At 72.8% G+C, this 112,087-nt stretch carries 104 protein-coding genes and 1 tRNA gene (2 of these 105 only partly in view); 39 read left to right on the forward strand and 66 right to left on the reverse strand.

Going from position 1 to position 112,087, the window contains the following annotated elements:
• A protein-coding gene (locus tag ACUY4T_RS09740; protein ID WP_446018736.1) for an NAD(P)/FAD-dependent oxidoreductase crosses the window boundary here: on the forward strand, positions 1-1,113 show its 3' portion. 333 nt of this gene lie to the left of the window's left edge; only the last 1,113 of its 1,446 coding nucleotides appear in the window; the start codon falls outside the window, past its left edge; its stop codon occupies positions 1,111-1,113.
• A 10-nt stretch (positions 1,114-1,123) separates the two neighbouring features.
• Here the strand turns inward: ACUY4T_RS09740 and ACUY4T_RS09745 are convergent, their stop codons facing one another.
• Positions 1,124-2,344 carry a DUF4192 family protein gene (locus ACUY4T_RS09745; protein ID WP_446018737.1) on the reverse strand — a complete coding sequence of 407 codons (1,221 nt, stop codon included), beginning with the start codon at positions 2,342-2,344 and terminating at the stop codon, positions 1,124-1,126.
• Positions 2,345-2,554: 210 nt separating this feature from the next.
• Here ACUY4T_RS09745 and ACUY4T_RS09750 point away from each other — a divergent pair, with 210 nt between their 5' ends.
• Both ACUY4T_RS09750 and ACUY4T_RS09755 read left to right on the forward strand, forming a co-directional pair.
• The gene (locus ACUY4T_RS09750) at positions 2,555-3,046 is read left to right on the forward strand and encodes a methylated-DNA--[protein]-cysteine S-methyltransferase (RefSeq protein WP_446018738.1); all 492 of its coding nucleotides are present in this window, start codon (positions 2,555-2,557) and stop codon (positions 3,044-3,046) included.
• Entirely contained in the window at positions 3,043-3,633 is a 591-nt protein-coding gene (locus ACUY4T_RS09755) for a DNA-3-methyladenine glycosylase I (RefSeq protein ID WP_446018739.1), read from the forward strand. Before ACUY4T_RS09750 ends, ACUY4T_RS09755 begins: the two co-directional genes overlap by 4 nt.
• A gap of 5 nt (positions 3,634-3,638) precedes the next feature.
• Here ACUY4T_RS09755 and ACUY4T_RS09760 read toward each other — a convergent pair whose 3' ends face one another.
• From ACUY4T_RS09760 to prmC, 14 genes are all read right to left on the reverse strand, one after another.
• Positions 3,639-4,397, reverse strand: a complete 759-nt coding sequence (locus ACUY4T_RS09760; RefSeq protein ID WP_446018740.1) for a YaaA family protein — start codon at positions 4,395-4,397, stop codon at positions 3,639-3,641.
• Positions 4,397-4,969 (reverse strand): P-loop nucleotide/nucleoside kinase family protein, encoded by a 573-nt coding sequence (locus tag ACUY4T_RS09765; RefSeq protein ID WP_446018741.1) that lies wholly within the window; start codon positions 4,967-4,969, stop codon positions 4,397-4,399. Before ACUY4T_RS09765 ends, ACUY4T_RS09760 begins: the two co-directional genes overlap by 1 nt.
• A gap of 10 nt (positions 4,970-4,979) precedes the next feature.
• Positions 4,980-5,240 (reverse strand): F0F1 ATP synthase subunit epsilon, encoded by a 261-nt coding sequence (locus tag ACUY4T_RS09770; protein WP_067947101.1) that lies wholly within the window; start codon positions 5,238-5,240, stop codon positions 4,980-4,982.
• Between the two features lie 2 nt (positions 5,241-5,242).
• Positions 5,243-6,700 carry a F0F1 ATP synthase subunit beta gene (atpD, locus tag ACUY4T_RS09775; protein ID WP_446018742.1) on the reverse strand — a complete coding sequence of 486 codons (1,458 nt, stop codon included), beginning with the start codon at positions 6,698-6,700 and terminating at the stop codon, positions 5,243-5,245.
• Positions 6,701-6,727: 27 nt separating this feature from the next.
• The gene (locus ACUY4T_RS09780; RefSeq protein ID WP_446018743.1) at positions 6,728-7,636 is read right to left on the reverse strand and encodes a F0F1 ATP synthase subunit gamma; all 909 of its coding nucleotides are present in this window, start codon (positions 7,634-7,636) and stop codon (positions 6,728-6,730) included.
• An 85-nt stretch (positions 7,637-7,721) separates the two neighbouring features.
• Complete coding sequence (gene atpA / locus ACUY4T_RS09785; protein ID WP_446018744.1) at positions 7,722-9,359, reverse strand: F0F1 ATP synthase subunit alpha; 1,638 nt, start codon at positions 9,357-9,359, stop codon at positions 7,722-7,724.
• 97 nt (positions 9,360-9,456) lie between these two features.
• Positions 9,457-10,248 carry a F0F1 ATP synthase subunit delta gene (locus ACUY4T_RS09790; protein WP_446018745.1) on the reverse strand — a complete coding sequence of 264 codons (792 nt, stop codon included), beginning with the start codon at positions 10,246-10,248 and terminating at the stop codon, positions 9,457-9,459.
• A gap of 3 nt (positions 10,249-10,251) precedes the next feature.
• Positions 10,252-10,818 carry a F0F1 ATP synthase subunit B gene (locus tag ACUY4T_RS09795; protein ID WP_446018746.1) on the reverse strand — a complete coding sequence of 189 codons (567 nt, stop codon included), beginning with the start codon at positions 10,816-10,818 and terminating at the stop codon, positions 10,252-10,254.
• Between the two features lie 28 nt (positions 10,819-10,846).
• The gene (atpE, locus tag ACUY4T_RS09800) at positions 10,847-11,080 is read right to left on the reverse strand and encodes an ATP synthase F0 subunit C (protein ID WP_344375125.1); all 234 of its coding nucleotides are present in this window, start codon (positions 11,078-11,080) and stop codon (positions 10,847-10,849) included.
• Between the two features lie 45 nt (positions 11,081-11,125).
• Complete coding sequence (gene atpB, locus ACUY4T_RS09805) at positions 11,126-11,923, reverse strand: F0F1 ATP synthase subunit A (protein ID WP_446018747.1); 798 nt, start codon at positions 11,921-11,923, stop codon at positions 11,126-11,128.
• Between the two features lie 233 nt (positions 11,924-12,156).
• Complete coding sequence (locus ACUY4T_RS09810) at positions 12,157-12,636, reverse strand: Cg1360 family ATP-synthase-associated protein (RefSeq protein ID WP_446018748.1); 480 nt, start codon at positions 12,634-12,636, stop codon at positions 12,157-12,159.
• Positions 12,633-13,919, reverse strand: coding sequence for an MraY family glycosyltransferase (locus tag ACUY4T_RS09815; protein WP_446018749.1), 1,287 nt, complete (start codon positions 13,917-13,919; stop codon positions 12,633-12,635). The genes ACUY4T_RS09810 and ACUY4T_RS09815 overlap by 4 nt, the downstream gene beginning before the upstream one ends.
• The gene (locus tag ACUY4T_RS09820) at positions 13,916-14,728 is read right to left on the reverse strand and encodes an L-threonylcarbamoyladenylate synthase (RefSeq protein ID WP_446018750.1); all 813 of its coding nucleotides are present in this window, start codon (positions 14,726-14,728) and stop codon (positions 13,916-13,918) included. The genes ACUY4T_RS09815 and ACUY4T_RS09820 overlap by 4 nt, the downstream gene beginning before the upstream one ends.
• A 37-nt stretch (positions 14,729-14,765) precedes the next feature.
• Positions 14,766-15,650: a peptide chain release factor N(5)-glutamine methyltransferase gene (prmC, locus tag ACUY4T_RS09825; RefSeq protein WP_446018751.1), complete on the reverse strand. Its 885-nt coding sequence runs from the start codon at positions 15,648-15,650 to the stop codon at positions 14,766-14,768.
• 85 nt (positions 15,651-15,735) lie between these two features.
• Between prmC and cysK the strand changes: the two genes are divergently transcribed.
• A complete protein-coding gene (gene cysK, locus ACUY4T_RS09830) occupies positions 15,736-16,671 on the forward strand; it encodes a cysteine synthase A (RefSeq protein WP_446018752.1) in 936 nt (311 codons plus the stop codon).
• Between the two features lie 30 nt (positions 16,672-16,701).
• Positions 16,702-17,295 carry a serine O-acetyltransferase EpsC gene (gene epsC, locus ACUY4T_RS09835; protein WP_446018753.1) on the forward strand — a complete coding sequence of 198 codons (594 nt, stop codon included), beginning with the start codon at positions 16,702-16,704 and terminating at the stop codon, positions 17,293-17,295.
• 34 nt (positions 17,296-17,329) lie between these two features.
• Here the strand turns inward: epsC and ACUY4T_RS09840 are convergent, their stop codons facing one another.
• The 9 genes from ACUY4T_RS09840 to ACUY4T_RS09880 form a co-directional block, all read right to left on the reverse strand.
• On the reverse strand, positions 17,330-17,824 hold the full coding sequence (locus ACUY4T_RS09840) for a GNAT family N-acetyltransferase (RefSeq protein ID WP_446018754.1): 495 nt from the start codon (positions 17,822-17,824) through the stop codon (positions 17,330-17,332).
• Positions 17,821-18,897 (reverse strand): peptide chain release factor 1, encoded by a 1,077-nt coding sequence (gene prfA, locus ACUY4T_RS09845; protein WP_446018755.1) that lies wholly within the window; start codon positions 18,895-18,897, stop codon positions 17,821-17,823. The genes ACUY4T_RS09840 and prfA overlap by 4 nt, the downstream gene beginning before the upstream one ends.
• A gap of 2 nt (positions 18,898-18,899) precedes the next feature.
• Entirely contained in the window at positions 18,900-21,047 is a 2,148-nt protein-coding gene (rho, locus tag ACUY4T_RS09850) for a transcription termination factor Rho (protein WP_446018756.1), read from the reverse strand.
• A gap of 271 nt (positions 21,048-21,318) precedes the next feature.
• Entirely contained in the window at positions 21,319-22,281 is a 963-nt protein-coding gene (thrB, locus tag ACUY4T_RS09855) for a homoserine kinase (protein ID WP_446018757.1), read from the reverse strand.
• Positions 22,278-23,372 (reverse strand): threonine synthase, encoded by a 1,095-nt coding sequence (gene thrC, locus ACUY4T_RS09860; protein ID WP_446018758.1) that lies wholly within the window; start codon positions 23,370-23,372, stop codon positions 22,278-22,280. Before thrC ends, thrB begins: the two co-directional genes overlap by 4 nt.
• On the reverse strand, positions 23,369-24,679 hold the full coding sequence (locus tag ACUY4T_RS09865; protein ID WP_446018759.1) for a homoserine dehydrogenase: 1,311 nt from the start codon (positions 24,677-24,679) through the stop codon (positions 23,369-23,371). The genes thrC and ACUY4T_RS09865 overlap by 4 nt, the downstream gene beginning before the upstream one ends.
• Entirely contained in the window at positions 24,676-26,094 is a 1,419-nt protein-coding gene (gene lysA, locus ACUY4T_RS09870) for a diaminopimelate decarboxylase (protein ID WP_446018760.1), read from the reverse strand. Before lysA ends, ACUY4T_RS09865 begins: the two co-directional genes overlap by 4 nt.
• Positions 26,095-26,263: 169 nt before the next feature.
• Entirely contained in the window at positions 26,264-27,118 is an 855-nt protein-coding gene (locus ACUY4T_RS09875) for an LmeA family phospholipid-binding protein (RefSeq protein WP_446018761.1), read from the reverse strand.
• Positions 27,119-27,162: 44 nt separating this feature from the next.
• Positions 27,163-28,836, reverse strand: coding sequence for an arginine--tRNA ligase (locus tag ACUY4T_RS09880; protein WP_446018762.1), 1,674 nt, complete (start codon positions 28,834-28,836; stop codon positions 27,163-27,165).
• A gap of 39 nt (positions 28,837-28,875) precedes the next feature.
• Here ACUY4T_RS09880 and ACUY4T_RS09885 point away from each other — a divergent pair, with 39 nt between their 5' ends.
• The 8 genes from ACUY4T_RS09885 to ACUY4T_RS09920 all read left to right on the forward strand — a co-directional run bounded on the left by ACUY4T_RS09885 (position 28,876) and on the right by ACUY4T_RS09920 (position 34,965).
• Positions 28,876-29,484 carry an iron ABC transporter ATP-binding protein gene (locus tag ACUY4T_RS09885; protein ID WP_446018763.1) on the forward strand — a complete coding sequence of 203 codons (609 nt, stop codon included), beginning with the start codon at positions 28,876-28,878 and terminating at the stop codon, positions 29,482-29,484.
• Positions 29,485-29,552: 68 nt separating this feature from the next.
• A tRNA-Arg gene (locus ACUY4T_RS09890) sits at positions 29,553-29,625 on the forward strand.
• 197 nt (positions 29,626-29,822) lie between these two features.
• On the forward strand, positions 29,823-31,817 hold the full coding sequence (locus ACUY4T_RS09895) for a TPM domain-containing protein (protein WP_446018764.1): 1,995 nt from the start codon (positions 29,823-29,825) through the stop codon (positions 31,815-31,817).
• Positions 31,818-31,869: 52 nt separating this feature from the next.
• Positions 31,870-32,610 carry a PspA/IM30 family protein gene (locus ACUY4T_RS09900; RefSeq protein WP_446018765.1) on the forward strand — a complete coding sequence of 247 codons (741 nt, stop codon included), beginning with the start codon at positions 31,870-31,872 and terminating at the stop codon, positions 32,608-32,610.
• A gap of 74 nt (positions 32,611-32,684) precedes the next feature.
• Complete coding sequence (locus tag ACUY4T_RS09905; RefSeq protein ID WP_446018766.1) at positions 32,685-33,077, forward strand: three-helix bundle dimerization domain-containing protein; 393 nt, start codon at positions 32,685-32,687, stop codon at positions 33,075-33,077.
• Between the two features lie 22 nt (positions 33,078-33,099).
• Positions 33,100-33,690 carry a J domain-containing protein gene (locus ACUY4T_RS09910; RefSeq protein ID WP_446018767.1) on the forward strand — a complete coding sequence of 197 codons (591 nt, stop codon included), beginning with the start codon at positions 33,100-33,102 and terminating at the stop codon, positions 33,688-33,690.
• Positions 33,691-33,736: 46 nt separating this feature from the next.
• The gene (locus tag ACUY4T_RS09915; RefSeq protein ID WP_446018768.1) at positions 33,737-34,579 is read left to right on the forward strand and encodes an arginase family protein; all 843 of its coding nucleotides are present in this window, start codon (positions 33,737-33,739) and stop codon (positions 34,577-34,579) included.
• 5 nt (positions 34,580-34,584) lie between these two features.
• On the forward strand, positions 34,585-34,965 hold the full coding sequence (locus ACUY4T_RS09920; protein WP_446018872.1) for a Fe-S oxidoreductase: 381 nt from the start codon (positions 34,585-34,587) through the stop codon (positions 34,963-34,965).
• Positions 34,966-34,981: 16 nt separating this feature from the next.
• On the opposite strand, the gene ACUY4T_RS09925 is transcribed toward ACUY4T_RS09920, so the two are convergent.
• Positions 34,982-36,406, reverse strand: coding sequence for an amidase (locus tag ACUY4T_RS09925; RefSeq protein ID WP_446018873.1), 1,425 nt, complete (start codon positions 36,404-36,406; stop codon positions 34,982-34,984).
• 61 nt (positions 36,407-36,467) lie between these two features.
• On the opposite strand from ACUY4T_RS09925, the gene ACUY4T_RS09930 reads away from it, so the two are divergent.
• Positions 36,468-37,100 (forward strand): hypothetical protein, encoded by a 633-nt coding sequence (locus ACUY4T_RS09930; protein ID WP_446018769.1) that lies wholly within the window; start codon positions 36,468-36,470, stop codon positions 37,098-37,100.
• A gap of 13 nt (positions 37,101-37,113) precedes the next feature.
• Here the strand turns inward: ACUY4T_RS09930 and ACUY4T_RS09935 are convergent, their stop codons facing one another.
• The 5 genes from ACUY4T_RS09935 to ACUY4T_RS09955 are packed head-to-tail and all read right to left on the reverse strand — an operon-like array spanning position 37,114 to position 40,769.
• Positions 37,114-37,692, reverse strand: a complete 579-nt coding sequence (locus ACUY4T_RS09935; protein WP_446018770.1) for a GNAT family N-acetyltransferase — start codon at positions 37,690-37,692, stop codon at positions 37,114-37,116.
• A gap of 55 nt (positions 37,693-37,747) precedes the next feature.
• On the reverse strand, positions 37,748-38,440 hold the full coding sequence (locus ACUY4T_RS09940; RefSeq protein WP_446018771.1) for a uracil-DNA glycosylase: 693 nt from the start codon (positions 38,438-38,440) through the stop codon (positions 37,748-37,750).
• Complete coding sequence (locus ACUY4T_RS09945) at positions 38,440-39,174, reverse strand: type 1 glutamine amidotransferase family protein (protein WP_446018772.1); 735 nt, start codon at positions 39,172-39,174, stop codon at positions 38,440-38,442. The genes ACUY4T_RS09940 and ACUY4T_RS09945 overlap by 1 nt, the downstream gene beginning before the upstream one ends.
• A 33-nt stretch (positions 39,175-39,207) precedes the next feature.
• Positions 39,208-39,984 (reverse strand): potassium channel family protein, encoded by a 777-nt coding sequence (locus ACUY4T_RS09950; RefSeq protein ID WP_446018773.1) that lies wholly within the window; start codon positions 39,982-39,984, stop codon positions 39,208-39,210.
• Positions 39,981-40,769 carry an SDR family oxidoreductase gene (locus tag ACUY4T_RS09955; protein WP_446018774.1) on the reverse strand — a complete coding sequence of 263 codons (789 nt, stop codon included), beginning with the start codon at positions 40,767-40,769 and terminating at the stop codon, positions 39,981-39,983. Before ACUY4T_RS09955 ends, ACUY4T_RS09950 begins: the two co-directional genes overlap by 4 nt.
• Positions 40,770-40,839: 70 nt before the next feature.
• On the opposite strand from ACUY4T_RS09955, the gene ACUY4T_RS09960 reads away from it, so the two are divergent.
• The 6 genes from ACUY4T_RS09960 (at position 40,840) to ACUY4T_RS09985 (ending at position 47,956) form a co-directional block, all read left to right on the forward strand.
• The gene (locus ACUY4T_RS09960) at positions 40,840-41,973 is read left to right on the forward strand and encodes an acyltransferase family protein (RefSeq protein ID WP_446018775.1); all 1,134 of its coding nucleotides are present in this window, start codon (positions 40,840-40,842) and stop codon (positions 41,971-41,973) included.
• Positions 41,974-42,069: 96 nt separating this feature from the next.
• On the forward strand, positions 42,070-43,392 hold the full coding sequence (locus tag ACUY4T_RS09965) for a bifunctional o-acetylhomoserine/o-acetylserine sulfhydrylase (protein WP_446018776.1): 1,323 nt from the start codon (positions 42,070-42,072) through the stop codon (positions 43,390-43,392).
• Positions 43,393-43,511: 119 nt separating this feature from the next.
• Entirely contained in the window at positions 43,512-44,720 is a 1,209-nt protein-coding gene (metX, locus tag ACUY4T_RS09970; RefSeq protein WP_446018777.1) for a homoserine O-acetyltransferase MetX, read from the forward strand.
• A 119-nt stretch (positions 44,721-44,839) separates the two neighbouring features.
• The gene (locus ACUY4T_RS09975; protein WP_446018778.1) at positions 44,840-45,997 is read left to right on the forward strand and encodes a sensor histidine kinase; all 1,158 of its coding nucleotides are present in this window, start codon (positions 44,840-44,842) and stop codon (positions 45,995-45,997) included.
• Positions 45,994-47,301, forward strand: a complete 1,308-nt coding sequence (locus ACUY4T_RS09980; protein WP_446018779.1) for a hypothetical protein — start codon at positions 45,994-45,996, stop codon at positions 47,299-47,301. Before ACUY4T_RS09975 ends, ACUY4T_RS09980 begins: the two co-directional genes overlap by 4 nt.
• A gap of 1 nt (position 47,302) precedes the next feature.
• Positions 47,303-47,956 (forward strand): response regulator, encoded by a 654-nt coding sequence (locus ACUY4T_RS09985; protein WP_446018780.1) that lies wholly within the window; start codon positions 47,303-47,305, stop codon positions 47,954-47,956.
• A gap of 19 nt (positions 47,957-47,975) precedes the next feature.
• Here ACUY4T_RS09985 and ACUY4T_RS09990 read toward each other — a convergent pair whose 3' ends face one another.
• The 4 genes from ACUY4T_RS09990 to ACUY4T_RS10005 form a co-directional block, all read right to left on the reverse strand.
• Entirely contained in the window at positions 47,976-49,250 is a 1,275-nt protein-coding gene (locus tag ACUY4T_RS09990) for an MFS transporter (RefSeq protein ID WP_446018781.1), read from the reverse strand.
• 74 nt (positions 49,251-49,324) lie between these two features.
• Entirely contained in the window at positions 49,325-49,633 is a 309-nt protein-coding gene (locus ACUY4T_RS09995) for a thiamine-binding protein (RefSeq protein ID WP_446018782.1), read from the reverse strand.
• A gap of 34 nt (positions 49,634-49,667) precedes the next feature.
• Positions 49,668-50,939 (reverse strand): glycosyltransferase 87 family protein, encoded by a 1,272-nt coding sequence (locus ACUY4T_RS10000; protein ID WP_446018783.1) that lies wholly within the window; start codon positions 50,937-50,939, stop codon positions 49,668-49,670.
• Between the two features lie 20 nt (positions 50,940-50,959).
• Complete coding sequence (locus tag ACUY4T_RS10005; RefSeq protein WP_446018784.1) at positions 50,960-51,811, reverse strand: ADP-dependent NAD(P)H-hydrate dehydratase; 852 nt, start codon at positions 51,809-51,811, stop codon at positions 50,960-50,962.
• Positions 51,812-51,834: 23 nt separating this feature from the next.
• Here ACUY4T_RS10005 and ACUY4T_RS10010 point away from each other — a divergent pair, with 23 nt between their 5' ends.
• Positions 51,835-52,953, forward strand: a complete 1,119-nt coding sequence (locus ACUY4T_RS10010; RefSeq protein ID WP_446018785.1) for an NADH:flavin oxidoreductase/NADH oxidase — start codon at positions 51,835-51,837, stop codon at positions 52,951-52,953.
• Positions 52,954-52,965: 12 nt separating this feature from the next.
• On the opposite strand, the gene ACUY4T_RS10015 is transcribed toward ACUY4T_RS10010, so the two are convergent.
• The 4 genes from ACUY4T_RS10015 to guaB1 all read right to left on the reverse strand — a co-directional run bounded on the left by ACUY4T_RS10015 (position 52,966) and on the right by guaB1 (position 57,391).
• Complete coding sequence (locus ACUY4T_RS10015) at positions 52,966-53,388, reverse strand: VOC family protein (RefSeq protein WP_446018786.1); 423 nt, start codon at positions 53,386-53,388, stop codon at positions 52,966-52,968.
• Positions 53,389-53,472: 84 nt separating this feature from the next.
• The gene (locus ACUY4T_RS10020) at positions 53,473-54,510 is read right to left on the reverse strand and encodes a hemolysin family protein (protein ID WP_446018787.1); all 1,038 of its coding nucleotides are present in this window, start codon (positions 54,508-54,510) and stop codon (positions 53,473-53,475) included.
• Complete coding sequence (locus ACUY4T_RS10025) at positions 54,507-55,838, reverse strand: hemolysin family protein (RefSeq protein WP_446018788.1); 1,332 nt, start codon at positions 55,836-55,838, stop codon at positions 54,507-54,509. The genes ACUY4T_RS10020 and ACUY4T_RS10025 overlap by 4 nt, the downstream gene beginning before the upstream one ends.
• A gap of 113 nt (positions 55,839-55,951) precedes the next feature.
• The gene (gene guaB1 / locus ACUY4T_RS10030; RefSeq protein WP_446018789.1) at positions 55,952-57,391 is read right to left on the reverse strand and encodes a GMP reductase; all 1,440 of its coding nucleotides are present in this window, start codon (positions 57,389-57,391) and stop codon (positions 55,952-55,954) included.
• Between the two features lie 208 nt (positions 57,392-57,599).
• Between guaB1 and ACUY4T_RS10035 the strand changes: the two genes are divergently transcribed.
• Entirely contained in the window at positions 57,600-61,523 is a 3,924-nt protein-coding gene (locus ACUY4T_RS10035; protein ID WP_446018790.1) for a multifunctional oxoglutarate decarboxylase/oxoglutarate dehydrogenase thiamine pyrophosphate-binding subunit/dihydrolipoyllysine-residue succinyltransferase subunit, read from the forward strand.
• Between the two features lie 121 nt (positions 61,524-61,644).
• Here ACUY4T_RS10035 and ACUY4T_RS10040 read toward each other — a convergent pair whose 3' ends face one another.
• The 3 genes from ACUY4T_RS10040 to ACUY4T_RS10050 form a co-directional block, all read right to left on the reverse strand.
• Positions 61,645-63,966 (reverse strand): MMPL family transporter, encoded by a 2,322-nt coding sequence (locus tag ACUY4T_RS10040; protein ID WP_446018791.1) that lies wholly within the window; start codon positions 63,964-63,966, stop codon positions 61,645-61,647.
• Positions 63,967-64,050: 84 nt separating this feature from the next.
• Positions 64,051-64,308, reverse strand: coding sequence for a zf-HC2 domain-containing protein (locus ACUY4T_RS10045; protein WP_446018792.1), 258 nt, complete (start codon positions 64,306-64,308; stop codon positions 64,051-64,053).
• Positions 64,305-65,018 (reverse strand): sigma-70 family RNA polymerase sigma factor, encoded by a 714-nt coding sequence (locus tag ACUY4T_RS10050; protein ID WP_446018874.1) that lies wholly within the window; start codon positions 65,016-65,018, stop codon positions 64,305-64,307. The genes ACUY4T_RS10045 and ACUY4T_RS10050 overlap by 4 nt, the downstream gene beginning before the upstream one ends.
• A gap of 53 nt (positions 65,019-65,071) precedes the next feature.
• Between ACUY4T_RS10050 and aroA the strand changes: the two genes are divergently transcribed.
• Genes aroA through bcp form a run of 3 tightly spaced genes read left to right on the forward strand, consistent with a single transcriptional unit; the run spans position 65,072 to position 68,020 of the window.
• Positions 65,072-66,442 (forward strand): 3-phosphoshikimate 1-carboxyvinyltransferase, encoded by a 1,371-nt coding sequence (aroA, locus tag ACUY4T_RS10055; protein ID WP_446018793.1) that lies wholly within the window; start codon positions 65,072-65,074, stop codon positions 66,440-66,442.
• Complete coding sequence (gene rsgA, locus ACUY4T_RS10060) at positions 66,439-67,485, forward strand: ribosome small subunit-dependent GTPase A (protein WP_446018794.1); 1,047 nt, start codon at positions 66,439-66,441, stop codon at positions 67,483-67,485. Before aroA ends, rsgA begins: the two co-directional genes overlap by 4 nt.
• Before the next feature lie 58 nt (positions 67,486-67,543).
• On the forward strand, positions 67,544-68,020 hold the full coding sequence (bcp, locus tag ACUY4T_RS10065; protein ID WP_446018795.1) for a thioredoxin-dependent thiol peroxidase: 477 nt from the start codon (positions 67,544-67,546) through the stop codon (positions 68,018-68,020).
• 66 nt (positions 68,021-68,086) lie between these two features.
• Here bcp and ACUY4T_RS10070 read toward each other — a convergent pair whose 3' ends face one another.
• Positions 68,087-68,542 carry a hypothetical protein gene (locus ACUY4T_RS10070; RefSeq protein WP_446018796.1) on the reverse strand — a complete coding sequence of 152 codons (456 nt, stop codon included), beginning with the start codon at positions 68,540-68,542 and terminating at the stop codon, positions 68,087-68,089.
• Between the two features lie 203 nt (positions 68,543-68,745).
• Between ACUY4T_RS10070 and ACUY4T_RS10075 the strand changes: the two genes are divergently transcribed.
• Positions 68,746-68,994: a WhiB family transcriptional regulator gene (locus tag ACUY4T_RS10075; RefSeq protein WP_055859573.1), complete on the forward strand. Its 249-nt coding sequence runs from the start codon at positions 68,746-68,748 to the stop codon at positions 68,992-68,994.
• Between the two features lie 154 nt (positions 68,995-69,148).
• On the opposite strand, the gene ACUY4T_RS10080 is transcribed toward ACUY4T_RS10075, so the two are convergent.
• From ACUY4T_RS10080 to ACUY4T_RS10090, 3 genes are read right to left on the reverse strand one after another with little or no spacing between them, the layout of a single operon-like run.
• Complete coding sequence (locus ACUY4T_RS10080; RefSeq protein WP_446018797.1) at positions 69,149-70,642, reverse strand: sensor histidine kinase; 1,494 nt, start codon at positions 70,640-70,642, stop codon at positions 69,149-69,151.
• A gap of 31 nt (positions 70,643-70,673) precedes the next feature.
• Entirely contained in the window at positions 70,674-71,927 is a 1,254-nt protein-coding gene (locus tag ACUY4T_RS10085; RefSeq protein WP_446018798.1) for a CpaE/TadZ family protein, read from the reverse strand.
• Positions 71,927-72,559, reverse strand: coding sequence for an SAF domain-containing protein (locus ACUY4T_RS10090; RefSeq protein WP_446018799.1), 633 nt, complete (start codon positions 72,557-72,559; stop codon positions 71,927-71,929). The genes ACUY4T_RS10085 and ACUY4T_RS10090 overlap by 1 nt, the downstream gene beginning before the upstream one ends.
• A 111-nt stretch (positions 72,560-72,670) precedes the next feature.
• On the opposite strand from ACUY4T_RS10090, the gene ACUY4T_RS10095 reads away from it, so the two are divergent.
• Positions 72,671-72,964 carry a helix-turn-helix domain-containing protein gene (locus ACUY4T_RS10095; protein ID WP_446018800.1) on the forward strand — a complete coding sequence of 98 codons (294 nt, stop codon included), beginning with the start codon at positions 72,671-72,673 and terminating at the stop codon, positions 72,962-72,964.
• A 10-nt stretch (positions 72,965-72,974) separates the two neighbouring features.
• Here ACUY4T_RS10095 and ACUY4T_RS10100 read toward each other — a convergent pair whose 3' ends face one another.
• The gene (locus ACUY4T_RS10100) at positions 72,975-73,559 is read right to left on the reverse strand and encodes a hypothetical protein (RefSeq protein ID WP_446018801.1); all 585 of its coding nucleotides are present in this window, start codon (positions 73,557-73,559) and stop codon (positions 72,975-72,977) included.
• Positions 73,560-73,732: 173 nt separating this feature from the next.
• On the opposite strand from ACUY4T_RS10100, the gene ACUY4T_RS10105 reads away from it, so the two are divergent.
• A complete protein-coding gene (locus tag ACUY4T_RS10105) occupies positions 73,733-74,185 on the forward strand; it encodes an Rv3235 family protein (protein WP_446018802.1) in 453 nt (150 codons plus the stop codon).
• 59 nt (positions 74,186-74,244) lie between these two features.
• A complete protein-coding gene (locus tag ACUY4T_RS10110; RefSeq protein WP_446018803.1) occupies positions 74,245-75,498 on the forward strand; it encodes an adenylate/guanylate cyclase domain-containing protein in 1,254 nt (417 codons plus the stop codon).
• 63 nt (positions 75,499-75,561) lie between these two features.
• Here ACUY4T_RS10110 and secA read toward each other — a convergent pair whose 3' ends face one another.
• From secA to mtrA, 6 genes are all read right to left on the reverse strand, one after another.
• Positions 75,562-78,360: a preprotein translocase subunit SecA gene (gene secA, locus ACUY4T_RS10115; protein ID WP_446018804.1), complete on the reverse strand. Its 2,799-nt coding sequence runs from the start codon at positions 78,358-78,360 to the stop codon at positions 75,562-75,564.
• A 176-nt stretch (positions 78,361-78,536) separates the two neighbouring features.
• Positions 78,537-79,244, reverse strand: coding sequence for a ribosome hibernation-promoting factor, HPF/YfiA family (gene hpf / locus ACUY4T_RS10120; RefSeq protein WP_446018805.1), 708 nt, complete (start codon positions 79,242-79,244; stop codon positions 78,537-78,539).
• Positions 79,180-80,043: a ComF family protein gene (locus ACUY4T_RS10125; RefSeq protein ID WP_446018806.1), complete on the reverse strand. Its 864-nt coding sequence runs from the start codon at positions 80,041-80,043 to the stop codon at positions 79,180-79,182. Before ACUY4T_RS10125 ends, hpf begins: the two co-directional genes overlap by 65 nt.
• Before the next feature lie 96 nt (positions 80,044-80,139).
• On the reverse strand, positions 80,140-81,822 hold the full coding sequence (locus ACUY4T_RS10130; RefSeq protein ID WP_446018807.1) for an LpqB family beta-propeller domain-containing protein: 1,683 nt from the start codon (positions 81,820-81,822) through the stop codon (positions 80,140-80,142).
• The gene (mtrB, locus tag ACUY4T_RS10135) at positions 81,815-83,482 is read right to left on the reverse strand and encodes an MtrAB system histidine kinase MtrB (RefSeq protein ID WP_446018808.1); all 1,668 of its coding nucleotides are present in this window, start codon (positions 83,480-83,482) and stop codon (positions 81,815-81,817) included. Before mtrB ends, ACUY4T_RS10130 begins: the two co-directional genes overlap by 8 nt.
• A gap of 13 nt (positions 83,483-83,495) precedes the next feature.
• The gene (gene mtrA / locus ACUY4T_RS10140; protein ID WP_446018809.1) at positions 83,496-84,176 is read right to left on the reverse strand and encodes an MtrAB system response regulator MtrA; all 681 of its coding nucleotides are present in this window, start codon (positions 84,174-84,176) and stop codon (positions 83,496-83,498) included.
• 138 nt (positions 84,177-84,314) lie between these two features.
• On the opposite strand from mtrA, the gene ACUY4T_RS10145 reads away from it, so the two are divergent.
• The 6 genes from ACUY4T_RS10145 to ACUY4T_RS10170 all read left to right on the forward strand — a co-directional run bounded on the left by ACUY4T_RS10145 (position 84,315) and on the right by ACUY4T_RS10170 (position 90,709).
• A complete protein-coding gene (locus ACUY4T_RS10145) occupies positions 84,315-85,556 on the forward strand; it encodes a DUF7847 domain-containing protein (protein ID WP_446018810.1) in 1,242 nt (413 codons plus the stop codon).
• Complete coding sequence (locus ACUY4T_RS10150) at positions 85,547-86,230, forward strand: DUF4129 domain-containing protein (protein WP_446018811.1); 684 nt, start codon at positions 85,547-85,549, stop codon at positions 86,228-86,230. The genes ACUY4T_RS10145 and ACUY4T_RS10150 overlap by 10 nt, the downstream gene beginning before the upstream one ends.
• On the forward strand, positions 86,227-87,465 hold the full coding sequence (locus tag ACUY4T_RS10155) for a DUF4350 domain-containing protein (RefSeq protein WP_446018812.1): 1,239 nt from the start codon (positions 86,227-86,229) through the stop codon (positions 87,463-87,465). Before ACUY4T_RS10150 ends, ACUY4T_RS10155 begins: the two co-directional genes overlap by 4 nt.
• On the forward strand, positions 87,462-88,433 hold the full coding sequence (locus ACUY4T_RS10160; RefSeq protein WP_446018813.1) for an AAA family ATPase: 972 nt from the start codon (positions 87,462-87,464) through the stop codon (positions 88,431-88,433). Before ACUY4T_RS10155 ends, ACUY4T_RS10160 begins: the two co-directional genes overlap by 4 nt.
• A gap of 2 nt (positions 88,434-88,435) precedes the next feature.
• Complete coding sequence (locus ACUY4T_RS10165; protein ID WP_446018814.1) at positions 88,436-89,770, forward strand: DUF58 domain-containing protein; 1,335 nt, start codon at positions 88,436-88,438, stop codon at positions 89,768-89,770.
• 153 nt (positions 89,771-89,923) lie between these two features.
• A complete protein-coding gene (locus ACUY4T_RS10170) occupies positions 89,924-90,709 on the forward strand; it encodes an aquaporin (protein ID WP_446018815.1) in 786 nt (261 codons plus the stop codon).
• A gap of 66 nt (positions 90,710-90,775) precedes the next feature.
• Here the strand turns inward: ACUY4T_RS10170 and ACUY4T_RS10175 are convergent, their stop codons facing one another.
• Positions 90,776-91,771: a stage II sporulation protein M gene (locus ACUY4T_RS10175; protein ID WP_446018816.1), complete on the reverse strand. Its 996-nt coding sequence runs from the start codon at positions 91,769-91,771 to the stop codon at positions 90,776-90,778.
• Positions 91,772-91,788: 17 nt separating this feature from the next.
• Here ACUY4T_RS10175 and ACUY4T_RS10180 point away from each other — a divergent pair, with 17 nt between their 5' ends.
• Positions 91,789-92,631: an RDD family protein gene (locus ACUY4T_RS10180; RefSeq protein WP_446018817.1), complete on the forward strand. Its 843-nt coding sequence runs from the start codon at positions 91,789-91,791 to the stop codon at positions 92,629-92,631.
• A 22-nt stretch (positions 92,632-92,653) separates the two neighbouring features.
• Here the strand turns inward: ACUY4T_RS10180 and ahcY are convergent, their stop codons facing one another.
• Genes ahcY through ACUY4T_RS10195 form a run of 3 tightly spaced genes read right to left on the reverse strand, consistent with a single transcriptional unit; the run spans position 92,654 to position 95,848 of the window.
• Positions 92,654-94,141: an adenosylhomocysteinase gene (gene ahcY, locus ACUY4T_RS10185; RefSeq protein WP_446018818.1), complete on the reverse strand. Its 1,488-nt coding sequence runs from the start codon at positions 94,139-94,141 to the stop codon at positions 92,654-92,656.
• A gap of 52 nt (positions 94,142-94,193) precedes the next feature.
• The gene (locus ACUY4T_RS10190; RefSeq protein ID WP_446018819.1) at positions 94,194-95,636 is read right to left on the reverse strand and encodes a phosphomannomutase/phosphoglucomutase; all 1,443 of its coding nucleotides are present in this window, start codon (positions 95,634-95,636) and stop codon (positions 94,194-94,196) included.
• Complete coding sequence (locus ACUY4T_RS10195; RefSeq protein WP_445965276.1) at positions 95,633-95,848, reverse strand: DUF3499 family protein; 216 nt, start codon at positions 95,846-95,848, stop codon at positions 95,633-95,635. Before ACUY4T_RS10195 ends, ACUY4T_RS10190 begins: the two co-directional genes overlap by 4 nt.
• 45 nt (positions 95,849-95,893) lie before the next feature.
• On the opposite strand from ACUY4T_RS10195, the gene ACUY4T_RS10200 reads away from it, so the two are divergent.
• Positions 95,894-96,334 carry a hypothetical protein gene (locus ACUY4T_RS10200; RefSeq protein WP_446018820.1) on the forward strand — a complete coding sequence of 147 codons (441 nt, stop codon included), beginning with the start codon at positions 95,894-95,896 and terminating at the stop codon, positions 96,332-96,334.
• Between the two features lie 13 nt (positions 96,335-96,347).
• Here the strand turns inward: ACUY4T_RS10200 and ACUY4T_RS10205 are convergent, their stop codons facing one another.
• The 5 genes from ACUY4T_RS10205 to ACUY4T_RS10225 form a co-directional block, all read right to left on the reverse strand.
• Positions 96,348-97,790 (reverse strand): DUF5719 family protein, encoded by a 1,443-nt coding sequence (locus ACUY4T_RS10205; RefSeq protein ID WP_446018821.1) that lies wholly within the window; start codon positions 97,788-97,790, stop codon positions 96,348-96,350.
• Positions 97,774-100,731 carry a glycosyltransferase family 2 protein gene (locus ACUY4T_RS10210; protein ID WP_446018822.1) on the reverse strand — a complete coding sequence of 986 codons (2,958 nt, stop codon included), beginning with the start codon at positions 100,729-100,731 and terminating at the stop codon, positions 97,774-97,776. Before ACUY4T_RS10210 ends, ACUY4T_RS10205 begins: the two co-directional genes overlap by 17 nt.
• An 83-nt stretch (positions 100,732-100,814) precedes the next feature.
• Entirely contained in the window at positions 100,815-101,138 is a 324-nt protein-coding gene (locus ACUY4T_RS10215; RefSeq protein WP_446018823.1) for a WhiB family transcriptional regulator, read from the reverse strand.
• A gap of 167 nt (positions 101,139-101,305) precedes the next feature.
• Positions 101,306-102,274 carry a UDP-glucose 4-epimerase GalE gene (gene galE / locus ACUY4T_RS10220; protein ID WP_446018824.1) on the reverse strand — a complete coding sequence of 323 codons (969 nt, stop codon included), beginning with the start codon at positions 102,272-102,274 and terminating at the stop codon, positions 101,306-101,308.
• A gap of 55 nt (positions 102,275-102,329) precedes the next feature.
• The gene (locus tag ACUY4T_RS10225; protein ID WP_446018825.1) at positions 102,330-102,479 is read right to left on the reverse strand and encodes a hypothetical protein; all 150 of its coding nucleotides are present in this window, start codon (positions 102,477-102,479) and stop codon (positions 102,330-102,332) included.
• 99 nt (positions 102,480-102,578) lie between these two features.
• On the opposite strand from ACUY4T_RS10225, the gene ACUY4T_RS10230 reads away from it, so the two are divergent.
• The gene (locus ACUY4T_RS10230) at positions 102,579-103,535 is read left to right on the forward strand and encodes a GlxA family transcriptional regulator (protein ID WP_446018875.1); all 957 of its coding nucleotides are present in this window, start codon (positions 102,579-102,581) and stop codon (positions 103,533-103,535) included.
• A 41-nt stretch (positions 103,536-103,576) separates the two neighbouring features.
• Here the strand turns inward: ACUY4T_RS10230 and ACUY4T_RS10235 are convergent, their stop codons facing one another.
• Together ACUY4T_RS10235 and manA are read right to left on the reverse strand one after the other, a co-directional pair.
• On the reverse strand, positions 103,577-104,551 hold the full coding sequence (locus tag ACUY4T_RS10235; RefSeq protein WP_446018826.1) for an acyltransferase family protein: 975 nt from the start codon (positions 104,549-104,551) through the stop codon (positions 103,577-103,579).
• A gap of 64 nt (positions 104,552-104,615) precedes the next feature.
• The gene (manA, locus tag ACUY4T_RS10240; protein ID WP_446018827.1) at positions 104,616-105,863 is read right to left on the reverse strand and encodes a mannose-6-phosphate isomerase, class I; all 1,248 of its coding nucleotides are present in this window, start codon (positions 105,861-105,863) and stop codon (positions 104,616-104,618) included.
• A 105-nt stretch (positions 105,864-105,968) separates the two neighbouring features.
• Between manA and ACUY4T_RS10245 the strand changes: the two genes are divergently transcribed.
• Positions 105,969-107,147, forward strand: coding sequence for an acyl-CoA dehydrogenase family protein (locus ACUY4T_RS10245; RefSeq protein ID WP_446018828.1), 1,179 nt, complete (start codon positions 105,969-105,971; stop codon positions 107,145-107,147).
• A 133-nt stretch (positions 107,148-107,280) separates the two neighbouring features.
• Here ACUY4T_RS10245 and ACUY4T_RS10250 read toward each other — a convergent pair whose 3' ends face one another.
• The 3 genes from ACUY4T_RS10250 to ACUY4T_RS10260 all read right to left on the reverse strand — a co-directional run.
• On the reverse strand, positions 107,281-108,387 hold the full coding sequence (locus ACUY4T_RS10250; protein ID WP_446018876.1) for a glycosyltransferase family 2 protein: 1,107 nt from the start codon (positions 108,385-108,387) through the stop codon (positions 107,281-107,283).
• A gap of 144 nt (positions 108,388-108,531) precedes the next feature.
• A complete protein-coding gene (locus tag ACUY4T_RS10255) occupies positions 108,532-111,126 on the reverse strand; it encodes a glycosyltransferase (protein ID WP_446018829.1) in 2,595 nt (864 codons plus the stop codon).
• A 208-nt stretch (positions 111,127-111,334) separates the two neighbouring features.
• Positions 111,335-112,087 carry the 3' portion of a UDP-glucose dehydrogenase family protein gene (locus tag ACUY4T_RS10260; RefSeq protein ID WP_446018830.1) on the reverse strand. 549 nt of this gene lie beyond the right edge of the window, so the window shows 753 of its 1,302 coding nt (coding positions 550-1,302); the start codon falls outside the window, past its right edge; it ends in the stop codon at positions 111,335-111,337.

Genomic DNA, 112,087 nt, shown 5'->3' on the forward strand with positions numbered 1-112,087 from the left:
GCCGTGGCGATGCGCCGGGCCATGGTCGACACGGTGACCGAGGTCGGCCGCGCGGCCGCCGCCGAGGGCATCGACTGCGACTTCCGCCAGGGCGGGACGGTGCTGTTCGCACGCGACGAGGTGCAGCGCCGCGGTGCGCGAGCGGAGGTGGCCGAGGCCCGCCGCTTCGGCGTCGACGCGCTGGAGTACTGGGAGCCCGACCTCGTCGCGGCCCGCTTCGGCGCGTCCGGACTCGACGAACGGGCGCCCGCCGCGGTGTTCGATCCCTCGACGGCACGCGTCCACCCCGCGAAGCTCGTCCGCGGACTCGCCCGGGTGGTCGAGTCGCGCGGCGTCGAGATCTTCGAGCGCACCGAGGTGGTCGACTTCTCGGCGGGGCGCGTGCGGTTCCGCGCGCTGGACGACGGCGCCGAGGGCACCGTCTCCGCACGGCACGTCGTCGTGGCCACCGAGGGCTACGGTCCTCGACTCTCCCGGGTCCGGAGGCGGATCCTGCCGATCTACTCGTTGATGATCGCGACGGAGCCGCTGCCGGACGCGGTGTGGGATGAGATTGGCATCGCGCACGGCCAGACCTTCAGCGACTACCGCCACCTCCTCGTCTACGGCCAGCGTACGGCGGACAACCGCTTCGCCTTCGGCGGTCGCGGAGCGCACTACCACTTCGGGAGTGCCGTGGACCCGAGATTCGAGCGATCCGACCGGGTGTTCGCCCACCTCCGGCGCACGCTCGGCGAACTGTTCCCGGCGGTGGGCGACGCGGCCGTGACGCACCGGTGGGGCGGCCCGCTGGGCATCGCGAGGGACTGGCATGCGACCGCGAGCTACAACCCGAGGACCGGCGTCGGTTTCGCCGGCGGCTACGTCGGCGACGGGCTGTCCACCACCAACCTCGCCGGTCGAACGCTCGCCGATCTCGTGCTGGAGCGGTCCACGGACCTGACGGCGCTGCCCTGGGTGAATCATCGCTCCCCGCTGTGGGAACCGGAGCCGGTGCGCTGGGTGCTCGCGAACCTGGGGATCACGGGGATGGGCATCGCGGACGCGGAGGAGCGGGCAACCGGCCGCCCGTCCCTCCTCGCCCGGATGATCGGTCCGTTCACCGGGCACTGACCGGACCTGCTCACTCGTCGCCGTTCGCGGGACCGGGGTGGAACGCCCACTCCGGCAGCGACCCGGAGGCGAAGAAACGCGAGAGCAGCCGCGCCATGCCGTGATCCGGATCGGCTTCGAGTGCCCGGCCGATCATCGCCCCAGCGGCGGAACCGCGACCGAGCGCCCACGACCACCACGCCGCCGCGCACAACGCGCCGGCGCGCCGACCGCACGGCGCGTTGGCGGCGGCCACGACGATGGTGCCGAGCGCACGCCGGATGCGATCGGCGTCGGGCCGTGCGGCGGCTCGCCCGAGCAGGAGCCTGGACAGGAATTGGTCGACGGACTCGGCCGGGTCGTCGAGCTCGCGGCGCAGCAGCACGTCGAGCCCTTCCCCCGTCTGCGACGCGCGATCCACGGCCTCCTCGGCCGCGTCGAGCGCCAGTTCTCCGATGACGGGACCGAAGGCCACCTGCAGCATCATGGCATCGCGGAACACCGGCCGGTCCAACAGGTGGATGAGCCAGGCCAGCCGCGCCGGAGCGGCTTCCCGTCCCAGGGCGAGCTCCTCGGCGGCGACCACCGGATCGAGGGCCTCCCCGAGCGTGCGGTCGATCTCGCCGACCAGCCCGAGCGCCGCATCGTCCGCAGGATCGACGCCCTCGTCCGGGCCGTGCCCCCGCCACCGACGCCGGTCGAGGACCTCGAGCGCGTCGAGCATCCGCTCGAGCTCGTCGGCGATCTCCGGATCCGACTCCGGCAGGGCGGCCAGCGCGGCCGGCGAACCGGCGAGCGGCGCATTCGCGGCGGCGCGGGCGCCCGCCGGACTCTCGTCGATGAGCGCCAGGGGCCTCCCGCAGGGAGGGAGCCGCTCGTCGAGCACGGAGCCCCATCCGTCCGCCGCGACGCAGAGCACGTCCCTTACGAGGAAGCCGGCCTCCTCCGCCCGGAGCGCGAGGAGCTCGAGCAGTTCGCGATGCGGCATCCGGCCGTCGGCGAAGCGGTCGTCGGTGTAGACGATCGGCACGACGGCGTCGGCATGGGCGAGCCGGCAGATCGTCCCCACCATGGTGCCGACCAGCGCCTCAGCGGCCTGCGGCTCGTCCGGCAGGTCGTGCCGGAGCACGCCCGCCGTGCGATTGCCGTCGAAGGCCACGCAGAGCACCGATGCCGAGGGAGGGTAGCCGACCAGCGCGGGGACGAGGGCGAGGAAGTCGTGCGCCGACTCGGCGCGGATGATCGTCGTCATGGCCACACGATCGCGCTGCGAACGGTCGTCGCGGCACCGGCCGGCACAGCCCGTGCATCCATGGGCCGGATGGCCGGCCTGTGCAGGACCGGTGCGGCACGCGTTCCGGCCCGTCGCGACCGTTCCTGCACAGTGGAGTCGGACCGGGGCGGTGGCAGCGGTGTCCGATTCCCGCCAGTCGGTGACGGTCCTCGACGCTAGTGTCGAGCCATGACCTCCCCGTACCTCCTCCGATTCGACAGCCCGATCGGGCGCATCGAGCTGCAGGGCGACGACGACTCCGTGACGTCGCTGACCATCGCCGACGATGCCGCGCCGCGCGGCGACGAGCGACCCGCCCGATCGAATGCGCTGCTCGAGGCGGCGCAGCAGGAGCTGACCGAGTACTTCGACGGAACGCGCACCGCCTTCGACGTTCCGGTGCGGCTCGTGGGCACGCCCTTCCAGCAGGCGGTGTGGGCCGAGCTCCGACGGCTGGGCTGGGGCGAGGCGATCTCGTACGGGGCCCTCGCCGCCGCGGTGGGCCGCCCGGGTTCCGCCCGCGCCATCGGCGGGGCGGTCGGTGCGAATCCGGTGCCGATCATCGTGGGCTGCCACCGGGTGCTCGCGTCGGACGGGCGCGTGACGGGCTACTCCGCCGGGGCGGGCGTACCCACCAAGCTCTGGCTCCTCGCCCACGAGCGCATCGGGTTCGCCGCGTGACCGATTCCGGGGTGGTCGTCGGCGACGACGGATTGGCCCGATGCGCGTGGGGTGCCGCCGAGCCGGAGTACCGCCGCTACCACGACGAGGAGTGGGGTGTGCCGCAGCACGACCCGGTGCGCCTCTACGAGAAGCTCTGCCTCGAGGGCTTCCAGGCAGGCCTGTCGTGGATCACGATCCTCCGACGCCGGCCGGCGTTCCGGGAGGTCTTCCACGACTTCGATCCGGAACAGGTGGCCTCGATGACCGAGGCGGACGTCGCTCGCCTCCTGCTCGACCCCCGCATCATCCGCCATCGCGGGAAGATCGAGGCGACGATCTCGAACGCACGCGCGATGCTCGCGCTCGACGAACCGCTCGATCGCTTCCTCTGGGCGTTCGCCCCGCCGCGACGCGAAGCCCCTCCCGCGTCCTTCGACGAGGTTCCGGCGGTGACACCGGAGTCGACCGCGATGAGCCGGGGCCTGCGCGACCGCGGATTCCGGTTCGTCGGGCCGACGACGATGTACGCACTGATGCAGGCCACCGGCATGGTCGACGATCATCTCGCCGGGTGCTTCCGGTCCGACGGTCGCGACGCCGGCTGAAGCGGTCAGGCCGCCAGCTCGAGCTCGGCGCCGGACGGCGTGCCCGCGGCCGCCGGGTCGAGGGCGAAACCGGCGCCTCGAGCCCAGTCGACGAGATCGTCCCGTGTCACGAGGTCCGGGCGCGCCAGGAGCAGATCGCGCGCGAACCGTCCCTTCGCCTGCTTGTTGAAGTGGTTGAGCGCACGGCGTCGACCATCGGGCCCGACGGAGACGACCCTCACGTACACGGCATCGGAGCGGCGGGGAATCGGTCCGAGGTCGGCGTACCCCTCCGACCTGAGATCGACGATGAGCCCGTCGCGCCGCGCGAGCGACGCGGCGATCGGCTCGCGCCAGATCGCCTTGAGCCGCATCCCCGGCAGCCGCGAGTCATGCGAGAGGCGATACGCGGGAATCGCATCCATCCCGCCGACCAGGCCGAGCAGTGCCGAGTGCACCGCCAGGTGATCGCCGGCGAACTCACGTGACCGCTGATCCAGGCTCGGCGCGTCGAGCGCGTCGAACAGCACGCCCGTGTAGCGGTCGACCGCGGGCGACGTCGGCGAATCGAGCAGGGCGCGATTGCGGTCGACCTCGCCGGCCTGGCGAGGTCCGAGCTTCAGCGCGCGCACCATCGCCTCGCGATCCTCGGCAAGCGCGCGGAGCGCACCGACCACGCTCCGACGCGGCTCCATCAACTCGGGGAACGCGAGCCGGCCGAGATCGAGCGGACCGTGGTCGCCTCCGTCGCGCTTGGTCTCGGAGGGTGGCAGGAGGATCAGCACTAGTCGGCGATGAAGGCCAGGGCCGCTTCGACATTCGCGCCGAGCGACAGCGCACTGTCGATGGTGACGCGTGGCAGCGCCGACGACGGTCCGGTCCAGGCCGCGTACCCGTCGAGGCTCTGCTCGACCGCGCGCCACGTCGTCTCATCGAGGTGCGGCAGATTGCGCTCGCGCTTCTCGAGGCGCTCGCGATGCAGCGTCTCGTCGGAGCAGACCACCTCGATCACCCGGAGCCGCACATCGGTGCGCTCCGCGAGGTCGCGCCATTGCAGCCGGGCCGACTCGGCGGCGTTGACCGCGTCCACGATCACCGTGCGTCCCGAGCGGAGCTCCTTCTCGGCGATCTGCTCCGCCACGAGGTACGCGGCGAGCCCGGTGGGCTGATCTGCACCGATCCCCGCACGGAGGATCGCGGACTCGATCGGATCGACCGACACGACCGTGGCGCCGAGGCGGGCGCCGACGATCTCACCGATCGTCGACTTGCCCGCGCCCGGCAGCCCGGCCATGACGATGAGCTGGGTGACGCTGAGGTCACCGAACTGGCGGTCGAACGGCTGCTCCCCCGGCATCCGCGCTCCCTCAGGCCAGTGCGGCTCGCGACGCGACGACCTGCACCGCGTCGGACTGCACCGACAGGAAGCCGTCCTCCGCGTTCGCGGTGATCTTCTCACCGCCGGGCAGGGTGACCCGCACCTCGCCGCCGGCGAGGATCGCGAGCATCGGCTCGTGACCCGGCAGGATGCCGATCTCGCCTTCGACCGTGCGCGCCACCACCATGGCCGCCTCGCCCGACCAGACTTCCTGGTCGGCCGAGACGACGCTCACGTTGAGGGCGGCCATGCTCAGCCGTTCTCCTTCTGGATCTTGGCCCACTTCTCCTCGACGTCCGAGATCGGGCCGACGTTGAAGAAGGCCTGCTCGGCGACGTGGTCGAAGTCGCCTCGGGCGATGGCGTCGAACGACTCGATGGTGTCCTTCAGCGGCACCGTCGAACCTTCGACACCCGTGAACTTCTTGGCCATGTAGGTGTTCTGCGAGAGGAACTGCTGGATGCGGCGCGCACGCGACACCGTGATCTTGTCCTCTTCGGAGAGCTCGTCGACACCGAGGATGGCGATGATCTCCTGCAGCTCCTTGTTCTTCTGGAGGATCTGCTTGACCGTGGTCGCCACGCGGTAGTGGTCCTCGCCCAGGTACCGCGGGTCGAGGATGCGCGACGTCGAGGTCAGCGGGTCGACCGCCGGGTAGAGGCCCTTCGAGGCGATCTCGCGCGAGAGCTCGGTGGTCGCGTCGAGGTGCGCGAACGTGGTGGCCGGCGCCGGGTCGGTGTAGTCGTCGGCGGGCACGTAGATCGCCTGCAGCGAGGTGATCGAGTGGCCGCGCGTCGAGGTGATGCGCTCCTGCAGGATGCCCATCTCGTCGGCGAGGTTGGGCTGGTAGCCCACCGCGGAGGGCATGCGGCCGAGCAGGGTCGACACCTCGGATCCCGCCTGCGTGAAGCGGAAGATGTTGTCGATGAACAGGAGGACGTCCTGCTTCTGCACGTCGCGGAAGTACTCCGCCATGGTCAGCGCCGAGAGGGCGACGCGAAGACGCGTCCCCGGCGGCTCGTCCATCTGGCCGAAGACGAGGGCGGTCTTGTCGAAGACGCCCGCCTCCTCCATCTCGTGGATGAGGTCGTTGCCCTCACGGGTGCGCTCGCCGACGCCGGCGAACACCGACACGCCGCCGTGGTCCTGCGCGACGCGCTGGATCATCTCCTGGATGAGGACGGTCTTGCCGACGCCCGCACCACCGAAGAGGCCGATCTTGCCGCCCTGCACGTACGGGGTGAGCAGGTCGATGACCTTGATGCCCGTCTCGAACAGCTGGGTCTTGGACTCGAGCTGGTCGAAGCTCGGCGGCTTGCGGTGGATCGGCCAGCGCTCGGTGACCTCGATCGTCTCACCGGGCTCGGCGTTCAGCACATCGCCGATGACGTTGAAGACCTTGCCCTTGGTCACGTCGCCGACGGGCACGGAGATGGGCGCACCGGTGTCGCGCACCTCCTGGCCGCGCACGAGGCCGTCGGTCGGCTTCAGCGCGATGGCGCGCACGAGGTCGTCGCCGAGGTGCTGCGCGACCTCGAGCGTGAGCTCGGAGGACTGCTCGCCGATGGTGATTGTCGTCTTCAGCGCGTTGTAGATCTCGGGGATCGAGTCGTGCGGGAACTCGATGTCGACGACCGGGCCGGTGACGCGGGCGATGCGGCCGACGGCGCCGGTCTGGCTCTGGACTGGCGCGGTTGCGGTGTCAGTCATGTTCTCTTCCTTCTGGATGAATCTTGGCTACTTGGAGGAGGAGAGCGCGTCGGCTCCACCCACGATTTCAGCGATCTGCTGCGTGATCTCGGACTGGCGCGCCTCGTTGGCGAGGCGGGTGTAGTCCGTGATCAGCTTGTCGGCGTTGTCGGTGGCCGACTTCATCGCCTTCTGCGTCGCCGCGTGCTTGGCCGCGGCGGACTGCAGCATCGCGTTGAAGATGCGGCTCTCGATGTAGACGGGGAGCAGCCCGTCGAGCACGGTCTCGGCGTCGGGCTCGAACTCGTAGAGCGGGAAGACCTCGGCCTTGCCGCTCGGCGCGACCTCCTCCTCGGCCTCGACGACCTCGAGGGGCAGCAGTCGCGTCACGACCGGGACCTGCGTGATCCGGCTCACGAACCGGTTGTAGACGATGTGGATCTCATCCACGCCGCCGTCGGCGGAGTCGCGGAGGAAGGACTCCAGGACCGCGTCGGCGACCTCCTTGGCCGTGTCGAAGTCGGGGTTGTCCGTCCCGCCGATCCAGCTGCGCTCGTAGTCGCGGCGACGGAAGCTGAAGTAGCCCACCGACTTGCGGCCGACGAGGAAGTAGACGACCTCCTTGCCCTGGCTGCGGAGCAGCTCGGCGAGTTCCTCCGACTCGCGCAGCACCTGCGAGTTGAACGCGCCGGCGAGGCCGCGGTCGGAGGTGAAGATCACGATCGCGGCGCGGTCGACCCGCTCGGGCTCGGTCGTGAGCACGTGCGAGACGTTCGAGTAGCTCGCCACCGCCGACACCGCGCGGGTGATCGCGTCGGAGTACGGCGTCGACGCGGCGACGCGCGCCTGCGCCTTCTGGATCCGCGACGCGGAGATGAGCTCCATCGCTCGCGTGATCTTCTTGGTCGTCTGCGCCGACTTGATCTTCTGGCGGTAGACCCGAAGCTGCGCTCCCATGTTTCTCCTGTGTCCTGACTTCCTGTTCCCGGATCCTCGGCCGACCTGCGGTCGGCGTCGAGGATCCGGGAGACGGAGGAATCGACTAGCGGCGACCCTTGACGATCTTCTCCTGCACGACCTCGTCCTCTGCGATCGCCTCGAACTGCTCGCTGCCGACCGAGGCGAGCGGCTTGCCCTCGCCCGTCTGGAACTCGAGCTTGAACTTGTCCACCTCGGACTCGAGGGTGGCGACGGTCTCGTCGGAGAGCACGTTGGTCTCGCGGAGGTCCGAGAGCACCGACGTGTTGCGGCCCAGGTAGTCGAGCAGCTCGCGCTCGAAGCGCAGGATGTCCTCGACCGGGACCTCGTCGAGCTTGCCGTTCGTGCCCGCCCAGATCGACACGACCTGCTCCTCGACCGGGTACGGCGAGTACTGCGGCTGCTTCAGCAGCTCGGTCAGGCGCGCGCCGCGCTCGAGCTGGCGACGGCTGGCCGCGTCGAGGTCGGAGGCGAACATCGCGAACGCCTCGAGCGAGCGGTACTGGGCCAGCTCGAGCTTCAGCGTTCCCGACACCTTCTTGATCGACTTGACCTGCGCGTCGCCGCCGACTCGCGACACCGAGATGCCGACGTCGACCGCGGGGCGCTGGTTCGAGTTGAACAGGTCGGACTGGAGGAAGATCTGGCCGTCGGTGATCGAGATCACGTTGGTCGGGATGTACGCCGAGACGTCGTTGGCCTTGGTCTCGATGATCGGCAGGCCGGTCATCGAACCCGCGCCGAGCTCGTCGGAGAGCTTCGCGCAGCGCTCCAGCAGGCGGGAGTGCAGGTAGAAGACGTCACCGGGGTACGCCTCGCGGCCCGGCGGGCGACGCAGCAGCAGCGACACGGCGCGGTAGGCCTCGGCCTGCTTCGACAGGTCGTCGAAGATGATGAGGACGTGCTTGCCCTCGTACATCCAGTGCTGGCCGATGGCCGAGCCGGTGTACGGGGCGAGGTACTTGAAGCCGGCGGGGTCGGAGGCCGGTGCGGCGACGATGGTGGTGTACTCCATCGCTCCCGCGTCCTCGAGGGCGCCCTTCACCGAGGCGATGGTCGAGCCCTTCTGGCCGATCGCGACGTAGATGCAGCGGACCTGCTTGGTCGGGTCGCCCGACTCCCAGTTGGCCTTCTGGTTGATGATCGTGTCGATCGCGATGGCGGTCTTGCCGGTCTGGCGGTCGCCGATGATGAGCTGGCGCTGGCCGCGGCCGACCGGGATCATCGCGTCGATCGCCTTGATGCCGGTCTGCAGCGGCTCGTGCACCGACTTGCGCTGCATGACGCCCGGCGCCTGGAGCTCGAGGGCGCGGCGGCCCTCCGAGGCGATCTCGCCGAGGCCGTCGATCGGAGCGCCGAGCGGGTCGACCACGCGGCCGAGGTAGCCCTCGCCGACGGGCACCGAGAGCACCTCGCCCGTGCGGGTCACCTCCATGCCCTCCTCGATGCCGGCGAACTCGCCGAGCACGACGACGCCGATCTCGTCCTCCTCGAGGTTCAGCGCGAGGCCGAGCGTGCCGTCCGCGAAGCGGATGAGCTCGTTGGCCATGACCGAGGGCAGGCCCTCGACGTGGGCGATGCCGTCGGACGCGTCGGTGACGTAGCCGACCTCGGTCTTCTGCGCCGAGCCCGGCTCGTAGTCGCGGGCGAACTCCGAGAGAGCCGAACGGATCTCGTCGGGGCTGATGGAGAGTTCTGCCATTGCCATTTCCTTTTCTGAAGGGCCAGGCCCTTTTCTCTACCGCTTGTACAGCTACTGGTGTGTCGCGGCGCAGGACGCCGGTCGTTGTCGTCCGGCGTCAGCCGGCAAGCTTCTGTCGCAGGTCGTTCAGGCGGCTGGCGACGCTGCCGTCGATGACATCGTCGCCGATCTGGACCCGTACGCCGCCGACGACCGAGGGGTCCACGACGGAGTCGAAGCGGACGCGCCGGCCGGCCTGCGCCCCGAGCGTGCGCTCGAGTCGGGCGAGCTGGTCGTCGGTGAGCGGGACCGCGGTGGTCACGGTCGCCACGTCGAATCCGCGCTGGTCGGCGACCACGGATGCGGCGTGCCGCAGCATCTCGCCGATGCGGCGACCGCGGGGCGACTGCACGAGGTGCCGCACGATCAGCGCGGTGGCCGGCGAGGCGGCGGAGCCGAGGAGCCGGTCGACGAGCTTCACCTTCGCCTCGGTCGAGCCGAGCTTCGACCCGAGCGCCAGCTCGAGCTCGGCATCGGCGGCGACCAGGCGCTGGAACGCGTAGAGCTCCGCGTCGACCTCCGTGTCGCCGGCCGCGTCGGCCGCGACCCGCAGGCCCAGCTCCTCGAGGCCCGACAGGAAGTCGGACGCCGAGGACCACCGCTGCGACGACGCGCTCGCGAGGAGCGAGACGGCGATCGGCGAGACCTTGCCTCCGAACACGCGCTCGACGAGCGCGCGCTTCTCAGTCGCGCCGGCCTCGTTGTCGGTGAGGGCGGTCCGCAGGTGCGGGGTCGCGCCGATCACCCGGCTCGCGGCGAGCAGGTCGCCGGCGACCGGGAGTTCGGCCCGGCCGACCGACGCGAGCTCGGCTCGCGTGCCGGCCAGGGCCCCTCTCGTAGCGCTGCCCATGGACTACTTCTTCCCCCCTGCGGCGGCCTGCTCGGACGCCTCGAGGTCGGCGAGGAAGCGGTCGACGACGGCCTTCGCCTTCTGGTCGTCGGTGAGGCTCTCGCCCACCACGCCCGACGCGAGGTCGATCGCGATGGTGCCCACCTCGGAGCGGAGCGAGACCAGCGCCGACTGGCGCTCCGCCTCGATCTGCGCCTGCGCGCTCGCGTTGATGCGGGCGGCCTCGGTCGACGCCTGGTCCTTGGCCTCGGCGACGATGCGCTTGCCGTCCTCGCGGGCGGTCTCGCGGATCCGGCCGGCCTCGGCGCGTGCATCGGCGAGCTGGGCGGTGTACTCCTCGAGCGCCGCCTCGGCCTTGCGCTGCGCTTCGTCGGCCTTCGCGATGTTGCCCTCGATCGCCTCGGCACGCTCGTCGAGCAGCTTCTGCATGCGCGGCAGCACGTACCGCCAGAAGAAGACGAGGATGATCACGAAGCAGACGGCCGACCAGATGATGTCGTACCACGCCGGCAGGACCGGGTTCGGGGTCGCCTCGCCCTCGGTTGCAGCTCTCAGCACTGCGTGAAGCACGTTGGCCTCCTCAGTTGGGAACGGGCGATCAGACGAAGATGAAGCCGGTGGCGATACCGATGAAGGCGAGCGCCTCGGTGAAGGCGATGCCGATCCACATCAGGACCTGGAGGCGGCCGGCGAGCTCGGGCTGGCGAGCGACGCCCTCGATGGTCTTGCCGACCACGATGCCGACGCCGATGGCGGGGCCGATGGCGGCGAGGCCGTAGCCGACCGTCGCGATGTTGCCGTTGATCTCAGCGAGAACGGTGGTTGCGTCCACGTTGGGGTTTCCTTTCTTGGGGTTGCGTCGGGCGGGCGCCCGGGCTCAGTGCTCCTCCGCCACCGCGAGCTGGATGTAGACCGCGGTGAGGAGCGTGAAGACGTAGGCCTGGAGGACGGCCACGAGGATCTCGAACAGGGTGAAGGCGAGGCCGAAGGCCAGCGAGCCGACGCCCAGGAGCGTGTACCAGCCGCCGAGCTGGACGACGAAGAACTGCGTGGCGGCGAAGAACAGCACGAGCAGCAGGTGACCGACGACCATGTTCATGAGCAGTCGGAGGGTCAGCGTGACCGGGCGGATGACGAAGGTCGAGATGAGCTCGATCGGCGTCACGATGATGTAGACCGGCCACGGCACGCCCGACGGGAAGAGCGAGTTCTTGAAGAAGTTGCCGGGGCTCTTCTTGATGCCCGCGTAGATGAACGTCACGTAGGAGACGATCGCGAGCACGAGCGGGACGCCCACGACGGACGTGCCGGCGATGTTCAGGAACGGGATGATGCCCGTGATGTTCATGAACAGCACCATGAAGAAGATCGTGGTGAGGATCGGCAGGAACCGCTTGCCGTCCTTGCGGCCCAGCAGGTCGTCGGCGATGTTCACCCGGACCAGGTCGAGGCCCATCTCGACGATGCTCTGGAAGCGGCCCGGGACGACGGTCATCCGCCGCGTGCCCGCCCAGAACACGACCAGCAGCGCGGCGACGGCGATGAACTGGACCAGCGTGATTCGGCTGATCTCGAACGGCGTGCCTGCGAACAGGAGGGGGCCGGGGAAGAACTCCTCGATCGACGGCCCGTGGAACTCACCATCTTCGGTAGCAAAGGGAACCAGCAGGTTCACAGCGTTAGCTAGCAGCGCTATCTCCTGTTTCGGGGCGTGGAGCGCAAGCTCTCGCGTCGACGAACATGGACCGGCTCCGCACATGCCTGAACAGGCCGGAACCGTGGGGGATCGCCCCCACTCTAGCAAGACTTCCGGCCGCTGCCGAATCGCTACATCGTGTAGAACTCCGCGGCGACCGGCCCGGACGCCGCGACCATGCGTCTCGGGGCATCCGACGCCGTCGGATCGGCCTACTCGTCGGCCGGCGGCGGCGGAAGGCGGACGTCGCTCGCGTACGGCAGGCGCGAGCGGGCCACCACCATCACGTCGACGACCAGCGAGCCGACGACGCCCGCGACGATCGCGAGGAAGAGCGCCATCGGATCGAGCCAGTCGGCGCCGCGCAGCAGCACCATCAGCACGATGAAGAGGATGAACTTCAGGAGCCACCCGCCGAGCACGATGCCGAAGAACGCGCCGACGAACAGGTCGGTGCCGGCGAACCGGTTCGCGAGGAGGATGCTCGCCCCGGTGATCGCCATGAAGAGCACGGCGAGCAGCGTGCCGAGCAGCGCGCTCACCAGGCCCTCCACCCCGGCGAAGGCGAACCCGAGCACGCCGCCGACCACCGCGATGACGGCGGCGAGGAGCGCGCCCCAGAGCAGGGCGCGGCGCAGCACCGGGTTCGAGGTGGGCGTCGTGTCGGCGGGGTCTCGGGGTGCGGCGGTCATCGGGCTCCTGTGCGGTTCTCGCCCGCGGTCGCGGGCGTGTCGTGATCGGTCGGGCGGTCTCCGGCGGCGAGCTCGTCGAGCCCGGGCGCGTACGGCGCGTTGGCGGCGTCCGCCTCGGCGGCCACCGTCTGCCGCTTGCGGCGGCCGAGCGGGGCGAGCGTCACCGCGGCGAGCACGACGAAGCCCACGCCGATGAATGCGAACGCCCACACGGGATCGATGCGGAAGTACACGGGCAGCACGAACGCCAGCAGGCAGCCGAGGCTGGCCACCGCGGTCCAGCCGTAGAAGATCAGCACGGCGTGCAGGTGGGAGTGCCCCATGTCGAGCAGGCGGTGGTGCAGGTGCTTGCGGTCGGCGGCGAACGGTGACTTGCCCGCGCGCAGGCGACGGATGACGGCGAGGCCGAAGTCGAGCAGCGGGATGATGAGGACCGCGAACGGGATGATGATCGGGATGAACGCGGGGAAGAGCAGCTCTCCCTGGGTGCTGATCGTGCCGGGGTCGATCTGGCCGGTGACCGCGATGGCGGAGGTGGCCATGAGCAGCCCGATCAGCAGCGCCCCGGCGTCGCCCATGAAGAGCTTCGCGGGATGCCAGTTGAGCGGGAGGAACCCGAGGCAGGCACCGACGACGACGACGGCGAGGAGCGAGGCGAGGTTGAAGTAGTTCGTCGGCGACGTCTGCTGGACCAGCAGGTACGAGTACAGGTAGAAGACCCCGCTGGAGATCAGCGCCACGCCCGCGACCAGCCCGTCGAGGCCGTCGATGAAGTTGATGGCGTTCATGACGAGCACGATGGTGAACACCGTGATGACCGCGCTCATCCACGACGAGCCGACGATGAGGCCGCCGTCCGGCCCGAGGCCGATGGGCAGGGACACGATCGACACGCCCTGCCAGGCGATGAGCCCGGCCGCGATGAACTGGCCCGCGAGCTTGGTCATCCAGTCGAGGTCCCAGATGTCGTCGGCCACCCCCATGCCCACGATGAGCGCTGCGGCGACGAGGATCGCGAGCACCTGCCAGCGGTCCTGGAAGATGATCGACACGTTGGCGAACCGGTCGATGCCGAGCGTGGACACCCACGCGGCCGCGCCCACCGCCGCGAGGATGCCTGCGAACATCGCGATGCCGCCGAGCCGGGGCGTCGGCCGCGTGTGCACGTCGCGCTCGCGGATCTTGGGATAGAGCCGGTACTTCAGGCTCAGCTTCCAGACCACGATCGAGCCGACGAAGGTGACGATCGCCGCGACGAGCGCGAGGGCCACGAACAGGGTCATGAGGCGGCGGCATCCGTTCGGTCGTCGGATGCCGCGGGGGCGTCGGCCTCGTTCGCGGCGTCGTCGAGCAGCCCGGGCGATCCGTCGGTCGCGGTCGCCGCGATGACGGTCTCGGGCGGTGCGACCAGCTCCTCCCCCGCGACGTCGACGATGCGCTCGCGGGAGATCACGCCGGCGCGCACGATGCGCAGCACGCCGGTGCCGTCGGCGCCGAGCCCGGTCGCGTCCACGATCGTCGACGACGTGTCGCCCGGACGCTCCCCGATCGCGTCGTACTCCGTGCCCGCCTCGCCGCCGTCGAGGTAGACGGCCACCGAGTCGCCCAGCATCTCGTGCGCCTGCTGCGCGGTCGCGGCCGACGGCATCCCCGAGAGGTTGGCGGACGACACCGCGAGCGGCCCCGTCTCGGACAGCAGCTCGAGCGCGATGCGGTTCGCGGGCATGCGCAGCGCGACGGTGCCGCGGGTCTCGCCGAGGTCCCACTGCAGCGACGGCTGGGCGTGCAGGATGACGGTGAGCCCGCCCGGCCAGAACTCGGCGACGAGCTTCCGCACGACCTCCGGCACCTCGGCGGCGAGCGCGTCGAGCGTCGGGATCCCGGGGATCAGCACCGGCGGTGGCGAGGTGCGCTCGCGCCCCTTCGCATCGAGGAGGCGCTGCACCGCCGCGGCGCTGAACGCGTCGGCGGCCACGCCGTACACCGTGTCGGTGGGGATGACGACGAGCTCGCCGCTGCCGATGGCGCGGCGGGCGAGTCGCATGCCGGTGAGGAGCTCGGACTCGTCCGAGCAGTCGTGGATGGAAGTCATGGCCCGACGATTCTAGAGGCCGAGCCCCCGAGGCGGCTCAGCGTCGCGCCGTCGTGACCCGGTCGCGACCCGTGAGGTCGCGGTGATGGGCGATCGCGTGCCATCCGTCGGCCGCGAGCAGGGCGGCGATCTCGTCGGACTGGGTCTCGCCGTGCTCGATGAGCAGCGCGCCGCCCGGATGCAGCAGGGCGAGCCCGCGCCTCGACAGCACCCGGACCACGTCGAGGCCGTCGACGCCGCCGTAGAGGGCGTGCTCGGGGTCGTGCAGGCGGACCTCGGGGTCGCGCGGGATCGCGCCGGCGGGGATGTACGGCGGATTCGACGCGACCACCGCGACCCGGCCCTCGAGTTCGCCGAACGCCTCGGCCAGGTCGCCGAACACCAGCGTCAGGTTCGGCGCACCGACCTCGTCGACGTTCCGGCGGGTCCACGGGAACGCCTCGGGCGAGTTCTCGACGGCGTGGACGCGCGCGTGCGGCACCTCGGTGGCCATCGAGAGCGCGATGGCGCCGCTGCCGGAGCCGAGGTCGAGGCCGATCGGCTCCGGCTCGGCCGCGGCGCGGAGCGCGTCGATCGCCAGCTGCGCGAGCAGCTCGGTCTCCGGGCGCGGGACGAAGACGCCGGGACCCACGGCGAGTTCGAGCGACCGGAACGGGGCGCGCCCGGTGAGGTGCTGCAGCGGCTCGCGCCGAGCTCGTCGTCGCACGAGCTCGTCGAGCGCCGCGGCATCCGTCGACGAGAGCGTCTCGCCCATCACGAGCCGGGCGTGCACCCCGCCCCGCGACGACCCGAGCACATGGCCGATGAGCAGGTCGGCGTCGACCTCCGGATCGGGCACGCCCGCCGCCGCGAGTGCCGCGATCGCCGCGTCGCGCGCGTCGCGGAGCGGGCGGGGGTCTGCCGGGGGCGCGGGTGCATTCACGCAAAGGAATGTAACCCACTCCCCGTCCTCGCCCACGCGCGTAGGCTGGAGGGCGGCATCCGGCCGCGTCACGAGAGGGAACACCATGGCCCAGGTCTACGAGAACATCACCGAGGTCTTCGGGCGGACGCCGCTCGTGAAGCTGAACCGCGTCACCGACGGCGCCGAGGCGACCGTGCTCGGCAAGCTCGAGTTCTACAACCCCTCCGCGAGCGTCAAGGACCGCCTCGGCATCGGCATCGTCGACGCCGCCGAGGCCTCCGGCGAGCTGAAGCCCGGCGGCACGATCGTCGAGGGCACGAGCGGCAACACCGGCATCGCGCTCGCGATGATCGGCGCCGCACGTGGGTATCGGGTCGTGATCGCCATGCCCGAGACCATGAGCAAGGAGCGCCGGGCGCTGCTGCGCGCGTACGGCGCCGAGCTGGTGCTCACCCCGGGCTCGGAGGGCATGAAGGGCGCGGTCGCGCGCGCCGAGCAGATCGCCGCCGAGACCCCGGGCGCCGTGCTCGCCAAGCAGTTCGACAACCGGGCCAACGTCGAGATCCACCGCCGCACGACGGCGGAGGAGGTCTGGAACGACACCGACGGCGGCGTCGACATCTTCGTCTCCGGCATCGGCACGGGCGGCACCCTCTCCGGCGTCGGACAGGTGCTGAAGGAGCGCAAGCCCGACGTGCGGATCGTCGGCGTCGAGCCCCTCGAGTCGCCGATCCTGAACGGCGGCCAGCCCGGCCCGCACAAGATCCAGGGCATCGGCGCCAACTTCGTCCCGCCGATCCTCGACCGCGAGGTGTACGACGAGATCATCGACGTGGACATCGACCAGGCGGTCGCCATGGCGCGCCGGCTCGGCGTCGAGGAGGGCATCCTCGGCGGCATCTCGTCGGGCGCGACGGTGCACGCCGCGCGCGAGCTCGCACGGCGACCCGAGAACGCCGGCAAGACCATCGTCGTCATCCTCGCCAGCTACGGCGAGCGATACCTCTCCACCGTGCTCTACGAGGGCCTGCTCGACTGATACCCAGCCGGCATCTGCTTGACTGAGGCGGTGGGAATCCTCGGCAGCCTCAGGGAAGACATCGCGACCGCACGTTCCCACGACCCCGCCGCGCGGAGTCGCCTCGAGATCGCCCTGGCCTACTCGGGCCTGCACGCGATCTGGTCGTACCGGCTCGCGCACCGGATGTGGGCCGTACCCGCGCTCCGGCTGCCCGCGCGCCTGCTGTCGCAGTTCACGAGGTTCCTCACGGGCATCGAGATCCACCCCGGAGCGACGATCGGCCGGCGCTTCTTCATCGACCACGGCATGGGCGTCGTCATCGGCGAGACCGCGGTGGTCGGCGACGACGTCATGCTGTACCACAGCGTGACCCTGGGCGGGAAGGCGCCGCGCGGCGCCCCCCGGGGCGCGAAGCGCCATCCGACGCTCGGCGACGGCGTCACCGTGGGCGCGGGCGCCAAGGTGCTGGGCGACATCGTGATCGGCCCGTGGAGCGCGATCGGGGCCAACGCCGTCGTCACCCGCGGCGCGCCGGCGCACTCCCTGCTGGTGGGCATCCCCGCGACGCCACGGCCGCTCTCCCCCGCGACCGCCGACGCGGCGCGCGGCATGCACGACTGGCACGTCGACTTCCACATCTGACGCCCCGACCGGGCGGCCGCATCCGGCCCGATGGTCAGAGCGGCAGGAACATCACGTGGAGGCCGACGCGTCCGTGACGACGCGAGCGGAACGCGCGCGGCACCGTGCCGACGATCTCGAACCCGAGCGAGCGCCAGAGCCCGACCGCGGCCTCGTTCGACTCGACGACGGCGTTGAACTGGATCCCCGCGAACCCGGCGCGACGGTGCCAGTCGACGACCCACTCCCCGAGGAGGCGGCCGACGCCCGCGCCGCGAGCCTCGGCGGCGACCATGAACGACGCCGTGCCGATGTGGTCGCCCCGGCCCGGCCGGTTCGGCCCCATCTTCGCCGAGCCGACGATGCGGCCGTCACGAACGGCGACGACCGTGAGCCCGGGCGGACGCTCGACCCAGAGGTCGCGGGCGGACTCCGCCGTGAGGTCCTCCGGGTACGCGTAGGTCTCGCCGTCGCGCACGACCTCGTCCATGATCCGGAGGACCGGCGGCCAGTCCTCGTCGCGGATCGGGCGGACGGCGACGTCGGTCACTGGTCGCCGAGGTCGGCGAGCCGGGCCTCCTCGTCGGCGGTGACCGCCGACTCGATGATCGGGTCGAGCGCGCCGTTCATGACCTGGTCGAGGTTGTACGCCTTGTAGCCGGTCCGGTGGTCGGCGATCCGGTTCTCGGGGAAGTTGTAGGTGCGGATGCGCTCGGAGCGGTCCATCGTGCGGATCTGCGACTTCCGGGCGTCGGAGGCCGCGGCCGCGAGCTCCTCCTGCTGCCGGGCGAGGAGCCGGGCCCGGAGGACCCGCATGGCGGCCTCGCGGTTCTGGAGCTGGGACTTCTCGTTCTGCATGGCCACGACGATGCCCGTCGGGACGTGCGTGATGCGCACCGCCGAGTCGGTCGTGTTCACCGACTGGCCGCCGGGACCGGACGACCGGTAGACGTCGATCTTGAGGTCGTTCTGGTTGATCTCGACCTCCTCCGGCTCGTCGACCTCGGGGAACACGAGCACGCCCGTGGTGGAGGTGTGGATCCGGCCCTGCGTCTCGGTGACCGGCACGCGCTGCACGCGGTGCACGCCGCCCTCGTACTTGAGGTGCGCCCAGACGCCCTGCGACGGGTCGCTCGCGTTCGACTTGATGGCCACCTGCACGTTCTTGTACCCGCCGAGGTCGGACTCGTCGGACTCGAGCAGCTCGGTCTTCCAGCCCTTCGACTGCGCGTACTGGATGTACATCCGCAGCAGGTCGGCCGCGAAGAGCGCGCTCTCCGCGCCGCCCTCGCCGCCCTTGATCTCCATGATCACGTCGCGCCCGTCGTCGGGGTCGCGCGGGATGAGCAGGCGACGCAGCTTCTCCTGCGCCTCCGCCAGCGCCTGCTCCAGCGCCGGCACCTCCTCGGCGAACGCCTCGTCCTCCTTGGCGAGCTCTCGCGCGGCCTCGAGGTCGTCCTGCGCCTGACCCCAGGCGTCGTGGGCGGCGACGATCCGGCTGAGCTCGGCGTAGCGCCGGTTCACGCGCTTGGCGCGACCGGCGTCGGCGTGCAGCGCGGGGTCGGCCAGCTCCTCCTGGAGCCGGCCGTGCTCGGCGATGAGGGCCTGGACGGATTCGAACATGCTCAGCGGTGGTGGTCGGCGTCGTGACCGTTGCCGTTGCCTCCGCCGACGGGTGCCGACTTCTGCATGAGGAGCAGGAACTCGGTGTTCGACTGGGTCTCGCGGAGGCGCCCGAGCACGGCCTCGAGAGCCTGCTGCGGCTCGAGCCCGGCGAGCGCCCGGCGGAGCTTCCAGGTGATCTTGACCTCGTCGGTCGACAGGAGCATCTCCTCGCGGCGCGTGGACGACGCGTTCACGTCGACGGCCGGGAAGATGCGCTTGTCGGCCAGCTGGCGGGACAGGCGCAGCTCGGAGTTGCCGGTGCCCTTGAACTCCTCGAAGATCACCTCGTCCATCTTCGATCCGGTCTCCACGAGCGCGGTCGCCAGGATGGTGAGCGATCCGCCGTTCTCGATGTTGCGCGCCGCGCCGAAGAACCGCTTCGGCGGGTAGAGCGCCGACGCGTCGACGCCGCCCGAGAGCACGCGGCCGGAGGCCGGGGCGGCGAGGTTGTACGCACGACCGAGCCGGGTGATGGAGTCGAGGAGCACGACCACGTCGTGGCCCAGCTCGACGAGACGCTTCGCGCGCTCGATCGCCAGCTCGGCGACGGTCGTGTGGTCCTCCGCGGGCCGGTCGAAGGTCGAGGCGATGACCTCGCCCTTGACCGTGCGCTCCATGTCGGTGACCTCTTCGGGGCGCTCGTCGACGAGCACGACCATGAGGTGGACCTCGGGGTTGTTCGTCGCGATGGCGTTCGCGATCTGCTGCAGCACGATCGTCTTGCCCGCCTTCGGCGGCGCGACGATCAGGCCCCGCTGGCCCTTGCCGATCGGCGCGACCAGGTCGATGATGCGCTGCGTGAGCTTGGTGGGCTCCGTCTCGAGGCGCAGGCGCTCCTGCGGGTAGAGCGGCGTGAGCTTCTGGAAGTCGACGCGTGCCGCGGCCTCGTCGGCGGTCTGGCCGTTGACCGAGTCGACCTTGACCAGCGCGTTGTACTTCTGGCGGCTGTTGCCCTCGCCCTCGCGAGGCTGCTTGATCGCGCCAACGACCGCGTCGCCCTTGCGCAGGTGGTACTTCTTCACCTGGCCGAGCGAGACGTAGACGTCGCTCGGGCCGGGCAGGTAGCCGGTCGTGCGCACGAACGCGTAGTTGTCGAGCACGTCGAGGATGCCCGCGATGGGGATCAGCACGTCGTCGTCGAGGATCTCGGGCTCGGCCTCGTCGCCGCCGCCCTGACCACGGCGCTTGCGGTCGCGGTACCGGTTGCGGCGGCCGCCACCCTCGCCCTCGCCCTGCTGCTGGTCGCCGCGGCCCTGCTGGCCGCGACCGCCCTGCTCCTTCTGGCCCTTCTCCTGGGTGCGCTCGGCGTCGCCCTGGCGCTCGTCGCCCTGACGCGAGTCGCCCTGCTCGTCCGAGCGGCGGCCCTCCTGGCCGCGGCCGGACTGCTGGTCCTTGCCGCCCTGCCGGTCGCCGTCCTTCTGCTCGGGCTTCTGTCCGTCGCCGCGGTCGCCGCGGTCGCGGTCGCCGCCGCGTCGGCCGCGGTTGCGGCTGCGGCCCTGGCGGGGCTGCTCGCGCTCGGGCTGCTCGCCCTCGTTCCCGCCCTCGGCGGCGGCTTCGGCGGCCGGCTCGCCGGCGGCGCCGGTCGCGGCCGCGAGCTCGCGGCGGACGGCGGCGCGCGCCGCCTCGCGGTCGTCGTCGCCGGCCGGCTCGTCGGCCGCACCTCGAGGCGCCTCGCGCTCAGCCGGGGACTCGGCCGGGATCAGGTCGAGGCCGCTCAGCCCCGCGTTGGCGTGCTGGGCCGCCGTGGTCGCGCTCGTCGCGCGACGCGACTGCCGGCTGCGGCGGGTCGGCGCGGCCTCCGCCGGTGCGGCCTCGACGACGGACGCCGCCACGGCGCGGTCGGGGGCGCCGGCGGGCGCGTCCGCGGCGCCGGGCGCCTCGGGCGCCGCCGCCTCGGCGTTCGTCGCCGGGTCGATGGCCTCGCCGACGGCGACGGCGGCGTCGGCGTCCTGCTTGGCGGAGATCAACTCCACGAGTTCTCCTTTTCGGCGCTTCGACGCACCCGCGATGCCGAGGGATGCGGCGAGCTCCTGGAGCTCCGCCACCTTCATGGCGGACAGGCGGGTGCGGTTCGCCACGCCGTCGGCGTGGTCGGTTCCGTTGGTCACTGGGATTCGTCCTTTCCCCTCGCCAGGTGGTGGGTTGGCCGAGGAGAGCTGATCGCGGCGCGACGGAGTCGTGCGCACGGGGCGCAGACTGCGCGTTGCGAAAGCATGAGATGCCGGGAATTGCACGATGCGGCGGGAACGCGAGAGGTGCAGCGTCCGCCGGGTGCGCGATCAGTCTAGCACCCGGGGCGACGCGCCCCGACCACGCGCCGCGCCGCCGGGACCGACCGCCGGAACCCGCCGGCCGCCGCGGGGCGGCCGGGGTCCGGAGTCAGTCCCCGTCGGTCCCGGTCACCGTCGCACCGAGGAAGTCGACGGCGAGCGGGAGCGCCTGCCACGCGGTGTCGGCCGCCTCCTCGACGAGGCGCACCGCATCGGCCCGCTCGCTCGGGTCGCTCGCGAGGACGAGGATCGACGGCCCCGCCCCCGACACCACGGCGGGGTGGCCCGCCTCGCGCAGCACGCGGATGAGGCGATCCGTCTCCGGCATGGCCTCGGCACGGTATCGCTGGTGCAGCTTGTCCTCGGTCGCGGCGAGCAGGAGCTCGGGACTCTGGATGAGCGCCGCCACGAGCAGCGCCGACCGCGAGACGTTGAACACCGCGTCCTCGTGCGGCACCGACTGCGGCTGGAGGCTCCGCGCGAGCGCCGTCGACATCTCGTGCTCGGGTACGAGCACGAGCGGCGAGACGCCGCGATGGACCATGAGCTTCTTGTGGCGCGGGCCGTCGGGCGTCACCCAGGCGATCGTGAGGCCGCCGAACAGGGCCGGCGCCACGTTGTCAGGATGGCCTTCGAGCTCGGTGGCGAGTTCGAGCAGCTCGTCGGGCGAGATCTCCACCTCGGGTGAGAGCAGCCCCGCGGCGGCCATCACGCCGGCGACGATGGCCGCGCCCGACGAGCCCAGGCCGCGACCGTGCGGGATGGCGTTGCGCGCCACCAGTGCGAGCGGGGGCAGGTCGTGCCCGAAGTGCGCGAGGGTGTGCGCGATCGCGCGGACGACCAGGTGCGTCTCATCGAGCGGGACCTCCCCGGCGCCCACGCCGTGCACCTCGATGCGCAGGCCCGTCCCGCCGACCTCGACCTCGACCTCGTCGTACCGCGCGAGCGCGAGTCCGAGGGTGTCGAAGCCGGGACCCAGGTTGGCCGACGTGGCCGGGACCTTGACGTGGACGCGCCGCCCGGCGAGGTCGGCCGTCGCCACCGCGGAGGCCGATCCGGGTGCCGCGCTCACGCGAGCCCCAGCACGTGTGCGACCTCCGCCGTGTCGGCGTGGACCACCGTCGGCTGCACGTCGGATCCGTCGGGCATGCGGAGCGCCCACTGGGGGTCCTTCAGCCCGTGGCCGGTGACGGTGAGCACGACGCGTGCGCCGGCGGGGATCTCCCCCGCCGCGGATCGCTCGAGCAGTCCCGCCACGCTGATGGCGGAGGCGGGCTCGACGAAGATGCCGACCTCGGCCGAGAGGATGCGCTGCGCCTCGAGGATCTTGTCGTCCTCGATCGCGCCGAAGTAGCCGTCGGTGAGGTCGCGGGCCTCGAGCGCGAGGTGCCACGAGGCCGGGTTGCCGATGCGGATGGCGCTGGCGATGGTGTCGGGATCGCGGACCGGCTCGCCGCGGACCAGCGGTGCGGACCCCGCGGCCTGGAAGCCGAACATCCGCGGGAGCCTCGTGGCGTTGCCCGCCTCGATGTCCTGGCGGTACCCGCGCGTGTACGCGGTGTAGTTGCCGGCGTTGCCCACCGGGATGAAGTGGAAGTCCGGCGCGTCGCCGAGCACCTCGACGACCTCGAACGCCGCCGTCTTCTGGCCCTCGATGCGGTCGTTGTTCACCGAGTTCACGAGGTGGACCGGGTAGTTCTCGGCGAGGTCGCGCGCGATGTCGAGGCAGTCGTCGAAGTTGCCCTGGATCTGGATGAGGCGTGCGTCGTGGGCGATCGCCTGGCTGAGCTTGCCCATCGCGATCTTGCCCTCGGGCACGAGCACCGCGGCCTTGATGCCGGCGTGGGTCGCGTACGCGGCCGCCGACGCCGAGGTGTTGCCCGTGGAGGCGCAGATCACGACCTCGGCTCCCCGCTCGACGGCCTTGGTCACCGCCATCGTCATGCCGCGGTCCTTGAACGACCCGGTGGGGTTCATGCCCTCGAACTTCACCCACACGTCGGCGCCGGTGCGCCGCGAGAGCGCCGGCGCGGGCAGCAGCGGCGTGCCGCCCTCGCCCAGCGTGACGACGGGGGTCGCCTCGGTCACGTCGAGCCGGTCGGCGTACTCCCGGATGACCCCGCGCCACTGGCGCGACGCCGCCTTGGTTGCCTGCTGGTTCACTCTGCTCCTTCGACTCGGATGACGGACGCGACGGAGGTGACGACGGGGCTGTCGGCGAGCGCGCGCACCGTCTCGGCGAGCGCGGACTCGCGCGCCTCGTGCGTGCCGATGACCAGCGTAGCCCGGCCCGTCTCGTCGCTGATGGTCTGCTCGAGCTCGCCCACCGACACCCCGTGGTCGGCGAAGACGTGCGCGATGGTGGCGAGCACGCCGGGCTCGTCGGCGGCCTCGACCGTGATCGCGTACCTGGTGGTGATGCGCCCGATGTCCAGGACGGGCAGCTCCGCGTGCGTGGACTCCGCCGTGCCGGGCCCGCCGAGCACGTGGCGTCGGGCGATCGCGACGAGGTCGCCGAGCACGGCCGAAGCGGTCTGCACGCCGCCCGCGCCGGCGCCGTAGAACATGAGGGGCCCCGCGGCCGCGGCCTCGACGAAGACGGCGTTGTTGGCCCCGTGCACGGCGGCGAGCGGGTGGGTCCGATGCACCATCGCGGGGTAGACGCGGGCCGAGACGCCCTCCTCCCCCGTCACGGGGTCGGCGAGGCGCTCGCAGATCGCGAGGAGCTTCACGACGTACCCGGCGCGCTTGGCCGACTCGACCTGCGCCGCGGTGACCCCCGTGATCCCCTCGCGATGCACCGACTCGATGGGCACCGCGGTGTGGAAGGCCAGGCCGGCCAGGATCGCGGCCTTCTGGGCGGCATCGTACCCGCCGATGTCGGCGGTCGGATCGGCCTCGGCGTACCCCAGCTCGGTGGCCGTCGCGAGCGCGTCCTCGAGCGACGCGCCCGTGGTGTCCATCCGGTCGAGGATGAAGTTCGTGGTGCCGTTGACGATGCCGAGGATGCGCTGGATGCGGTCGCCCGCGAGGCTGTCCCGGAGCGGCCGGATGATCGGGATCGCACCGCCCACGGCCGCCTCGTACGACAGCTGCGCCCCCACCTGCTCGGCCGCGGCGAAGAGCTCGGGACCGTGCGTGGCGATGAGCGCCTTGTTGCCCGTGACCACGTCGGCGCCCGAGGCGATCGCCGCGAGCACGAGCGTGCGCGCCGGCTCGATGCCGCCCATGAGCTCGATGACGATGTCGGCGCCCACGATGAGCGACTCGGCGTCGGTGGTGAACAGCCCGCGCGGCAGGTCGACGTCGCGCGGCGCGTCGACGTCGCGCACGGCGATGCCCACGAGCTCGAGGCGCGCGCCGATGCGGTTGGCGAGCTCGTCGCCCTGGTCGAGGAGCAGGCGGGCGACCTGCGAGCCGACCGAGCCGGCGCCGAGCAGCGCGACGCGGATGGAACGGTATTCGATCATGCGGTGACTCCGTGTCGGTCATCGTCGTGGTCGTCGGACAGTGCGGCGTCGCGCGCGAGCAGGTCGGCCTCGGTCTCGCCGTGCACGATCACGCGCGCGGCGCCGTCTCGGACGGCGACCACGGCCGGTCGCGGCACGTGGTTGTAGTTCGAGGCGAGCGACCAGCAGTAGGCGCCGGTCGCCGCCACGGCGACCAGGTCGCCCGCGGCGACGTCGTGCGGCAGCCAGTCGTGGTCGACGACGATGTCGCCGGACTCGCAGTGCTTGCCGACCACCCGGACGAGCGCGGCGGCCTCGCCCGAGGTGCGGGACGCCAGGCGTGCGGTGTACTGCGCGCCGTACATCGCCGTGCGGATGTTGTCGCTCATCCCGCCGTCGACGGAGACGTAGTGGCGCCATCCGTCGTCGGTGGGCACCGGCTTGACGGTACCGACGGTGTAGATCGTGATGCCGGCCGGCCCGATGATCGAGCGACCGGGCTCGAAGGCGAGGGCCGGGACCGGGACGCCGAGGCGGTCGCACGCGTCGGAGACCGCGCGTGCGATGCCCGCCGCGACCTCCTCGATCGGCCCGGGGTCGTCGGACTCGGTGTAGGCGATGCCGAAGCCGCCGCCGAGGTTGAGCTCGGGCACCGGCGCCACCGCGGCGAGGTCCGCGTGCACGGCGAGCAGCCGCTCCGCCGACTCGGCGAACCCGGCCGCGTCGAAGATCTGCGATCCGATGTGGCAGTGCAGTCCGACGAACTCGAGCGAGGCGTGCGAGCGGATGTCGCCGACGATCCGCCGCGCGTCGCCGAGCGCGATGCCGAACTTCTGGTCCTCGTGCGCGGTCGCGAGGAACTCGTGGGTCGAGGCGTGCACGCCGGAGTTCACGCGCAGGCGCACGCGCTGCACCCTGCCGGCCCGCGCCGCGGCATCCGCGACCCGGAGCACCTCGGCCTCGCTGTCGAGGATGATCGTGCCGACGCCCGCTCCGACGGCGCGCTCGATCTCGCGCTGGGACTTGTTGTTGCCGTGGAACCCGACGCGAAGCGGGTCGGCGCCGGCGGCCAGCGCGACGGCGAGCTCGCCGCCGGTGGCCACGTCGATGCCGAGTCCCTCCTCGGTCATCCAGCGGACGACCGCTGCCGAGAGGAACGCCTTGCCCGCGTAGTAGACCAGCGCGGTCGTCCCGACGGACGCCGCGGCCTGCTCGAACGCGAGGCGCGTGCGGACGGCGCGCGACCGGGCGACCGCCTCGTCGACGACGTAGAGCGGCGTGCCGAAGCGGTCGGCCAGCGTGCGCACGTCGACACCGCCGACCACCAGGCGCCCGTCGGCGTCGCGATGCGCGCCCTCCGGCCAGACGTGCCGGGCGAGCGCGTTCGGATCGGCGGGCGCGGGCGGACGCGCCGGGACGGGTGCGCTGGATGCCACGGGAACCTCACGGGGACGCTGGGAACGACGGATCACTCGGACGGCGAGCGAACCCGGATCGGTTCCTGAAGCCTCGGTGCGGACCGCCCTTGTGGGGCGGCGTACCGGCGAGTCTACCGACGGCCGGCGCACGGGCCGAATCGGGAGACGCCGTGCGACGCCGGGCGGATCAGTCGCAGGTGCCGCGCGTGCGCACCGCGTCGGCATCGAGCGGGAAGTCGCTGGCCTCGAGCCGCACCTCGACCTCTCCCGGGGCGACGTCGACGGCGGACACCTCGACCCCTTCGGGCAGGCGATCCGCGACGCAGATCGGCACCGGTTCGCCGCCGAGGATGCGGTCGACGAGTCCGGTCGCGTCGAGGGACCCGCCGGCCGCCTCGATCTCCGCGCCGACCGCGCGGAGGAGGACGGTGTCGCCCGCCGCCTCGGGCTCGGCGGTGACCGTGAAGCCGACGGCGAACCCGAGCAGGTCGAGTTCGTCGGTGTAGGACACCGCATCGTCGCCGAGCGTGAGACCGCCGGGCACGCCCTGGGCGGCGGCGATGTCGTCGACGGAGGCCTCGTCGAGCCGCACGACGGCCTCGGCCCGCGCGATCTCCTCGCCCTGCTGCACGGGCACGCCGTACAGGACGACGTCGGCCGCGAGCGGCACGCCCTCCACGACGAGGTCGGGCGCCGACAGTGCCACCTCGTCGAAGCGGCCCGTCACGAACTGCCACAGCGCGGAGAAGCCGCGGATCTCGACCTCGACGTCGCCCTCGACGCCCTCGGGCAGGTTCGCCGCGACGGCACCCGAGGCGGCGTCCTCGGCGAGGTCGCGGCCGACCGTCTCGACGAGGACGAACAGCAGCACCAGGATCGCCGCGAGCCCTCCGAGGATGATCCCCAGCTTGGCGCCGGCGCCGAGCCTCCCGCGGCCGGGCTCCTCGGAGCCGTCCCGGTCGATCGGCTCGATCCGGGTGGTCTCGGCCTCATCCGCCCGATCCGGCTCGATCCGCTGGGTGTCGCCGCCGTCGGTCGTCATCGATGCCCCGTCCTGTCCCGTTCCGCTGCCAGTGGGGATCGACGCTACATGCGCTCGGGCGCCGACACGCCGAGCAGGTCGAGCCCGTTCCGGATGACCTGGCCGGTCGCGTCGTTCAGCCAGAGGCGCGTGCGGTGCAGGTCGCCGACCGGCTCGTCGCCGAGCGGGAGCACCCGGCAGTTGTCGTACCAGCGGTGGTAGAGGCCCGCGAGCTCCTCGATGTAGCGCGCGATGCGGTGCGGCTCGCGGAGCTCGGCGGCCTGGCCGACGATGCGCGGGAACTCCTGCAGGGCGCCGAGCAGCGCCGACTCGGTCTCGTGCACGAGGAGCTCGGGCGCGAAGCCCGCACGGTCGACGCCGGACGCGTGGGCGTTGCGGGCGACCGCCGAGGTGCGCGCGTGCGCGTACTGCACGTAGAACACGGGGTTGTCGTTCGTACGGCGGCGCAGCTGCTCGGGGTCGATCGCGAGCGGCGAGTCGGCCGGGTACCGGGCGAGGGTGTAGCGCAGCGCGTCGGTGCCGAGCCAGGCCTGCAGGTCGTCGAGTTCGATGATGTTGCCCGCGCGCTTGGAGAGCTTCGCGCCGTTGATGCTCACGAGCTGCCCGATCAGCACCTCGATGTCCTTCTCGGGGTCGTCGCCGGCCGCGCCGGCGAGGGCCTTCAGCCGGTGCACGTAGCCGTGGTGATCGGCGCCGAGCAGGTAGATCTTGTGCTCGAACCCGCGGTCGCCCTTGTCGAGGTAGTAGGCGGCGTCGGCGGCGAAGTAGGTGTACGCCCCGTTGGCGCGGCGGATGACGCGGTCCTTGTCGTCGCCGAAGTCGGTCGTGCGGACCCAGACCGCGCCGTCCTCGTCGAACACGTGGCCCTGCGCGCGCAGCCGCTCGACCGCGGCGTCGATCGCGGAGACGTCGTCGTCGTCCTTCGCGTGCAGCGCGCGCTCGCTCGACCAGACGTCGAAGTGCACGTTGAACCGCTCGAGCGACGCGCGGATCTCGGCGAGCTGGAGCTCGTACGCGATCTCGCGGGCGGTGTGCAGCGCGACCTCGTCGTCGAGGTCGAGCAGGTGCGGCTCGCGTTCGAGCACGCGCGCGGCGAGGTCGGCGATGTACGGGCCGGGGTAGCCGTTCTCGGGGGTCGGCTCGCCCTTGGCCGCGGCGAGGACCGACGCGCCGAAGTTGTCCATCTGGTTCCCGGCGTCGTTGATGTAGTACTCGTTCGCGACGGTGGCGCCCGCGGCGCGCAGCACCCGCCCGATCGAGTCGCCGAGCGCCGCCCAGCGCGTGTGGCCGATGTGCAGCGGCCCGGTGGGGTTGGCCGAGACGAACTCGAGGTTGATCACGCGTCCGGCGAGCGTGTCGCCGTGGCCGTAGGCGGTGCCGGCGTCGACGATCGTCTTCGCGAGCGCGCCCGCGGCGGCGGCATCCAGCCGGATGTTGATGAAGCCGGGACCGGCCACCTCGGCGCTCGCGACGCCGTCGACCTCGGCGAGCCCGGCCGCCAGTTCGGCGGCGATCTCGCGGGGGTTCGCGCCGAGGGGCTTCGCGATGCGCAGGGCGATGCTCGAGGCCCAGTCGCCGTGCTCGCGCAGCTTCGGACGCTCGAGCGTCACTGCCTCGGGGGCGAGGTCGAGCTGGAGCGCCTCGTCGACGCCGCGACGTCGCTCGACCAGTTCCGAGACGAGGTCGAACAGGACACGCGAGAGATCGGCGGGAGTCACTCGAAGATCCTACCCGTCGCCGTTGGTATGGTTTCCCGCATGCCGCGCCCGAACCTCCCGCTCCTCCGCTCCGCGGTCGCCGTGTCGGCCGCGCTCCTTCTCGTCGGCTGCACCGTCTCCGACGACGCCTCGGGCTCGACCGGGACGCCCGCGGCATCCGGCACGCCCGCGCCCACCGCGCCGCAGGGGTCGGAGGCCCCGGAGCCCAGCGAGGAGCCGGTGCCGTTCGAGGCGTCGTGCACCGACCTGATCACGCTCGACCAGCTCTACGAGTTCAACCCGAACTACGGCGAGGCCCCCGGCTACGAGCCGCAGTCCGCGGCCGTCGCCGAGGTCGCCGAGGCCCAGGGCACGGTCTGCGGCTGGAGCAACCAGACCAGCGGCGAGCTCATCGAGCTCGGCGTCGCGACACTCCCGGAGCAGGCCTATGCCACCCAGGTCGGACGGGCCGCCGTCGACTCGAGCGCGGTGCCGACGTACGGCACGCCCCCGGAGGTCGAGGGCTTCTTCAGCCAGTCGGACGGCGTCGGCAGGGCCCAGGTCTTCGCCGACGGGTACTGGATCGTCCTCGAGTCCGGCGCCTTCTTCGAACCGGGCGACGCGGAGCAGCTCCTGTCGGCCGTTCGCGGCAACCTGGCGGCCCGCTGACGCGACGCCCCGACCGCCCCGGAGCGTCATCCGGGCGGTGCGGCAGGTGGTAGTGTGAATCGCTGTGCGCCTCCGTAGCTCAGGGGATAGAGCGCCGGTTTCCGGTACCGTAGGTCGGGGGTTCGAATCCCTCCGGGGGCACGTCGTGAAGGGCCGGATCCGATCAGTTCGCTGAGGATCCGGCTCGTTCCGTCTCCGCGGTGATCCGGCTGCGCGCGCCGCTCCGGGACCGGCGCCGTCGCCGCACCGCGAACGGGCCGAAGTTCCGCCGTCAAGGCGTGGACGCGTCCGAGGACGCCCCCCTAGACTCCACTCATCCGAGGGGAAGGCACTGGCGCATGCGGTCGGCACGTACGAGTTCGATCGCGGCCGCGGCCATCGCGTGCGTCATGGCCGTCGCACCGGCCGCCGTCGCGAACGCGGAGGACCCCGTCTCGTTCGGTGCGAGCCCGGTGGTCGACACGATCGACGCCCTGACCGCGGGCGAGCTGGCCGACGTCGAGGCCGCGATCGAGCGCACCGTCGACGCGAACGGCCGCCAGCTGTTCGTCGCGTTCGTCGACGAGTTCACGGCTCCCGAGGATGCGGCGTCGTGGGCGACGGAGACCGCGAACGACAACAACATGGGCACCGAGGACTACCTCCTGGCCGTCGCGATCGAGGGACGCGCCTACTACCTCTCCGCCGCACCGAATGCGTCGCTCTCCCAGGGCGACACCGATCGCATCGCGGTCGAGGTCGTCGAACCCCGGCTCCGCGACGGCGACTGGGCGGGTGCGGCCGTCGCCGCGGCCGATGCGCTGCGCGACGACGGCGGGGGCGGTCTCGGATCCGGGCTCATCTGGGTCCTGCTCGCGGTCGCCGCCGTCGTCGTGGTCGTGGTCGTCGTGATCGCGCGACGCCGGCGCGGGTCGTCCGCCGTCCGGGCGCCCGGAGCCGCCGCTCCCTCGGAGCCGTCCGTGCCGGTCGAGGAGCTGCGCCGGCGCGCGGGCAGCGCCCTGGTGCAGGCCGACGACGCGCTGAAGACGAGCGAAGAGGAGCTCGGCTTCGCGGTCGCGGGATTCGGCGACGAGGCGACGGCGGGTTTCCGCGCCGCCCTCGAGACGGCGCGGGGCAAGGTCGCCGAGGCGTTCACCCTCCAGCAGCGCCTCGACGACCACGAGCCCGACACGGAGGCGCAGCAGCGCGAGTGGTACGCCGCCATCCTCGCCCTCACCGCCGAGGCCGACGGACTGCTCGACGAGCAGGCCGACCGGTTCGACGCGCTGCGGGACCTCGAGCAGAACGCGCCGCAGGCGCTGGCCGGCGCCGAGTCGGCCGTGCAGGCGGCGGAGGACGGCATCAGGTCCGGCGCGGAGCGGCTGCAGTCGCTCGGCACGCGGTACGCGGCATCAGCGCTCACCGCCGTCGCCGACAATCCCGAGCAGGCCCGCGCGCGGGTCGCGTTCGCCCGAGACTCGATCGACGAGGCGCGGGCCGCCCTCGAGCGCGGCGAAGCGGGAGCGGCAGCGGTCGACATCCGCGCGGCGGAGGAGGCGAGCGATCAGGCGCGGCTGCTCTCCGCGGCGATCGAGCGGCTCGCCGCCGACCTCGAGGAGGCCGACCGGGTCGTCGCGGCCGGCGTCGACGACCTCGATGCCGACGTGCGCACCGCACGCGGACTCGCCGACCCCGCGCTCGCCGCCCTCGCCGACCGCGTCGAGGGAGAGGTCGCCGCGATCCGGGCCGAGCTGGCCCGCGACGGCCGTGCTCCGCTCGAACTCTCCGCGCGCGTCGACCGCGTGAACGCCGAGATCGACCGCGCGGTGCAAGGGGCTCGCGATGCGCAGGTCCGGGCGGAGCGGACCAGGGCCGAGCTCGATCGCGCGCTGCTGTCCGCGCGCAGCCGGGTGCAGGCCGCGGAGGACTACCTCGTGGCACGCCGCGGGGCCGTCGGATCCGAGGCCCGGACTCGGCTGGCCGAGGCGGGTCGGCTCACCGTCGAGGCCCAGGCCCTCGTCGCGACCGACCCCGCGAGCGCGCTGGCCGCGGCGCAGCGCGCCGAGCAGCTCGCGGGCTCCGCGATGTCGCTCGCGCAGCAGGACGTCAGCGGCTTCGACGGCGGCATGTTCGGCGGCCGACCCGCCCGCGGCGGGGGCGGCGACATGTTCGGCGCCGTCCTCGGCGGCATCCTCATCAATTCGATGATGGGCGGCGGCGGTGGCGGCGGCTTCGGCGGGGGCCGCCCCAGCCGGGGCGGCTTCGGCGGCGGCTTCGGCGGCGGCGGGCGCTCGCCGGGCAGCTTCGGCGGCTCCGCCACCCGTTCCCGACGCGGAAGCGGAGGCCGGTTCTGAGCCGAGCACGCCGACTTCGCCCCATCGACCACTCCAACGGAAGGAAGCCAGGATGTCCAAGCAGTCCATCTTCGGACGGATCTCGCAGCTGCTGCGAGCCAACGTCAACGCGCTCATCGACCAGGCCGAGGACCCCAGGGTCATGCTCGACCAGATCGTGCGCGACTTCACCAACTCCATCGCCGATGCCGAGGCGGCGATCGCCGAGACCATCGGCAACCTCCGCCTGCTCGAGGACGACCACCGCGAGGACGTCGAGGCCGCCCGCGAGTGGGGCGACAAGGCGCTCGCCGCCAGCCGGAAGGCCGACGAGCTCCGCACCTCGGGCGATGTCGCAGGTGCCGACAAGTTCGACAACCTCGCCAAGGTCGCGCTGAGCCGCCAGATCTCGTCCGAGAACGAGGCGCGTGCCGCCGAGCCCCAGATCGCCGCCCAGACGGAGGTCGTCGACAAGCTCAAGAGCGGCCTCAACGGCATGAAGCAGAGGCTGGTCGAGCTCCAGAACAAGCGGTCCGAGCTCATCGCCCGCGCCAAGACGGCGGAGGCGCAGCAGCAGGTGCACGAGGCGGTCAAGTCGATCGACGTCCTCGACCCGACGAGCGAGATCGGTCGCTTCGAGGACAAGATCCGGCGCGAGGAGGCCAAGGCCCGAGGCCAGGCCGAGCTCGCCGCGTCGAGCATCGACGCCCAGTTCAACGAGCTCGACGACCTGGGCGAACTGACCGAGGTGGAGGCGCGGCTCGCCGCGCTGAAGTCGGGCGGCTCGCCGCAGGGCCGGCTCGAGTCGAACTGAGCCGCCGGCGGATGCCGCGGGCCCGCCTCGCGGCATCCGCCCCACCCCCACCGATCTCTGGGAAGGACCCGCCGATGGACGCCCACGAGGAGCGCGCACTGGTCGCCCGCATTCCGGAGCGGCTCGCGCCGCACTTCCCCGATCTCAGCCTCGAGCGGATCGAAGCGGTCGTGGAGGAGGAGTACCGGCGGTTCGACGGGCGCCCCATCCGCGACTTCGTGCCCGTGCTGACCGAGCACCAGTCGCGCGACCGGCTCCGTGCCGAGGGGACTCCCGAGGTGTTCGCCTCGCCGCCTGACGCCGCCCCGGAGGATCCGGACGGCGGCGACGGCCCCGGCCGGGATGCGGCCCCGGGCGGAGGCGCGTCGGGCTCCATCGGCCCGCGAGCGGGCGAGACACGACCCGAGGCGGCGACCGGGCCGCCGGTGACCCTGTTGAACGGCGACCTCGGCGGGGGCCCCGCGTGACCCCCGGACCGAGACCCGGGCGATGAGCCCGGACGAGGCCGCCGTCATGCTGGGCGTCCCCTCGGACGCACGGCCGGCCGAGATCGACCGGGCGTACCGCCGCCTCGCCCGCGACCTGCATCCCGACCGGTTCAGCGGCCGACCGGCCGACGAGGTGCGGGCCGCGAACGAGCGCTTCATCGAGGTGACGCGCGCGCACGAGGTGCTGCTCGCCGCGCAGCGGTCCCCCGCGCCGTCCGCTCCCACCGCGGTCCCGCGTCCGGCGCCGACCGGCGAGCGCCGCCCCGCGCCGCCGCGACCGTTCAGCTGGGTGCTGTTCACCGCGTGGTCGGCACTGCTGGTCCTCGGAGCGGTGCTGTCGACCGCGTCGGGCCCGTTCTTCACGCCCGCCGACCTCTGGCTCCGGCTCGGGCTGCTCGTGGCAGCCGGCCTCGCGACCGCGCTCACCGGTCGGCGGTGGGTCTGGAGGGCGATGCTGGCCCTTCTCGCCCTCAGCGCGATCGCGGTGATCGCGTCGACCACGGTCGGCGGCCTGCTGGGCCTCGGGTTCATGGCCGTCGCCTGCTTCGGCCTGGCCGTCCAGGGCCGGCTCGTACGCTTCCCGGACCAGTAGCCGAGGCGGCGTGGCGAACCGACGGCGCGCAGAACATACTGGGTTCATGCCGGCCGCCTTCCTCGTCATCCCCGAGTGGCAGGGCTCCGTGTCGTCCCGCGCCATGAGCCACGCCGACGGCGCGCACGCGATCCACGGCGACCTGCCGACCTCGTCCACCGTCCTCGTCGAGGTGCCCGTGGAGGCCGGCGACGCGCTGGGCACGGGCGTGCAGCGCTACAGCGCCGTGCGCCGTGTCCGCGAGCGCACCGCCGAGGCGCTCGCCGCAGCCACGGGGACGCCCATCGCGATCGGCGGCGACTGCGGCATCGCGCTCGCACCCGCCGCCGCGGCTTCGGCGGCCCATCCGGGTGAGCTCGCGGTGCTCTGGCTCGACGCGCACCCCGACCTGAACACGCCCGAGACGAGCCCGTCGGGCGCGTTCAACGGCATGGTGCTCCGCGCGATCGCCGGCGAGGGCGCCGACGGGCTCGCACTCGACGAGTCGGTCCGCGTCGCGCCGTCCCGGTTCGTCCTCGCCGGCCTCCGGTCCGTCGACGCCGGCGAACAGGCGTACATCGACCGGCACGGGATCGCGACGCTCGGCGTCGACGACCTCTCCGCTCCCGAGCGCCTGGCCGAGGCCGTCGCCGCGACAGGCGCGAGCCGCGTGTACGTGCACGTCGACCTGGACGTGCTCGACCCCTCGGCGATCGCCGGGCTGTCGTACCCCCTGCCCTTCGGCGTGCAGCCGGAGGTGCTCGTCGCCGCGGTGCGCGAGGTGGCCCGGCGGATGCCGCTGGCGGGCGCCTCCATCGCCGGGTTCGCGCCGTCGTCGCCCGAGGCGGCGCTCGACGACCTGCCCGTCATCCTGCGGCTGCTCGGCGCGCTGTCGTCGCCCGGCTCGTGAGCCGCATGCTCCGCATCCGGCTGACCGACTCCCCCATCAGCGCCGCGGGATACTGGTGGGCGACGGCCGTCGGATTCGCGTGGGGCTTCCTCTGGAGTCGAGGGCGCATCGAGCGCCACCGCGGGCTGATCGTGTTCCGCGGCATGCCCAGGTGGACGTTCGGGCGCGGCGGCTCGTGCGTGGGCGGGTGCTACCTCACCTCGTCGAACGTCTCGCAGGCCGTCCTCGGCCACGAGGCCATCCACCGCGCCCAATGGCGCAAGTACGGGATGCTCTTCCCGATCCTGTACTGGATGTCGGGCCGGAACCCGCTGACGAACCGGTTCGAGATCGAGGCCGGCCTCGAGGCCGGCGGCTACGTGCGCCGGCGGTCCGTGCCGCGGTAGGAGGCCCCGACGCGCGTCACCAGGTCGGAGGGCGCCGCCGACCGCGCCGTGCCGCGCGCTCGAGCTGCGCGGCGAGGGCGAAGAGCGTCGCCTCGCCTCCGGGCCGCCCGATCAGCTGGACGCCCATGGGCAGGCCGGCCGGGGTGTCGTGGACGGGGATGGTGAGCGCCGGCAGCCCCGCGACGTTCACGAACGACGTGTAGGGCGTGAAGCGCACCTGCTGCGCGAAGTTCTCCTCGCCGTCCTCGGCGTCGTACCACCCCACGGGCCGCGGCTCGAGCGCGAGCGCCGGCGTGATCACCGCGTCGAAGTGAGCCAACCGTGCGATCGTCCGCCGCTCGAACGCCGCGAGCCACGACAGTGCACCCGCGAGATCGGCGGCCGAGAGCGTGCGCCCGCGCGCCATCAGCCACCGCGTGAGCGGCTCGAGCCGATCGCGCCGCGCCTCGGGCACCTCGATCGTCGCCGCGCCCGCCTGCCAGATGGTGCGGAACGCCCCGGGGTAGCCCGGCTCGGGCGCGGGCGGCACTTGCTCGACGCCGTGGCCCAGCCGGTCGAGCAACGCGACGCCCGCCTCGAGCGCGACGCGGGCCGACGGGTCCAGGCGGACGTCGGTGAACTCGTCCCAGGGCGTGTCCGTCATGACCCCGACCTGGAAGCGCCCCTCGCCCCGGATCGCCGCACCGAGGTACGGCCCGTCGTCGCCGGGCGCGCGCACCGAGAACGGATGCCGCGGCGGGTAGCCTCGCGGGCCGATCATCCCGTCGAGCAGCAGCGCCGCGTCGGCGACGGTGCGCGCGATGGGTCCGACCACGCCGAGGCCCGCGAGCCGGTCGAGGCCCGTGCCGGCGGGCACTCGCCCGCGTGACGGCTTCACGCCGACCAGGCCGCACGACGCCGCGGGGATGCGGATCGAACCGCCGCCGTCGCTTCCCGGCGCGAACGGGAGCATCCCCGCCGCGACCGCGGCGGCCGCACCGCCGCTCGAGCCGCCGGCGCCGAGGGCTAGGTCCCACGGATTCCGCGCGGGCCGCCCGGCAAGCGGCTCCGTGTAGGACGGCAGGCCGAACTCCGGCGTGGCGGTCTTGCCGAGGCTGATCGCCCCCGCGGCGTCGACCGCGTCGACGAGGTCGTCCGACTCGTCGGGCACGTGCCCCTCGTGCGCGCGCGAGCCGAACGCGGTCGGCACCCCCGATCGAGGATGGAGGTCCTTGTCGGCGAGCGGCATGCCCCACAGCGGTGCGGCGCGCGGGACCTCGCGCTCGACCGCCCGCGCACGCTCCAGCGCCCGCTCCGGCGTGACCGCCGCGAAGGCGCCGACGGCCGCATCCAGCCGGTCGATCCGCGCGAGGTAGTGCTGCGTGGCCTCGACGGGCGAGACGTCGCCGCGCTGCAGCAGCTGGTGGAGCTCCAGCGCGGTGTACTCGTGCAGGTCCTCGATCGCATCGGCCACGTCGACGAGCCTACGCAGGACCGCAGGTAGAGTGACGATCGTGGCGGGGATGGACCGTTCGCGCATCGTCGGCGCCGTGGCGCGGCATCCGCTCGCCTGGGGTGCCGCATGGAGCTTCGCCTTCGGCGCCGTGCTCGTCGTCGCGGTGATCGCGGACTGGCCCGCGTGGGCCGACTCCCTCGTCCTGAGCGCGATGATCACCCCGTCGCTCGCCGCGATGGTGACGGTGCTGCATGCGACCCCGCGACGGCACTTCGACGAGATGTCGTCGGTGTTCGGGCACTTCGCGGTGCGCTACGCCGCGCTGGTGATCGGCGTCATCGCGTGGAGCGCCTCCGTGGTCGTCGGGGCGGCGATCTCGCAGGCCATCCAGCTCGCGGCCGAGGGCCGGGAGGACGAGGTCCTCGGCACCGGGGTCGACGTCATGGTGTTCCTCGTGCCGCTCCTCGTCGCGCTGCTGTGGGCGGGGTTCGTCCTGCGCTGCGCGTGGTTCCTCGCGCGCATCCGCGGGTGGGCCGAGGCGCCGGCCGACGACCGGGTGCCGCCGGCGATGCTCGCCGGCCGTCCGGCGTTGCGCCGCACCGTCGTGGGGCTCGCGCATCCGGGCCTGTTCGGCGCGACCGGACTCGTCGCCGCCGCGATGCTGCCCGTGCTGATCGGCACGCAGGACCTGGCCGTCTGAGCGCGGCGGACCGCTACTTCAGCGACTTCTGCAGCAGGACGGTGCCGAGCCAGCGGTCGAACTTGAACCCGACCCGCCCCATGCGCCCGATCTCCGTGAAGCCGAACTTCTCGTGCAGGGCGATCGACGCCTCCGCGCCCTGGTCGGCGATCACGGCGAGGATCTCCTTCAGGCCGGCCGCCCTCGAGGCGTCGATGAGCGCACCGAGGAGTGCGCGGCCGAGCCCCTTCCCGGACGCCGCCGGCCCGAGGTAGATGGAGTCCTCGACGGTGTACCGGTACGCGCGCTTCTGCTTCCAGGGCGACACCAGCGCGTAGCCCAGCAACTGCCCGGACGGGGACTCGGCGACCAGGAACGGCATGCCGAGCTTCTGGAGGAGGGCGAACTTCTGCTTCCACTCGCGCAGCGTCATGGCGTCCTCGTCGAAGGTGACGGTGGAGTTGGCGACGTAGTGGTTGTAGATCTCGCGGACGGCGGGGAGGTCGGCGCCGCGGGCCGGGCGGATGGCGAAGGAGAACGGCGCCTCCTCCGGCTCCGGCGACCGCAGGTGGCGCGGCAGCACCCGGCGCTGCTGGTATTCCTCCTCGAGCATTCCGCCATCGTACGCGCGCCGTGTTGCGAACGGATGACGCGGTCGGGCACGCGGATCAGTCGGCGAGCGACCAGTCCACCGCTCGGCCGCCGGCGTCCTCGAGCAGCGCGTTCGCGCGGCTGAACGGGCGGGAGCCGAAGAAGCCGCGCGACGCGGACAGCGGGCTCGGGTGCGCGGAGGCGATGCGCGGGGTGTCGCCGAGCAGCGGGGCCAGCGACTGCGCGTCGCGCCCCCACAGGATCGCCACGAGCGGCGCGTCGCGAGCGACCAGGGTGCGGATCGCGTGGTCGGTGACCCGCTCCCAGCCGATCCCCCGATGGGAGCCGGCCTCGCCGGGTCGGACGGTCAGCACCCGGTTCAGCAGCATGACGCCCTGGCGGTTCCAGGCGCCGAGGTCGCCGTGGGCCGGGGTCGCGATGCCGAGGTCGTCGCGGAGCTCGCGGTAGATGTTCGAGAGGCTCCGAGGCAGGGGGCGCACGTGGCGCTCGACCGCGAACGAGAGCCCGATCGGGTGGCCGGGTGTCGGGTAGGGGTCCTGCCCGACGACGAGGACCCGGATCCGGTCGACGGGCTGCTGGAAGGCGCGCAGGACCCGGTCGCCCGCGGGGAGGTAGTCGCGCCCCTCGGCGCGCTCGGCGCGCAGGTGGTCGCCCAGGCGCGCGAGGTCGCCGGCCACGGGCGCGAGCGCCTCCGCCCAGGTGGGGTCGATGAGCCCGGCGTCCGAGAGCTCCGGGAGGGTGCGGCCCATCAGCCGGAGATGCTCCGGACGAGGACCCCCTCGTCGCTCGCGCCGACGCTCCAGACGCTGCCCGCCCCGGCGACGCGCAACCCTGCGGTGCCGATGGAGAACAGCGTGTCCTCGTCGATCGCGATGCCCCCGTCGACCAGTCCGGCCTCGGTGGCCGCGATGAGCCGGGTGAGGGTGCCCCACTGCGCGGCGTGGCAGTCGACGGTCAGGTCGACCAGTCCGATGCCGGCCTCGGCGGTGATCTCGTCGAGGTCCTCCGACGCCTCCTCGGGCGCGACGGCCACGCCGCCGATGCGCCATCCGCCGAGCAGCGCCGTGTCGGCGGCGATGGCCGCCCCGGCCGAGAAGCCGAGGTAGGGCAGCCCGGATGCCACGAGTCGGCGGAGCTCTCCCGCGAGCGGTTCGACGGCGCGCCGGTAGGCGGGGGTGAGACCGCCGCCGACGAGGACGCCGTGCGCTCCGGCGAGCGCGGACGAGGCGAACTCGCCGTCCTCGCCCACGATGGTGACGACCGGGTCGCAGGGCAGGTCCGCGGGTGCCGCCGCGTCGAGGGCGGCGAGCCACCTCGCGCGCTCGGCCGTGCCCGCCTCCGGCGGCGCGACGAGCAGCACGACGACCCTCGCCCGCTCGGCGCCGTCGCGCGCCGCGGCGTCGGCGGCCTCCGCGAGGAACGGGCCGTACACCGCGGGGGCGTGCGCCGGGCTCCAGCCGCCGCCGACCAGGTGGACGCTCATCGGGGGGTCTGCTTCGCGTCTGGGGTCATCCCGTCAGGGTACCGGCCCGACGTCCGGGGAACGGCGGTCCGCGGAGTCTGCCCCGGTGTCCCGCACCGGGTCGAGTCCCTCGCGGCCGGCGATGAGCTCGTCGCGGCGTTCGGGATTCCGCTCGTGCCGCAGGCCGGACAGCCGCTCGTTCAGGATCGAGATCACGGTCGCCGAGGCCACGCCGACGATCGCGACGCCTCCGGCCATCAGGAACCCGGCCCAGACGCGCCCCAGGGTGGTCACGGGGTAGGTGTCGCCGTACCCGACCGTCGCGAGGGTGACGACGGCCCACCACACCGCGTCGCCGAAGTTCACGATGTTGGCCCCCGGCGCGTCGCGTTCGGCCTGCAGCACGGCGAGCGCGATGAAGAACACGTAGACGGCGGCGTAGAGGCCCGCGCTCACGACGAACCGGGCGCGCACCACCTCCCTGGTGCGGCGCTGGAGGACCGGCAGGTGACCGATCAACGTGACCACGCGCAGGGCGCGGAACACGGGGACGAGCACCGACAGCAACTCGACCGGATGCGTCCACACGTAGTGCCAGCGCTCGCCCCGCGGCGTCAGCGTGATGCGCATGACGGCGTCGGCGAGGAACAGCACCCAGGTCACGATGAAGATCACGTTGAAGGTGACGATCACGGGCCGCGGAAGGTCGGGCACCAGCACCCAGACCACGTAGGCGACGATGAACGCCAGTCCGAAGACCGCCAGCAGCCGGCCCGTGGCGTCGATCCACCGCTGCCGCCGTGCGACCCGGCCGACCCTCCCGGCGCTCATCGTGCCGAGTCCGATCGCACGGCGAGGGGCCCCTTGGCGAGCCGGTGCGGGGCGGCCTGCGCGACGGGCTTGACGATGATCAGGTCGAGGTCGACGTGCGGCGGCTTCGACATCGCATCGACGATGACGGCGGCGACGTCCTCGGCCGTGAGCGGATCGGGGACGCCTTCGTACACGGCGTCGGCGCGCGCCCGGTCGCCCCCGAAGCGCACGAGCGCGAACTCATCGGTGCGCACCATCCCCGGCGCGACCTCGACGACGCGGATCGGCTCGCCGTTCAGCTCGAGCCGAAGCACCTCCGTGAGGGCGTGCGCGGCGAACTTCGCCGCGTTGTACCCGCCGCCGCCGACGTAGGCGACGTGGCCGGCGATCGACGTGACGTTCACCACGTCGGCGACGCCGCGATCGACGGCCCCTCGTCGCAGCAGCGGCAGGAGGGCGCTGGTGACGCGCTTGACGCCCAGGACGTTGACCTCGAGCATCCAGCGCCAGTCGTCGAGGTCCGAGTCCTCGACCGACGCGAGGCCCTTCGCGCCGCCGGCATTGTTCACCAGGGCATGGATCGCGCCGTCCCGTTCGAGCCGGGTGCGCAGCGCCGCGACGTCGGCGTCGCTGGTCACGTCGGCGACGACGACGTCGCACCCCGTCTCCGCCGCGAGCGCGCGGAGGCGCTCCTCGCGGCGCGCGACGGCCACCACGTCCCATCCGGCGGACCGCAGCGCCCGGACCGTCGCCGCCCCGATGCCGGAACTGGCCCCCGTCACGACCGCTCGCGTGCGCACCATGCGGCCCATTCTGCACCGCGACCTCGTCCTCCTCCCTCGAAGACATCGCGTGGTGCGGGAGAATGGCCGGATGGAGCCGACGCCCGCGCCCCGCGCCACCAAGCCGCCGACCCCACGCAAGCGGCGCGTGCCGCTCTGGGACAACGCCCGCTGGATCGCGATCACGCTCGTGGTGATCGGCCACGGCATCCTGCCGCTGATCGCGGAGGACGACGCCGCGTACAGCGTCTACCTCTTCATCTACTCGTTCCACGTCGCCGTGTTCGTCACCGTCTCCGGGTACTTCGCGAAGTCCGGGCCGCCGAACGCCCGCGCGATGCGCCTCGTGCTCACCGACATCGTCTTCCCCTACTTCATCTTCGAGACGATCTGGACGGTCATCCGCTTCGCGCTCGGCGGCGACCTCGTGCTCGACTACACGACCGCGTCGTGGACGCTCTGGTTCCTCATCGCGCTGGCGATCTGGCGGATCGCCCTGCCGTACCTCGTGCTGCTCCGGTACCCCCTCATCATCGCGATCGCGATCTCGATCGGCGCCGGGTACGCCGTCGAGATCGACTCGACGCTCGCGCTCACGCGGACGTTCGGCATGTTCCCCTTCTTCGTCTTCGGCTGGAAGCTCCGGCAGTGGCGCATCACCGACCGGTGGCTCGACCTCCGGACCGCGGTGGCCTGGCGATGGCGCGCCGCCGCCATCGCGCTGTTCTCGGCGCTGCTCGTCGTGATGCCGATGGCGATCGAGACCTGGCGCGACCTCCGGCTCCGCAGGTTCATGCTCTATGACGAGTCGTACGAGGCGATCGGCTACGACGAACCGTGGTCGGGCGCCATCCGCCTGTTCCTGCTGCTGCTCGCGATGCTGCTCGCCGTCGCCTTCCTCGTCCTCATGCCCAGGCGAACCACGTGGTTCACCGCCTTCGGCAGCGCCACGATGTACATCTACCTGCTGCACTCGTTCGTGCTCTTCCCGCTCCGGGAGACGCCGATCCTCGAGGGCCCGCAGCCGTGGTGGGTCCTGCCGCTCATGATCGCGTTCTGCGTGCTCGTCTCGGTGGTCCTGTCGCTGAAGCCCGTCCGACGCGTCTTCCGGCCGCTCGTGGAGCCGCGAGCGAGGTGGCTGTTCCGGCCCGAGCCGATGACCGCGACCGGCACCATCGTCCTGCCGAAGGACGCGCTGCCGCCGCCGCGCGAGCCCGGCGCATGACGCCGTGTTGCGGCATCCGTTGATCGCCTGAACGGCCGCTCGTAACGTGGGCCCCGGTCGCGGCGCCGCCGCACCGCGAACACGTGAGGAGTCCCCATGTCAGAGCAGGCCGACTGGCGCTTCGAGACCAAGCAGGTGCACTCGGGCGCGGCGCCCGACCCCGTCACGAAGGCGCGCGCGACGCCGATCTACCAGACGACGTCCTACGTCTTCGACTCCGCCGAGCACGCGCAGAACCTCTTCGCGCTGGCCGAGTTCGGCAACATCTACACGCGCATCATGAACCCGACGCAGGCGGTCGTCGAGGAGCGCCTCGCGGCGCTCGAGGGCGGCAGCGGGGCGCTGCTGGTCGCCTCGGGCCAGGCGGCCGAGACCTTCGCCGTGCTGAACATCGCGCAGGCCGGCGACCACATCGTCTCGTCGTCGTCGATCTACGGCGGCACCTACAACCTCTTCAAGTACACCCTCGCCAAGCTCGGCATCGAGACGACGTTCGTCGAGAACCAGGACGACGCCGACGAATGGCGACGCGCGGTGCGCCCGAACACCAAGCTGTTCTTCGCCGAGACGATCGGCAATCCGAAGATCAACATCCTCGACATCGAGCTCGTCTCGGGCGTCGCGCACGACGCGGGCATCCCCCTCATCGTCGACAACACGATCGCGACGCCCTACCTCATCCGCCCGTTCGAGCACGGCGCCGACATCGTCATCCACTCGGCGACGAAGTTCCTCGGCGGCCACGGCACCGTCATCGGCGGGGTCATCGTCGACGGCGGCCGCTTCGAGTGGTCGAAGAACGTCGAGAAGTTCCCCGGCCTCACCGAGCCCGACCCCTCGTACCACGGCGCGAGCTACACGGCCGCCGTGGGCGACCCGCTGGCGTTCGTCATCAAGGCGCGGGTGCAGCTGCTCCGCGACCTCGGCGCGTCCATCGCCCCGGCGAGCGCGTGGCAGCTCATCCAGGGCATCGAGACGCTCTCGCTGCGCATCGAGCGGCACGTGCGGAACGCGCAGGAGATCGCCGAGTGGCTCGACGGCCACCCCGACGTGGCGAGCGTCAACTACTCCGGACTGCCCTCCAGCCCGTGGTATGCGGCCGCGAACCGCTACGCACCCAAGGGCGTGGGCGCCGTGCTGTCGTTCGAGCTCAAGGGCGGCGTCGACGCCGGTCGGGCGCTGGTCGACAACCTCTCGCTGTTCAGCCACCTCGCCAACATCGGCGACGTGCGCTCGCTCGTGATCCACCCGGCCTCGACGACGCACTCGCAGCTCACGCCCGAGCAGCAGCTCACGACGGGAGTGACGCCCGGGCTGGTGCGCCTTTCGGTCGGCATCGAGAACGTCGACGACCTCAAGGCCGACCTCGAGGCGGGCCTCGCCGCCGCGCGTCGTGCGTCGGAGGCCGCGCGCGTGTAGGCGGCGGCCCGGTCGAGCGGATGCCGCGTCCCGCCGGGCGCGGCATCCGCTCGATTCGGCCGACCCGCGACGGCGTAACACTCGCCGCGCCGCCGGCGGGTCGAGGGAGAATCGGAGCCATGGACTGGCAGACCACGTCGGAGACGGTGCCCGTGAGCATCGTCCCCGAGGCGCGCGCGGCGGGCCAGCTCGCCGGACGGGCGCCGGCGACGGGCGCGTGGCGGGCGGGTGATCCGGTCGGCGACCGGCGGTTCGCCCGCATCGGCGACGTCGCACTCGAGTCCGGCCAGGTGCTGCCCGACGTCCGCATCGCGTACGAGACCTGGGGCACCCTCTCGCCGGAACGCGACAACGCGATCCTCGTCCTGCACGCGCTCACCGGGGACAGCCACGTCCTCGGGCCGCCGGGGCCGGGACATCCCAGCCCGGGCTGGTGGCCGGGCGTCGTGGGCCGAGGCCGCGCGATCGACACCGACCGGTGGTTCGTCGTCGCGCCGAACGTGATCGGCGGATGCCAGGGATCGACCGGCCCCGCCTCGCTCGCACCCGACGGCGTCGAATGGGGCGCGCGGTTCCCGTTCCTCACGATCCGCGACCAGGTCGTCGCGCAGCGGGCGCTGGCCCGCGAGCTCGGCATCGAGCGGTTCGCGGCGGCCGTCGGCGGCTCGATGGGCGCGATGCACGTGCTGGAGTGGGCCGTCACCGCCCCCGACGCGGTCGAGCGCATCGCCGTGCTCGCCGCCCCCGCGGCGACGACCGCCGACCAGATCGCCCAGAACTCCGTCCAGCTCGAGGCCGTGCGCAGCGACCCCGCGTTCCGCGGCGGCTCGTACTACGACGCCCCGGACGGCGAGGGCCCCACTCGCGGGCTCGCCCTGGCGCGCAGGATGGCGATGCTGAACTACCGGACCCCGGCCGAGCTCGACCAGCGCTTCGAACGGAGCTGGCAGTCCGGGCTCGACCCCCTGGGCGGCGGCGGGCGGTTCGCGGTCGAGTCCTACCTCGACTTCCACGGCAACAAGTTCACCCGCCGGTTCGACGCCAACAGCTACCTGGTGCTCACCGAGTCGATGAACTCCCACGACATCGGGCGCGGGCGCGGTGGCGTGGCCGCGGCGCTCGACCGCGTCGACGCGCTCGCCCTGGTGCTCGGGATCGACAGCGACCGGTACTTCCCGCTCGCGGGCCAGCGGGAGCTCGCCCGCGGCCTGCGCCGCACCGTGCACGGTGATGAGCCGGTGGTGCTCCGCTCGGACTACGGCCATGACGCCTTCCTGATCGAGGACGATGCGGTCGGTGGTGCCCTCGCCGCCCTGCTCGCGGCGTGACCGAACCGGACCGTGCGCCCCGTTCCGCGCCCGATGACCCCCACCGGGGGGTCGCTGTGGGCTATCTTCGAGGGTGACGGCACCGACGTGCCGTGCCGCCCGGCCGTGAAGGGGGTGGAATGCGCCGGATCGACAAGGAGCGCGACCGGCTGCTCCGGCGCCTCGCCCGTGCCGGAAGCCTCACCGGCGCCGTGCTCGCGCTCGCGTGCCTGCTCGTGCCGGGCGCGCTCGATGCGGACCGCTTCGCGCTCGCCGTCCTGATCGACCTGCTGCTGGTCGGGCTCGTCATCCTCGCGACCTCGCGCGGCGCCACGCTGCCGACCCTCGGGACCATCGCGGCCTCGGTCGCCCTGCTGCTCGTCATCGGCCTGGACCCCACGGTCGACCCCGCCGCCGAGACGGCGATGGCGGTGACCGGCGCCCTCACGGCGGCGTCGATCGCGATCCCGTCGGTGGCGCGCCCCGACGGGATCGCCCTCGTGGCGGTGTCGGGCCTCGCCGTCGTGACGGCGGTCGTCGCGTCGTGGTTCGCGGGCGCCGACCTGGGCACCGTCCTCGTGGCCTCGATCGCCGGGTGGATCGCCGCGACGGCGACGGGCCTCTGGCTCAAGCGGGCGATCGATCGTGCCGCCGAGCGCATCGACGAGGTGGGACGCGCGCACCGGGCCGAGCGCCTCGCGAGCGAGTCCGAGGCCCAGCAGCGCCAGGACGCGCGCGTGCTCCACGACACCGTGCTCGCCACCCTCAGCCTGCTCGCCCACTCGGGCGTGGGCGTCGGCGAGAACGCGCTCCGCCAGCAGGCCGGCGACGACGCGCGGCTGCTCAAGCAGCTGCGCCTGGGCGCACCGCTCGATCACGGCTCGAGCACCGCCTTCTCCCCGGACTCCCCCGCGCACGCGCTCGGGACGACGTTCGACTCGGTGCGTCAGCGCTTCGCGCGCATGGGCCTCGACGTGAACTGGCACGGCGCCGGGCAACTCGTCCTGCCCCGCGACGCGCTCGACGCACTGCTCGGCGCGCTCGGCGAGTGCCTCGAGAACGTGCGCCGCCACTCGGGCGTGCACGAGGCCGACGTGACCATCACCGACGACGAGCGCACCGTGCGGGCCATGGTCACCGATCAGGGTGCGGGCTTCGAGCCCGCCTCGGTGGACCCCGCTCGGCTGGGATTCGCCGAGTCGGTCGTCGGGCGCCTGCACGCCGTCGGCGGGCGCGCGCGCGTCTTCAGCTCGCCAGGGTCGGGCACCACGGTGATGCTGGAGGTGCCCAAGCCGTGAGCCGGTTCCAGCGGATGCCGCCGGCGGGGCCGGTCCCACGTGACACGACGCACGAGGCGCAGTTCCGCCGACCGGCGAGGTCGGCCCGTGCCGCCGAGGACATCCGAACCGCGCACGGCGGGCGCCGCCTCGCGGCGGGCGTGACCGTGGCGAGCGTCGCGATCGTGCTCGCGCACCTGCTGCACGCCTGGGGTCTCGACGCCGTGATCCCGCCGGGTCGCGGGCCGGGACCGGCGTGGATCGCGCTCGGGCTGGTCGCCGTCGGCGGGGTCGTCGCGACGCGCGGCCTCAGCCGGGTGCCGGACTGGGTGTTCCTCGCCCTGCTGGCCGCGCTGACGGTGCCGATCTGGCTCGACGTGGCCGCCACCGCCGACCTGCTCCGGTTCGGCGTGACGCCGACGGCCGCGCCGGCTGCCGCTGCGCTGCTCATGCCGGTCGCCGCGCTGCGCGAGACGCGCGGTCCGCTCCTCGCGTCGGCCGTGATCGCCGCGGTGCTGCTGGTCCAGGCCCTGCTGCAGGCGCCCCAGGCCGGCACGCGGACCGTGATCGGCGTCGCGATCGCGGCGTCCGCGGTCGTCCCGGTCGTCCTGGTCGTCATCGCCGTGCGGGGGTTCCGCCGGCTGGTCGGTCGCGAACTCGACCTCACGCTCGTCCAGAGCACGGTCTCGACCCCGCGCTCGGCGGTCGGCATGCGCGCCTCGGAGGAGCTGGCGGAGCTCGACTACGACGCCGAGGCGCTGCTGGACGACGTCGGCGCCGGGCGCATCGCCCTGCCGCTGCCCCCGGCGGCGGCCGAGCGCGCCGGCGTGCTCGCGGCCCGGCTGCGCGTTCGGCTCATCGAGGGACGGACCGACACGTGGCTCCGCCACGCCGTGACCGAGTCGGCGTACCTCAGCCGGCGCGTCACCGTCGACGACCCGACCGGCCTCGCGGGCCTGCTCGGCCAGGTCCAGCGCGACGGGCTCCTCCTCGCCCTGTGGCTGATCGCCGGCCAGCGCCGGACCAAGGCGTCGGCGCCCCCGCTCCGCGTCGTGGTGACGTGCCGCGATCGCGACGCGGAGACGACGGCGCCCGACGAGATGCCCGCCCCCGACGGCAGCCGCATCGCCATCCGCCTCGACGTCTCGGGGCTCGCGCTGCGGAAGGTCGACGAGGCGACGTGGGAAGCACTCGATAGTGTCGGAGGACATGACTCGGTGGCGGCATCCGACGGATTCCGCATCGACATCGACTGCAGGGTGGATCCCACGAACCGTGCAGGAACCGCGACGCCCAACCGCGCCGCTCGACCGAGGGGAGCCTGACGTGCCCGAACCCGACCGCAGTCCGATCCGGCTGGCGATCGTCGACGACCATCGCATGCTGCTGGGTGCGCTCACCGAGTGGGTGCGCGGGGCCGCCTCCGACATCGACCTGGTGGCGGCGGTGCCCTCGTGGTCCGAACTGCTCGCGCACCCGGCATTCCCGGTCGACGTGGTGCTGCTCGACCTCGACCTGCGCGACAACATCCCGATCTCGATCAAGCTCTCGACCCTGAAGTCGGCGAACGTCGCGACCATGCTCATGAGCACGTACTCCGAGCCGGCGGTCGTGCGCGAGGCGCTCGGCGCCGGCGCGGCCGGCTACCTGGTCAAGTCCGAGCCGGTCGAGACCATCGTCGAGGCGATCCGCGCGGCCCAGTCCGGCGAGACGTACATCTCGGCCGAGCTCGAGGAGGCGCTCCACGACGACGGCGCCGCGCCGCGACTCAGCGCTCAGGAGCGCCGGGTGATGGCCCTGTACGGCGCGGGTCAGCCGGTCAAGGCCGTCGCCTTCCAGCTCGGGATCTCGGAGGAGACCGCGAAGAGCTACCTCAAGCGGATCCGGGAGAAGTACCGCCTCGCCGGCCACGACGTGGGCACGAAGGTGGCGCTGCGCAAGCGTGCGATCGCCGACGGCATCCTGCTGCAGTCCGAGTAGGCGGGCGTGCGGGCGGGCGTCAATCGCCGACGGCGGGGACCGCGCCGGTCATCGAGGGCATCGGGATGCCGCGGCGCGCCCGCGCCCGGTCGAGGCCGAACGAGGCCAATGCGAGCGCCGCGCCCGCGACGGTGAGGACCAGCCCGACCCAGACCGGGGCCACGTAGCCGAATCCGGCGGCGATCACGGCGCCGCCGAGCATCGCGCCGAGGCTGTTGCCGATGTTCAGCGCGGAGTGGTTGAGCGCCGCGGCGATCGACTGGCTGTCGCGCGCGATGTCCATCAGGCGGGTCTGGATGGTCGGCGAGAGCGCCGAGGCGGAGGCACCCACGAGGAGGACGCCCACGACGAGTCCGACGGGGTGCGATGCCGTGAGCGCCAGCACCGCGAGCGACGCGGCCATGACGGCGAAGCCCAGGTACATCGAGCGTCGCACGCTCCAGTCGGCGAGGCGCCCGCCGACGAGGTTCCCCACGGTCATGCCGATGCCGATGACGACGAGCACGAGCGGCACCATCGCGCTGTCGAGCCCCGTGACCTCGGTCGCGAGCGGTGCGACGTAGCTGTACATCGCGAACAGGCCGCCGAAGCCGATCGCGCCGATGCCGAGGGCGAACCAGGCCTGGGTCCGGGTGAAGATCCGCAGCTCGCGCCCGACGGTCGCCCGGGGATCGCCCGGCTGCCACGGGACCGCCGCGAGCACGGCGACGAAGGTCGCCGCGAAGATGGCCGCCACGGCCAGGTACGCCACCCGCCACCCCGCGAGCTGGCCCAGCCAGGTGATCGCGGGCACGCCGATCACGTTCGCGATGGTGAGCCCGGACAGCACGAGCGCCACGCCCCGCCCCCGCTTGCCGGGGCCCATCAGGGTCGCGGCGACGAGCGACGCGATCCCGAAGTACGCTCCGTGGGGCAGCGCGGCGACGAACCGCGCGAGGACGACGAGCTCGAAGGTGGGCAGCAACGCGGATGCCGCGGTGCCCGCCGTGAACGCCGTGAGCAGCACGAGCAGCAGTCGCTTCCGCGGCCATCGGGCGGCGGCGGCGGCGATGGTCGGCGCTCCGACGACGACGCCGAGGGCGTACGCCGAGATGATCCAGCCGGCCGCGGCGTTCGCCGTCTCGGTCGAGGTCGCGGCGAGGCCGGGCAGGAGATCGGCGGCGATGTCCGGCAGGAGTCCCATGGCGACGAACTCGGTCGCGCCGATGCCGAACCCGCCCATCGCGAGCGCGAGCAGTGCAAGCCTGGTCCGCACAGGGGACAGGGTCGGCGGCGCGCTCGTCGAGGGGGTCATCCCGACGATTCTGCCACGGATCGAATCGATTCGATAATCGACGCCGCAACGACGCCCGACGCGTTCGGATGCCCTCAGCCGTCGTTGTCGATGGCGGCTTCGAGCCGGTCCACCTTGCCCTCGAGCTCGCCGGTCCAGCCCGGTCGGATGTCGGCCTTGAGCACGAGCGAGACCCGCGAGCCGTAATCGCCGACCGCCTCGGCCGCCTCCTTGACGACGGCGAAGACCTCGTCCCACTCCCCCTCGATCTCGGTGAACATCGAGGTCGTCCGGTTCGGCAGTCCCGAGTCCCGGACGATGCGGACCGCGGCGGCGACCGCATCGTGCACCGACCCGTCGGCGCGACCCGTGCCGCTCGGCGCGACCGAGAATGCGACCAGCATGATGAGCCCCTCCCCGCGGGGGGACGGCCGCCGCTCAGGCCGCGACGCCCGTCGGCGTCTCCCGCCGTACGGAGCCAGCCTGCCACACCTTCACGACCGACCAGGAGAGCAGGACGAACAGCAGCACCACCTTGACGGTGAGCAGCAGGACGAAGCCGGGATCGGCGATGAGCAGCCACCCGTACCAGTACGGGTAGATGGCGTGCGTGAGCAGTGCGGTCGACGACGCGAGCGCGGCCGGCGTGAGGAACCGGCCGCCGCCGAGCGCGATGCCGAGGATGACCGGGGCGGCCAGCCAGGTGACGAACTGCGGCGAACCGACCTTGTTCGCGAGCATGAGCACGGTCGTGAAGGCCAGCGCGAGCGGAGGCAGGAGCGCGATCACGGGAGCCCGCCGCACCGCCGCGCGCACCCCGACCGCGAGCACCGCCGCGACCCCGAGCACCATGAGCGGCGTGGTGACAGCCGCCGCGACCTCCGTGCCCGGGCCCTCGACCTGGAACGTCAGGATGCCCCGGTCGTACTCGATCGTCGCGCGGTCGGTGCCGGCGACGATCCACCAGAGCCAGGGCACCGCGAGCGGCGCCTCCACCTGCAGCCCTCGGCCGGCCTGCTGCGCGACGAAGCCGAAGGCGTTCAGACCCGAGCCGGCGATGAGGCTCACCGCGAGGATGCCGGCCGAGAGCGCGGCAGCCACGACCGCCGCCTCGGCCCTGCGCCGCAACGCGACGACGAGGCTCACGACGAGCGCCGCCGGCCAGACCTTGATCCACGCGCCGATGGTGAGCAGGGTCGCCGCCACCCTCGGTCGCCCGGCGGCCCACAGCAGGCCCACGATCGCGAACGGCACGGTGACCGCATCGATCCGGCCGAGGGCGATCGGACCGAGCATCGCCAGGAACGCGACCCACCACCACGCGGCCGCACGTCGACGGACCGACAGCGTCCCGCGGCCGAGCAGCACCGAGAACGCGATCGCGTCGAGCACGGCGACCATCGCGAGCCAGGCCTCGCCGTACCACTCGCGCCCGAACGCGAGCGCGGCCGTCATGGGCGCGAACGCGAGGATCGGGTAGACCCAGGCCGTGTCGATGCCCATGCGCAGCCAGCCCTGCTGCGCGGTCTCCGCCCAGGCGAGGTAGACCCCGGTCACGTCGCCCATGGGGTACCCGGGCGCGAAGAGGTTGAGCGCGGCGAGCAGGACGTGCACCGCGGCGAAGGCGATCCAGAGCGCGGCACGGCCGCCCAGCCGACGACGGATGCCGCCGGCCGGCGCCTCGCGCAGGCCCGCCTGGTCTGCGCTCATCGCCGACGCCCCTGCACCGGTCACCGGCGCAGGAGGGCGCCGACCACGTGCGGGATCGCCCCGGCCACGTCGGACGCGATCACCGGGCCGCCGTCCCGCGCCTCACTGGCGCGGCGGGCGGCTTCGCCGTGGATGAACGCCGCGGTCGCCGCGACGTGGGCGATGGAGGCCGGGTCGGAGGCGATCCGGTCGCGGTGGGTCGCCGCGAGCGCGCCGACGATGCCGCCCAGCACGTCGCCCGTTCCGGCGCTGGCCAGCCAGTGCGTGGCGGAGGTGACGGTGAGCCGCGCGCCCGACGGGTCGCAGACGTGGGTGACGGCGCCCTTCAGCAGGACCGCGACCTGCAGGTGCTGCGCCGCGCGCTCGGCCCAGCCGGCCGGGTCCGCGCGCACCTCCTCGGCCGACGCGGGCACGTCGTGCCCGCCCAGCAGCTCGGCGAGCTCGCGTGCGTGCGGGGTGATCACCGTCGGCGCCGTGTGCAGGTCGACGAGGTCGAGCGCGCCGGCATCGAGCACGGTCGGTTCACCGGAGGCGAGCGCGTGCTGGAGTTCGCCGGCGAGCAGGATGGACCGATGCGCGGAGTCCATGCCCGAGCCGAGCAGCCACGCCTGCACCCGCCCGGCGACCCCGACCGTCTCGGGGCGCGCGGCGACGACCGACTGCCGCACCGCGCGCGGCCCCGTGAACCGGACCATCCCGACGCCCGTCCGGTGCGCCGCCTCGACCCCGAGGACCGCAGCGCCGGGGAAGTCCGGCGAGCCGGTGATGACCCCGAGCACGCCTCGGCGGTACTTGTCGTCGTCCGCACCCGGCTCCCCCAGCCAGTTCGCCGCGTCGGCGGCGGTCCATTCGCGCCAGGTGCCCGTTGCCATGCCCCAACGATAGGTTGATGGCCATGCCGACGACCATCCCCGCGCCGCGCCCGGCGCTGTTCCGCCCGATGACGCTCCGCGGACTCGAGATCCGCAACCGGGTGTGGGTGCCGCCGCTCTGCCAGTACTCGGTGACCGAGCGCGACGGGGTTCCCCACGACTGGCACCTGGTGCACCTCGGCGCCATGGCCGCGGGCGGGGCCGGCCTGGTGATCGCCGAGGCGACGGCGGTCAGCCCCGAGGGGCGCATCTCCGACCACGACACCGGGCTCTGGGACGATGCGCAGGCCGATGCGTGGTCGCGCATCACGCGCTTCATCCGAAGCCAGGGCGCGGCCTCGGGCATCCAGCTGGCCCACGCCGGGCGCAAGGCCTCGGTCTGGCCCGAGCCGATGCGACTGCCGGGGTCGCAGCCGCTGCACGAGGGCGGCTGGACGACCGTGGCGCCGTCCGCGGTCGCGTTCGACGGGCTCAGGGAACCCGTGGCGCTCGACGAGGCCGGCATCGAGGCGGTCGTCTCCGACTTCCGGGCGGCCGCCCGGCGCGCCGTCCGGGCAGGCTTCGACGTGGTCGAGGTCCACGCGGCGCACGGCTACCTCGTGCACCAGTTCCTCTCGCCGCTCTCGAACCGCCGCGACGACCGGTGGGGCGGGTCGCTCGCGGGGCGCGCCCGGCTGCTCCTCGAGATCGTGCGCGAGGTCCGCGCCGAGATCGGCGAGCGGATGCCGCTGTTCGTGCGCTTCTCGGCGACGGACTGGGCTCCGGGCGGCTGGGACGAGGAGCAGACCTCCGTCGTCGCGGGATGGGCCGCCGAGGCGGGCGCCGACTTCTTCGACATCTCGACGGGCGGGCTCGTCCGAGACGTGCGGATCCCGGTCGGCCCGGCGTACCAGGCGGCGCACGCCGAGTTCGTCGGCGAGCGCGCCGGCGTCTCGGTGTCCGCCGTCGGGCGCATCACCACCCCGGCGCAGGCCGAGGAGTTGGTGGCGTCCGGCGCGGCCGACGCCGTGATGTTCGGCAAGGCGATGATGCGCGACCCGCACTTCGCGCTGCGTGCGGCGCACGAGCTGGGTGCGGGCACGGAGCTGTGGCCGGTGCAGTACGTCCGGGCCCGGCCCGACCTCAACGACGGGGAGTGGTGATCGCGCCGGGGCTCACGTGCGGAGCTCGGCGAACATCCTCCGGGCCTCGTCGATCGGGATCTTGGTGGGCTCGGCGAGCGCGATGATGTTGCCCTCGCTGTCGTCGAACCACGCACCCCGCTCGCCGTCCATGTCGACCACGCCGTCCACGGTGGTGATGCCGGGCAGGTCGTAGTCGTGGAAGACGACGCCCTTGTCGCGGAGCGCCGCCATGTCGCGGTCGAGGTCGTCGGTCATGATCGAGAAGGCCGTCGCCTTGTTGGTCCCGGCGAACTGGGTCTCGTAGACGAGCACGCCGATGCCGCCGATCAGGAAGGCGTCCCCGCCCATGTCGCTCGACACGGGATCGACGCCGAAGGTGTCGTGCCAGAACCTGCGCGCCCGATCGAGGTCGGACGCAGGCAGGACGGCCATCGCGATGGAGTTCTCAAACATGAGTACACCTCAGCTTTCTCGGCGGAAGTCTACGCCTGAGCGCTGGCGTCCGCGCCCCCCGATCAGGTCCGAGCGTGCCCGGGGTCAGCCGCGCCTCGTGGCGTCCTGCACCTCGCCGACCAGCTCCTCGATGATGTCCTCCAGGAAGATCACCCCGGTGGTCGCGCCCGCGCCGTCGAAGGCCCGGGCGACGTGCGTGCCCTGGCGGCGCATCGTCGCCAGTGCGTCCTCGAGGTCGGTGCCGTCGAAGATCGACACGAGGCGCCGCACCCGCTTGGCGGGGATGGGGTCGTCGAACTCGTCGTCGTCGAGGTCGATCACGTCCTTCAGGTGCACGTAGCCGTCGGGCTCGCCGTCGTCGCCCGCGAGCACGTACCGCGAGAAGCCGCGACGCGCGACGGCGCGCTCGACGTCGGCGGGCGTGGCCTCCGCGGGGAGGCAGACGAGCTCGTCCATCGGCACCGCGATGTCGATGACCTGCTTGGTGGTGAACTCGAACGCGGCGCTCAGGGTGCCGCTCGCGTCGGCCAGCATGCCCTCGCGCCTCGACTGGTCGACGATCGTCTGCACCTCCTCGAGCGTGTACGTGGAGGTGGCCTCGTTCTTCGGCTCGACGCCGAACAACCTGAGCACGCCGTTGGCGACCGCGTTCAGCGCGACGATGACCGGGCGGAAGACCCGGGCCGTGAACACCAGCGGCGGCGCGAGCACGAGCACGGCGCGGTCGGGCAGCGAGAAGGACAGGTTCTTCGGCACCATCTCGCCGAGCACGACGTGCAGGTACGACACGAGGACGAGCGCGATGACGAACGCCACCGTCGAGACGACCTCGGGAGACCAGCCGGTGAGCTCGAGCGGGATCTCGAGCAGGTGGTGGATCGCGGGCTCGGACACCGTCAGGATCAGCAGCGAGCAGATCGTGATGCCGAGCTGGCTCATGGCGAGCATGAGCGTCGCGTGCTCCATGGCCCACAGCGCGGTCTTCGCGCTCCGGCGGCCCTTCTCCGCCAGCGGCTCGATCTGCGACCGCCGGGCGGAGATCACGGCGAACTCCGCGCCGACGAAGAACGCGTTGCCCGCCAGCAGGGCGAACAGCCAGGCGAGGCCGGCCCAGTCGCTCATCGCTCGACCTCCGTCAGGGCGTCGGCGTGCGTGCGCGCGGTCGCCGGGGTGAACTGGATCCGGTCGATGCGCCGGCCGTCGAGGCGTTGCACCCGGAAGCGGCCGCCCTCGACGTCGACCTCGTCGCCGACGAGCGGCAGCCTGCCGAGCACGCTCATCACGTAGCCGGCGACCGTCTCGTAGGCGCCGTCCTCGGGCACCTCGATGCCGGTGCGGTCCAGCAGCTCGTCGGGGCGGAGCATCCCCGGGAAGCTGACGAACTCGCCGCGGCGCACAACGCCGGCGCGGGTGCGGTCGTGCTCGTCCGAGACCTCGCCGACGAGCTCCTCGACCAGGTCCTCGAGGGTGGCGACCCCGGCGGTGCCGCCGTACTCGTCCACCACGACCGCCATCTGGTAGCCGCGGCCGCGGAGCTCCCCGAGCAGGGCGTCGAGCTTCATCGTCTCGGGCACGCGCAGTGCCTCGGACTGCAGCGCCGACGCGGGGACCTGCTCGCGCTTCTCGCGCGGGACGGCGACGGCCTGCTTGACGTGCACGAGCCCGACCACGTCGTCGAGGTTCTCGTCGTAGACGGGGAACCGGGAGAACCCGGTCTGCCGGGCGAGCTCCAGCACCGCCTCCGCGGACTCGAGTCGCTGGACCGCCGCGACCCGGGGTCGCGGCGTCATGACGTCGGACGCGTCGTGCTCGGAGAAGCGGAGGGTGCGCCCCAGCAGCGTCGCCGTGTCCTGCTCGAGCAGCCCGGCGCTCGCCGAACGTCGGACGAGGCTCGAGAGCTCCTCGGCCGAACGCGCGCCGGAGAGCTCCTCCTTCGGCTCGATGCCGATCGCGCGCAACAGGCCGTTCGCGCTGCCGTTCAGCAGCGAGATCGCCGGGCGGAACACCCAGGTGAACGCCGTCTGGAACGGCATGACGACCTTCGCGGTCTGCCTCGGCAGTGCGAGGGCGAAGTTCTTCGGGACCAGCTCGCCGATGATCATCGAGAGCAACGTGGCCACCACCACGGCCGCGACGGCGCCGACCGGCCGGACCAGCGCGTCGGGCACGCCGACGGACCCCAACGGCCCGGCCAGGAGCGACGAGATCGCGGGCTCCATCGTGTACCCGGTGAGCAGGGTGGTCAGCGTGATGCCCAGCTGCGCGCTCGACAGGTGCGTCGAGGTGATCTTCAGCCCCTCGATGGTGAGCCCGAGCCGGGTCTCGCCCTTCGCGCGGCGCGCCTCGAGGTCGGCGCGATCGAGGTTCACGAGCGCGAACTCGCTCGCAACGAACAGGCCCGTGCCGATCGTGAGGAGGAGCCCGATGCCGAGGAGGACCCACTCAGACATCCGCACCTCCCCGTGCGGTCACGGGCGAGGGTCTATGGCCGTCGGGATTCGCAGAGGGAGGGTCGTCCATGGTGCCGCCAAGTATATCGACGGATGGCTGGACGGCGGGCCTGCTACCAGCTGACCGGGAGCGCCTTGCCCTCCTCGTAGCCCGCCGCCGACTGGATGCCGACGAGCGCGCGCTCGCGGAACTCGGGGATGCTCCGCGCGCCGGCGTAGGTGAACGAGCTGCGCACGCCCGAGGTGATCATGTCCAGCAGGTCCTCGAGCGAGGGGCGCAGGGGATCCAGGTAGATCGCGGACGAGGAGATCCCCTCGGCGAACAGCTCCTTGCGGGCCAGCTCGTAGGCGGAGAGCCGGCCGAACCGCTCCTTCACGGCCTTGGTCGACGCCATCCCCCAGCTCTCCTTGTAGACCCGGCCGTCGCCGTCGCGCCGCAGGGCGCCCGGGGCCTCGATGGTGCCCGCGAACCAGGAGCCGATCATGACCGACGCGGCTCCCGCGGCGAGCGCGAGCGCCACGTCGCGGGGGTAGCGGACTCCCCCGTCGGCCCACACCGCGGCCCCGTGCTCGCGCGCCGCCTCGGACGTCTCCAGCACCGCGGAGAACTGGGGCCGCCCGACGGCCGTCATCATGCGGGTCGTGCACATGGCGCCCGGTCCGACGCCCACCTTGAGGACGTCGGCGCCCGCCTCGACGAGGTCGGCGACCGCGTCGGCCGTGACGATGTTGCCCGCCACGATCGGGATGCCGAGCCCGGCGGCGCGCACCGCGCGCACGGCGCGGATCATGCCCTCCTGGTGGCCGTGCGCCGTGTCGATCACGAGCATGTCGACCCCGGCGGCGACGAGCGCCCGCGCCTTCGACTCGACGTCGCCGTTGATCCCGACCGCCGCGGCGACGCGGAGCCGGCCCGCGGCATCCGTGTTGGGCTCGGAGACCGTGCCGCGCAGCGCGCTGCGTCGGCTCAGGGTTCCGACCACGCGGCCGTGCTCGAGGACCGGCGCGAAGTCGAGTCCGGCGTCGACCATCAGGTCGAACGCCCGCCTCGGGGTGTCGACGTCGTCGGCGTCGATGGACGGGATCGCGCCGTGGACGAGGTCGCCGAGCCGCGCGTCCGGCAACGCCGTCGCGAGCCGGGTGGCGGGGATCGTGCCGGCGTACCGGCCCTCGTCGTCGTGCAGCACGATGCCGTGGCCCTCGACCGGCGGCAGCACCTCGAGCGCCTCCGCGACCGAGCCGTCCGCGTGGAAGGCGTGCGGCACGTCGAAGCGCGCCGGGCGCGACTTCACCCAGCGGATCGCGTCGTCGAGCTCCTGGAGCGGGAGGTCCTGCGGGAGCACGCCGATGCCGCCGCGGCGAGCGAGCGTGGCGGCGAGCCGGGGCCCCGTGACCGAGTTCATGTTCGCCGACACGATCGGGATCGTGGCGCCCGATCCGTCGTCCGGGGCCAGCGAGACGTCGAGGCGGCTCGTCACGCCGGACCGACTGGGCACGAGGAAGACGTCCGAGTACGTGAGGTCGTGACGGGGCGTCGTGCGATAGAACTCCATGTGCACAGCGTATTCGCGGCGACCATGGCATCGCCCGGGGATCCGGCCCTCCGTCCCCGCGCGGCGCGGTGCGAGTCGTCGGAGGGCCTCCCGGGCGGTGCCGACCGCCGCCCGAACGGGTTTAGGCTTGTCAGGGCGTTCCGCGACGTGCTGCGCGCGCCACGCCACCAGGTGAGCATCCATCAATGGAGAGAGTGGGCGAGAGGCTGTGTCGAGCCAATTGACCGGGTCGGGGTCCGAAGAGACGACCGCGGCGGAGTTCGGAGCCAACGAATGGCTCGTGGACGAGATGTACGAGCGCTTCCTCGCCGACCCCGAATCGGTCGACGACACCTGGCGACCGGTGCTCGAGCAGTACCGCAAGGTCAAGGAGAACGGCCGACCCGCCCCCGCGCCCGCGGCGTCGTCGACCATGCCTGACGAGGCCGCGCTGTACCAGGCCGCCGGCGAGCAGGCCCCCGTGCCCGCGCCGACCGAAGCCGCCCGGCCCGCCGCGTCCGAGGCCGCGCCACCCGAGGCTCCGGCACCCGAGGCTCCACGTTCCGAGTCCCCGGCGCCCGACGCCGCCCGGTCGGAGGCCGCGGCGCCCGGCGGCGACGCGCAGGCCCCGGCCGCGCAGCCGAACGCGCGGCCGGCCGAGCCCGCGGCCGCCGGCGCCAACGGCACCTCGCCCAACGCGACCGTCGGACAGGCGCCGGAGGCGCGCACGACCTCCGTGGCGCCGCGCACCGCGCCGGTCCCCGCCGACGTGCCCGTCACGAGCCCGCAGCAGCAGGTCGCCGGGGCGGACCGCGACGACGAGGTCGTGCCCCTGAAGGGCCTGCCGAAGACCCTCGCGGCGAACATGGACGCGTCGCTGACCGTTCCGACGGCGACGAGCGTGCGCACGGTGCCCGCGAAGCTCATGATCGACAACCGGATCGTGATCAACAACCACCTGCGGCGCACGCGAGGCGGCAAGATCTCGTTCACGCACCTCATCGGGTGGGCGATCATCCGGGCGCTGAAGGAGTTCCCGAGCCAGAACGTGTTCTACGGCGAGCTCGACGGCAAGCCCGCCGTCGTCAAGCCCGCGCACATCGGCCTCGGCATCGCGATCGACCTGCCGAAGCCCGACGGGACCCGATCGCTGCTCGTGCCCGCGATCAAGCGCGCCGAGACGATGACCTTCAACGAGTACCTCTCCGCCTACGAGGACCTCGTCCGGCGCGCGCGCGGCAACAAGCTGACCGCCGACGACTTCAAGGGCGCGACGATCTCGCTGACCAACCCCGGCGGGATCGGCACGGTGCACTCGGTGCCGCGGCTGATGAAGGGCCAGGGCTGCATCATCGGCGCCGGCGCGCTGGAGTACCCGGCCGAGTTCCAGGGCGCGAGCGAGAAGACCCTCGCCAACCTGGCGATCGGCAAGACGATCACGCTCACCTCGACCTACGACCACCGCGTCATCCAGGGCGCCGGGTCCGGCGAGTTCCTGAAGAAGGTCCACGAGCTGCTGATCGGCGAGCGCAACTTCTACCAGGACATCTTCGCGGCGCTGCGGCTCCCGTACGAGCCCATCAAGTGGAACGAGGACATCTCCGTCGACATCGCGAGCGCGATCGACAAGACGGCCCGCGTGCAGGAGCTCATCAACTCCTTCCGGGTGCGCGGGCACATGATGGCCGACATCGACCCGCTCGAGTACGTCCAGCGCTCGCACCCCGACCTCGACATCGAGAGCCACGGCCTGACCTTCTGGGACCTCGACCGCGAGTTCGTCACCGGTGGCTTCGGCGACAAGCGCACCGCCCTGCTCCGCGACATCCTCGGCGTGCTGCGCGACTCGTACTGCCGCACCATCGGCATCGAGTACATGCACATCCAGGACCCGCCGCAGCGCCGGTGGATCCAGCAGCAGGTCGAGCGCAAGTACGAGAAGCCGACCCACGACGAGCAGATGCGCATCCTCAGCAAGCTCAACGAGGCCGAGGCGTTCGAGACGTTCCTGCAGACCAAGTACGTCGGCCAGAAGCGGTTCAGCCTCGAGGGCGGCGAGTCGATGATCGCCCTCCTCGACGAGGTCCTGCAGGGCGCCGCCAAGGAGGGCCTCGACGAGGTCGCCATCGGCATGGCGCACCGCGGCCGGCTCAACGTGCTCACCAACATCGCCGGCAAGACGTACGGCCAGGTGTTCCGCGAGTTCGAGGGCACGCAGGACACCAAGAACTTCTCCGGCTCCGGCGACGTGAAGTACCACCTCGGCACCGAGGGCACCTTCACCGCCGACGACGGCACGCAGATCCCCGTGTCGCTCGCCGCGAACCCGTCGCACCTCGAGGCCGTCAACGGCGTGCTCGAGGGCATCGTCCGTGCGAAGCAGGACCGCAAGCCGGTCGGCTCGTTCTCGATCCTGCCGATCCTCGTGCACGGCGACGCGGCCATGGCCGGCCAGGGCGTCGTGTTCGAGACGCTGCAGATGTCGCAGCTGCGCGCCTACCGAACCGGCGGCACCATCCACGTCGTCGTCAACAACCAGGTCGGGTTCACCACCGTGCCCGGCGACGCGCGCTCGTCGATCTACTCGACCGACGTCGCGAAGGCCATCCAGGCGCCGGTCTTCCACGTGAACGGCGACGACCCCGAGGCGGTCGTCCGCGTCGCCGAGCTCGCGTTCCGCTACCGCCAGGAGTTCAAGCGCGACGTGGTCATCGACCTCGTCTGCTACCGCCGTCGCGGTCACAACGAGGGCGACGACCCGTCGATGACGCAGCCGCTGATGTACAACCTGATCGAGGCGAAGCGCTCGGTCCGCAAGCTGTACACCGAAGCGCTCGTCGGCCGCGGCGACATCACCGAGGAGGAGTACGAGAACGCGCATCGCGACTTCCAGGACCGCTTGGAGCGGGCCTTCGCGGAGACGCACGCCGCGCAGACCGGCGCGATCCCCATCGTGGGCGCCGACGCCCTCCAGCCCGAGCCGGCCGCCGGCGAGCCCGAGACCACGGGCGTCTCGCTCGAGGTCGTGCACGCCGTCGGCGACGCGTTCTCGAACAAGCCGAACGGCTTCACGGTCCACCCGAAGATCCAGCAGCTGCTGGCCAAGCGCGTCGACATGAGCCGCAACGGCAAGATCGACTGGGGCTTCGGAGAGCTGCTGAGCCTCGGTTCGCTGCTGCTCGAGGGCACGCCCGTGCGCCTCGTCGGCCAGGACGCCCGTCGCGGCACCTTCGTGCAGCGCCACGCCGTGCTCCACGATCGGGCGAACGGCCAGGAGTGGCTGCCGCTGCAGAACCTCGGCGACCAGCAGGCCCGGTTCTGGATCTACGACTCCCTGCTCTCCGAGTACGCCGCGATGGCGTTCGAGTACGGCTACTCCGTCGAGCGGGCCGACGCCCTCGTGATGTGGGAGGCCCAGTTCGGCGACTTCGCCAACGGCGCCCAGACCGTCATCGACGAGTTCATCTCGTCGGCCGAGCAGAAGTGGGGCCAGCGCTCGAGCGTCGTCCTCCTGCTGCCGCACGGCTACGAGGGCCAGGGCCCCGACCACTCGAGTGCCCGCATCGAGCGCTACCTGCAGATGTGCGCTGAGGAGAACATGACCGTGGCGCGCCCGTCGACGCCCGCGTCGTACTTCCACCTGCTGCGCCGCCAGGCGTACGCCCGGCCGCGCCGCCCGCTCGTCATCTTCACCCCGAAGGCGATGCTCCGCCTGCGCGGCGCGACCAGCGAGGTCGCCGACTTCACGCAGGGTCGCTTCGAGCCCGTGATCGACGACGCGCGCATCACGGACAAGGGCGCCGTCAAGCGGGTCGTCTTCATGGCCGGCAAGCTTTACTACGACCTGCTGGCCGAACTCGAGAAGAACCCCAACCCAGAGGTCGCGCTCGTGCGCCTCGAGCAGTACTACCCGCTGCCCGCCGCCGAGCTCAAGTCGGTCGCCGACTCGTATCCGAACGCCGAGCTGGTGTGGGCGCAGGACGAGCCCGAGAACCAGGGCGCGTGGCCGTTCTTCATCATCGAGACGAACAAGCTGGGCCCGCGCGAGGTCCGCGTGGTGGCCCGCGCGGCCGCCGCGTCGCCCGCGACCGGCTCCGCCAAGCGGCACGCCGCCGAGCAGGCCGACCTGGTGAAGCGGGCCGTCACCCTCTAGCGGGCGACCGCGACACCGCGAAGAGCGGATGCCTCCTCGGAGGCATCCGCTCTTCGCGTTCCCGATCGGCGATCGGGGAGGCCGGCCGCGGCAAGTGGGCTGCGCCGCGGCCGGCGGTCATTCACCCGACGGGAGCGGCCTCGCGGTCGCCGTCGGCGTCGGCCGACGACTCATCCGCCGTGCCGGGAGCGGCGGCGTGCACGCCGTGCTCCCGCTCCTGACGGGAGAGCCGGCTCGGCCACCAGATCGCCCGGCCGATGTCGTAGGACGCGGCGGGGACCAGCAGCGTGCGCACGAGGAACGTGTCCAGGAGCACGCCGAAGGCGACGATGAACGAGATCTGCGCGAGGAAGAGGATCGGCAGGACGCCGAGCGCCGCGAAGGTCGCCGCGAGCACGAGTCCCGCCGAGGTGATGACCCCTCCGGTGAGCCGAAGCCCGCGCAGGATGCCCTCGCGGGTGCCGTGCCGCATCGACTCCTCCCGCACCCGCGTCATCAGGAAGATGTTGTAGTCGACGCCGAGGGCGACGAGGAACACGAACCCGAAGAGCGGAACCGACGGGTCGGCGCCCGGGAACCCGAGCACGTACTCGAACACGAGCGCGGACACGCCGAGTGCCGCCGCGAACGAGAGCACCACGCTCGCGATCAGGATCAGCGGGGCCACCACGGCGCGCAGCAGCAGCATCAGGATGACCAGGATCGCCAGCAGCACGAGCGGGATGATGAGGCGCTGGTCGTTCACCGCCGCCTGGTTGGTGTCGAGCGCGACGGCGGTCGGCCCGCCGACGAGCACCTCGTCCCCCACCTCGTCGAGCGCCGTGCGCAGCTCCACGACGGTCGCCTCCGCCTCGGGCGAATCGGCCGGGTCGTCGAGCGTGGCCTGGACCAGCACCGCACCGTCGACCGCCGTGGGCTCCGGGGCGGGCGTGCCGGGAGGACCGAACGCCTGGATGCCGTCCTCGGTCACGGGCGCGCTGCCCGCGGGCGAGTCGGCCGACAGCACGGCGACGGAGGCCACGCCGGGAGTGGCCAGCGCGACGTCGGCGACGGCCTGCAGGTCCTCCTCGGGCGCGATGATCACCGCCGGCGTGCCCGAACCGCCCGGGAAGTGCTCGCTCACGAGCTCCTGCCCGTCGCGGGCCTGCGACTCGCCGAGGATGAACTCGCTCGACGGCACCCCGTCGGCGTCGAGCCGCACGAGGCCGAGTGCCATCACGGCGAGGGCGAGCGTCGACACGATCCAGACGGTGCGCGGCCGACGTGCGATCAGCCGGCCCGTCGCGCCCCACAGCCCGCGCTCGCCCGTCGATCGGTCCTCGCCTGCGGTGGCGTGACGCCCGTGGGCCTCGTCCCCGTCCGCGACGGGGGCGTCGGGCCGCCGGATCCGGCGCGGCCAGAATGCGACGCGGCCCGCCCACAGGAGCAGCGCGGGCAGGAGCGTGAGTGCCGCGAGCAGCGCGAACACGATGCCGATCGCCGCCACGGGGCCGAGGATCTTGTTGGAGTTCAGCTCGCTGGCGAGCAGGATCAGGAGCCCGACGATGACCGTGCCGGCCGACGCGGCGATCGGCTCCCACGAACCCTTGAGCGCCGCCCACGTGGCATCCCACTTCCGCTCGTGCTCGGCCAGCGCCTCGCGGTAGCGGGCGATGTACAGCAGCGCGTAGTCGGTCGCCGCGCCGATGACGAGGATGAACAGGATGCCCTGGGTCTGCCCGGACAGCAGGAGCAGGTCGGCCTTCGCGAGCTGGACGACGGTGAAGACGGACGCGGTCAGCGCCGTCAGGCTCGTGAACAGCACGATGATGGGCAGCAGTGGCGAACGGTAGACGGCCACGAGGATGACGAGCACCGCGGCGAGCGCGACGAGCAGCAGCAGGCCGTCGATGCCCGAGAACGCCTCGGACAGGTCGGCCGTGAACCCGGCCGGGCCGGTGACGGCCGCGTCGGTGCCCTCGACGGCGGACTCCTCCAGGAGCGCGCGGATCGCCTCGACCGTGGCGCCCGAACCCTCCTCGCCCTCCGCCGGCGCGATCGAGGCGACGAACTGGGCCGCCTGGCCGTCCTCGGACGGGATCAGCGGCGAGGTCTCGTCGGCGACCACGCCCTCGACGTCGACGACGTCGTCTCGCAACGCCTCGATGTCGGCCAGCTGGGAGCGGCTGAGCTCGCTCCCGTCGTCGGTCGCGACGATCACGATGGCCGGGACGTTGTCGGAGTCGCGGAACGCGTCCTGCAGCTCGTTGACCTCGGTCGCCTCGGCCGAGGCGGGCAGGAACGACGCCTGGTCGTTCTGCTGGACATCGCTGATCGTGCCGAAGGCGGCACCGCCCGCGCCGAAGAGCGCGAACCAGATCAGGATGAGGACGGTGGGGATCAGCACCCGGAGCCAGGTCGGCACGCGTCCGGGTCGCTTCTGTGTGGCGGCAGTCTCGTTCATCGTGATCGACGCTACGGACCGGGCCCCGTCCTCCGCGTCCATCGAAAGTTCGGAACGCTCACCGGCGCACGCCGGCCCCGCGGATCAGTCGACGAGGATGCCGTGGCCGGACTGGATGTCGCGCAGGCGCGTCATCACGATGGAGCGCAGCTCCTCGGGCGCGGTCTCCTTGCACGCGCGCTGCACGACCTCGGTGATCGCCACGCCGACGCGGAGCTCGCCGCGGCAGTCCTCGCAGTGCTCCATGTGCTCGCGGATGTCGGCGGCATCCTCGCTGCACAGCTCGTTGTGCAGGTACTCCTCGAGCTCGGCCCTCGCCGTCTCGCAACCGCAGTCGGTCATCTCGTGCTCCTCCTGGATCGTGCGGGCGCCGGTGCGACGGCGAAGCCCTGTTCCGCCGCATATCCGGCGAGGGACTCGCGGAGCAGTCGCCTGCCACGGTGCAGACGGCTCATCACGGTCCCGATGGGGGTGTTCATCATGTCGGCGATCTCCTGGTAGGAGAAGCCCTCGACGTCGGCGAGGTAGACCGCCAGGCGGAAGTCCTCCGGCAGCGCCTGCAGCGCGTCCTTCACGGCGCTGTCGGGCAGGTGGTCGATCGCCTCGGCCTCCGCCGAGCGGCTCGACGTCGCCGTGGTCGACTCGGCACCGCCGAGCTGCCAGTCCTCGAGGTCGTCGATCGTGCCCTGGTAGGGCTCGCGCTGCTTCTTGCGGTACGTGTTGATGAACGTGTTGGTCAGGATGCGGTACAGCCAGGCCTTCAGGTTCGTGCCCTGCGTGAACGATCCGAACGCGGCGTACGCCTTCACGAACGTCTCCTGCACGAGGTCCTGCGCATCGGCGGGGTTCTTGGTCATGCGGAGCGCCGCGCCGTACAGCTGGTCGAGGAACGGCAGCGCCTGCTCCTCGAACAGCGCGCCGAGGTCGCGTGTCTCGTCGGGGTTCGCGTCGTCGGTCCGCTGGGCGGCCGGGGTCGCTGTGTCGTCGCCGGTCATCAGGGGCCATCCTAGATCGTGGGGCTCCGAGGCCACCGGGCGTTCGAGCACCGTCATCGACACGCGCACCAACTCCCTCCGGTTCCGCCGAGCGCTACTGTTGGTAACCGATGCAGCTCTCGAGGTATTCCGCACCGGAGTTCGATCCCTACGGCGACAACCGCCAGGTCGAGTCGGACGACGGATGGCGCGCGCCCGTGGCATCCGCCCCGCTCGCCGCCACCCTGTCGCTGCCCGGATCCAAGTCGCTCACGAACCGCGAGCTCGTGCTCGCGGCCCTGGCCGACGGACCGTCGACCCTGCGCGCACCGCTGTGGTCGCGCGACAGCGAGCTGATGGTCGAGGGGCTCCGGCAGCTCGGCGTCGGGTTCGAGCGGGTGCCGGGACACGGCGGGTTCGGCGACGACCTCCGCGTCACGCCCGCCGCGGAGCTGGTGGGATCCACCACCGTCGACTGCGGGCTCGCCGGGACGGTCATGCGCTTCCTCCCGCCGGTCGCGGCGCTCGCGCTCGGGCCGACCACGTTCGACGGCGACGAGGGCGCCCGACGCCGGCCGATGCGCGGCGTGATCGAGGGCCTGCGCGGCATCGGGGTCGACCTCGACGACGACGGCCGCGGCGCGCTGCCGTTCACCGTGCACGGCTTCGGCCGGGTGGAGGGCGGCGCCCTCACGATCGACGCGTCCGCCTCGAGCCAGTTCGTCTCCGGGCTGCTGCTCTCGGCGCCGCGCTTCGAGCGCGGCCTCGACCTCACCCACTCGGGCGAGCGGCTGCCGAGCCTCCCGCACATCGAGATGACCGTCGACACGCTCGCGCGACGCGGCGTCGAGGTCGACCGGCCGTCCGTCGGGCGGTGGGTCGTCGCCCCGGGCCCCATCGCCGCCCGCGACGTGGATATCGAGCCGGACCTGTCGAACGCGGCGCCGTTCCTCGTCGCCGCGATCGTCGCCGGCGGATCGGTCACGATCTCGGGCTGGCCCGACGAGACCACGCAGGTCGGGGCGCAGTTGGCCGACCTCCTCCCCCGCTTCGGCGCACGCGTCGAGCGCGACGGGGACCGGCTCACGGTGCACGCCCCGGAGGCCGGCGACGACGGCGGCCGCGGCATCCGCGGGGTCGAGCTCGACCTGTCGGAGGCCGGGGAGCTGGTCCCGAATCTCGTCGCCCTCGCTGCGCTGGCCGACGAGCCGAGCACCTTCACCGGGATCGGCCACATCCGTCACCACGAGACCGACCGCCTCGCCGCCCTCGCGGCGGAACTGAACGGCCTCGGCGGGCGCGTCACCGAACTCGACGACGGGCTGCGGGTCGAGCCGGCCGCACTGCACGGCGGCGAGTGGAAGGCGTACGCCGACCACCGGATGGCCACCTCCGGCGCCATCATCGGGCTCGCCGTCGACGGCGTCGTGGTCGACGACATCGGCTCGACGTCGAAGACGCTGCCCCAGTTCACCGGACTCTGGGAGCAGATGCTCGGATGAGCTGGTGGGACGCGGGCGACGACGAGGACGAGCCGGAGTACGACCAGTACGACGAGTCCGACGTGCGGATCCGACCCAGCCGTCGCGGCAGCCGTCCCCGCACGAAGGTGCGGCCCGAGCACGCCGACGCCGAGACCGGCGTCGTGCTCGGGGTCGACCGCGGGCGGTACACGGTCCTCGTCGACGACGGCGCCCCGACCGAGCGCGAGATCATCGCGGCACGGGCGAGCGAGCTCCGCCGCAAGTCGGTCGTCACCGGGGATCGGGTCGACCTCGTGGGCGACACGACCGGCGACGAGGGCACCCTCGCCCGGATCGTCCGGGTCCAGGAGCGCACGACCCTGCTGCGCCGCAGCGCCGACGACACCGACGCGGTCGAGCGGGTGATCGTCGCCAACGCCGACCAGATGCTCATCGTCATCGCCGCGGCCGACCCGGAGCCGCGGGTGCGGCTCGTCGACCGCTACCTCGTCGCCGCCTACGACGCCGGCATCGCGCCGCTCGTCTGCGTCACCAAGACCGACCTCGCCGACCCCGCCCCGTTCCTGGCCAACTTCGCCGGCCTCGAGCTCCCGGTGGTGCTGAGCCGGGCCGACGACATGCCCCTCGACGAGATCGCGGGACGACTCGTCGGGCACCGGACCGTCTTCGTCGGGCACTCCGGGGTCGGCAAGTCCACCCTCGTGAACGCCCTCGTCCCGGACGCCAACCGCGCCACGGGTCACGTCAACGTCGTGACCGGCCGGGGCCGGCACACGTCCTCGTCGACCGTGTCGCTCCGGCTCGAGCACGGCGGCCGCAGCGGGTGGGTGATCGACACCCCGGGGGTGCGCTCGTTCGGGCTCGGCCACGTCGACCCCGACCACATCCTCGGCGCGTTCGCCGACCTGGCCCGGATCGCGGAGGACTGCCCGCGCGGGTGCACGCACCTGCCCGACTCCCCCGACTGCGCGATCGTGGAGGCGGTCGACGCCGGCGAGCTCGGCGAGTCCGGGCGCGTGCGGCTCGACTCGTTGCAGCGCCTCCTCGCCACGTTCGCGTGACGCGGACGGAGCGGCCCGCCCGCGCGGCGGCATCCGCGTCGCTGCCTACGATGGGGAGATGACCGACGTTCGACTCGCCCCCGGCGACCTCGCTCCCGACTTCACCCTCCCCGACCAGGACGGCACGCCCGTCACGCTCTCATCGCTGCGCGGCGAGCGGGTCGTGCTCTACTTCTACCCCGCCGCGATGACGCCGGGGTGCACCACCGAGGCGTGCGACTTCCGCGACAGCCTGAACTCGTTCGCGGGCGCCGGCGTGCGCGTGGTGGGCGTGTCGAAGGACGAGGTCGGCAGGCTCGCCGAGTTCGCCCGACGCGACGGGCTGAACTTCCCGCTGCTCTCCGACACCGACCTCGCCGTGCAGCAGGCCTACGGCGCGTGGGGCGAGAAGAGCCTCTACGGCAAGACGGTCACCGGCGCCATCCGCTCGACGTTCCTCATCGACGCCGACGGGCGCGTGGAGAAGGCCATGTACAACGTCAAGGCCACCGGGCACGTCGCGCGCATCCGCAAGGAGCTCGGCCTCGAGGGCTGAACGCCGGATCGACGCGTGAGGCGGTCGTCGCGCTGCGGCGGCCGCCTCCTTCGCAGCAGGACTCGCTCAGTCGTCCGCGGCGGCCCTCGACGCGTCGAGGTCGCGCGCGTAGGCGGACCGCACCGGGGACCAGAGCAGCAGGCCGACCACGACGACCGCGGGCAGGAGCAGGGCCCAGCCGATGTCGGGGCGCGCGAAGAGGCCCTGGAAGGCGCCTACCGCGACGGACAGCTGCAGCACCTGCCACACGATCGCCGCGGCGCGGGTCCAGGGCGCCCGGCGCAGCGAGGCGACGGCGATCGCCGTCACCCACGCGGTCGCCAAGGCGGCCATGACGATGAGCGCGACCGCCGACGCGACGGAGGACGGCTGGAGCACGACGAGGTCGACGACCAGCCAGGCCGTGATCGCCGCCAGCGCGACCGCCTCGGCGATGAGCAGGACCGAGACGACGATCAGGGCCGCGCGGACCGCCCCGGGCGACGCGGCGGCGCCGTCACGGGCGTCGCTCGGCGCGTTCACAGGCTTCTCCGAAAGTGCACTCTTGATTCACTTCCCACGCTATGCGACCATTTATGAGGCCGAATTGATGCTCACAGGGACGTGAGCCGATCCTCCCCGATCCTACTTCCCGAGATTCGGCTTTCCCCCACCGCAGCAGTCGCCGGTTCCCGGCTGCGCACGCGTGCGCGCGCTGCGGGATCGACAACGCAAGGAGCATCTGAATGGATTGGCGCGACAAGGCCGCCTGCCTCACGGCCGACCCGGAACTGTTCTTCCCCGTGGGGAACACCGGACCGGCCGTCGACCAGATCGAGAAGGCCAAGGCGGTCTGCGCCCGTTGCACCGTCACCGAGATCTGCCTCCAGTACGCCCTCGAGACCGGCCAGGACTCGGGCGTGTGGGGCGGCCTCAGCGAGGACGAGCGCCGCGCCCTCAAGCGCCGCGCCGCTCGCGCGCGTCGCGCGGGCTAGACCCGCGCGCGTCGCGAGCCGCCCTGCCGCGTTCCCGGATCGACCACGACCGGCAGCGACCACGGCTCGCACCTCCCCGCACGGACCCGACCGGACGGCACCCGCATCGAGCGGGTGCCGTCCGCGTTTCGCCCGCGTCGGTGCGCCCGGCGCCTCAGGGGGCGGTGATCCAGCGGAGCGGGACCTCGATTGTCACCTCGGTGCCGCTGCCCACCACGGTGTGCCAGTCGATGGTGCCCCCGAGCTCGCCCTGGATGAGGGTGCGCACGATCTGGGTGCCGAGCCCCTCCCCGACCTTGCCCTCCGGGAGCCCGGAGCCCGTGTCGCGCACCTGCACCGAGAGCATGGTCTCGGTGCGGCTCGCGATGACCTCGACGTCGCCCTCCTGCCCCGCGAGGCCGTGCTCCACGGCGTTCGTCACGAGCTCCGTGAGCGCGAGCGCGAGCGGAGTGGCGTACGCGCTGGGCAGCACCCCGAACGTCCCCGACTTCTTCGGGTGCGCGGTGGTGTTGTGCGCCGCAGCCACCTCGGCGACCAGCAGCAGCGCGCGGTCGAACACCTCGTCGAAGTCGACGTTCTGGCTGAGCCCCTCCGAGAGCGTGTCGTGCACGACGGCGATCGCGCCGACGCGCCGCATCGCCTGGGTGAGGGCGTCGCGGGCCTCGTCGGAATGGGTCCGTCGTGCCTGGATGCGCAGCAGCGACGCCACTGTCTGCAGGTTGTTCTTCACCCGGTGGTGGATCTCCCGGATCGTGGCGTCCTTGGTGATCAGCTCCTGCTCCTGGTGGCGCAGCTCGGTCACGTCGCGCGTGAGCACGATCGCCCCGGTCCGCTCGCCCCGGCGACGGATCGGGATGGCGCGGAGCGAGACGGTGACGCCGCGGGATTCGACGTCGGTGCGCCACGGGGCGCGGCCCGTGACCACGAGCGGAAGCGACTCGTCGACGACGAGCTTGCCGCTGAGCAGGCGGGAGGCGACGTCGGCCAGCGACTGGCCCTCGAGCTCGTCGTCGAAGCCCATCCGGTTGAAGGCCGACAGCGCGTTCGGGCTCGCGAACGTGGTGGTGCCGTCGACATCGAGGCGGATCAGGCCGTCGGAGGCTCGGGGCGCGCCGCGGCGCGGCCCCGTGGGCGCGCCGAGGTCGGGGAAGTCGCCCGAGGCGATCATCTGGAACAGCTCGGTCGCGCAGTCGTTGAACGTCAGCTCCTGCCGGCTCGGCGTGCGCGTGGAGCCGAGGTTGGTGTGACGGGTGATCACCGCGACCGGCTCGGGGGCGAGCTCCGTCCCGGTGACCGACAGCCGGCGCATCACCGGCACCGCGCGGACCCGGGTGGGCATCTCCTCGTACCAGTCGGGCGCCGACGAGTCGACGATCGCGCCGTCCCCGAAGGCCTGCGAGACCAGTCCCCGCCACTCGGCACGGACGGCCTGGCCGACGAAGTCGCGGTAGAACAGGGTCGCCGCGCTCGACGGGCGGGAGTGCGCCACGGCGACGAAGTCGCCCTCGGCGGATGGCACCCAGAGCACGATGTCGGCGAACGCCAGGTCCGCGAGGAGCTGGAGGTCACCGACGAGCATGTGCAGCCAGTCCACGTCGGCCTGGCTGCTGCGCCCTTGGGCGAGGACGAGGTCACTGAGGGTCGACACAGACCCAGCGTACCCAGCGTCGGGACCGTGCTCAGGCCGGCACGGGCCGCCGCCTCGGCAGCCGCCGCACCCGGCCGGCGGGCGCCGCCTCGGGCTCGGGGAGCAGCCGCTCGTCGACGTAGGCGCGCAGCGCCGACCGCAGCGGCGAGCGGGGAGCCGCATCGCGGAGGGTGCGCGCCGTGAGGATCGCGGCGTCGGTCGCCCTGCCGTCGTGCGGGAGCAGCGTGGCCTCCGTCAGTCCCGCGAATCGGCGGAGGGTCTGCCGGACCTGGGCATGGGCGTCGATGCCGAGCGCGCTCGCGCGGACCCGGTTCACCACCACGTCGACCCGCTCGGCGTCGACCAGGTCGACGAGCTCGACGTGCCCGCGCAGCAGCCGCGACAGGCCGACCGGGTCGGCCAGTCCCACCGCGAGCACGCGATCGGCCGCGGCGAGCGCCGCGAACGTCGCCTGGTTTCGGCGCGGGGCGAACTGGTCGCTCAGCAGCTCCTCGTCCCGCTCGAGGCTGAAGCCGGTGTCGACCACGACGAACTCGAACCGGCTCCGCATCGCCTCGAGCGCCGCGGTGACCCGCTCGTGCGAGAGCTCGGGCCACCGGTTCGGTCCGACGAGCCCGGTGAAGACCTCGAACGGCGCGCGCGGCGACGAGTAGCGCTGCGCGATCCGCTCGAGCTCGGCGCGATCGAGCGCCGAGTTCGCCGCGAGCCGGCAGGCCGAGGCGAATCCCGGCGCCTCGTCGAGCAGCCCGAGGCTCGGCGCGACGGCCCCGCCGTAGGGGTCCGCGTCGACGAGTGCGACGCGATGGCCGGACGCGGCGAGTTCGGCGGCGACGTTGACGGCCACGGTCGTGCGCCCCGGCGCACCGCCGGGACCCCAGACGGCCACCACCCCCGTCGAGCCGGCCGCGCCGCCGTCGCCCGGCAGGTCGCCCAGCCGGGAGGGCAGCGCGATCCCGCCCGCGACCAGCGCCTCGAGTTCGTCGATCCCGACGTCGGCGTCGAGCACCTCGTGGAGGCCGACGCGCCGGGCGTGCGCGCGATCGCGGTCGTCGTCCGCCAGCGCGATGCAGCGGATCCCCCGCGTGTCGCACGCGGCGAGCAGCTCCGTCGAGAGGGTCGTGCGGCCGGCGCCCACCACCACGACGTCGGGGGCGACGACGTCGAGGCAGTCGAGGACGTCGCGCGACCCGACCAAGCGCGCCACGATCATGTGCCCGGACTCCACCAGGTCGGCCAGGATGCGGTCCTCGACCGAGGGATCGAGCGCGAGCGCCAGGCGCGCCATCAGCCGGCCTCCGCCGCCCTCGCGGGGACGAGGTCGATGACATCGCCGGCGGCGAGCGCCTCGAGCACCGCCGCCGTCTTGTCGCGGGGGATCAGGAGTTCGACCGTCGGTCCCGCGGAGGTCACCATGCCGTCGGCCTCGACGACGCGGGCGACCTCTGCTCCGGAGACGAGCACCGTCGGCGGTTCGTGGACGTCCCGCTCCACCTCCGCCGCGGTCCACACGTCGACCAGCACGCCGGGCGCGACGTCGGCGGGGAGCGGTCGCGCGCTCGGGACGACCACGACCGCGAACTCCCCCGCCTCCCGCGCGGCGACGGATGCCGCGGGCACCAGCTCGCCCGCCTGCACGGTGCGCGTCACGACGAGGCCGCCGTCGGGGAGGTCGGCGGGTGCGAGGTACCCCGACTCGAGGCCGCCGAGCCGGACGGACTCGACGCGCAACGCAGCCGCATCGATGCGCGTGCCCGGCGTGAGGGTCTGCGGGGCCACGAGCACCTCGCGCGAGTCGTCGAGCGCATCGACGAGCGCCCACACGCCGACGGTCGACCCCACCACGAGCGCCAGGCCGATCAGCAGTCGCGGATCGAGGCGCACCGCACCTCGGCCTCGCCGTCCGCCCGAATCCGACATCCCCAGACTCCTCCCGTTTCGCCGTGGACCATCGTGTCGGGTTGCCGGGAGGACGCCGTGAAGTTATCCACACGGCGAGCGGCGCGGCGGGGCGCGGTCGATAATCGAGGGATGATCCAGAACGGTGCGACCGACGCCATAGGGCGCTTCCTGTCGGTCGCCGATGCGGCCGAGGTGCTCGCGGTCGACGTCGAGACCGTGCAGGGCCTGATCGTGTCGGGCGAGCTGCCGGCGATCCGGGTCGGCGAACGCGGCCCGTGGCGGGTCGAGCGCACGCAGCTCGAACTGTGGATCGACGAGCAGTACGAGGCCACCCGCCGGCACTCCGCGTGGCACCAGGGCGACTACGCGAACGTGGTGGAGCTCTCGGGGGCCCGTTCGGGCGCCGTGCGCCCGGTCGACTGATCGGTCGGGCTCAGCGCATCCCGACCGCGACGACACGGTCGAACGGCACGAGCCGGTAGCCGCGCACGTCGCGCTCGCGTCGCGGCGCTCCGCGCTCGTGCAGGGCGAGGTCCAGGTGGTCGAGTCCGACCCGGTCGATGGTGCCGTGGTGGCATCCGTCGGCGGAGTCGACGTCGACGGCGAGCCGACGCCGGCTGAGGTCGCGCAGCACGAACGCGAGGCCGATGCGCTCGGCCACCCGCGTCGACGATCCGGGTCCGACGACCAGGCTCGCCGCGACCTGGCGCCGGCTCGCGCTGATCGCGGTCACGGCCTGCATCGGCACCACCACCTGGCCCGGCTCGCCGACCACGGCACCGCTCACCCAGTCTCGCCCGAAGGCGGCCGGCCGCAGCTGCACGATGCGCCCGCCGACGAGTTCGACGCGCACCCCTGCGCCGTCGGCGTCCGCCTCGGCCATCGCCAGCAGGCGGTCGCGCAGGCCGAGGCGGGCGAGCCGCAGTCGCTCCGACTCGAGCTCCAGCGCACGCCGAGCCTCGCGCTCCTCCAGGTCGAGCTGCGATTCGAGGTCGTCGAAGAGGCGGTCCCATCGCATGCGCCGACGCTAGCGGCTCCGCGGCGGCCTCCACGGTTGTCCACAGGGGAGCGATTCCCTTGACACCCGAGCGCGCGCGACCATACGGTTCAGTCAGTATCCGAGCCCCACCCCCGAACAGGGGGCATCGCGCTGACGCATGGCGGCGGCGCCCCACCCTACTGGAGCACCTGATGACCGCACGCCCGCCCCGCGCGCTCGGCACCTCCATCATCCACGGCGCCGCGGCTCGTCGCCTCGACTTCGACGACGACGAGTTCGCCCGGCAGCGCTCGGGCCGCGACGAGCTCGCCGACCCCGAGCCGCTGCTGCGCAACCTCACCCACTGCGTGATTGAGGTGCTCGCCGGAGCCCGCGACCTCGAGCAGCTCGCCCGCTGGGTCACCGACGACGTCTACCGCAACCTCTCCAAGCGGGTCGTGCTCGCGGCGAGGGCCCGGCGGGCGAAGGGCCTCGTGCCGCAGCGCCCCGCCTTCTCGGTGGGCCGGGTCCACCTGCACGAGCCGGCCGACGGCATCGTGGAGGCCGTCGTGATGGTCCACCAGCGCGCCCGGTCGCGAGCGGTCGCCATCCGGCTCGAGGGGCTCGACCAGCGCTGGCGCGCGAGCGTCATCAGCGTGCTCTGAATCGCGTCGTCGGCGGGTCCGCCGCGGGCGACGAACACCGTCGGGCGTAGCCTCGTCGCATGGAGCGCACCCCGCCCCTCCGACGTGCCGCCGCGAGCCTCGCGTCCATCCCCTCGCTCGGGTTCGCCGACGGCGACGACGAACGCCGGCGCATGGAGAAGCGCGTCCTGACCTTCACCGCGCTGTTCACCGCCGCGGTGGTGACCCCCTGGACGATCTTCTACTACGCGATCGGCATCCCGACCGCGGCGATCATGCCGACCGCCTACGTCCTGGCCACGATCGCCGGGGTGGCGCACCTGCGCGCCACGCGGGACGATCGGTGGCTCCGGTGGTCGCAGCTGGCCATGTTCCTCACGCTCCCTCCGCTGGTGCACGTGGCCCTGGGCGGGTTCGCCAACAGCAGCGTGGTCATCCTGTACGCGCTCGCCGCGCCGCTCGGCGCCCTCTCCTACACCCGCGTCCGTCGCCCCGGCCTCGTGTTCGCGGCCTTCGTCGGGATCGTCCTGGTCATGGTGCCGCTGGAGGCGCCCCTCCGCGCCGCCGCCCCGCCGCTGGACGAATGGGTCGTGACGCTCTTCTTCGCCGTCAACATCATCTCGATCTCGACGATCGTGTTCGTCGCCATGCGCGCCTACGTCGGATCACGCGACCGGCTCGCCGCGGCGCTCGCCGACGAGCGGGACCGGTCGGACGGCATCCTCCGCAACGTGCTCCCCGGGCCGATCGCCGAGCGCCTCACCGCCGGCGAGCACCCGATCGCCGACCGGTTCGACCGGGTGGGCGTCCTCATCGCCGACATCGTCGACTTCACCACCCTGTCGGAGTCGATGTCCGCAGACGCGCTCGTCCGCGACCTCAACGAGCTGGTCGGCTCGTTCGACGCGCTCGCCCGGCGTCGCGGCGTGACGAAGGTGAAGACGATCGGCGACGCCTACCTCGCCATCACCGGCGGGCCCGACGGCCCCGCCGACCTCGACGCGCTGGCGGACTTCGCGCTCGGGATGCGGGAGCTCGCGGCGGCGCGCTCGATCGGCGGCCGCGCGGGCGTGCGGCTTCGCATCGGACTCGCCGTGGGCCCGGTCGTGGCCGGCGTGATCGGCGACTCGCGATTCCTGTGGGACGTCTACGGCGACACGGTCAACGCCGCCAGCCGCATGGAGTCCACCGCGCCGCCTGGAGAGATCCAGATGACCGAGCCGATGTCCGCGGCGCTCGCCGGGCGCTTCTCGCTCCGCCCGCGCGGCGCGATCGAGGTCAAGGGGATGGGCACCCTCCGCACGTCGTTCCTCGACGGACGCTCCGGCGACTGAGACCACGCCGCGTGGAACGGCGAACGGCCCCGGCGATGCCCGGGCCGTTCACGGTCGACGGAGTCAGCGTCCCTTGCGGTCCTGCGCGCGGCGCTCCTGGCGGTTCATCGGCGCGGGCCCGGCGCCGTCGCCCTCGGCGCGCTGGCCGAAGGCCCCGCGAGCCGCCGGCTGCTGCGGCTGCGCCGGCTGCTGCTGCGCGGCGACCGCGCGACGCGCCCGCTGCGTGGCGGCCTGCTGGAGCTGACCGCGCTGGTTGCGGACCTCGACGCCCCCGGAGTCGCTCGGCGCCGAGTAGCTGAGCTTGTCCTCCGGCGCGGCGGGACGCTGCAGGCCCTTGGCCTCGATGCGCGGGGCCGCACCCTGCTGGGCGACCTCCACCTCGAGGTTGAACAGGAAGCCGATCGTCTCCTCGCGGATCTGCCCCATCATCTGCTGGAACATCGCGTAGCCCTCGCGCTGGTACTCGACGAGCGGGTCGCGCTGCGCCATCGCGCGCAGGCCGATGCCGTCCTTGAGGTAGTCCATCTCGTAGAGGTGATCGCGCCAGCGGCGGTCGATCACCGAGAGCACGACGCGCCGCTCCAGCTCGCGCATCGCGGGGCCGCCGAGCTGCTCCTCGCGGCGCTGGTAGGCGAGCTTCGCGTCGGAGAGGATCTCGCGTCGCACGAAGCTGCGGTTGACGCGACCCTTCTCGCCGGCCTCGGCCACGACCTCGTCGATCGTGATCCCGATCGGGTACAGCGTCTTGAGCTCGGCCCAGAGCGCGTCGAAGTCCCACTCGTCGGGGCTCGACTCGGCGGTGTGCTCGTCGAGCACCTCGTCGATGACCTCCTCGAGGAAGGACTGCACGCGGTCGTGCAGGTCGTCGCCCTCGAGGATGTGGCGGCGGTCGGCGTAGATGGCCTCGCGCTGGCGGTTCAGCACGTCGTCGTACTTCAGCACGTTCTTGCGGATCTCGGCGTTGCGCGCCTCGACCTGCGACTGGGCCGACCGGATGGCGCGCGAGACGACCTTCGACTCGATGGCCACGTCGTCGGGCACGCCGCGCGACATGAGGCTCTCGGCGGCGCCGGCGTTGAACAGCCGCATCAGGTCGTCGGTGAGGGAGAGGTAGAAGCGGCTCTCGCCGGGGTCGCCCTGGCGGCCCGAGCGACCGCGGAGCTGGTTGTCGATGCGGCGCGACTCGTGACGCTCGGTGCCGAGCACGTAGAGGCCGCCTGCGGCGAGGACCCGGTCGGCCTCCTTCGAGGTCTCGGCCTTGCTCTGCTCGAACACGGCGTCCCACTCGGCCTCGTACTCGTCGGGGGTGTCGACCGGGCTGAGCCCGCGCTCGTGCATCCGCTGCACCGCGATGAACTCGGCGTTCCCGCCGAGCATGATGTCGGTGCCGCGTCCGGCCATGTTGGTGGCGACCGTCACCGCGCCGAGCCGTCCGGCCTGCGCGACGATCGACGCCTCGCGGGCGTGGTTCTTCGCGTTCAGCACCTCGTGCCGGACGCCCTTCTTCGCGAGGAGGCGGGAGAGGTACTCGCTCTTCTCCACGCTCGTGGTGCCGACGAGGACGGGCTGGCCCTTGCGGTGCCGGTCGACGATGTCCTCGACGACCTGGGCGAACTTGGCCTCCTCGTTCTTGTAGACGAGGTCGGGCTGGTCGATGCGCACCATCGGCTTGTTGGTCGGGATCGGCACCACGCCCAGCTTGTAGGTGGACATGAACTCCGCGGCCTCGGTCTCGGCCGTGCCCGTCATGCCCGAGAGCTTGTCGTAGAGCCGGAAGTAGTTCTGCAGCGTGACGGTCGCGAGCGTCTGGTTCTCCGCCTTGACCTGCACGCCCTCCTTGGCCTCGATCGCCTGGTGGATGCCCTCGTTGTACCGGCGGCCGACGAGGATGCGCCCGGTGTGCTCGTCGACGATGAGCACCTCGCCGTTCATCACCACGTAGTCCTTGTCGCGCTTGAAGAGCGCCCGGGCCTTGATCGAGTTGTTGAGGAACGAGATGAGCGGCGTGTTCGCCGACTCGTAGAGGTTGTCGATGCCGAGGTAGTCCTCGACCTTCTCGATGCCGGGCTCGAGCACTCCGACCGTGCGCTTCTTCTCGTCGACCTCGAAATCCTCGCCGGGGACGAGCCGCTGCGCGAGGCGCGCGAACTCGGTGAACCAGCGGTTCGCCTCGCCCGACGCGGGGCCGGAGATGATGAGCGGCGTGCGGGCCTCGTCGATGAGGATCGAGTCGACCTCGTCGACGACCGCGAAGTAATGGCCGCGCTGGACCATGTCGGAGGCCTGCCAGGCCATGTTGTCGCGCAGGTAGTCGAAGCCGAACTCGTTGTTGGTGCCGTAGGTGATGTCGGCGGCGTACTGCTCGCGTCGCACGGCCGGCGTCTGGCCGGCCACGATGCATCCGGTCGACATGCCGAGGGCGCGGAACACGCGGCCCATGAGCTCGGACTGATAGCTCGCGAGGAAGTCGTTGACGGTGACGATGTGGACGCCCCGGCTGGTCAGCGCGTTGAGGTAGGCCGCGGTCGTCGCCACGAGCGTCTTGCCCTCACCGGTCTTCATCTCGGCGATGTTGCCGAGGTGCAGGGCGGCACCGCCCATCAGCTGAACGTCGAAGTGACGCAGGCCGAGGGTGCGACGGCTCGCCTCGCGCACGGCGGCGAAGGCCTCGGGCAGGAGGTCGTCGAGCGACTCCCCGTTGCCGTAGCGCTCGCGGAGCTCGACCGTCTCGTGCTTGAGCTCCTCGTCGCTCAGTGCCCGGAAGTCGTCTTCGAGGGCGTTGATCGCGGCGGCGTAGTTCTCGAGCCGCTTGAGGGTGCGACCTTCGCCGACGCGGAGGACCTTTTCCAGAATCGAAGCCACGAACTGCTCTCCCGTTTTCGTCAGGCGTGCGACGTCGGGGTGGGGCACCCGCGCACGCCGGAGTGTCCGCCTGTGCAGACGGTCATCATAGCCATGCTATCGGGCAGCGGACTGGGCGTCGGCCCGGTCCCCGCGCCGGTGCGCGGGTCCGGGCCGACGGGTGGACGGCGCGGCGCTCAGGCCCTCGCGCGGGCGAGGTCGGCCTCGCCCGACTCGGCCGAGGCGTCGGCCCGGCCGTGCTCGTCGAGGCCGATCACCCCGTAGTCCCAGCCCTTCCGGCGGTAGACGACGCTCGGACGGCGGGTCTCGGCGTCGATGAAGAGGTAGAAGTCGTGGCCGACGAGCTCCATGTGGTACAGCGCGTCGTCGACGGTCATGGGCGTGGCGTTGAACACCTTGCGGCGGATCACGACGGGCGAGTAGGGCGCCTCCTCGGCCGAGGCCCCGGCGTCGGGCACGATCGGGATCTCGCCCGTGCGCACCCGCTCGAGCACCTCGACGTCGGCGGCCTGGACGCCGACCTCGGCGAATCCGGCGTCGGTGGCCTCCCGCAGCGACGTGGGTCGCCGGTTGCCGCCCCGGTGGACCTTCCGGCGGTCCTTGGCCCGCCGGACGCGCTCGAGCAGTCGTCCGAGCGCGACGTCGAACGCCGCGTACTTGTCGGCCCCGTCGGCCTCGGCCCGGACCAGCGGGCCCTTCCCGACGAGGGTGAGTTCGACGCGGTCCAGCCCGGAGTTGCCGTTCTTCTCGTTGTGCCGGCTGACCTTGACGTCCAGCGAGATCGCACGGTCGGCCAGATGCGACACCTTCTCGGCCTTCTCAGCCGCGTAGGCGCGGAATCGATCGGTCACTTCCAGGTTGCGTCCGACGATGTTCAGTTCCATGACGACCTCCATCCACCGGCGTGTCACCCGGGTTGGAAGGGTGGTTCGACCACGCCTGTCCTGACACCGTAACCCCCGCGGTGCCGGATGTCACGAGCCGTTCACCAACTGGCAGGGAGGTCTCCGTGAGACGCCGCGGCGTGTGCGCGAGGACCGCCGCCGCGTGTACGCTGCCCCCCGCGCCGGCGATCGCCCGGACCGCCTCGGCGAGCGTCGCGCCCGTCGTGACGACGTCGTCGACGAGCACGAACGCACGCCCGTCGAGGCGCCCCGCCGGCCGCATGGACCACGCCGCGTTCGCCCGCCTCGCCTCGCGCCCGAGGCCCGCCTGGTCGAGCCGCCGATCGTCAGCGCGGAGCACCTCACCGGCGCGGAACCCGGCGCGGCGGAGCAGGAGGCGCACCGGCTCGTAGCCGCGCTCGCGGCGTGCGGCCGCGGTCGAAGGCACGACCGCGATCTCCAGGCGCGCGGCCGAGGGGCCCGCCGCGGCGCACGCCGCAGCGAGCGCGGCGCGGAGGGCCGGGGCCAGTGCGGGCGCGGCATCCGTTCGCTGGCCGTCCTTCATCGAGCGGATGACGCGCGCGGCGACCCCCGCGTACTCCAGCCCGGCGGCCACCGGCGGGCGGCCGGGCCCGCCGACCGCCGGTCGCGCGACGGCGAACGGCACCGGTGCGAGCGCGGCTCGGCACGCGTCGCAGACCGGACGGTCCGGCGCGCCGCACCCCGCGCAGTCGACGGGCAGGAGGAGGGCGAGCGCGTCGAGGATCGCGCTGCGGGCGTCGCGGGCTGCTCGGTGCACGCCGACGATCCTGCCGGGCGGGCGGTCCCGCCTCGGGCCGCATCGGCCCGCCCCGGGACCCGGGCGCCGCAGGGCTTCGGTGGAGGACGGGTGGCGTCAGCCCGTCTGCTGGGTCGCGAGGAAGCGCAGGTCGCGATCCTGCTCCTGCCAGCCCACGCCGGCACGGGTCGCGAGGTCGCCGTCGAGCGTGAGCACGCGCAGGTCGCGCGCGCTGTTGGCCCCGTCGATCTCGACCGAGCCCTCCGGCGCCTCGCCCGCGCTGTCCGGCGCGCCGACCTCTTGCAGTCCGAGGCGCGCACCGGTCGCGGACGCGCTCAGCACGCCCAGGGTGCCGGAGTCGAGCCACGCGAGGTCGAGGGGCTCGCCGTTCGTCCCGGCCAGGTCGAGGACGATCTCGCCGAGCTCGACCGGCACCCCGCGATCGTCCCGCTGCACCGACGTGACCACCACACGGGTGCGAGCCCCGTCGGCGAGCATCACGGCGATCCGCGTGCCGTCGCGGGACAGCTCGACGGCGCGGACGCGCTCCGCCGTCCACGGCACCGGGATCTGCGACGACGTGTCGCCGTCGGCCGCGAACCATGCCAGCGAATCGGGCTCGTCGGCGGGCACCGACCACACGATGCCGTCGACGTCGAGCGCGGGGACCACGAGTCCCTCGCGCGGATCGAGGAGGATCGGGTCCTCGTCGGAGCGCACCAGCCAGACCCCGTCGTCCGCGCGCACGGCCGCCGCGTCGCCGCCGGAGCCGAGCGCCGCTCCGCTCGGGTCGAGTGCCGCGACCCGTTCGGACAGCCCGTCGATGGGCACGATGTCGCCGTCGGTGCCCGAGACGAAGCCGAACGACTCGCCGTCGTACGCCGCCGGACGCGGGTCGACGCGCAACGTGCGCTGGGGCGGCGAGGCGAGATCGGGCACCTGCTGGATCGAGCCGTTCAGGGTGAGGTCCACCGTGCGCACGTTCCTGACGCCGGCCAGGCTCTGCTCGAGCTGGAACTGCATCCGCTGCACGGTGACGAGGTTGTCGAACGCGGCGCCGGCGAGCGAGACCTCCGCGACCCCGTCGTTGACGGGCACGGTCGCGGGGTCGAGGGCGACGTCGTCGGGGATCGCCGACACCACGCCCGGTGCGAGCCAGTCCGCGGGCCCCTCCAGCAGCGCGCGCACGATGCTCGTCTGCGCCGACTCGCGGCCGGCGAACCAGCGCACGTCCGGCACCACGAAGCGGTACTGCGGGTCGAAGAAGGCCAGGGTGTAGTCGCGGTAGACCAGCCGGAACGTGGTCTCGTCGATCAGGAGCCCCTCCGGCGCCCGGGAGATCCGCCACTCGCCGTCGACCTGCTCGAAGGCGTATTCCAGCTGCACCGGCGTCGTCGAGGCCGCCTCCAGGTACTGCCCGTTCGACGCGAGGCTGCCGGAGGGCACCACCTGCAGCCGGATGGCGTTCTCGCCGAGCTGGCTGAACGACCGGTCGGCCAGCACGTCGATGGTGGTCGCCGCATCCGAAGCCCACTCCCCGGAGAAGACGGGCGTCAGGTACTGGCGTGCGATCTCGTAGTTCCCCCGGGGGCTCGCGGCCGCCTCGAGGAACCCGTCGAGGACCTGCTGCTGGGTCTGGCCCGGCTGCGGCCCCCGGGGAAGGACCTCGAGGTCGACCGACTGCTCGGGCGGCCGTGGCACGCCCGCGTTCACCCCGCCGCTCGTGGGGATCGAGGCGCACCCCGCCAGCGCGACGACCATCGCGACCGCTGCGGCGAGGCGGTGGGCGGGGCTACGCATCGCGGACCTCCCGGATCGAGGCGGTGTCGGCCGCGTGCGCGGGCGCGGATCCGGGGCCGGTCGCCTCCGGGTCCTCCGGCTCGAGTGGAAGCGGCGGCACGACCGGCTCCGCTCCCCGTCGGCGGGGCAGCGTGAGACGGAACACGGTGCCCCTCCCCTGCCGAGACCACACGTCGATCGTCCCGCCGTGCGCCACCGCGTCCTCGAGCGAGATCGCCAGGCCGAGGCCGGTCCCGCCGAGGCTCCGCCGGCGGCTCGGATCGGCGCGCCAGAAGCGGTCGAACACCCGGGCCGAGTCCTCCTCGGTCATGCCCATGCCGTAGTCGCGCACCGCGAGCGAGATGGCGGTCTCGTTGCTGTCGACCGACACGACGATCGGGCGCCCCTCGCCGTGCTCGATCGCGTTGCCCAGCAGGTTGCGCACGATGCGGCGGATGCGGCGCGGGTCGACGTCGGCGTCGAGGTGCCCGCCGGGGGCGTCGAGCCGGAGCTCGCTGCCGTGCTCGAGCGCGAGCTGGTGCATCGACTCGATGGTCTCGCCGGCGAGGTGCACGAGGTTCGTCGGCTCGGTCGCGAGCTCGACCGACCCGGCGTCGTACCGGCTGATCTCGAGCAGGTCGGCCAGCAGGGTCTCGAATCGCTCGGTCTGCGTCCGCAGGAGCTCGACGGTCCGCGCCGTGGCCGGACGGAAGTCGTCCCGCTGCCCGTCGAGGACGTCGCCGGCGAGCCGGATGGTGGTCAGCGGCGTGCGCAGTTCGTGCGAGACGTCCGAGACGAAGCGCTGCTGCATGACCGAGAGCTCGGCGAGCTCCCGGATCCGCGACTGCAGCGTGTCGGCCATGCCGTTGAAGGATGCCGCGAGGGTGGCCAGCTCGTCCTCGCCGCGCACCGGCAGCCGGACGCCGAGGTCGCCCGCGGCGAGCCGGCGACTGGTCGCGGCGGCCGCGCGGATGGGTTCGATCACCCAGCGCACGACGAGGAGCGTGATCGCCGACAGGAGCGCGATCAGGGCCACGGCGCCGACGGCTCCCGTCGCCTGCATGAACGAGAGGGTCTGCGCGGCGTCGGCGAGCCCGTAGCCGATGTAGAGCTCGTAGAAGCCCGCGCCGGGGATCTCGATCTGCGAGCCGACGACGACCCCCGGGATCGGCTCGCCCTCGCCGTCGACGAGCTCGACCGACTGCCAGAACTGCGCCTCCGGGTTCGCCTGCACGCGTTCGCGGAGGTCCGCGGTGATCCGGCCCCCGAGGTCGCGGCTCAGGAAGTCCGGTGGCGCGATGGCGGCGGGCGCGGTGCCGGGGGCGCGGAACAGCGCGATGTCGCCGCTGCCGGAGACGCCGGCCGCGGTCTCGAGCGCGGAACTCGTCACCGCCTGCACCGACGCGCGGTCCGCGGCATCCGACGCCTCGAGGATGCGCTGGGCGGCGACCGTCGCCGTCGACGCCGACGCGAGCGCCCGGTCGACCTGGTCCTGGAAGAGGTTCGACGCGACCGTGAACGAGATCGTGAACCCGATCACGAGGATCGCGAGGCTCGACAGGCCGAGGGTGATGAGGACGGTGCGGAACTGCAGCGAGCGCCGCCAGAGCGTGCTGACGCGGCGGGTCTGCACCCGCGCCCAGCCGACGGCACGCGTCACCGGGTTCGCCGCCGCCGTCATCGCCGGATCCCGCTCAGGTGGTCGCGCCGGCGCGGTACCCGACGCCGCGCACGGTCATGACGATGCGCGGGTTGTCGGGGTCGTGCTCGACCTTCGCCCGCAGTCGCTGCACGTGGACGTTCACCAGGCGCGTGTCGGCCTTGTAGTGGTAGCCCCACACCTGCTCGAGCAGCATCTCGCGCGTGAACACCTGCTGCGGCTTCGACGCGAGCGTGAGCAGGAGGTCGAACTCCAGCGGCGTGAGGTTGATGCGCTGGTCGCCCCGGCGCACCTCGTGCCCTGCCGCGTCGATCACGAGGTCGCCGATCGAGATCGTCTCGACCACCGACTCCGGGGTGGGACGCAGCCGCGTCCGGATGCGCGCGACGAGCTCCTTCGGGTTGAACGGCTTGACCATGTAGTCGTCGGCGCCCGACTCGAGCCCCTTCACGACATCCGCGGTGTCGCTCTTGGCGGTGAGCATGATGATGGGGGTCCCCGACTCGGCGCGGATCCGACCGCACACCTCGATGCCGTCCATGCCGGGCAGCATCAGGTCGAGCAGCACGAGGTCCGGCCGGGTCTCGCGGAACGCGGCGAGCGCTCCCGCCCCGTCGGCGCAGAATGCGGGCTCGAACCCCTCGGTGCGCAGCACGATGCCGATCATCTCGGCGAGGGCCGTGTCGTCGTCGACGACGAGTACGCGTGGCGTCATCCTTGCTCTCCGTCGCTGCCGGCGTCGGGCCGGCGGGAAACCAGTGCGATCCAGCGTAGTCCCACACGGGACGCACCCGGCCGGGGCCGCCCGGCTGTGGCAGCATTGGGGCATCCCCGGAGAAGGAGCGCTGGAACCGTGCCCGACCACGACTGGAAGCCGCCCGCGGGCGGCGACGACGCCCAGGGCGGCCCGTACGGCCCCGGCTCGTCCTCGAGCCCTGCTCCGGTGCCCCCGCCGCTGCCTCCGGCGCCGCCGGCCGCGCACGGCGCCCCGCCGCCGTTCCCCGGTCACGTCGCGCAGCCCGGACCGGCCGCATGGACCCCGCCGCCGAAGCCCGGCCTGCTCCCCCTCCGCCCGATGGGCTTCGGCACCCTGCTGTGGGCGCCGTTCCGCACCCTCCGCCGCAACCCCGCCGCCGTGTTCGGCACGGGCCTGGTGGTGCAGCTGGTCTCGGCGCTGGCCTCCGTCGCCGTGTTCGCACCGCTCTTCGTGTGGATCGTCGGCCGCGTCGAGACGGCGAGCGCGGCCGACCTCGACGCGATCGTGTCCGGCGCGGTCGGCTGGGTGATCCTGCTCTCGCTCGTCCCGATCGCCGTGTCGGTCGTCGCGGCCGCCTTCCTCCAGGGCGTGATGGTGGTCGAGGTCGCGAGCGGGACGCTCGGCGAGCGGCTCTCCTTCGGAGGCCTCTGGCGCCGCGCGGCGCGGCGCATCGGACCGCTCATCGGCTGGACCCTGCTCGTCGGCGCCGCGGTCGTCCTGGCCTTCGGCGTGCTCGTCGGCGGCGTCGTCGCCGCCGCGTTCATCTCGCCCGAGGCCGCGCTGGCCGCCGGGCTGTTCGCGTTCGTCGCGACGCTCGGCCTGCTCGTGCTCGGCGCCTGGATCGGCACGAAGCTCGCCCTCGTCCCGAGCGTCATCGTGCTCGAGCAGGCCGGGATCGGTCGCGCCGTCCGGCGGTCGTGGAGGCTCACCGACGGGCACTTCTGGCGCACCTTCGGCCTCATCCTGCTCGTGGGCCTGATCCTGGGCTTCGCCTCGAACGTCGTGGTCCAGCCGGTCTCGCTGATCGGGACCGTCCTCGCGAGCATCCTCGACCCCGCATCCGGCGACACCTACCTCGCGATCACCGTCGGGACGTCCGTCGCCACGCTCGTGCTCTCGATCCTGATCGGCGCCATCACCTCGGTCGTGCAGGCTGCGCTCATCGCGGTCATCTACATCGACCTCCGCATGCGCACCGAGGGCCTCGACCTCGAGCTCGAGCGCCACGTCGAGGCCCGGGACGCCGGCGCACCGGTCTCCGACCCGTACGCCCCGGTGCCGGATGCGACGGTGCACCCGAGCCACGCGACGACGGGCGCCGCCCCGACGTGGTCCTGACCGGTCCCCTGCGGCTCGACCCGCCGCTCGACCCCGACGCTCCGGAAGCGCGCCGGTGGGTCCTCGACGAGCTCGCGAAACCCGAGTACCGCGCCGCGGAGCCGACCGCGTTCGACCTCTTCGCCCAGGCCGTACGCGACTGGTTCGCGAACCTCTTCGACGGCGCCGGCGGGCTCCCGCTGCCCGCGCTCTGGCTCATCGCCGCCCTCGCGGTGGCACTGCTCGTCGCGGTCGGAGTGCTCGTGTTCGGGCTGCCCCGCCTGCGACGCCGCGCCGCGGCGCCGACGCCGCTGTTCGACGACGGCGACGTCCGCGACGCCGACGCACTCCGGCGGGCCGCATCCGCCGCCGAAGCATCCGGCGACTGGACCCTCGCCGTCGAGGAGCGCTTCCGCGCCGTGGTGCGCTCACTGGTGGAGCGCGAACTCGTCCGAGTGCATCCCGGCACCACGGCGCACGGCATGGCCGCCGCGGCGGCGACCCCCTTCCCGGACCGCCGGGACCGGCTCGAAGCGGCCGCGGCCGACTTCGACGCGGTGCGCTACCTGGGACGGCCGGGGTCGGAGGAGCAGTACCGGCGCGTGGCCTCGCTCGACGACGACCTCGCGGCCTCGCGGCCCGCGCCCGGGTCGCCGGACGAGCTCGCCGCTCCGCTCGCCGGCGGCGGCGCATGAGCGCGCCGACGGCGCCCGACGTCGCCGCGCCCTCGCTCACCCCGGGCCTCGGCGCGTCGGTGCGCCGACGGCGCACCTGGATCGTCTTCGCCGTCGCGCTCGTGCTCGGCGCGCTCCTGTTGGCGTTCGTCCAGGGGCTCGCGCGGTCCGACGGCGCGCCGATGGGCAGCGACGATGCGAGCCCCGGCGGCTCGCGCGCGCTCGTCCAGGTGCTCGCCGCTCGGGGCGTGGAGGTCGTCGCGGTGCGCTCGCTCGCCGAGGCGGAGCGCGCCGCCCGCGGCGGGGCGACGGTGCTGCTGCACGACGACCCGGGCTTCCTCGATCGCGACGGGCTCGTCAGCCTGTCACGGGCCGCCGACCGGCTCGTGGTCGCCGCGCCCGACTTCGCCGCGCTCGAGGTCCTCGCACCGGGGGTGCGGCTGGCCGGGGTCGCCGACGGCGCGATCGACGACGTCGCCTGCGACGTGCCGGCCGCCGTGCGGGCCGGCGGCCTCTCCGACGGGCAGTCCCTGCTCACCGTCGACGACGACGCGGCGTCCTCGGGCTTCGCGGGCTGCTTCGCCGACGGCGACGCGTTCGCGGTCGTCGCCGGCGTCGCCCCCGACGGCGCCGAGGTCGTCCTCGTGGGCTCGACCGCCCCGTTCGTCAACGAGACGGTCGACGAGGCGGGCAACGCCGCCCTCGCGATCGGTCTGCTCGGCGCCGGCGACACGGTCGCGTGGTACCTGCCCGGACCGGCCGACTCGAGCGCCGAGACCGCCCCGACCATGCAGGAGCTCATGCCGGGCTGGGTGAGCCCGGTGCTCGTGCTCGCGCTCCTCGTCGTGGTCGCGGCCGGCATCCAGCACGGGCGCCGGTTCGGCCCGCTCGTCGTCGAGGACCTGCCCGTCGACGTCCCGGCCGGCGAGACCGGCGAGGGCCGGGCCCGGCTCTACGCGCGCTCGTCCGCCCGGCTGCGCGCACTCGACCAGCTCCGCATCGGCACGATCCGCCGCCTGCAGGACCTGCTGCGGCTGCCCCGCTCGGCGCACGTCGACGCCGTCGTCGCGGGCGTCGCCGACGCGGCCGGGCGCGACGCGGCATCCGTGCGCCGCACCCTCGTGGACGACGTGCCGGACGGCGACCGCAGGCTGGTCGAACTGGCCCGCGACCTCGCCGAGCTCGAGCAGCTCGTGCGCCGTTCGCTCCGCCCCGACTCCCCCGACGCATCCGCACCGACAGGAAGGCGACCATGACCGACCCGCAGCACGACGACGCGCACCTGCGCTCCGCCCTCGACCGAGTGCGGACCGAGGTCGGCAAGGCCGTCGTCGGACAGGACGGCGCCGTGACCGGACTGATCATCGCCCTCCTCGCCGACGGCCACGTCCTCCTGGAGGGCGTGCCGGGCGTGGCGAAGACCCTGCTCGTGCGCACGCTGAGCCGCACGCTCCGCCTCGAGACGCGTCGCGTGCAGTTCACGCCGGACCTCATGCCGGGCGACATCACCGGGTCGCTCGCGTACGACCCGCGCTCCGGGGAGTTCGCCTTCCGCGAGGGGCCGGTGTTCACCAACCTGCTGCTGGCCGACGAGATCAACCGCACGCCGCCGAAGACGCAGTCGGCGCTGCTCGAGGCGATGGAGGAGCGGCAGGTCTCCGCCGACGGCGTGACCCGGCCGCTGCCGTCGCCGTTCCTCGTCGCCGCCACGCAGAACCCGATCGAGTACGAGGGCACGTACGCGCTGCCCGAGGCGCAGCTCGACCGGTTCCTGATGAAGCTCGTCCTCGACGTGCCCGAGCGCGACGCCGAGGTGTCGGTGCTCCGCCGCCACGCCGACGGCTTCGACCCGCACGACCTCGCCGCCGCCGGAGTCGAACCCGTGCTCGGCGCGGCGGAGCTCGCCGCGGCCCGCGCGGCCGCCGGCCGGGTGGGCGTCGACGACGACGTGCTCGCCTACGTGGTCGACCTCGCCCGCTCGACGCGGCGCAGCCCCTCGATGCGGCTGGGCGTGAGCCCGCGTGCGGCGACCGGGCTGCTCGCCGCGGCGAAGGCGTGGGCGTGGCTGACCGGGTTCGAGAAGGTGACGCCGGACCACGTGCAGGCGATGCTGCTGCCGGTGTGGCGCCATCGCGTGCAGCTGCGGCCGGAGGCCGAGCTCGAAGGCGTCTCGGTTGACCAGGTCCTGCGCGGCATCGTGCAGCAGGTCCAGGTGCCGCTCTAGCCATGACCGTCACCGGCCGGTTCACCCTGCTCGTCGCCCTCGGCGCCGTGCCCGTCGTGCTGCTCGGCACCGACGCCGGTGCGGCGTGGGCGGCGCTCGCCGGATGGCTCGTGCTCGCCATCGGGCTCGGCGCGCTCGACCTCTCGCTCGCCGCGTCGCCGCGACGCGTCGCGCTCGCACGCGAGCTGCCGAACCGGCTCCGCCTCGGCGAGACGGCGGAGTCGTCGCTCGTCGTGCGCAACCTGGGCGAGCGGATGCTCCGGGCCACCGTGCGCGACGGCTGGGCGCCGTCCGCGGGCGTGGCCGGTCGCAACCGGGCCGTCGTCGCCGTTCCGCCGGGCGAGGGCCGGCGGACCGTGCAGCGCCTCACGCCCACGCGACGGGGCGACCGCCGGACCGAGGCGGTCACGATCCGGTCCTCCGGGCCCCTGCGGCTCTGGGCGAGGCAGGCGACCCTCGCGGCGCCCGGCCGGCTCCGCGTGCTGCCGCCCTTCCACTCGCGCGTGCACCTGCCCTCGCGGCTGACGCGGCTCCGCGAGCTCGACGGCCGCACGCCCCTGCTCATCCGCGGGCAGGGCACCGAGTTCGACTCGCTGCGCGAGTACGTCCGCGGCGACGACGTGCGCTCGATCGACTGGCGTGCGACCGCGCGGCGCTCCGATCCGGAGCAGCCCGGTTCCACGCGGCTCATGGTCCGCACGTGGCGCCCGGAACGGGACCGGCGCATCGTGATCGTCGCCGACACGTCGCGCACGGCGGCGGCGCGGATCGCCGACGAGCCGCGCCTCGACACGGCGTTCGAGGCGTCGCTCCTGCTCGCCGCGCTCGCGGGCCACGCCGGGGACCGCATCGACTTCCTCGCCTGGGACCGCCGCCTCCGCGGCCGCGTGCACGGCGCGAGCGGCCCCGAGCTGCTCGCGCGCATGGTCGACGCGATGGCCGGTATCGACGCCGAGCTCGTGGAGGCGGACTGGGCGGGGCTGCCCGCGCAGGTTCGCCGGGTCACCAGTCGGCGCGCCCTCGTGGTGCTGCTCACGGCGGCCGACTCCCCCGGCAGCGCCCGGGGGCTGCTGGCCGCGCTGCCGCAGCTGACCGCCCGGCACCGCGTCGTGGTCGCGTCGGTCACCGACCCGGCGCTCGACGGGGCGGCGGGCCGCCTCGGCGAACTCTCCGACGTCTATGCCGCCGCCGCGGCCGAACGCAGCCGCCTGGACGCCGAGCGCGTCGCCGCGGCGGTGTCGCGCCTCGGGGGCTCGACGGTCGCCGCGCCGCCCCACGAGCTGCCGTCCGCACTCGCCGACCACTACCTCGCGCTGAAGGCGGCCGGTCGGCTCTGATCCACGGCGATCCCCCTGACGTCGATGCCGCCCGCGCCGTCGTCCGCGACGGATCCTCAGCGAATCGGGAGTTGGCGTCGACCGCCGGTAGGGTTCGTTCGGCGCCTGCGGGGGGCGGGCGCCCGCCCCTCCCCCTCGTCGAAAGGAACCGCCATGTCCGACGCGTCCGCGTCCGCATCGCCCACCATCGTCCAGAAGCTCGCCGCCGAGGCGCTCGGCACCTTCATCCTCGTCTTCGGGCTCATCGGCACGGCCCTGTACAGCGCCGCCTTCGCCGGCGGCGAGGGCGGCATGAACGTCGGCCTCCTCGGCGTGGCGATCGCGCTCGGCATGTCGGTGATCGCCGCGGCCTTCACCTTCGGCCCGGTCTCGGGCGGCCACTTCAACCCGGCGGTGAGCGTCGGGCTCGCGGTCGCCGGCCGATTCGCGTGGAAGGACGTCGCGGGCTACGCGATCGCGCAGGGCGTCGGCGGCCTCCTCGCTGCCGGCGCGCTCGCCGCGATCCTCGCCAACGGCCCCACCGCAGACCTGGCGGCCGCCTTCCGGGGCGTCTCGACCGGCTTCGACGCCCTCTCCCCGGCCGGCTTCGGCCTCGGCGCGTTCCTCGTCGCCGAGGTCCTCGCGACCGCGGTGCTCGTCCTCGTCATCCTCGGCGCCACCTCCGCGCGCGCCGCGGCCGGGTTCGCCCCGGTGGCGATCGGGTTCACGCTGACGGCGCTCGCGCTGGCCTTCATCCCGGTCTCGAACGCCTCGTTCAACCCGGCGCGCTCGCTCGCGACCGCGGTCTTCGGCGGCGGCGACGCGATCACCCAGCTGTGGGCGTCGTTCGTCGCCCCGGTCGCGGGCGCCGCGCTCGCCGGCCTCGTGTTCCGCGTGCTCTTCGAGCGTCCGGTCCGGGTCGCCGGCGCCGCGAACCCCGAGGTCGCGGTCTCGGCCTGAGTCCGGTCGCCACGACGGCGGATGTCCCGGGAGGGGCATCCGCCGTCGTCGTCTCCGGAGCGGGACTCAGCCCGCGACCGCGCGCCGCGCCCCCGCGTCGAAGCGGGAGAGGTCGCCGGTCTCGCCGGCACGTGCCGCCCGGCGCCCCAGCACGAGCATCCAGGCGAGCAGCCAGGCGAGGGCGAGTGCGCCGATGCCGATCTTGACCGGCCACGGCCAGGGCGCCGGCGTCACGAAGCCCTCCACGATTCCGGCGACGAGCAGGAAGAACACCAGTCCGACGGCGATCGTGAACAGCGCCCGGGCGTCCTCCGCGAGCGCCTGACCGCGGGTGCGCGCGCCGGGCGCGACCCACGCCCAGAAGATCCGCAACCCGGCGGCGGCGGCGACGAACACGCAGGTCAGTTCGAGCAGGCCGTGCGGCGCGATGTAGAGGAAGAAGGTGTCGGCCTCGTCGTACGCGAACATCACCGCCGCGGTGATGCCCAGGTTCTGGGCGTTCTGGAGGATCACCCAGGGGACCCACACCCCCGTGATGCCGAATGCGACGCACTGCGCGGCGATCCACGCGTTGTTCGTCCACACCGCCCCCGCGAACGAGGCCGCCGGGTTCTCCGAGTAGTAGGCGACGAAGCCCTCCTCGGCGATCTGCCGCAGCTCCTCCTCGGTGCCGACGCCCGCGAGCACGCGCGGGTCCGAGAGGACCCAGGCCGCGTAGAGCCCCGCCACGACCAGGGTCGCGACGGCCACGCCGAGCGTGAGCCAACGCACCCGGTACAGGGCGGCCGGGAGGTGCACGAGCGCGAAGCGCGACAGAGATCGGAGCGGGTTCTCGGGGGCTCCGGTGAAGCGCAGCCGCGCCCTGGCCAGCGCGACGGAGAGCCGGTCGCCGAGTGCGCTCGACCCGGCCGTCGCCTGCACGAGCGACAGGTCCGATGCGGCCGCCTGGTAGCGCTCGATGAGCTCGTCGGCCTGGTCGCCGTCGAGCCGCGGCGAACGCGCGAGTGCATCGAGCCGCTGCCAGTCGTCGTGGCGGGATGAGGCGAGCGCGTCGAGGTCCATCTGCTTGAATACTAGCCATGCCCGAAGAGCACGTCCGCGCCCGGACGGAGGTGCGCCCCGACGACGAGTCGGTGCTCACGGGCGAGGCCGTCGCCCTCGACGTCAGGCCCGCGAGCGCGGTCATGCGCGCCGGCGGCGCCGCGATCGACGTGATCGTCACGGTGCTGCTCGGCGTCGCCGCGCTCCTGGCGCTCGCGGGGCTCGAACCCGACGAGGCGGCGGGACGCGCGATCGGCGTCGGCGTGATCGTGACGCTGCTCGTGGTGCTCCCGACCGCGGTCGAGACCGCCACCCGCGGGCGATCGCTCGGCAAGCTCGCCATGGGCATCCGCGTCGTCCGCGACGACGGCGGGGCGATCGGCTTCCGCCACGCCCTGATCCGGGCGCTCACGGGCGTGCTCGAGATCTGGCTCACGTTCGGCGGGCTCGCCGTGCTCGTCGGCTTCCTCAACCCCGACTCGAAGCGGCTCGGCGACATCCTGGCGGGCACGCACGGCCAGGTCGAGCGCGTCCCGCGCTACGAGCCGCTCGACTTCGGCGTCCCCGCGTCCCTCGTCGGCTGGGCGGCGACCGCCGACGTGGCCCGGCTCCCGGACCCCCTCGCCCGGCGGGTCTCCGCGTTCTTCCGGAACGCCGCGCACCTCGCCCCCGCGAGCCGTCGGCGGGTCGCGCAGTCGCTCGCCGCCGAGGTCGCGCCCCACGTCTGGCCGGTCCCGCAGGGCGACCCCGAGCTCTTCCTCGCCGGCGTGGCGGCGCTCCGCCGCGAGCGCGACCGGGCCGCGCTCGCCTTGGAGCAGCGGCGCATCGACGCGCTCGGCCCGGTGCTCGAGGCGCGCCCCGTGGGCTTCCCCGAACGCTGACCCGGTCGGCGCGGCGCGCGGGTCAGTACCGGTAGTGGTCGACCTTGTAGGGGCCCTCGACGGGAACGCCGATGTAGGCGGCCTGCTCGGGGGTGAGCACGGTCAGCTCGACGCCGAGCGCGTCGAGGTGCAGTCGCGCGACCTTCTCGTCGAGGTGCTTGGGCAGCACGTAGACGCCCACCGGGTAGGCCTCGCGTCGCGTCCACAGCTCGATCTGGGCGAGCACCTGGTTCGCGAAGGAGTTCGACATCACGAACGACGGGTGGCCGGTCGCGTTGCCGAGGTTCATCAGCCGGCCCTCGGAGAGCACGAGGATGCTGCGGCCGTTCGGGAGGCGCCACTCGTGCACCTGCGGCTTGATCTCGACCTTCTCGGCGCCCTCGAGCGATTCGAGCGCGGCCATGTCGATCTCGTTGTCGAAGTGGCCGACGTTCGCCACGACGGCGAGGTGCTTCAGCGCCAGCAGGTGCTCGAGGCGCACCACGTCCTTGTTGCCCGTCCCGGTGACGAGGAGGTCGACCTGGTCGGCGACGGACTCGAGGCGGGCCACCTGGTAGCCGTCCATGGCCGCCTGCAGCGCGTTGATCGGGTCGATCTCCGAGACGATCACCCGCGCGCCCTGGCCGCGCAGCGCCTCGGCCGCACCCTTCCCCACGTCGCCGTATCCCGCGACGAAGGCGACCTTGCCGCCGATGAGCACGTCGGTGGCGCGATTGAGGCCGTCGGGCAGCGAGTGGCGGATGCCGTACTTGTTGTCGAACTTCGACTTGGTCACCGAGTCGTTCACGTTGATCGCCGGGAACAGCAGGTCGCCCGCGGCGTGGAGCTCGTAGAGGCGGTGCACGCCGGTGGTGGTCTCCTCGGTGACCCCCTGCAGCTCCGACGCGATCCGCGTCCAGCGGTCGGACGAGAGCCCGAGCGAGCGGCGGAGCGTGTCGAGCACGACGCGGTACTCGGCGCTGGCGTCGTCGCCCGCTTCGGGCACCGATCCGGCCTGCTCGAACTCACGACCGCGGTGCACGAGGAGCGTGGCGTCGCCGCCGTCGTCGAGGATCAGGTTCGGGCCGATCCAGTCGGCCCCGGCGGCCTCGGCCTCGGCCGTCCAGTCGAAGATGCGGTCGGTGCACCACCAGTACTCCTCGAGCGTCTCGCCCTTCCACGCGAAGACCGGTACGCCGGACGGCTCGTCGACGGTTCCGTCGGGGCCGACGACGACCGCGGCCGCGGCCTCGTCCTGCGTGGAGAAGATGTTGCAGCTGGCCCAGCGCACCTGGGCGCCGAGGGCGGTGAGGGTCTCGATGAGCACGGCGGTCTGCACGGTCATGTGCAGGCTGCCGGCGATGCGGGCGCCCGCCAGCGGCTTCGCGTCGCCGAACTCCTCGCGCAGCGCCATCAGGCCCGGCATCTCGTTCTCGGCGAGGCGCAGCTGGTGGCGGCCGGACTCGGCGAGCGAGAGGTCGGCGACCTTGAAGGGCAGGGCGGATGTCGCGGTGGAGGTGGCGAGCGTCATGCCGTCCATTCTCGCAGCACGGCTCGCGGACCGCGCGCCGCCCGTGCCCGGCTCAGGCGCGGATCAGCGCGAGCACCTCGTCGCGGATCGCCGTCATGGTGGCGGCGTCCTCGCCCTCGACGTTCAGGCGGAGGAGGGGCTCGGTGTTCGACGGGCGCACGTTGAACCACCAGAAGGGCCGGTCCTCGGTCGTGATGCCGGTCGCCGTGAGCCCGTCGAGCTCGTCGAAGTCGGCTCGGCCGGTGAACCGCTCGACGATGCGCGCGTATGCCGCGGGCACGTCGTCGACCGTCGAGTTGACCTCGCCCGAGAGCGTGTACGGCGTGAAGCGGGCGGCGAGCGTCGACAGCGGCGTGCCCTCGGGCCGGGCGCCGAACTCGGCGAGCAGGTGCATGGCGGCGAGCATCCCGTTGTCGGCGCCCCAGAAGTCGCGGAAGTAGTAGTGCGCGGAGTGCTCGCCGCCGAACACCGCGCCCGTCTCCGCCATGCGGTCCTTGATGAGCGAGTGGCCCACGCGGGTGCGGACGGCGATGGCGCCGGCGGCCTCGATCGCCTCGGGCACGAACCGCGAGGTGATGAGGTTGTGGATGACAGTGGGCTCGTCCTCGCCGAGCGCCCGCACGCGGGCGATCTCGCGAAGTGCGACGATGGCGGCAACCGCCGACGGGTCGACCGCCTCGCCCCGCTCGTCGACGACGAAGCAGCGGTCGGCGTCGCCGTCGAAGGCGAGGCCGAGGTCGGCGCCGTGCTCGACCACCGCGCGCTGCAGGTCGACGAGGTTCGCCGGGTCGAGCGGGTTCGCCTCGTGGTTGGGGAACGTGCCGTCGAGCTCGAAGTACAGGGGCACGATCTCGAGCGGCAGCGCGGGCAGGCCGGCCGCCTCGCCGAGCACGGCCGGAACGGTGAGCCCGCCCATGCCGTTGCCCGCGTCGACGACGACCTTCAGCGGGCGGATGCCGCCGAGGTCGACGAGCGAACGGAGGTGCGAGGCGTAGTCCGCGAGGACGTCGGCCTCCCGCACGGTGCCGGGCGCGGGGACGGCTGCGACGCCGCCCGCGTCGAGGTAGTCGCCGGCGCGGTCCCGGATCGCGGCGAGCCCGGTGTCGAGGGAGATGCCCTGCGCGCCGGCGCGCGAGAACTTGATCCCGTTGTAGGCCGCGGGGTTGTGGCTGGCGGTGAACATCGCCGCGGGGGCGTCGAGCGAGCCCGACGCGAAGTAGGTCTGGTCCGTCGAGCAGAGGCCGATCGCCACCACGTCGGCACCGCGCGCGGTCGCGCCTCGCGCGAACGCGGCGGCGAACGCCGGCGACGAGTCGCGCATGTCGTGCCCCACGACCACCCGGCCGCCCGCCGCGCCGACTTCGTCGACGAACGCCGCGCCGAGCGCCTCGACCACGTCGTCGGTGAGCGACTCGCCCACGATGCCGCGGACGTCGTAGGCCTTCACGCTGGCGTCGAGGCGCGCTCGAGCGCCCGTCGAGAGGGGGGGATTCATGCGGTGAACCCTACCTCACCGAGGGTCACGTGCCGAATGATCTGCCACCCCCTGGGCGCGGACGTGCGCTCGGCGTGGCGCGCGCACAGGTCGTACGAATGCGGCTCGCGCGTGAGCGCCAGCGGCCCGAGCACCGCCATCGAATCGGCGTAGTCGTACGTCAGCGTCGCGACCGCCTCGGCGGCGCATGCGGTGCGCGAACAACGTCTCATGACCACCCCAGCGTAGCGACCGGGTGCGCCGGTACAGTGGATTCCATGCCCCGCTCCCGCCGTGTCGCGACCCCCGCCTCGGCGCGCCGCCTCGCGCGCGATCGGCACGGCCGCGGCATGCGCTCCGCGGTCACGGGGCCGCACCTCGAACCGCTGCGCACGCGCATCGAGGAGTTCGACGTCACGGTCGCCTCGACGGCCGCGTACCTCCGCGGCCTCTGGCCCGATCTCGAGGGCGTCTCGTTCCAGGTCGCCGACGCGCCCGCGGAGGCCATCCACGACGACCACGTCGACCGCTGGCGGGTCCATCAGGACGAGCGGCGCATCGTGTTCTTCCGGCTCCCGATCGTCCGGTTCCTCCGCACGCAGGAGGGCGAGGAGAAGGACGAGCGGCTCCTCGTCGAGAGCTGCGTCTTCCGCGCCGTCGCCGAGTACCTCGGTCGCGACCCGTGGGAGCTCTCGCCGGGCCGCTACCGGCACCTCTGAACCCGCTCGCGCGTCACTGGGGGAAGACGCGCACCGGGGCGTCGAGCGGTCCGGGCGGCGCGACGGGCATCGCCGAGATCGCCTCGGACTCGGCGAAGGTCATCGCCGCGTGCAACCCGGCGACCCCGTCGAGCACGATCCGCTCGCCGGCGCGCACGTCGACGGATGCCGCCGCGCCCGCCTCGATCGTCAGCTCCTGCCCGGCGCCGCCGAGCGAGAGCGTCGCGACCACGGCCTCGTCGCCGGGGTTGGCCAGGTGCAGCACCGGCGAGGGCGCCTGCGGGACGGCGACCGCGGCCCGATCGAGCAGCGGCCCGGTCGCGGGATGCCAGGCCAGGTCGGCCAGGACCGCGTCGGCCCCGCCGCGCAGCACGGTCGACCGCGCGGCGGCCACGACGGGCGCCCCGGCGTCGACGACGAGGGTGTAGGAGCCCGGATCGAGCACGCCCAGCGGCACGTCGCTGACCTGTCCGCCGGCGAGCGTCACGTCGACGAGGCCGGCCTCCGCGCCGCTCCGGTCCAGGATGCGCACGGTCACCGGCACCGCCTCGCCATCCGGCGCGTAGAGCCGGATCGCGGGGTGGTCGTCGCCTTCGGCGTGGTCCTCCTGCGGGTCCACGCCGCGTGCGTCGAGCACCGTGAATCCGGGGACGACCTGGCGTTCGGCGGGGAGCGCGGCGGGCGTGGACAGCTCGGCGCCGGCGGCGTCCAGCCCGATCACCACGGAATGCTGGAGCGAGGCGGCGATCGGGGCGCCGGTGCTCGTGACGTGCAGGACCGTCGACCGCACGTTCGGCGCCAGTCCCGCGAGCGAGACGACGCGCTGCGTCCCGGGCGGCACGACGATGCCGAGGCCGCTCGGGGCATCCACCGGGCCGGTCTCGCCGTGCACGCGGACGTCGACCGTCGACGAGACGAGGCCGGGGTTGGCCAGCAGCACCAGTCCGGACCGCCCGACGTCCGTCGCCCCCGCGACGAGCCACGAGTCGGCCGCGGGCTCGGCGCAGGCCGCCGCCGCGAGGCCGGAGACCGACTCGGCCGACGCGCGCTGGGCCTGGGCGCCGGCCAGCATCCCGCCTTCGACGGCGCCCGGATCGGCCGAGATCGCGAGCGGTCCGCCGTCGGCTGCGGCCGCCGCGTTGTCGGGCGCCTCGATGGGCGCCTGGTCCACGACGGCGTCGGCGGGGTCGGCCGAGATCGCAACGGCTGCCGACCCGAACGACGACGCCGAGGTCGCGTCGGAGGCGTCGCCGGCGAGTTCGAGCAGCGGGCCCGGGCAGACGCGCAGCTGCCGGCTCTCGGCGGGTTGGACGAGTTCCGACGGCGGCTCGACGGCGAACGTCGGCCGCACCACGAGCAGCGCCGCTATGAGCATCGCGGCGGTCGCCGCGGCGGCGCCCACCGCGGCTGCGGTGCGGCCGGCACCGCGCAGGAGCCTCCTACGGTCGATCCGCATCGCGCTCGCCTCCTCCGCGCTCATCCGCCGCGGTCGCCGCGGCATCGGATCCGGCGTCCGGCGCCGGCTCGGGCTCCAGCGCCGGCGCGGCCCGCCTCGTCCCGCGCCGCACCAGCACGATCCGCCGGGGGCGGCGCGGTCGCCGCCGGTGCGGCGGCCTCCGGTCGGGCTCTCGACCGCTGCCCGTGGGGATCGAGAGCAGGAGCGCCGCCCCGATCACCAGGAGCTGGCCGGCGATGATCCACCCGGCGGCGGGGGGCGGCTCGGGGACCTGCGCGCCCGGCGCATCGGCCCGGGCGTCGGCGAAGCGCCAGAGCGTGCCGAAGTCGGTCTGGCCGGCTGGGGCGACCTCGGGGTTCGCGTCGAGCGCGATGCGCGCGCGCCGTTCGACCGCGTCGGCGGCCGCGTCGCCCCCGGCCGGCCCGACCAGGACGAACGAGAGCCCGAGTTCCTCGACGGCCGCGGTCGCGTCGTAGCCGCTGCGGGAGACCAGGTTCCCGGCGAGCGACGCCACCGACTCGCTCACGGGCGTGAGTTCCGTCCTCGTCGCGGCGAGCGTCGACTGCGCGTCGAGGGTCGTTCCGCTGCCGCGTTCGACGGTCGCGCGGATGCCGCCGTCCGACGTCGGCTCGAGTCGGAGGGTTCCGACCCGCGGATCCGTCGCGGCCTCGGCGATCACGAAGGCGGGCAGCATGCGCTCCGGCGCCGGGCCGACCGCGGTGCGGCCGAGGGCGATCGCGACGAGCGTCGGCGCGACCGCGGCCACCGCGAGCACGCCCACCACGGCGGCGGCCGGCGCGGCGCCGCGCGGCAGCGCGTCCAGCGCCAGCACGGCCGCTGCGACGAGGCCGAACCACATGAGGCTGAGCGGTGCGCCGATCCACAACGGCACGCTGCGGTCGCCCGCAGCCGCCACCTCGAGGCTCGAGGCCGCGAGTGCGGTGGCGAACCCCAGGGCGGCGAGCGCGAGGGCGAGCAGCCCGCCGCGCCAGCGCCGCGAGGCCACGACCGCCATCGCCGCGATCGCGAGCGGCAGGAGCAGCGCGGCGAGGACGAACGGCGCGGGGACGGCCGCGGTGACGAGACCGCCGAACGCGTCCTCCCAGCGCCCCCACGTGGCCGACGCCTGGCCGAGCGCGGCCTGGGCCTCCGAGGGCACCGGCGCGGGGCGCTGCACGCCGGGATCGGCGAGCAGGCCGAGGGGCGTGCCGCGGGACGCCTGGTCGACGATCAACGGCAGGAAGAGCGCCAGCGCCGGAAGCGGGATCCCGGCGAGGCGGACGGCCGCCCGGCCGCTGAGCGGCAGGGCGACGATCCAGGCGAGCACGAGGGCCGGACCGAGGCTCGGTGCGCACGCCACCACCGCCGCGAACACGAGCGACGCGGCGGCGGCCGCCGCCCATGACGTGGCCGCGGCGAACATCAGCACGGCGAGCCACGGAAGCAGCAGGTGCACGAGCACGGCGCCGGGCCGACCGGCCGCGAGCGCGTCCAGCAGCGGCGGCGCCGCCGCCCAGACGGCGCCGCCCAGCACGCGGAGGGAGGTGCGCTCGGTCAGCCGTGCGACGGCGAACCATCCCCCGAGGCTCGCCAGCGGGATCGCGAGGAGCCAGAGGGCCACCAGCGCCCACGAGGGCGCCCAGAAGGTCGCGCTTCCGAGGATCGCGAGCAGCCCGCTGAACGGGTCGGCGGCCCCGGTGAAGCCGCCCGCGACGTCGCGCCAGCCGTACGCGGCGTTGCGCCAGAGGACGGCGAGGTCGTCGGAGAGGGGCAGGAGGGCGCCGCCCGCGACGCCACGGGCGGTCAGCAGCGGCGCGAACAGCGCCACGGAGGCGACGAGGGCGCCCAGGAGCAGCCATCCCCCGCCGGTGGCGAAGAACTGCACGTCCTCCACGCGCCCGCGAGCGCGCTGGCGGCGCGCTTCCGCGGCCTGCTGGCGCCGGAGGCGGACCTCGTCGCGTCGGATGCGCAGGGGTGCGAGCGTCGACCAAGCGGCGGTGCGGGTCTCCGCGAGGCGCCGACGCGAGCGGATGACGCGCCCGGGCGACGCCATGACCGCGACCGCGGCGCGGAACTCGCCCGGGATCGCGCCCGGGGTCTTGACGAGCAGGTGCCGGACGGAGCGCCCGAAGGCGATCGGCAGCATCGCGAGCCAGTGCAACGGGAGGAGCACCGCCGGCGACCAGGCGAGCCTCCGGTGCAGGCGGGCGGTGCGGGCCTCTCGCGCGCGACGACGGGCCGCGCGTCCGCCGGGCGCGGCGCCCGGACCCGCGACGCCGTCGTCGGCGAATCGGATGCGCGCACCGGGGACCGCGACGACGCGGTTGCCCGCCAGGCGGGCCCGTACTCCGAGGTCGAGGCCGTCGTCGACGACCGGGAGCGCCGGGTCGAATCCGTCGAGGCTCCGCCAGAGCGCGTGGCGGACGAGCAGGCCGGCGGGGTCGCCGCCGAGCACGTCGGAGAGGTCGTCGTGCTGCCCCTGGTCCAACTCGTCCTCGACCACGGCGAGGCTCCGTCCGCCGCGGGTCACCGACCGCCCGAATCGGAGGATGCGCGCTGGGTCGCCCCACGCGACGAGCTTGGGCACGGCGATCCCCGCGGTGCGCGCCGTCGACAGCACGCCGGTGAGCGCCTCGAGCGCGCCGGGCTCGGGGGCGGCGTCCTCGGTGAGGAGCCAGAGCGCGTCGTCGGCGGTGGCGGGCTCGTCGAGGGTGGTCTCGACGGCTCGGACGGCCTCGCCGAACGGGCGGGGGGACTCGAGCTGGACGACGCGATCGGGACGCTCGGCCTCGATGAGCCGCCGTGTGGCCTCGTCGCTGCGCATCAGCACCACGGCCAGCGCGTCGATGGGACGCCGCTGCAGGCGGAGGGCGTCCAGCGTGGCGCTGAGGCGGTCGCCGCCGTGCTGCACGACGAGGACGGCGGTGACTCTGGGGAACATCGGGGAAAGCCTAGGCCGACTGCCCCGAGGCATCCGTCACCGGATCGGGCGCGCCACGATTCGACGCGCCCGCCCCACCTCGGTCAGACGGCCTGGCGACGCAGCTTGCGCCGCTCGCGCTCCGAGAGACCGCCCCAGATGCCGAACCGCTCGTCGTTCGAGAGCGCGTACTCGAGGCACTCGGAGCGCACCTCGCAGCCGGAGCAGATCTTCTTCGCGTCGCGGGTGGAGCCGCCCTTCTCGGGGAAGAACGCCTCCGGGTCCGTCTGCGCGCACAGCGCGTCGGTCTGCCACGCCAGTTGATTGTCGTCGTCGTCTGCGACCCCGCGAACCCCCGGAACGCCGAGCCGCACAGGGTCGACGAACCAATCCTCAGGTACCCCAGAACGATATTCAGGCTTGCCCATATCGTCTCCCACCCAGTTGTACCGACATCCCGTGAGGGCGTGTCTTGACCAATTACACCGGTGTAATTCAGTGGAAGTCAAGTCGCGAATCGTAAACCCTCAAGGCGCCGTCGAGGCTTCAACCGGGCCGCGACACGCTGACCGCGTGTCCGCTTCACGGCGCAGGATCAGTCGGCGGACGCCGAGCGGCGGGCCGACCACGCGCTCTCGACCATCTCGGCGAGGCTGTGCCGCATCCGCCAGTCGAGGTCGCGGGCGGCGAGCTCGCCGGAGGCGACGATCCGTGCGGGGTCGCCCTCGCGCCGCGCGGCGATCTCCGGCTGGAAGTCGATGCCCGTGACCCGCGCCACCTCGCGCATGATCTCGCCGACGGAGACGCCGTCGCCGGAGCCGAGGTTGTAGACCGCCTCGACGGGTTCGCCCGCGTCGAGGCGCCGGGCCGCCGCGACGTGGGCGTCGGCGAGGTCGGCGACGTGGATGTAGTCGCGGACGCAGGTGCCGTCCGGCGTCGGGTAGTCCGCACCGTTGATCCGCGGCGTGCGTCCCGCCAGGAGCGCGTCGAACACGAGCGGGAAGAGGTTGTGGGGGCTCGGGTCGAAGATCTCGTCGGTCCCCGAGCCGACCACGTTGAAGTACCGCAGCGAGGTGTGGCGCAGGCCGGCGGCGCGGCCCTGGTCGGCGAGCAGCCACTCGCCGATCAGCTTCGACTCGCCGTAGGGCGACTCGGGCCGCTTGGGCGTCTCCTCCGTGACGAGGTCGACGTCGGGGGTGCCGTACACGGCCGCGCTGGAGGAGAAGACGATGCGGTCGACGTCGGCGGCCTCCATCGCGCCCAGGAGCGTCGCGGTGCCGGTGACGTTCTGCTGGTAGGTGTGCAGCGGCCGCGAGACCGAGACGCCCGCGTACTTGAACCCGGCGAGGTGGACCACGCCCTGCACGCCGTGGTCGGACATGGTGCGCTCGAGCAGCGCGCCGTCGAGGATCGTGCCCTGCACGAACGGCGCACCCTCCGGGAGGAAGCCCCTGCGGCCGGACGACAGGTCGTCGACGACGATCGTGTCGATGCCCTGCGCCCGGAACGCCCGCACGACGTGCGCTCCGATGTACCCGGCTCCCCCGGTGACCAGCCAGCTCATGTCCGCCTTCCGCCGCCGGTGCCTCCGGCGTCGTGACGATGCTAGCGGGAGGGGCTCAGGCGCTGCGCGGCGGGCGGTTCTCGATGTGGCGCACGCGATCGCGGATCTCGGGCCGGCCGTAGCCGTCCGAGACGAGGCGCGTGAGGGTCGCGACGACGGCCCAGACGGCGAGCGCCCCGAGGATGAGGAAGAAGACGGTGTCCATGGCAGGAATTCTGCTCCTTGCAAGATCCTGCCGACAGTGGCAGACTCGCCACTGATCGACACAATCCTGCCAGCCCGCCTGGCCGTCCGGGAGGTCGCCGTGCTCCACTCCATCGCCTGCATCGCCGTCCCGCAGATGGCGCCCTTCGAGTTCGGCGTCATCTGCGAGGTCTTCGGCATCGACCGGTCCGAGCAGGGCGGTCCCACGTTCGACTTCCACGTCGTCGCGGCCGAACCGGGCCCGATCCCCACGAAGCTCGGATTCGACGTCGTCGTGCACGAGGGCCTCGAGGCCGCGCGGACGGCCGACCTGGTCGCCGTGCCCGCCTCGCTCATCGACGAACCGGCGCACCCCGAGGTGCTCGAGGTGATCCGCGACGCGGTCGAGCGCGGCGCGTGGGTGCTGAGCGTGTGCTCCGGCGCGTTCACGCTCGGCCGGGCCGGCGTGCTCGACGGGCGCCGCGCGACGACGCACTGGATGTTCACCGAGCGGATGGCGCGGATGTTCCCCCGCACCGAGGTCGACCCCGACGTCCTCTTCGTGCAGGACGGCCGGGTCGTCACGGGCGCGGGCACCGCGGCGGGCATCGACGCGGCGCTGCACATCGTGCGCACCGAGCTCGGCGCGAGCGCGGCCAACATCATCGCGCGCCGCATGGTGGTGCCGCCCCAGCGCGACGGCGGCCAGTCGCAGTTCATCCAGACCCCCGTCGTCGAATGCCGCACCGACTCCTTCGCCGAGGTCCTCGCCTGGATGGTCGAGCACCTGGACGAGGAGCTCACGGTCGACCGCCTCGCGCGCAGGGCGCTGATGTCGCCGCGCACGTTCGCACGCAAGTTCCGCGCCGAGACCGGCACCACGCCGAACGCCTGGCTCAACCGGCAGCGCCTCCTTCGCGCGCAGCAGCTGCTGGAGGAGACCGACCTCACGCTCGAGGAGGTCGCGCGCGAGACGGGCTTCGGCGCGGCGGCCGTCATGCGGCACCACTTCGTGAAGGTGCTGCAGACCACGCCCACCCAGTACCGCCGGGTGTTCGGGCCGCGCCAGGCCGGCTGACGGCGTCGACGGATGCCGCCGGCATCCGACTCGGCGTCCGCCTAGAGCAGGAGTCGCCCGCGCCGGGTGCGCGCGAGGAGCAGGCCGAGCGCGACCGGCACCACCAGTGCGACGACGAGGATCAGCGCACCGGGGGCCCCCATCGCGCGACCCGCGGCGATGACGAGGGCGTGGGTGAGGATGACGGGCATCGCCGCGGACGCGATCGCCGTCGCGGCACCGGCCGCCCACGAGGGCAGGCGCGGCGCGAGCACCTCGGCGACGAGGATCAGGCCCGCGGAGACGGCCGCGGCCACTGCCAGGCCCGCGACGGGCGTGCCGACGTCGGCGACCTTCAGGTCGACCGGCTCGACCAGTCCGGACGCGGTCATCGCGAGTCCGCCGAGCACCAGCACGACGCCGAGCTCGAGCGGCGCGCGCACCCGGTGCCGGACCTCGGCGAGCCATCGGCCGAAGGCCAGGAACACGAGCGCGATGAGCCCCACGCCGGCCGACCACGGGATCGTGGAGACGAGCTCCGGCGCGACGGTCGCGACGCCGACCGCCGCCGACCCGACGACGACGGGGAGCCATGGACGGACGGCCGAGAGCGCCCGCATCGCCACGACCGCCGCGAACAGCGCCGTGACGAACCAGAACGCCGCGTACTGGCCGCCGATCCGCGACCCGCCGAGCGCCAGCGCGATCGGATCGGGCAGCGAGAGGCCGCCCGCGACGACCGCGGAGAAGACGGCCCACGCGACCGTGACGATGGCGAGCCACAGCACGTAGGGCACGAGCAGCGACCGGGCACGTCGCCGCACCTCGTCGCCCACGGGCCGGGAGCTCCGCCACAGGTACCCGCTGATCACGAAGAAGACGGGGACGTGCCAGCTGTACAGCAGCGGCCGGACCATCCCCTCGGTCGAGACGTGGCCGAGGACGACCGCCGCGAGTCCCACGACGCGGACGACGTCGAGCGCGGCCGAGCGCACGCGCGGCGGCGCGGCGAGGCGGGGGAACTCGATCGTCGGCATCGCCGGGTATTGTACGCACGCCGCGGCTGGGCGTCCGCTCTCCGTCGGGCGACGGACGCGGCGCTCAGCCCGCCGCCGGCACGCCCGTCGTCGCGATCCAGGCCGCGCCCTCGGCGCGGATCTCGAGCACGCCCTCCTCCGGCGTGACGAAGACGGCGTCGCCGCGCCCCAGCTCCGCCGAGTTCGCCGCGCTCGCCACCGAGGCGCCGGCGCCCTCGGCCAGCACGATGGCCGGTCCGACGAGCGCCAGGCGCGCGGCATCCGTCGTCGAGTCGACCCGGTACAGGGTGAACTCGGGCACCGGGGGCCGGTACTCGCGCACGCCGGGCGCGGCCTCGATCGGCTCCAGCAACGGGGGCGCGATCGGGGCGAAGTCGAGGACCTCGAGCAGCTCGGGGATGTCGATGTGCTTGGGCGTCAGGCCGCCGCGGAGCACGTTGTCGCTGGCCGCCATGAGCTCGATGCCCAGCCCGGAGAGGTAGGCGTGGATGTTCCCCGCATCGAGGAAGAGCGCCTCGCCGCGGCGCAGCGTCACGCGGTTCAGCAGCAGCGAGAGCACGATCCCGGGATCGCCCGGATACTCCGCGGCGAGGTCGGAGACCGTGCGGAACGACGCCGCGTACGGCGAGGTCGTCGCCGCATCGGACCCCGCGAGCGCCGTGACGCGCTCGACCAGCCAGGCCGCTTCGCCGGTGTCGCCGCCGCGGCCGTCCTCGAGGAGCCACTCGACGGTCTCGCGGAGCGGGTCGTCGCTGCGGAGCCGGCTCTCGAGCAGGTCGATCGCGCCCGGCTGCGGCTCCTCGGCCGCGGCGTCCGCCGCCCGGAGCACCGCGATCACGCCGTGCACCTCGTCGAGCGGCCGGAAGCCGGAGAGGGCCTCGAACCGCTCGCTGACCGCGACGATCAACTCGGGCTTGGCGAAGGGGTCCTTGTAGTTGCGGTCGAAGGCGTCGAGGGCCACGCCCTCCGCCTCCTCCTCGGCGAACCCGGCCCGTGCCCGCTCGGGCGTCGGATGCGCCTGCAGGGAGAGCGGCCGGTCCGCCGCGAGCACCTTCATGAGGAACGGCAGGCGAGCGCCCTCGCGGGCGAGCGCCGGCCCCAGCACGGCCGTGGGATTCGACGCGATGAGCTCGGCGAGGTCGGAGACGCCCGTTCCCGCGGCGTCGACCACCTGGGCGGGCGACCCCGCGTGCGCCCCCAGCCACAGTTCGGCCTCGGGCCCGCCGCTCGGCTCGACGCCGCGGAAGTCGGCGATGGCCGTGTGGGAACCCCACGCATAGTCCCTGGGTGTGTTGCGGATGGCGACAAACATGCGCGAGGCAGTCCTTTCCCGGTTTGGCAGCAGGCTACCAACGGCTGCGGCCCCGTCGCGGACCGTGCCTAGGCTCGTGGCATCCGACCACGCATTGGAGCCGACATGACCTTCGAGCCGCTCGCGAGCGACTTCTACTCCTACGCCTCCCGACTCACCGAGCGCGAGAAGGAGGCACTCGCCGCCCTGCGCGAGTGGCTCGAGCGCGAGGTGAAGCCGATCGTGAACGACCGCTGGGAGCGTGCGGAGTTCCCCATGGAGGTCGTGAAGCCGCTCGCCGACCTCGGGACGTTGTCCTTCGCATGGGACGAGGCCCGGCCGTTCGAGAACTCGGCGGTCTTCCGCGGATTCGTGGCGCTCGAGCTCGCACGGGTCGACGCCTCCGTCGGCACCTTCGTGGGCGTGCAGAACGGCCTCGCGACCGGGTCGATCGCGGTCGCCGGGTCCGACGAGCAGCGGCGGGAGTGGATCCCGAAGCTCGCGTCCGGCGAGGTCATCGGCGCGTTCGGCCTCACCGAGCCCCTGTCCGGTTCCGACTCGGCCCGGGGACTGCGCACGACCGCGCGTCGCGAGGGCGACGAGTGGGTGCTGAACGGCGCGAAGCGCTGGATCGGCAACGCCACCTTCTCCGACATCACCGTCATCTGGGCGAAGGACGAGGCCGACGGGCAGGTCAAGGGCTTCATCGTGCCCACCTCGACGCCCGGCTACGAGGCCACCAAGATCGAGGGCAAGATCAGCCTGCGGATCGTGCAGAACGCCGACATCACCCTCACCGACGTCCGCGTGCCCGAGTCGCTGCGGCTGCAGAACGCGAACTCCTTCCGCGACACGGCGGCCGTGCTGCGCCAGACCCGCGCCGAGGTCGCCTGGGCGGCGGTCGGCACCGCGATCGGCGCCTACGAGGCCGCCGTCCGCTACGCGACGGAGCGCGAGCAGTTCGGCAAGCCGATCGCGGCGCACCAGCTCATCCAGGACCTGCTCGTGAAGTGCCTCGGCAACATCACCGCCTCGCTCGCCATGGTCGTCCGGGTGTCCGAGATGCAGGATCTCGGCGAGCAGCGCGACGAGCACTCCTCGCTCGCGAAGACCTATGCCACCGAGCGCATGCGCGAGACGGTCGGCTGGGCTCGCGAGGTGTGCGGCGGCAACGGCATCGTGCTCGACTACGACGTCGCGCGGTTCTTCGCCGACGCCGAGGCGCTCTACTCCTACGAGGGCACGCGCGAGATGAACACGCTCATCGTGGGCCGTTCGATCACGGGTCAGGCCGCGTTCGTCTGAGCCCGACGCCGGCGGTCGTGCCGTGACGGATGCCGCGGAGCGGATGCCGCCCGCGGCATCCGCCGGCTACGACCGGCCGAGCCCGCGGTACGTGAACCCGGCCGCGCGCCACTCGGCGCGGACGCGGTTCCCTTCAGTGGGCGGACGCCTGCGCGAACGCGCGCAACTCCCTCGGAGCCGCACGGAACCGGACGAGCGGGATCGCAGCTGCCTGGTCGCCCCAGAAGGGCATGCGGACGTAATCGACGCCGTCGACCCGGGTGAGTCCATGACGCAGGAGGTCGAGCCCGCCGCGTGCGATGTACTCGAGCGCGCGCTCACGATCGTCGCGCAGGACGAGTTCGAAGAGCACCTTGTACTCGGCGGGCACGACGTTCCAGATCGGATGGTTCGCCTCGGGGGCCAGCGCGCCGAGGCCGTCTCGGAGCGCAATGTATGCGTCGCCTCCCATGCGAGGGAGCTCGGCCGTTGCGACGGCGGCGTCGTAGCCGAGGAACTGCCCGAGCCTCGCCTCGTGCACATCGGGAATCGACTCGCGTTCCAACACCTCGAGAGCGCCGATCGCGGTGGCGAAGCGGTCGCGCACCTGCGCCGCGCGCACCCCCTGTTGGGTCATCGAGGAGCCGTCGGATCGGATACGCCAGGCGACCACCGGGCGGGCGAGCACGTCGATGCGCTCGGCGCGCGCGTAGGCCGACGCGCTGACCAGCTGGTCCTGGAAGTGGCCGCCCGAGGGGAACGCCAGCCCCGCCGAATCCCAGAACCAGCGGCGATACACCTTCGTCCACTGCACCGCGTTGACCATGATCTCCGGGAAATCCGTCACCTTGGTCGCGGGTCGATCCCGGCGGTGCGCTTCACCGATCCAGAACGCCGGCGGCGTCCGCCGGCCGTCGGTCAGTCGGTCGTACCCGCCGACCGCGAAATCCGAGCCGGTCGCCTGCAGAGACCCGACGAGGTCTCGCAGCGCGCCGGCCAGCATCAGGTCGTCGCCGTCGAGGAACGCGAGGAACTCACCCCTCGCGTGCGTGATCCCGAGGTTTCGCGCGGCATTCACGTCGCGGAACGACGCCTCGACGAGTCGTACACGAGGGTCGCGGCGCACCCAACGACGCACCCGAGCGAGGGTCTCATCCTCCGACGCGTCATCCACGACGACGAGATCGACACGCCAGTACCCCTGCGAGAGCACGGAACGGATCGAGTCGTCGACATAGCCGGCGACATCGTGGACCGGCATCACCAAGCTGACCCATCCGTCGGCACGGGCGGAACCGGAGACCGTCGCGGCGATGCGGCCGCGAACACGGTGCAGTCTCGCCGCGACGGGTGCGAGGACCCGTCTCCCCAGATCGCGGACCCCTCTCACCGTGCGCGCCCGCCGCTAGTTGGACCGTGGTGCGGCGACGCGGTCACGCATGTCCGCCGCAGCGTTCGGGCTTCCGGTCGCCTCGCGGTCCCCCAGAGCTGTCTCGCCGCGCGTGCGGCCATCACCAGGCTTGCGGAACAGTCCGATTCGTTCGCGGTCGCTGCCGGCACCTCCGCGCGACGTCAGCCCGGGGCGGCGACGCGCTCCGGGCGAGGGCGGCGGCGGAAGCTCCGCCGGCGACGCACCGGGTCGGGCCGAGTCCGCTGGCATGGCCGGGCCACCGGCGGCTCCGGAGAGCAGGCGGACGACACGTGCGAGTTGCCTCGGCAGGAACGCGACGACTCGCCCGACCCTGAAGGTGAACGACCTCCGGGTGGCCTCCAACTCGGCAGCCAGGCGAGCACGGAGGCGACGGCTGAGACGAGCCTGGGCGCGCACATTCCGTTCGGAATAGAAGGTCATCCACTTGAGCAGCAGTGACGCATCGTCGATCGAGGGCTCCGGCGAGAACTCAGGTGGCAGTCTCTCCCCGAGGAGCTGCGCGTACAGGGCGGACATGTCGTGCGTGCGGGCCCGGTGCGCGGCAGTGATCGACGCCTCCGAGAGTGCGCGGTAGTACGCCGGATCACGACTGATCCGGGCGACCAGCCGCGCGAGCTCGGGAATGGACCCCTGCGGCACTGCCGAGACTCCGTCGTTGTTCTTGGTGCTCTCCACCCACGGCAGCTCGTACATGGCCACGGGAAGTCCCATCGCCTGCGCCTCGACGAGCGTGAGCGGATTGCCCTCGATCACGCTGGTCGAGAGGAGGAGGTGCGCCTCAGAGAGTGCGCGGACGAGCTCGTCGCCGTGGAGGGGCCCGGGCAGACTGACGGCGTCCGCCACGCCGCGAGCCGTCGCGTCTGCGAGCAGATCCGCTGCGGACAGATCCGCGGTGTCGGGACCGATGATCGTCAGGTGGAAGTCCACCTCGAGCATCCGCAGATGCTCGGCCACGGCGATCAGGTCCCGCACCTGCTTCGTGTGCTGCTGGAGGCGGCCCCACCATACGAGGTTGATCCGGTCGGTCGGCGGCGTCCTGGCGTCCCGCGCACCAAGCCCGGAGAGCATCGGCGAGGGCGGATTCGGCAGCCAGACCACGTGCTCGATGCCCTGCAGCTTCCAGAACGAGACGTCTTCCGTCGAGAGGACGACGACCGTTCTGAGGAGGGGAAGGTAGGCGCCGAGAAACGACCCCTGCGTGCTGAAGTCGTATACCGTGCGCAGCGCGAAGTTGTGGAGCCAGCCGATCGTCGGTACGCCGATCGTCTGCGCGATGAGCGCGAAGAATGGCCAGTTCTGGTTGTACAGGATGTGGTGATCGATCACGAGATCGTGTGATCCGCACACCTCCAGCCAGCTGCGGAGCTTCTCGGCTCGGGTCGCACCGGCGATCTCCACCAGCCCGACCCCGGGAGGCAGGTCGTGTACCGCCCCGTCCATCTCGTTCACGGCGACGGTGACGGAGAGGCCGTTCTGCACGAGGAGACGGGCCTGCGCCGCGACGACCCCCTGCAGTCCGCCGGTCCGCATGTCATTGGTCGCGATGACGACGCGCCTCGGATCTCCGAGGGGCGAGGGCGCGCTCGCCCGGCTCGTGAGGAGCGGGAGCGCGCTCTCGCAGAAGTCCGCCGCCGCGCGGATCACGTCCGCCTCGCCGACGCGCTCGACGAGCAGGGACAGGCAGTCCGCCTGGATCTCCTCCGAGACGTTGTTGACGCAGTACTTCAGCACGTTTCCGATGATCGAGAGCCGAGCCGACTCATAGCTCGCGACGATGGGGGTCGAGTCGCCTCGGCTCGCAGCGACCGCGCGGACGTCCGCGTCGATGCACTCGATCGAGTCGATGGCCCCGAGGTAGAAGCGGAAGGCGTCCAGGTCCTCGGCGCGATGCCCGCTCCGTCCTCGACGGAAAAAGTAGCGGTAGAGGTGCCGCGGAGTCGAGACGTACGTGTTCGCCTTGGCCAAGGCGAGGAAGGTGATCGGGATGTCGTTCGCGCGGAAGAGCGTCAGATCCTGCGGGAAGCCCGCGTACACGTCGCGGAGCAGGTCGCGTCGGTACAGGTTGCACCAGAGGTGGCCCTGCGCGACCCGTCCGGGCGGGAACTTCGACGTCAGGATGTCGGCGCCGGCGAGCACCCGGTGCACCGGCTGCAGCGACGCCTCGAATGCACCTCCGGTCGACCCGTCAGGCATCACGATGTCGACCCCGAAGGCGACGATGTCCGCCGACTTCGCGCGTGCTCGTGCGAAGGTCGCGCGAGCAGCGTCGGGCGCGAGTTCGTCGTCGCCGTCGAGGAAGAGGACGTACGGCGCGGCTGCTTCTTCCACTCCGCGGCGGCGCGCCTGGAAGGCCGAGAGGTTGGCGTCCATCCTGATCAGGCGGATCCGCGGATCGCGGGCCTGGTGTGCCTCCACCACCGCACAGGTGCCGTCCGTCGAGCCATCGTCGACGCAGACGACCTCGATGTCGCGGAGCGTCTGGCGAAGGCAGCTCTCCAGCGCGTTGCCTACCCACTCCTCGTCGTTGTGGAGGGGCATGACGATCGAGATCTTGGGCGCTTGGCTCACGTGTGCTCCTGCAGAGGTTCGGGGATGGGGGATCCCCGCGAAGCAAGCGAGTGGTGCGAGGGACGGCAGCCGCGAGTGGGATCGGCCGCGACGATTCTATCTCGGATGGTACGGGGCATCGGGCCGCAGGCGCTCCAGTGCCACCATGCCGCGCTCTCTCGCTCGAGGGCGTCCGCACGCCGGCCCACCCAAGGCGGGCGAGGGCCGTCTACGTCCTGCCGAGCGCCCGGAACTCGAATCCGGCGTCGCGCCACGCTCGCGCGTCGAGCACGTTCCTCGCATCGATGATCCGCGGCGTCGCCATGCTTGCTGCGACCAGAAGCGGGTCGAGTGACCGGTAGTCACCCCACTCCGTCACGAGCATCGCGAGGTCGGCTCCGGCGACCGCTTCGCCTGCCGAGCCGACGTAATGCAGTTGCGGATGACGCAGCCGGGCGTTCTCGATGCCGTGCGGATCGGTCGCGACGACCTCGGCACCGAGTCCGTGCAGGCGCGCGGCAACGTCGAGCGCAGGCGAATCCCGCACGTCGTCCGAGTCGGGCTTGAACGTGAGCCCGAGAACCGCGACGCGCCGCTCGAAGGCCGAACCGCCCAGCAGCTCGATCGCCAGTTCGACGGCGCGTTCGCGACGGCGCAGGTTGATCGCGTCGACCTGACGAAGGAACGCAACGGACTCCGCACGGCCCAGTTCCTCGGCTCGCGCGGTGAAGGCGCGGATGTCCTTCGGCAGACAGCCGCCGCCGAAGCCGATGCCGGCGTTCAGGAACCGGCGCCCGATCCGCGCGTCGTGACCGATCGCGTCGGCGAGCGTCGTGACATCCGCCCCCGTCGTCTCGGCGATCTCGGCCATGGCGTTGATGAAGCTGATCTTCGTGGCGAGGAACGCATTCGCCGCCGTCTTGACGAGCTCGGCCGTGGCGAAGTCGGTGACGATCCGGGGAGTGCCGCGCTCGAGGATGTC

The organism is Agromyces arachidis (assembly GCF_052805135.1).

Bases quoted from the DNA above. Each gene is read 5' to 3' on its own strand.
- ACUY4T_RS10075 (WP_055859573.1), top strand. From the start codon at position 68,746: ATGGATTGGCGCGACAAGGCCGCCTGCCTCACGGCCGACCCGGAACTG.
- ACUY4T_RS09990 (WP_446018781.1), bottom strand. From the start codon at position 49,250: ATGACCCCCTCGACGAGCGCGCCGCCGACCCTGTCCCCTGTGCGGACC.
- ACUY4T_RS09945 (WP_446018772.1), bottom strand. From the start codon at position 39,174: ATGAGCGTCCACCTGGTCGGCGGCGGCTGGAGCCCGGCGCACGCCCCC.
- ACUY4T_RS09955 (WP_446018774.1), bottom strand. From the start codon at position 40,769: ATGGTGCGCACGCGAGCGGTCGTGACGGGGGCCAGTTCCGGCATCGGG.
- ACUY4T_RS09920 (WP_446018872.1), top strand. From the start codon at position 34,585: ATGCTCCGCATCCGGCTGACCGACTCCCCCATCAGCGCCGCGGGATAC.
- ACUY4T_RS10025 (WP_446018788.1), bottom strand. From the start codon at position 55,838: ATGTCTGAGTGGGTCCTCCTCGGCATCGGGCTCCTCCTCACGATCGGC.
- ACUY4T_RS10105 (WP_446018802.1), top strand. From the start codon at position 73,733: ATGACCGCACGCCCGCCCCGCGCGCTCGGCACCTCCATCATCCACGGC.
- ACUY4T_RS10210 (WP_446018822.1), bottom strand. From the start codon at position 100,731: ATGTTCCCCAGAGTCACCGCCGTCCTCGTCGTGCAGCACGGCGGCGAC.
- ACUY4T_RS10205 (WP_446018821.1), bottom strand. From the start codon at position 97,790: ATGCGGATCGACCGTAGGAGGCTCCTGCGCGGTGCCGGCCGCACCGCA.
- ACUY4T_RS09975 (WP_446018778.1), top strand. From the start codon at position 44,840: ATGCGCCGGATCGACAAGGAGCGCGACCGGCTGCTCCGGCGCCTCGCC.
- ACUY4T_RS09915 (WP_446018768.1), top strand. From the start codon at position 33,737: ATGCCGGCCGCCTTCCTCGTCATCCCCGAGTGGCAGGGCTCCGTGTCG.
- ACUY4T_RS09780 (WP_446018743.1), bottom strand. From the start codon at position 7,636: ATGGGAGCGCAGCTTCGGGTCTACCGCCAGAAGATCAAGTCGGCGCAG.
- mtrA (WP_446018809.1), bottom strand. From the start codon at position 84,176: ATGACGCCACGCGTACTCGTCGTCGACGACGACACGGCCCTCGCCGAG.
- ACUY4T_RS10110 (WP_446018803.1), top strand. From the start codon at position 74,245: ATGGAGCGCACCCCGCCCCTCCGACGTGCCGCCGCGAGCCTCGCGTCC.
- ACUY4T_RS10175 (WP_446018816.1), bottom strand. From the start codon at position 91,771: ATGGACCTCGACGCGCTCGCCTCATCCCGCCACGACGACTGGCAGCGG.
- ACUY4T_RS10215 (WP_446018823.1), bottom strand. From the start codon at position 101,138: ATGGGCAAGCCTGAATATCGTTCTGGGGTACCTGAGGATTGGTTCGTC.
- ACUY4T_RS10050 (WP_446018874.1), bottom strand. From the start codon at position 65,018: ATGACGGTGCTCGAACGCCCGGTGGCCTCGGAGCCCCACGATCTAGGA.
- rsgA (WP_446018794.1), top strand. From the start codon at position 66,439: ATGAGCTGGTGGGACGCGGGCGACGACGAGGACGAGCCGGAGTACGAC.
- ACUY4T_RS09960 (WP_446018775.1), top strand. From the start codon at position 40,840: ATGGAGCCGACGCCCGCGCCCCGCGCCACCAAGCCGCCGACCCCACGC.
- ACUY4T_RS09940 (WP_446018771.1), bottom strand. From the start codon at position 38,440: ATGGGCCGCACCCTCCCGGAGCTCTCGGACGCCGGGCTCATCGACCCC.
- ACUY4T_RS10225 (WP_446018825.1), bottom strand. From the start codon at position 102,479: ATGGACACCGTCTTCTTCCTCATCCTCGGGGCGCTCGCCGTCTGGGCC.
- ACUY4T_RS09750 (WP_446018738.1), top strand. From the start codon at position 2,555: ATGACCTCCCCGTACCTCCTCCGATTCGACAGCCCGATCGGGCGCATC.
- ACUY4T_RS10245 (WP_446018828.1), top strand. From the start codon at position 105,969: ATGACCTTCGAGCCGCTCGCGAGCGACTTCTACTCCTACGCCTCCCGA.
- ACUY4T_RS09995 (WP_446018782.1), bottom strand. From the start codon at position 49,633: ATGCTGGTCGCATTCTCGGTCGCGCCGAGCGGCACGGGTCGCGCCGAC.
- hpf (WP_446018805.1), bottom strand. From the start codon at position 79,244: ATGGAACTGAACATCGTCGGACGCAACCTGGAAGTGACCGATCGATTC.
- ACUY4T_RS10155 (WP_446018812.1), top strand. From the start codon at position 86,227: ATGAGCGCGCCGACGGCGCCCGACGTCGCCGCGCCCTCGCTCACCCCG.
- ACUY4T_RS09875 (WP_446018761.1), bottom strand. From the start codon at position 27,118: ATGACGACCGACGGCGGCGACACCCAGCGGATCGAGCCGGATCGGGCG.
- ACUY4T_RS10040 (WP_446018791.1), bottom strand. From the start codon at position 63,966: ATGAACGAGACTGCCGCCACACAGAAGCGACCCGGACGCGTGCCGACC.
- ACUY4T_RS09885 (WP_446018763.1), top strand. From the start codon at position 28,876: ATGCCGCGCCCGAACCTCCCGCTCCTCCGCTCCGCGGTCGCCGTGTCG.
- ACUY4T_RS10190 (WP_446018819.1), bottom strand. From the start codon at position 95,636: ATGAATCCCCCCCTCTCGACGGGCGCTCGAGCGCGCCTCGACGCCAGC.
- ACUY4T_RS10170 (WP_446018815.1), top strand. From the start codon at position 89,924: ATGTCCGACGCGTCCGCGTCCGCATCGCCCACCATCGTCCAGAAGCTC.
- ACUY4T_RS09810 (WP_446018748.1), bottom strand. From the start codon at position 12,636: ATGACCGCCGCACCCCGAGACCCCGCCGACACGACGCCCACCTCGAAC.
- ACUY4T_RS10090 (WP_446018799.1), bottom strand. From the start codon at position 72,559: ATGTCGGATTCGGGCGGACGGCGAGGCCGAGGTGCGGTGCGCCTCGAT.
- ACUY4T_RS09950 (WP_446018773.1), bottom strand. From the start codon at position 39,984: ATGAGCGCCGGGAGGGTCGGCCGGGTCGCACGGCGGCAGCGGTGGATC.
- mtrB (WP_446018808.1), bottom strand. From the start codon at position 83,482: ATGACGGCGGCGGCGAACCCGGTGACGCGTGCCGTCGGCTGGGCGCGG.
- ACUY4T_RS09820 (WP_446018750.1), bottom strand. From the start codon at position 14,728: ATGACTTCCATCCACGACTGCTCGGACGAGTCCGAGCTCCTCACCGGC.
- ACUY4T_RS10045 (WP_446018792.1), bottom strand. From the start codon at position 64,308: ATGACCGACTGCGGTTGCGAGACGGCGAGGGCCGAGCTCGAGGAGTAC.
- ACUY4T_RS10100 (WP_446018801.1), bottom strand. From the start codon at position 73,559: ATGCGATGGGACCGCCTCTTCGACGACCTCGAATCGCAGCTCGACCTG.
- atpA (WP_446018744.1), bottom strand. From the start codon at position 9,359: ATGGCAGAACTCTCCATCAGCCCCGACGAGATCCGTTCGGCTCTCTCG.
- ACUY4T_RS10020 (WP_446018787.1), bottom strand. From the start codon at position 54,510: ATGAGCGACTGGGCCGGCCTCGCCTGGCTGTTCGCCCTGCTGGCGGGC.
- ACUY4T_RS09815 (WP_446018749.1), bottom strand. From the start codon at position 13,919: ATGACCCTGTTCGTGGCCCTCGCGCTCGTCGCGGCGATCGTCACCTTC.
- ACUY4T_RS09770 (WP_067947101.1), bottom strand. From the start codon at position 5,240: ATGGCCGCCCTCAACGTGAGCGTCGTCTCGGCCGACCAGGAAGTCTGG.
- prfA (WP_446018755.1), bottom strand. From the start codon at position 18,897: ATGTTCGAATCCGTCCAGGCCCTCATCGCCGAGCACGGCCGGCTCCAG.
- ACUY4T_RS10200 (WP_446018820.1), top strand. From the start codon at position 95,894: ATGCCCCGCTCCCGCCGTGTCGCGACCCCCGCCTCGGCGCGCCGCCTC.
- ACUY4T_RS09865 (WP_446018759.1), bottom strand. From the start codon at position 24,679: ATGATCGAATACCGTTCCATCCGCGTCGCGCTGCTCGGCGCCGGCTCG.
- ACUY4T_RS09965 (WP_446018776.1), top strand. From the start codon at position 42,070: ATGTCAGAGCAGGCCGACTGGCGCTTCGAGACCAAGCAGGTGCACTCG.
- ACUY4T_RS10085 (WP_446018798.1), bottom strand. From the start codon at position 71,927: ATGGCGCGCCTGGCGCTCGCGCTCGATCCCTCGGTCGAGGACCGCATC.
- ahcY (WP_446018818.1), bottom strand. From the start codon at position 94,141: ATGACGCTCGCCACCTCCACCGCGACATCCGCCCTGCCCTTCAAGGTC.
- ACUY4T_RS10160 (WP_446018813.1), top strand. From the start codon at position 87,462: ATGACCGACCCGCAGCACGACGACGCGCACCTGCGCTCCGCCCTCGAC.
- ACUY4T_RS10015 (WP_446018786.1), bottom strand. From the start codon at position 53,388: ATGTTTGAGAACTCCATCGCGATGGCCGTCCTGCCTGCGTCCGACCTC.
- ACUY4T_RS09935 (WP_446018770.1), bottom strand. From the start codon at position 37,692: ATGCTCGAGGAGGAATACCAGCAGCGCCGGGTGCTGCCGCGCCACCTG.
- ACUY4T_RS10165 (WP_446018814.1), top strand. From the start codon at position 88,436: ATGACCGTCACCGGCCGGTTCACCCTGCTCGTCGCCCTCGGCGCCGTG.
- ACUY4T_RS09895 (WP_446018764.1), top strand. From the start codon at position 29,823: ATGCGGTCGGCACGTACGAGTTCGATCGCGGCCGCGGCCATCGCGTGC.
- cysK (WP_446018752.1), top strand. From the start codon at position 15,736: ATGGCCCAGGTCTACGAGAACATCACCGAGGTCTTCGGGCGGACGCCG.
- metX (WP_446018777.1), top strand. From the start codon at position 43,512: ATGGACTGGCAGACCACGTCGGAGACGGTGCCCGTGAGCATCGTCCCC.
- bcp (WP_446018795.1), top strand. From the start codon at position 67,544: ATGACCGACGTTCGACTCGCCCCCGGCGACCTCGCTCCCGACTTCACC.
- ACUY4T_RS10130 (WP_446018807.1), bottom strand. From the start codon at position 81,822: ATGCGTAGCCCCGCCCACCGCCTCGCCGCAGCGGTCGCGATGGTCGTC.
- ACUY4T_RS09765 (WP_446018741.1), bottom strand. From the start codon at position 4,969: ATGCCGGGGGAGCAGCCGTTCGACCGCCAGTTCGGTGACCTCAGCGTC.
- ACUY4T_RS10095 (WP_446018800.1), top strand. From the start codon at position 72,671: ATGATCCAGAACGGTGCGACCGACGCCATAGGGCGCTTCCTGTCGGTC.
- ACUY4T_RS10180 (WP_446018817.1), top strand. From the start codon at position 91,789: ATGCCCGAAGAGCACGTCCGCGCCCGGACGGAGGTGCGCCCCGACGAC.
- ACUY4T_RS09745 (WP_446018737.1), bottom strand. From the start codon at position 2,344: ATGACGACGATCATCCGCGCCGAGTCGGCGCACGACTTCCTCGCCCTC.
- aroA (WP_446018793.1), top strand. From the start codon at position 65,072: ATGCAGCTCTCGAGGTATTCCGCACCGGAGTTCGATCCCTACGGCGAC.
- ACUY4T_RS10010 (WP_446018785.1), top strand. From the start codon at position 51,835: ATGCCGACGACCATCCCCGCGCCGCGCCCGGCGCTGTTCCGCCCGATG.
- manA (WP_446018827.1), bottom strand. From the start codon at position 105,863: ATGTTTGTCGCCATCCGCAACACACCCAGGGACTATGCGTGGGGTTCC.
- ACUY4T_RS09905 (WP_446018766.1), top strand. From the start codon at position 32,685: ATGGACGCCCACGAGGAGCGCGCACTGGTCGCCCGCATTCCGGAGCGG.
- ACUY4T_RS09910 (WP_446018767.1), top strand. From the start codon at position 33,100: ATGAGCCCGGACGAGGCCGCCGTCATGCTGGGCGTCCCCTCGGACGCA.
- ACUY4T_RS09790 (WP_446018745.1), bottom strand. From the start codon at position 10,248: ATGGGCAGCGCTACGAGAGGGGCCCTGGCCGGCACGCGAGCCGAGCTC.
- atpD (WP_446018742.1), bottom strand. From the start codon at position 6,700: ATGACTGACACCGCAACCGCGCCAGTCCAGAGCCAGACCGGCGCCGTC.
- ACUY4T_RS10235 (WP_446018826.1), bottom strand. From the start codon at position 104,551: ATGCCGACGATCGAGTTCCCCCGCCTCGCCGCGCCGCCGCGCGTGCGC.
- ACUY4T_RS09900 (WP_446018765.1), top strand. From the start codon at position 31,870: ATGTCCAAGCAGTCCATCTTCGGACGGATCTCGCAGCTGCTGCGAGCC.
- galE (WP_446018824.1), bottom strand. From the start codon at position 102,274: ATGAGCTGGCTGGTCACCGGGGGAGCCGGGTACATCGGAGCGCACGTC.
- guaB1 (WP_446018789.1), bottom strand. From the start codon at position 57,391: ATGGAGTTCTATCGCACGACGCCCCGTCACGACCTCACGTACTCGGAC.
- ACUY4T_RS10000 (WP_446018783.1), bottom strand. From the start codon at position 50,939: ATGAGCGCAGACCAGGCGGGCCTGCGCGAGGCGCCGGCCGGCGGCATC.
- ACUY4T_RS09930 (WP_446018769.1), top strand. From the start codon at position 36,468: ATGGACCGTTCGCGCATCGTCGGCGCCGTGGCGCGGCATCCGCTCGCC.
- ACUY4T_RS10250 (WP_446018876.1), bottom strand. From the start codon at position 108,387: ATGCCGGTCCACGATGTCGCCGGCTATGTCGACGACTCGATCCGTTCC.
- ACUY4T_RS10195 (WP_445965276.1), bottom strand. From the start codon at position 95,848: ATGAGACGTTGTTCGCGCACCGCATGCGCCGCCGAGGCGGTCGCGACG.
- ACUY4T_RS10005 (WP_446018784.1), bottom strand. From the start codon at position 51,811: ATGGCAACGGGCACCTGGCGCGAATGGACCGCCGCCGACGCGGCGAAC.